Here is a 114197-nt window from a genome sequence, read left to right as displayed (position 1 = left end):
ACGTCGCATGGCCGCCCAGATCCGCGGCCAGCGACTGGATGTTCGGCGCCTCGGATTTCAACCAGCGTTGCGCACCGGCCCAATCGATCAACTGTTCGCCGGGCAGCGTCAGCGGGCCGATGTTGTTGGGTAATGACAGACGCCACAACGGCAGCCCTGCATCGAAAAATGCCAGCTGTTGTTCATTCAGTGCCTCCCAGTATTGAGCGTCCAGCACCTCGCCACCGAGGCGTTGATGGGCGGCGCTGACCGAACCTTCGCCGCCCTCCAGCCGCAAGTGCAGTTGCCGGCCGTCATGGCACGCCGCGCTGATGGGCAGCGGTTGCTGGCCCCATTCGGCGAGTTTGCTCAAGGCGTGGGCGCTGTCGAGTTCCAGGCTGATGCTCAGGCACTGGCGCGGTTTGGGCAGGACCTTGAGCGAGACTTCGGTGATTACGCCGAGGCAACCGAAGCTGCCGGTCAACAACCGCGACAGGTCATAACCGGCGACGTTTTTCATTACCTTACCGCCAAAACGCAACGGCTTGCCGTCGCCGGTGATCAGCCGGGTGCCGAGCACAAAGTCGCGCACCGAACCGGCCCACGGGCGACGCGGGCCTGATAGCCCCGAGGCGATCATGCCGCCGACGGTGGCGTCTTCACCGAAGGAGGGCGGTTCACAAGGGAGCATTTGCCCGGCCGCATCCAGCGCTGCCAGCAACTCCCTCAGCGGTGTACCGCAGCGGGCTGTGATGACCAGTTCGGTCGGGTCATAGCTGACGATGCCGCGATGGACGCGGGTGTCGAGCACCTCGCCAGCCACTTCGCGACCGAGGAATGCTTTGCTGCTGGCGCCTTGAATGCGCAGCGGCGTGGCGTTCTCACGGGCCTGGTTGATCTGCTCCAGTAACTCCGTGCTGGCGTCCCGGTCCTGTTCGGTGCGCATCAGAAACGCTCCAGGTCGGGGAACGGCAGTTGTCCGGCGTGGACGTGCATGGCGCCGAACTCGGCGCAGCGCTGCAGGGTGGGAATGTTCTTGCCGGGATTGAGCAAGCCTTTAGCGTCGAACGCGACTTTGATTGCGTGAAACACTGTCAGCTCGTCGCTGTTGAACTGCGCGCACATCTGATTGATTTTCTCGCGGCCGACACCGTGCTCGCCGGTGATGCTGCCGCCCACCTTGACGCAGAGTTCGAGGATTTTGCCGCCGAGGGCTTCGGTGCGTTCCAGTTCGCCGGGCTGGTTGGCGTCGAACAGGATCAGCGGGTGCATGTTGCCGTCACCGGCGTGAAACACGTTGGCGACTCGCAAGCCGTATTCACTGGCGAGTTCGGCAATCCCCTTGAGCACCCGAGGCAACTCGCATCGCGGGATGGTGCCGTCCATGCAGTAGTAATCCGGCGACAAGCGTCCGATCGCCGGGAACGCTGCTTTGCGTCCGGCCCAGAACTTCACCCGTTCCGCCTCGTCGCGGGCCTGGCGCACTTCACTGGCGCCGGCCCGTTCCAGCACGGCGCGAACCCGCAGGCAATCATCGCGTACATCGGCTTCGACGCCATCGAGTTCACACAGCAGAATCGCTTCGGCGTCCACCGGGTAACCGGCGTGAACGAAGTCTTCGGCGGCGCGCAAGGCCAGGTTGTCCATCATCTCCAGGCCTGCGGGAATGATCCCGGCAGCGATGATGTCCGCCACGGCGCCTCCGGCTTTTTCCACGGAGTCGAAACTCGCCAGCAGCACTTTGGCGGCCTGTGGTTTGGGCAGCAGTTTGACCGTGACTTCAGTGATGATGCCCAGCAATCCCTCGGAGCCGTTGAACAGTGCCAACAGGTCGAACCCCGCGGAGTCCAGCGCGTCCGAGCCCAAGGTCAGGTGTTCGCCTTCGATCGTCAGCACTTCCAGTTTCAGCACATTGTGGACGGTCAGGCCGTATTTCAGGCAGTGCACGCCACCGGCGTTTTCCGCGACATTGCCGCCAATCGAACAGGCAATCTGCGAGGACGGGTCCGGCGCGTAATACAGGCCAAGCGGTGCGACGGCCTGGGAAATCGCCAGGTTGCGTACCCCCGGCTGAACCCGTGCGGTGCGGGCGGCGGGGTCGATGTGGAGGATCTGGTTGAAGCGCGCCATCACCAGCAGCACACCTTTTTCCAACGGCAGCGCGCCTCCGGACAATCCGGTGCCGGCGCCACGCGCCACCACGGGCACCCGATGGGCGTGACAGAGTTTGAGCACGGCTTGAACCTGCTCGAAATAATGCGGCAGCAGCACCAGCATCGGCGTGGTTCGATAGGCCGAGAGCCCGTCGCACTCGTAGGGTTTGAGTTCTTCTTCGCGGTAGAGGATGTCCAGCTCCGGCATCTGCTCACGCAAGGCGTTGAGCAAGGCATCCTTGTCGACCGGGGGCAGGGCACCGTCGATGCGTTCGTCGTAGAGAATGTTCATCAGATGACAAGCCTCACACCGTCCGTAGCAGCTGCCGAAGGCTGCGTTCGGCTGCGTAGCAGTCGCAAAATGGCTGACTCGATTGTGTCAGGATGACCAAGTCATTCCTGTTTACGACTGCTTCGCAGCCGAACGCAGCCTTCGGCAGCTGCTACGGGTGTGTGTTCAAGCCCGGGTCCTTTGTCATTTATAGTCAAAATTTCGACAGTAGGCCTGCCGGCAGGGCTATTTCGGGCCGCCAGGCGGTGATGGCTATTTGATCTCGCCCTGATAGACTTCCAGACATCCCTGTCTGAGTTACTCGAAGTTTCAGGTCAGTAGTGAAGAGGAGCTTTGTCCCCTTATGCACCATAACGGAGGAAAGGGACTTTCACTGGCAAGGAGGCTCTACACATCGCGAACCCTGGGGATGGTCCTGGGCCTGCTCTGCGTGGGCGCGGCGATCATTCCACTCAAACCGCCGCATTGGCTGTTGGCGCTGATGCTGTTCAACGGCCTTGTCTGGCCGCACCTGGCCTATCAATGGGCGCGCCGCTCGCCCAAGCCTTATCACGCCGAACACCGGAATATTCTGATCGACGCGTTCATGGGCGGATTCTGGGTCGCGGCCATGCAGTTCAACCCCTTACCCAGCACTGCCACGTTGTCGATGATGGCGATGAACAACGTCGCCATTGGAGGCCTGCGTTTTCTGCTCGTCGGTACGGTGGCTCAGCTGTTGGGTATGGGCGCTGGGTGGCTGATCTTCTTTCCCGTGTTCATCGCGCAAACCAGCCCTGTTCAGTTGTATGCCTGTTTGCCGTTGCTGACGTTTTACCCCTTGGTGTTGGGCTGGATCTGCTTTCGTCAGGCCCACACGCTGGGCAAACACAAACGCGAACTGCTGGCCCTGAGTCGCACCGACAGCCTCACCGGGCTGTTGAACCACGGCGCCTGGAAAGATGCGCTGGAGGTCGAGTTCCAGCGTTGTCAGCGCCAGCAGCGGGGCGGTGCGATTGCCTTGATCGACATCGACCACTTCAAGATCATCAACGACACCTACGGCCATGTGGCCGGCGATATCGTGTTGCGTCAGTTGAGCAAAGTCCTCAAGCAAAACCTGCGCGCCAGCGATGTGGCCGGGCGTTATGGCGGCGACGAGTTCTGCGTGATCCTGCCCGACGTGCCACTGGCCCACGCCGCCCAGGCGATGGACGCCTTGCGCGATCGGTTTTCGGGGCTGGGTTACGAGCAGAATCCGGCGTTGAAAGTCAGCCTGAGCATCGGCCTGGCCGCGTTCGACCCGATGCACACTGAAGCCATGCAATGGCTCAACGATGCCGATGAGGCACTGTATGCCGCCAAGACCACCGGGCGCAATCGGGTAATTTGCCATGCCGATGGGCTGGTGCAGCGGGTGGCGATGGGGTTGGTTTGAGTGCGCATAAACAAGCGCGAACCGTTGTAGCAGCTGCCGAGCCCGCGAGGCTGCGTTCGGCCGCGCAGCGGTCGTAAAATCAGGCGACGCGTTCTTTCAGGTAAACCGCGTATGCAGGATTTGCGAGGACTTCGTCCTCGAACGCAGCCTCGCGGGCTCGGCAGCTGCTACGGGGGATCGGCGGGGCGCACGGTCCTTCGAAATCACCCCACAACTTTCCAAGACCTTTCCGACACCGAACCCTGTTGCCGCGTCTCGGCGTCGGCCCCTATAGTTCGAGCTCGTGAAAAGAAACCGGGAACGACCTTGGCTGGTCGAGTGTAGGTAGGCGTCAGCGCTATTAACGTCGTTTCAGAGTCTTTTGTCTGAATATCGTTTGCGGCGGCTGTGCGTGGGACACCTTCGGGTGTGCCGGTTCTCCTACCCGGTCGGCCAACCCGCGTACAGCTGCCACCTCTTTCGTTTGGCCGCGAAGGTGGAAACTCTTTCAGTAGGAGCTACACCTATGAACGACCAAGTCATGCCTCGCTATCTCCCCGTCGACACCTACGACTCCGCAACCCCCGTACTCTTCATCAACACCCACAAAGAACTCAGCGACCTGGCCGCCTGCGCCGCGCACCGTTTCACCGTGGTTCGCGACCTGATGGATACCTTGACCAGCCTGCCCCTCAAAGGCATTTCCGATTGCGACCTGACTCGCGTCACCCGTGGCGTGCATTTGCTCACCCGTGAGGGGTGTGCGGTGCTGGAGGTGATTCAGCTGCGGGTGGGGCAGTTGGAGGAGGGGTACAAGGCCAAGGTTTAGTGGCTACCGGCAGTCAGTCAAAGTACGAAACCTGTGGGAGCGAGCTTGCTCGCGAAGAGGCCATCACATTCAACATCTATGTTGACTGATACACCGCCATCGCGAGCAAGCTCGCTCCCACACGAGACTTGCTTCGTTTTACAGAACGTATTTCCTTCACTGAATGGCATTAGCCCTAGTGACTTGGTTCTGTAGGAGATCTTCAGGTAATCGGCGTGCTGACGAACGCCGGCAGCTGTTCGGCGTAGGCGGTGAACGCGCGGATTTTCGGGAACTGCGCGTCACTGACCTGATCCGGCACCACCAGCTTGGTGAAGCTCCAGGCCACAGCGAGGGTGATGCCCGCCTGGTCAAGAGTGCCGTCGGTTTTCAGTGGCTGCCTGTTCAGCTCCAGTTCCAGCGCCGAATACGCCGCCAGCAACTGCCCGCTGATGCGCTCCAGCCACGGTTCATGCTGTTTTTCGGCCGGACGCAAAGTGCGCTCGTAGTAGATCTGCACCGACTTCTCGCAAGCCGCCAGGGCCAGGCCGATCAGCCGCAATGAGCGCTGGCGTTGGTCCAGTTGCGCTGGCATCAGGCTTCTGTCCGGCCCGCTCAAGGCTTCCAGGTAGTCGATGATCAAGGTCGAATCCATCAGCACTTCGCCGTTGTCCAGCACCAGCGTCGGGGCCTTGACCACCGGGTTGATCTGCTGGAACTGCGCAAACTGGCGGAACACCGACACCGAGGCGTGCTCGAACGGGATGTCCAGCGACTTCAGGCTAATGGCGACGCGTCTTACATAAGGTGAATCGAGCATTCCGATCAGCTTCATGTACAGCTCCTTTGATAATGCGTAGACAGTGCGCCGCCAATTTAGCGGCAAACCCATGACCTTCGCCAGTGCACTCGGGCTCAGCCGCTATGCTTGAGAGTCTAAGTGCCCGGATGTTTCTGGAGGTCTGTCATGCCAGCAGAAAAAACTGCGCTCGTCCTTGCCGGTGGCGGCAGCCTCGGTGCGGTTCAGGTCGGCATGTTGCAGGCGCTGGTCGAAGCGGGCGTGTCGTTCGATATGGTGATCGGTGCCTCGGTCGGCGCCATCAACGGTGCGTACTTTGCTGCGCGGCCGAACGTGCAAGGGGTGGCCGAGCTGGCGGACTTCTGGCGCGGTTTGCGCAAGGCCGATGTGTTTCCGTTTTCGCTGTTCGACAGCCTGTCGGCGATTTTTCGGCGCCGGGGCTTTCTGTTGAAGTCTGCGGCGCTGGAGCATCTGGTGCGGCGGGCGTTGCCCTTCAAGCAGATCGAAGACACTGAATTGCCGCTGCACATCGTCACCACCAACTTGCTCACCGGCGCCGAAGAACTGCTGTCCAGCGGCAGTGCCGAGCAGGCGTTGCTGGCCAGTGCGGCGATTCCATTGGTGTTTCCGTGTGTGCAGATCGGCGGCAAGCTGTTGATCGACGGCGGCGTGGCCAGCAATACGCCGATTGCCAGTGCGGTCTACCTGGGCGCGACGCGGGTTGTGGTGGTGCCGACCGGGTTTGGTTGTGACTGCCCCAGTCCGCCAGCGGGGCTGGTGGCGTTGGCGCTGCACACCTTGAACCTGATGAGCATGCGCCAGCTGGTGCGCGACATTGAGCTGTATTCACCGCGAGCGGCGATCCATGTGGTCGCGCCGCTGTGTCCGCTGGGGATCTCGGTGTTCGATTTCACCCAGACCGATCAACTGCTGCAGCGCGCTTATCAGTCGACCCAGGCCTGGATCGAGAGCGGCGGGCTGAATCGCGCCGGGGTGCCGGGCTCATTGCAGGCCCACACCCATCATGGCGGTGAAGGTCAGTCCTCGAACCCGACCTGCTCGTGAATCTCATCCATCTTCAGCTCCAGGCGATAGGCCACGGCGATGAACAGCGCCTGGCACAGGCACAAAGTTGCACTCAAGGAGCGGAATGCAAACGAAGAACCTTCATTGACCAGCAGCACCGTATTCGCCCGTTTGGCCAGCGGCGAGAGGTTGCTGTCGGTGATGATCAGGGTTTTCGCCTGATGGTGCTGGGCGATGCGCAGGCAGTGCTGGGTTTCCTTGCCATAGGGCGTGAAGCTGATGGCGATCACCAGGTCATTGGCCCGCACGCTGCGCATTTGCTCGCGGTAGCTGCCGCCCAGTCCCGAGACCAGGTGAATGCGCTTGTTAGTGTGTTGCAGGTTGTAGACCAGGTAATCGGCCACCGCGAACGAGCGGCGCACCCCGACCACGTAGATGTTGTCGGCATTCACCACCAGGTCCACGGCTTTCTCGAAGGACTGGTCATCCAGCTCCAGGCCCAGGCGTTCGATGCCTGACAGCGTGGCGTCGATGCACTCGCGCGCCAGGTCGCCGCCGCTGGCCTTCTGCGACTTGTTGGCGATCATGCTGCGAATACGCTGCTGGTAGTTCTGCACCGGCGTGGTCTTGTGGGTGTACGCCTCGCGAAACAACGCCTGCATTTCGCTGAAACCGCTGAATCCAAAGCGCTGGGAGAAACGCACGATGGCCGAAGGGTGCACTTCGCATTCGCGGGCGATGTCGCTGATGCGGTCGACCATGATCCGGTCGCTCTGCTGGCTCATGTAGCTGGCGATGCGTTTGAGCTGGCGCGGCAGGCTTTCGTATTCGTTGGTGATGAGCTGCAGCAAGCGTTCGGCATTGATCGGGGGGCTGGCGAGGTCGCTTTCCGGCGTGGTCTCGGCGGTGGCCGGCTGATCGGTGCGGGACATAAATAATCCTTCTGGCTTGTTCTTATAGGGCCGCTCGGTGAAGCGTTGCCCATGACAATAGGTTGGCTGTGCGCAGTCTACAGGGTAGGCGTGAATAAAATCTTGAGCCGTGGGTCAGCCAGACACGTGCTGAAACGATGCACGGTGTCTGGAGCGGTTCTGTAAAAGTTTATTGGAAAAAATATTCCACGTAAAAATTTATTGGAATAAATATTGATTTGTTGGCGCCTCACGTTTTAGTCTGCATCCACCAAGAGTGTTCGGCGCCACCACCGCCCCGAACGCAGGCTGATAAAAATAACAGGAGCCAGCATGGGCCAGACTCGTTTTGCCAGTGGGCGTCAATTGGATCTGATTTGCCTCGGGCGCCTTGGCGTCGACCTCTATGCACAGCAAGTCGGTGCACGGCTGGAGGATGTCTCGAGCTTCGCCAAGTACCTCGGAGGTTCGTCCGCCAACATCGCCTTCGGCACGGCCCGGTTGGGGCTGAAGTCGGCCATGCTCAGCCGGGTGGGGGACGACCACATGGGGCGTTTCCTGGTCGAGTCCCTGGCCCGTGAAGGGTGCGACGTCAGCGGCATCAAGGTCGATTCGGAGCGCCTCACCGCCATGGTTTTGCTGGGCCTCAAGGACCGTGAAACTTTTCCGTTGGTGTTCTACCGCGAAAACTGCGCCGACATGGCCCTGCGCGCCGAAGACATCAGCGAAGCCTTTATTGCCTCCAGCAAAGCCTTGCTGATCACCGGCACGCATTTCTCTACCGACGGCGTCTACAAGGCGAGCATCCAGGCACTGGAGTACGCTGAAAAGCACAACGTCAAACGCATTCTCGATATCGATTACCGTCCGGTTCTTTGGGGCCTGGCAGGCAAGGCGGATGGCGAAACCCGTTTCGTCGCCGACCAGCAGGTCAGCCAGCACGTACAGAAAATCCTCCCGCGTTTCGACCTGATCGTCGGCACCGAAGAGGAGTTCCTGATTGCCGGTGGCAGCGAGGACTTGTTGAGTGCACTGCGCAATGTCCGTCGTCTGACGGCGGCGACCCTGGTGGTCAAGCTCGGGCCGCAAGGCTGCACGGTGATTCACGGGGTGATTCCGGTTCGTCTTGAAGACGGCGCGATCTATCCCGGTGTGCGGGTCGAAGTGCTCAACGTGCTGGGCGCTGGCGATGCCTTTATGTCGGGCTTCCTCAGCGGCTGGCTGGAGGATGCCAGCGATGAACGCTGCTGCCAGTTGGCCAATGCCTGCGGTGGCCTGGTGGTTTCACGCCACGCCTGCGCCCCGGCGATGCCGACCCGCGCCGAGCTGGATTACCTGTTCAACAGCCCGGTGCCGATCACCCGGCCGGATCAGGACGCGGTGCTGCAACGCTTGCATCAGGTCAGCGTGCCACGCAAAGCCTGGAAGCAATTGTTCATCTTTGCCTTCGACCATCGCGGGCAACTGGTGGAACTGGCGCAAAAGGGCGGTCGCGAACTGAGCAGCATCGGCGAGCTCAAGCAGTTGTTCGTCAAAGCCGTGGAGCGGGTCGAAGCGGATTTGCGTCGCCAGGGCATCGAGGCGGATGTCGGTCTGCTGGCTGACCAGCGTTTCGGCCAGGACTCGCTGAATGCCGCCACTGGTCGCGGCTGGTGGGTGGCGCGTCCAGTGGAAGTACAAGGTTCACGGCCACTGGCCTTCGAACATGGTCGTTCGATTGGCAGCAACCTGATCGCCTGGCCGCAGGAACAAATCATCAAGTGCCTGGTGCAATTTCACCCCGATGACGAACCACTGTTGCGTCTGGAACAGGAAGCGCAGATCAAGGGGTTGTATCAGGCGGCGCAGGTCAGCGGCCATGAGTTGCTGCTGGAAATCATCCCGCCAAAGGATCACCCGTCAGCGCATCCGGACGTGCTCTATCGCGCGATCAAACGCCTGTACAACCTGGGCATTTTCCCGGCCTGGTGGAAGATCGAGGCGCAAAGCAGCGAGGAGTGGAAACAGCTCGACGAGCTGATTTCGGAGCGCGATCCCTATTGCCGAGGCGTGGTGCTGCTGGGGCTGAATGCACCGGCCGCAGCGTTGGCCGAAGGCTTTGCGCAAGCGAGCCAGAGCAAGACCTGCAGAGGGTTTGCAGTAGGCCGGACGATTTTCCAGGAGCCGAGCCGAGCGTGGCTGGCCGGCGAGATCGATGACGAAGCGCTGATCCAGAGAGTGCAGGGCACGTTTGTCGAACTGATCAATGCCTGGCGCACTGCCCGCAGCTGAACATTTTCAATGTGTGAACACTGAGCCTGTGGGAGCGAGCTTGCTCGCGATAGCGGACTGACAGTCAACATCAATGTCGTCTGATGCACCGCAATCGCGAGCAAGCTCGCTCCCACAGGGTTTCGCGCCACATTCAATGGTTATGAGAAAACAATAAAAGGTGCAGCCATGCCCGCTATCCGAATTGGCATCAACCCGATTTCCTGGAGCAACGACGATTTGCCGGCCCTCGGTGGGGAAACGCCGCTGAGCACTGCCCTGAGCGAAGGCAAGGACATCGGCTACGAAGGTTTTGAACTCAACGGCAAGTTCCCCAAGGACGCCAAAGGTGTCGGCGACGTGCTGCGGCCTTACGACCTGGCGCTGGTCTCGGGCTGGTATTCCAGCCGCCTGGCCCGGCGTTCGGTGGCTGAAGAAATCGAGGCCATCGGCAGTCATGTCGAGTTGCTGGCGAAAAACGGCGCCACGGTGCTGGTCTATGGTGAAGTCGCCGATTCGATTCAGGGCCAGCGGATTCCTCTGGTCGAGCGCCCGCGTTTTCACACCGAGCAGGCCTGGCAGGAATACGCCGACAAACTCACTGAGCTGGCACGTTTCACCCTGTCCCGGGGCGTGCGCCTGGCGTATCACCATCACATGGGCGCCTACGTAGAATCGCCGGCGGACATCGATAAACTGATGTCCCTGACCGGCAGCGAAGTCGGCCTGCTGTTCGATTCGGGCCACTGCTACATGGGCGGTGGCGAACCGATCGAGGTGCTGCGCAAACACATCGGGCGCATCTGCCACGTGCATTTCAAGGACGTGCGCAAACCGGTGGTGCAACTGGCGCGCAACAATCTCTGGAGCTTCCCGGACTGCATCATCAACGGCACGTTCACCGTGCCCGGCGACGGTGATATCGACTTTGCCGCGCTGCTCGATGTGTTGCTGGCCGCCGATTATCACGGCTGGCTGGTGGTCGAGGCCGAGCAGGATCCGGCCGTCGCGCCGAGCTATGTCTATGCCAAGAAAGGTTACGAGACCTTGCGCGCCTTGCTCGATCAGAGGACCGGACAATGAGCCTGCTGGTCAGGAGCAACGCAAAAGGTCGGACCCTGGTCGAGTTACCTGCCGGAGCGCTGGAATACGTCGGTTTCAGCGCCTACCGCCTGAGCCTCGGCGAAACCTTGCCGGTCAGTGCGGGCGATAAAGAACTGTGCCTGGTGCTGCTCAGCGGTCGGGTTGATATCAGCGGTGAAGCACCGGGGCAGGGCGCGTTCAACTGGGACAATATCGGCGACCGCCAATCGGTGTTCGAAGACAAATCACCGTTCGCCGCCTACCTGCCGCCCGGCAGTCAGGCGCAAGTGGTTGCCCTCAGCGATGTACAGATCGCCGTGTGTGCTGCTCCCGGTTCGGCATCGGCAGGCATAGGCCCACGCCTGATCACCCCCGACAGCATGAAGCGCAGCGTCCGTGGCAAGGGCGCCAACACCCGTTACGTCTGCGACATCCTGCCCGACACCGAGCCTGCACATTCACTGCTGGTGGTGGAGGTGCGCACACCGTCCGGGCATTCGTCGAGCTACCCGCCGCACAAGCACGACACCGACGACCTGCCGCACCAGAGCTTTCTTGAAGAGACCTATTACCACCAGATCAACCCGCCGCAAGGCTTCGTTTTTCAGCGGGTCTACACCGACGACCGTTCTATCGATCAGGCCATGGCCGTGGAAAACAGCGACTTGGTGGTGGTGCCCAAGGGGTATCACCCGGTCAGCGTGCCTTACGGCTACGAGTCGTATTACCTGAACGTGATGGCCGGCCCGAAACGGGTCTGGCAGTTCCATAACGATCCGCAGCACAGCTGGCTGCTGGACCTCTGAATTCTGAAGACTGACTGGAGAACAAAAACAATGAGTGATGCCCCGGTTATCGGCCACTACCTCAACGGCCAGGTGCAGGACACTGGCAGTGAGCGCTTCAGCAATGTCTTCAATCCGGCCACTGGCGCGATTCAGGCGCGGGTCGGGCTGGCCAGCCAGCAGACCGTCAATGAAGCCGTGGCTTCGGCGCTGCGGGCGTTCCCGGCCTGGTCCGAGCAATCGTCGCTGCGCCGCTCGCGGGTGATGTTCAAGTTCAAGGAACTGCTCGACCGTCATCACAATGAGCTGGCGGAAATCATCAGCCGCGAACACGGCAAAGTCTTTTCCGACGCCAAGGGTGAAGTCACTCGTGGCATCGAGATCGTCGAGTACGCCTGCGGTGCGCCGAACCTGCTGAAAACCGAATTCAGCGACAACATCGGTGGCGGCATCGACAACTGGAATCTGCGTCAACCGTTGGGCGTTTGCGCCGGGGTCACGCCATTCAACTTCCCGGTGATGGTGCCGCTGTGGATGATTCCGCTGGCGCTGGTCACCGGTAACTGCTTCATCCTCAAGCCTTCGGAACGTGATCCGTCGGCCAGTTTGCTGATGGCGCGCCTGCTCACTGAAGCCGGTTTGCCGGACGGCGTGTTCAACGTGGTACAGGGCGACAAGAGCGCCGTCGATGCGTTGCTGCAGCACCCGGACATCGAGGCGATTTCGTTTGTCGGTTCGACACCGATTGCGGAGTACATCCACCAGCAAGCCACGGCCCGTGGCAAGCGTGTGCAAGCGTTGGGCGGGGCGAAGAACCACATGATCGTGATGCCCGACGCCGATCTGGATCAGGCAGCCGATGCGTTGATTGGCGCCGCGTATGGCTCGGCCGGCGAGCGCTGCATGGCGATCTCTATTGCCGTGGCCGTGGGCGACGTTGGCGACAAGCTGATTGCCAAATTGTTGCCGCGCATCGATCAGTTGAAGGTCGGCAACGGTATGCAGGGCGACAGCGACATGGGGCCGCTGGTCACCGCTGAGCACAAGGCCAAGGTTGAAGGCTTCATCGATGAAGGCGTGGCTCAGGGTGCTCAGCTGATCGTCGATGGCCGCCACTTCAAAGTACCGGGTGCGGAGAATGGTTTCTTTGTCGGCGCGACGCTGTTCGACAAGGTCACGACCGAGATGAGCATCTACCAGCAGGAAATCTTCGGTCCGGTACTGGGCATCGTTCGGGTGCCAGATTTCGCCAGCGCCGTGGCGCTGATCAACGCCCACGAATTCGGCAACGGCGTGTCGTGCTTCACCAGCGACGGCGGGATTGCCCGGGCGTTTGCTCGCACCATCAAGGTCGGGATGGTCGGGATCAACGTACCGATTCCAGTGCCGATGGCCTGGCACTCGTTTGGTGGCTGGAAGCGTTCGTTGTTCGGCGATCACCATGCCTATGGCGAAGAAGGCATTCGTTTCTACAGCCGCTACAAAAGCGTCATGCAGCGCTGGCCGGACAGCATCGCCAAAGGCCCTGAATTCAGCATGCCCACTGCCAAATAAACACCTTGAGTGCGGAGAACAAGAATAATGAGCCAGCCCCTGCGTTTCGCCCTGAACCGTATGGTCGCCCCACGTTTGTCACTGCCTGAATTCATTGAGCTGGCGGTAGCCCTGAAAGCCGATGCCATCGAGATCCGCAACGACCTCAAGGGCATCGAGATTGAAGACGGTACACCGCCCGAGCGTGTGCGTCAGTTGTGCCGGGCCAACGGAATCAGTGTGCTGTCGATCAACGCGCTGTACCCGTTCGATGTCTGGAACGACGAGCGCCGCGCACACGCCCTGAAACTTGCCGCCTATGCCCGCGATTGCGGCGCGCAAGGGTTGGTGATGTGCCCGCTGAATGATCGCGCCGACCCGCGCAACGAAGCTGAACGCAGCGCCGGCCTGCGCACCGCATTGAGCGAACTGGCGCCGATCCTGCGCGAGTACGGGATTCTCGGGTTCATCGAACCGCTGGGTTTCGAAGAGTGTTCACTGCGGCGTAAACGCATGGCAGTGGATGCAATCAAGTCTATTGGCGGGCTGGATGTGTTCCGTCTGGTGCACGACACCTTTCACCACCATCTGGCCAGTGAACACGAGTTTTTCCCTGAGCTGACCGGGCTGGTGCACATCTCGGGCGTCGAGGATGCGCAAGCGCCGCTGACGAGCATCCGCGATGGGCATCGGGTGCTTGTAGGCGAGGGCGACATCCTCGGCAACGCGGCACAGATCGATACCTTACTCAGCACCGGCTACAGCGGCTACCTGTCGTTCGAACCGTTCGCCGACAGCGTGCACGGGCTGACGGATATCCGCCAGGCAATCGGCGCAAGCATGGATCACCTGAAGAACTCCCTGGCCTGACACCGCTATCGACCTAATGGAGATCAACTGTGGGAGCGAGCTTGCTCGCGATGGCGATGTACCAGGCACCACCGTGTCGCGCCCATCGCGAGCAAGCTCGCTCCCACAAGGTTTCTTCGTATATTGAAGGATCGCACATGACCACAACACGACTGACCATGGCCCAGGCCCTGGTGAAATTCCTCGATAACCAGTACGTCGAGGTCGATGGGGTTCAAAGCAAATTCGTCGCCGGGATCTTCACCATTTTCGGCCACGGCAATGTGCTCGGCCTCGGCCAGGCGCTGGAGCAGGACAGCGGCGACCTGATCGTCCATCAGGGCCGCAACGAGCAGGGTATGGCCCACGCCGCCATCGGTTTTGCCAAACAGAACCTGCGTCGCAAGATCTACGCCTGCACCTCCTCGGTCGGCCCCGGTGCGGCGAATATGCTGACCGCTGCGGCGACGGCCACCGCCAACCGCATTCCCTTGCTGCTGTTGCCGGGCGATGTCTACGCCAGTCGCCAGCCGGACCCGGTGTTGCAACAGATCGAGCAGTTTCACGACCTGAGCATCAGCACCAACGATGCCTTCAAAGCGGTGAGCAAATACTGGGACCGCATCAACCGCCCGGAACAACTGATGAGCGCGGCGATCCACGCCATGCGCGTGCTCACCGATCCGGCAGAAACCGGCGCGGTGACGCTGGCCTTGCCGCAAGACGTGCAGGCCGAAGCCTACGATTACCCCGATTACTTCCTGCAAAAACGCGTGCACCGCATCGACCGTCGCCCGGCCACCGAAGCCATGCTCGGCGATGCCGTGGCGCTGCTCAAAGGCAAGCGCAAACCGCTGATCATCTGCGGCGGCGGGGTCAAATACTCGGGTGCAAATGCCGCGTTGCAGGCGTTTGCCGAACGTTTCGACATTCCCTTCGCCGAGACTCAGGCCGGCAAGAGTGCGGTGGTTTCCAGTCATCCGCTGAACGTCGGCGGGATTGGCGAAACCGGTTGCCTGGCGGCGAACCTATTGGCCAAGGAAGCCGATCTGATCATTGGCGTCGGAACGCGCTACTCGGACTTCACCACGTCGTCGAAATGGCTGTTCCAGCATCCCGAGGTGAAGTTTCTCAACCTGAACATCAGCCCGTGCGATGCACTGAAGCTCGATGGCGTGCAGTTGCTGGCCGACGCCAGATCCGGCTTGCAGGCATTGTCCGAAGCGCTGGCCGATTACCGCTCCAGTTGGGGCGATCAACCACGTCAGGCCAAGGCACAACTGGAGGAAGAGGTTGATCGGGTCTATCAGGTCGAATACCAGACCCAGGACTTCATCCCGGAAATCAACGACCACATGGACCCGGCGGTGCTGCGCGAATTCATCGAGCTGACCGGTTCCTGCCTGACCCAAAGCCGCGTGCTCGGCGTGTTGAACGACACCCTGGCTGACGATGCTGTGATCGTTGCCGCTGCCGGCAGCTTGCCCGGTGACTTGCAACGCAGCTGGCGCAGCAAGGGCGTGAACACCTATCACGTCGAGTACGGTTATTCCTGCATGGGCTACGAGGTCAATGCCGCGCTCGGGGTGAAACTCGCCGAACCGACGCGCGAGGTCTACGCGCTGGTGGGCGACGGCTCGTACATGATGCTGCATTCGGAGCTGGCCACCTCGATCCAGGAGCGGCGCAAGATCAACGTGATCCTGCTCGACAACATGACCTTCGGCTGCATCAACAACTTGCAGATGGAGCACGGCATGGACAGCTTCGGCACTGAGTTCCGCTTCCGCAACGCTGAGACCGGCAAGCTCGATGGCGGTTTCGTCCCGGTGGACTTTGCCATGAGCGCGGCGGCCTACGGCTGCAAGACCTACAAGGTCAACACCGTCGAGCAACTGCAAGCGGCACTGGCCGATGCGCGGTTGCAGACGGTGTCGACGCTGATCGACATCAAGGTCCTGCCCAAGACCATGATCCACAAATACCTGTCCTGGTGGCGGGTGGGTGTGGCGCAAGTCTCCACCAGCGCCCGCACCGATGCGGTAGCCAAAACCCTTAATGAACGACTGGCCAAGGCCCGTCAGTACTGATTGCTCTGCCATCTCAACAGGAAGGAGTCTTCGCATGTCTTTAAAGCTAGGCGTCATCGGCACCGGCGCCATCGGTCAGGATCACATCCGTCGTTGCAGCCAGACCCTGCTCAACAGTCAGGTGGTGGCGGTTACCGACATTAATTTGCAGCAGGCCGCCAAAGTGGTTGCCGACCTGAAGCTGACCGCCGAGGTGTACCCGGACGGCCACGCGTTGATCAAGGCGCCGGAAGTCGAAGCGATTCTGGTCACCTCCTGGGGCCCGAGCCACGAAGAGTTCGTGCTGGCCGCGATTGCGGCGGGTAAACCGGTGTTCTGCGAGAAGCCGCTGGCGGTGACTGCCGAAGGTTGCCGCAAGATTGTCGAAGCTGAAGTGGCCCATGGCAAACGTCTGGTGCAGGTCGGTTTCATGCGCCCGTATGACGAGGGCTATCGAGCACTCAAAGCGGTGATTGACAGTGGCCAGATCGGCGAGCCGCTGATGCTGCATTGTGCTCACCGCAACCCGACCGTGGGTGAGAACTACAAGACCGACATGGCGATCACCGACACGCTGATCCATGAACTGGACGTGCTGCGCTGGTTGCTCGATGACGATTATGTGTCGGTACAAGTGGTGTTCCCGCGCAAGACCAGCAAGGCCCACGCCCACCTGAAAGACCCGCAAATTGTCCTGCTGGAAACCGCCAAGGGCACGCGCATCGACGTCGAAGTCTTCGTTAACTGCCAGTACGGTTATGACATTCAGTGCGAAGTGGTTGGCGAGACCGGCATCGCCAAGCTGCCGGAGCCGTCGCAGGTGCAGATGCGCAGCGGGGCCAAGCTGTCCAACGCGATTCTGATGGACTGGAAGGACCGCTTCATCGCCGCCTACGACGTTGAGTTGCAAGCCTTCATTGATGGCGTTCGCGCCGGGCAGGTTGGCGGGCCTTCGGCGTGGGATGGTTTTGCGGCAGCGGTGGCGGCAGACGCCTGCATCGAAGCGCAACAGAGCGGGGCGATCATCAAAGTCGCACTGCCAGACCGCCCCCGTTTCTACGGCTAACCACAATCCAATGTGGGAGCGAGCTTGCTCGCGATGACGGCGGCACATTCAACATCAATGTTGGCTGACCTTCCGCTATCGCGAGCAAGCTCGCTCCCACAGGGTTGATGTCTGGGCTCAGGCCTGGGTTAAGGAGAACAAGAATATGCGCATCGCACTAGACCCCTACATGTACCGCACTCTGTCCCTGGGCAAGATGGTCGACAAGGTCGCCGAGCTCGGCTACGAGCACATCGAGCTTTCACCCCGGGAAGATTTTCTGCCGTTCTACAAGGCCCCGCGTGTCGACAAGGCGCGGATCAAGGAGTTTCGTAAAGCCTTGAGCGACACCGGGGTGAAGCTCTCGTCCTTGCTCCCGATGTACCACTGGGCCGCCGCCGATGAGGGCTTGCGAGTGGCGGCGGTGCGGAACTGGAAGCGCGCGATCCAGATTGCCGTTGAAATGGACTGTGAGCTGGTCAACACCGAATTCACTGGTCAGTCGGATAACCCGCTGGTCTGCGAGAACCAGTTCATGCGCTCCATGGACGAGCTGATTCCCGAGTTTGAACGCGAAGGCATCAAGCTCGATATCCAGGCGCACCCGTATGACTTCTGTGAGCGCAATAACGAGTCGGTCGACATCATTCGCGGTCTTGATCGCGACTGGATCAACTACCTCTACGCGGCGCCGCACACCTTCTTCTACGACGACGGCAAAGGCGACATCGCCTCGATGCTCAAGTACGCGGGCTCCAAACTCAGCCACCTGATCATCGCCGACACCTACAACCACAAGGCTTCGTCGGGATTGCGCTACATCGTCAACCCGCCGGGCGTTACGGCCACCGTGCACCAGCATCTGGACATCGGTCAGGGCGAGGTCGACTGGGAAGCGTTCTTCAGCACCCTGCGCGAGATCAAGTTCGACGGCATCGCCACGGTCTCGGTATTCGCCTGGGAAGATCGCCCGGACGAGTCCAACCGGATGATGCTGGAGCGCGTCAAAAGCGAACTCTGTCGCTGAAGCCGTGCACCGAACCTGTGGGAGCGAGCTTGCTCGCGATGGGATCAACGCGCTGCTTCTGATAAACCGCATTGCCTGCATCGCGAGCAAGCTCGCTCCCACAAGAGCCTCGCCAACCGGCGACTATCTATAAGGAAAGCTTCATGCGAATCGGACTTGTCGGTTACGGCCACGGTGGCCGGTTTTTCCATGCGCCGCTGATCAGCAGCTTGCCGGCGGCGACTTTTGTCGGCGTGGTCACGCGTTCACCCGAGCGCCGTCAGCTATTGGCGACTGAATACCCCGGCGTCCCGGCCTTCGGCAGTATTGGCCAGTTGGTGGAGGCCGGGGTCGATGTGCTGGTGATTTCCACCACGCTGGAGGGGCGAGCGGCGCTGGTGCTCGAAGCGATTGAGCACAGGGTAGCGGTGGTCAGCGACAAGCCCTTCGCCGCCGATGCGCAGCAGGCCGAAGCACTGGTGACCGCTGCCGAGTTACACAAAGTCCCGCTCAGCGTTTATCAGAACCGGCGCTGGGATTCGGACTTCCTCACGGTACGCAAACTCATCGACTCCGGAGCGCTGGGCCAGGTCACGCGCTTTGAGTCCAGCATAGAGCGCTACTCACCGCAGTCAGTGGGCAAGGGCAGCGGCGGCGGGTTCCTGCGCGATCTGGGCAGTCATCTGGTGGATCAGGCGCTGCAACTGTTCGGACCTGTGACGCGGGTCTACGCCGAACTGGATTACCTCACTGAAGATCAGCGTTACGACAACGGCTTTTTCCTCTCGCTGACCCATGCCAATGGCGTGACCTCGCACTTGAGTGGCAGTTGCCTGCAAAACATTCCCGGGCCGCGTTTTCGGGTCAACGGCACGGCGGGTTGCTACAGCGTCGACGGTCTGGACGGACAAGAGGCCCTGGCGCTGGCCGGGCTGACGCCAATGTCCGAAGGTGATCGCTGGGGCGTTGAAGAGCATCGACGCTGGGGCTGGTTCGAGCACGGTGACGAGCGCGAGCGGATTCCGTCTGAGCGCGGTTGCTGGAATCAGTTCTATTTACAGCTGCAAACCGCGTTGCAAGGCGCTGGCCCACTGCCGGTCGAGCCCCGTGATGCACTGGCGACCACCCGCATTCTAGACGCCGCGCGGCTGAGTTTCGAACGCCGCCAGGTGGTTGAAATGAAGCCTGCGTGCGGTCATGGAATAAAAACAGAATAAAATTCTAAAATGAGTTGATATGGAAATTAAATTCCAATAAAGTCGTTTCCAGGTTGCCGACTATCAACGTCCCGATCGACCTCAAGCCAGTCTTGAGTGCGGGGGAGGGCGAAACAAAAACAAGAAACAACGATAGGTACCGTCGATGAAAACCTTCAGCTCTGCTCTGCACGTTTTACGTAGCGCGTTCCTGCCTCATGTTCAAACCCTTTCCCTTTCCGGTTTCCTTTGCGTTGAACGCAAGGGCGCCCTGGTGTGCTGCATTCCCGGTGCACCGATCGTTCGCTTGCCCACTCACTGAATTCGTCCTGCGCCTTATCCATAAAACCTACAAGAATGTGGAGAAAGACTTTTCATGAAGACCAAGATCCGTTTCGCCTCGCTTGCCTTGTCCCTGATGCTTGCCAGCGGTGCTGCACTCGCTGACCTGAGGATTGGTGTCAGCATGTCGCAATTCGATGACACCTGGTTGACCTACTTGCGCGAATCCATGGACAAGAAAGCCAAGTCCATGCCCGATGGCGTCAAACTGCAGTTCGAAGACGCCCGCAGCGACGTGGTCAAGCAACTGAGCCAGGTCGAAAGTTTCGTCAGCCAGAAAGTCGACGCCATCGTGGTGAATCCGGTGGATACCGCCGCGACCAAAAAAATCACCGAAGCGGCGGTCAAGGCCGGGATTCCGCTGATCTACGTCAACCGTCGTCCCGATGACCTGAACCTGCCCAAAGGCGTGATTACCGTGGCCTCCAACGATCTGGAAGCCGGCCAGATGCAGATGCAGTACCTCGCCGAAAAAATGAAAGGCAAGGGTGACATCGTCATCCTGCTCGGCGACCTCGCCAACAACTCCACCACCAACCGTACCAAGGGCGTCAAAGAGGTGCTGGCCAAGTACCCGGGCATCAAGATCGACCAAGAGCAGACCGGGACCTGGTCACGCGATAAAGGCATGACACTGGTCAACGACTGGCTGACCCAGGGCCGCAAATTCGACGCCATCGTATCCAACAACGATGAGATGGCCATCGGCGCCGCAATGGCCTTGAAACAGGCCGGCGTGGAAAAGGGTAGTGTGTTGATCGCCGGTGTCGACGGTACTCCGGATGGCCTGCGCGCCGTGAAGAAAGGTGATCTGGCGGTCTCGGTGTTTCAGGACGCCAACGGCCAGGCTGTCGACTCCATCGACGCTGCCGTGAAGATGGCCAAGAACGAACCAGTCGAGCAGGCGGTGTGGGTGCCATATCGCCTGATCACCCCGGAAAACGTTGACCAGTTCAAATAGTCAGTCCGTTCAAAAACAACAATAAGCATGCAAGGTGGCATTGCCAACCTTGCTGATGGAGTACCTGATCATGTTCGCTTCAGCGACTGCTTCGAGCATCCCGTTGGCGGGTGTCCAGCCAAACGCCGTACCTGTCGATGAGCCGTACTTGCTGGAGATCGTCAACGTCAGCAAGGGTTTTCCCGGTGTGGTGGCTTTGTCCGATGTCCAGCTGCGGGTACGTCCGGGTTCGGTGCTGGCCTTGATGGGCGAGAACGGCGCCGGCAAATCCACCCTGATGAAAATCATCGCCGGCATCTATCAGCCGGATGCCGGTGAGCTGCGTCTGCGCGGCAAGCCGGTGACCTTCGATACGCCGCTGGCAGCCTTGCAGGCCGGGATCGCGATGATCCACCAGGAACTCAACCTGATGCCGCACATGAGCATCGCCGAGAACATCTGGATCGGTCGCGAGCAGCTCAACGGTTTTCACATGATCGATCACCGGGAAATGCACCGCTGCACCGCGCAATTGCTGGAACGGCTACGGATCAACCTCGACCCGGAAGAGCAGGTCGGCAACCTGAGCATCGCCGAGCGGCAGATGGTCGAGATCGCCAAAGCGGTGTCCTACGACTCGGACATCCTGATCATGGACGAACCGACCTCGGCGATCACTGACAAGGAAGTCGCCCATCTGTTCTCGATCATTGCCGACCTCAAGGCCCAGGGTAAGGGCATCATCTACATCACCCACAAGATGAACGAAGTGTTCAGCATCGCCGACGAAGTCGCGGTGTTTCGTGACGGTGCCTACATCGGCCTGCAACGGGCCGACAGCATGGACGGCGACAGCCTGATCTCGATGATGGTCGGGCGTGAGCTGAGCCAGTTGTTCCCGGTGCGCGAGAAGCCGATCGGCGATCTGTTGATGTCGGTCCGTGACCTGCGTCTGGACGGGGTTTTCCAGGGCGTTTCCTTCGACCTGCATGCCGGCGAGATCCTCGGTATCGCCGGGCTGATGGGTTCGGGCCGGACCAACGTCGCCGAAGCGATTTTCGGCATCACCCCGAGTGACGGCGGTGAAATTCGTCTCGACGGCCAACCGGTGCGTATCAGCGATCCGCACATGGCCATCGAAAAGGGCTTTGCGTTGCTCACCGAGGATCGCAAGCTCAGCGGCCTGTTCCCGTGCCTGTCGGTCCTGGAAAACATGGAAATGGCGGTGCTGCCGCATTACGTCGGCAACGGCTTTATCCAGCAGAAAGCCTTGCGCGCCCTGTGCGAAGACATGTGCAAGAAGCTGCGGGTGAAAACCCCGTCGCTGGAACAGTGCATCGACACCTTGTCCGGCGGCAACCAGCAAAAAGCCTTGCTCGCCCGTTGGCTGATGACCAACCCGCGCATCCTGATTCTCGACGAGCCGACCCGCGGCATCGATGTCGGCGCCAAAGCCGAGATTTACCGACTGATTTCCTATCTCGCCAGCGAAGGCATGGCGGTGATCATGATTTCTTCGGAGCTGCCGGAAGTACTCGGCATGAGCGACCGGGTGATGGTCATGCACGAGGGCGACCTGATGGGCACGCTCGACCGCAGCGAGGCAACCCAGGAGCGGGTCATGCAACTGGCCTCCGGGATGACCGCGGTTCACTAGTTTTTCAACGAATTGAGGCTGGCGGCGGTTTCCTCCGCGCCCGGCAACGCGATAGAAGGGTGAGTGGTTATGAACGCGATACTGGAAAACAAGCCTGCAATGGCGCCGGTCAAGAGTCGCCGGCGCTTACCGACCGAGCTGAGCATCTTTCTGGTGCTGATCGGCATCGGTCTGGTTTTTGAAGTGTTCGGCTGGATTGTGCGTGACCAGAGCTTTTTGATGAACTCCCAGCGGCTGGTCCTGATGATCCTGCAAGTGTCGATCATCGGCCTGCTGGCGATTGGCGTGACCCAGGTGATCATCACCACCGGCATCGACCTGTCGTCGGGTTCGGTACTGGCCTTATCGGCGATGATTGCCGCCAGCCTGGCGCAGACTTCGGATTTTGCCCGGGCGGTGTTTCCGTCGCTGACCGACTTGCCGGTGTGGATACCGGTGATTGCCGGGCTCGGCGTCGGGCTGCTGGCGGGGGCAATCAACGGCAGCATCATTGCCGTCACCGGGATTCCACCGTTCATTGCCACCCTGGGCATGATGGTCTCGGCCCGTGGCCTGGCGCGTTACTACACTGAAGGCCAGCCGGTGAGCATGCTCTCGGATTCCTACACGGCCATCGGCCACGGCGCGATGCCGGTGATCATCTTTCTGGTGGTGGCGGTGATCTTCCACATCGCCTTGCGCTACACCAAGTACGGTAAATACACCTACGCCATCGGCGGCAACATGCAGGCGGCGCGCACCTCCGGGATCAACGTCAAACGCCATCTGGTAATCGTCTACAGCATCGCCGGGTTGCTGGCGGGGCTGGCAGGCGTGGTGGCGTCGGCCCGTGCCGCAACCGGGCAGGCCGGGATGGGCATGTCGTATGAGCTGGATGCGATTGCCGCAGCGGTGATTGGCGGTACCAGCCTGGCGGGTGGCGTGGGGCGCATTACCGGCACGGTAATCGGCGCGCTGATCCTCGGGGTAATGGCCAGCGGCTTCACCTTCGTCGGCGTCGACGCCTACATTCAGGACATCATCAAAGGCCTGATCATCGTCGTCGCGGTGGTCATCGACCAATACCGCAACAAGCGCAAACTCAAGCGCTGAACTGCCCCTCCATGGGAGCAATGCTTGTGTGGGAGCGAGCTTGCTCGCGATAGCATCACCGCGGTGTTGCAGGAAAACCGCAGCGCTTGCATCGCGGGCAGGCTCGCTCCCACAGGTCCGGCGTCCAAAGGCTGTACTTCGCAATACCCACATCTCGCACTGAAAAAAACCTTAACAACAATAATGAAGGTGAGCTTTGCCATGGGCGTAAGAAAATCAACCTTGTACCTTTCCCCGTGCCTGCTGCTGGCGGCCATGGGCAGCGCGGGACACTGCCTGGCGGCGGATGCGTTCTCGGCCGATTCGAAATGGCTGACTGGCGATTGGGGCGGTCTGCGCACCGACTGGCTGGAAAAGGGCTACGACATTCAGCTGGAGCACGGCGGTGAATTTGCCAGCAACCTCAAGGGCGGCTACAACGACGACAAGACCGCACGCTGGACCGAGCAGTTCGTGTTCGGCCTCAAGGTCGATCTGCAAAAGGCCATGGGCCTCGAACACGCAACCTTCAAAATGGCGATCACCGAGCGCGACGGGCGCAGCCTGACCAACGACCGGATTGCCGACCCGCGCGTGGGTGGTTACAACTCCTCCCAGGAAGTCTACGGCCGTGGCCAGACCTGGCGCCTGACCCAGCTGTGGTTGAGCAAGGGCTTTCTCGATGACGGCGCGCTGGACATCAAGGTCGGTCGCTTTGGTCCCGGCGAAGACTTCAACAGCTTCCCCTGCGACTTCCAGAGCTTGACCTTCTGCGGCTCCCAGGTGGGCAACTGGGCTGGCAGCATCTGGTACAACTGGCCTGTCAGTCAGTTGGCCGGGCGGGTCAAATACAGCCTAAACCCTGAAGTGTTCGTGCAGGTCGGCGCCTACAACCAGAACCCGTCGAACCTGGAAGTCGGCAACGGCTTCAAGCTCGATGGCAGCGGCACCAAGGGCACGATCTTCCCGGTAGAGCTGGTCTGGTCGCCGAAAGTCCAGGGGCTGCCGGGTGAATACCGGGTCGGCTACTACTACAGCACCGCGAATGCCGACGACGTGCTCAAGGACGTCAACGGTCAGCCGCAACCGCTGACCGGCAACGCGTTCAAGTCTCACAGCAGCAAGTCCGGTTACTGGCTGGTGGCGCAGCAGCAGATCACCAGTCATCACGGCGATGCCAGCCGAGGTTTGTCGCTGTTCGCCAACCTGACGCTGCATGACAAGGACACCAACCAGGTCGACAACTTCATGCAGACGGGGATGGTGTACACCGGACCGTTTGATTCACGGCCCAAGGATGCGATCGGCTTTGGTGTCGCGCGGGTTCACACCAATAGTGACTACCGCGAGCGCGCCGAATTGCAGAATCAGCTCAACGGCGCGACCGACTACAACGATCCGGCGAGTATCCCGCTGCAGCACAGCGAATACAGTTCCGAGCTGTATTACGGCTTTCATGTCACCAACTGGTTGACCGTACGACCGAACCTGCAATACGTGCGTTACCCCGGTGGTGTGCGTGAAGTCGATTCGGCGGTGATCGGCGGGATAAAGGTCGAAACCGTGTTCTAAAGGCACTTTTCGCGGTGAATTACGCCACGCTGACCTGCGTGGCGTAGCCGTTTGTCTTCTATATACAGCCGCGCGATTGAATTTCTTGCTATAAACGCACTCCGATAACCGCCTCAAAGCTTGCCAGAGAGCAATTTAAGGGCTTTATCGGACAAATTCCCTGTCTTTTCAGTTGCTGAGGTTGCAAGTCGGCCTTAGACTGCCGCCCCTCGTAAATTGAGTGCCGGGTGGCGCTTGGAATGTACGGCGCCTTTCCGAGGCCTTGCAGGTCGACCGGAAAGCTCCCTGATTCGCCTTAATGCACGTATTTTTTATAGAGAAATCAATGACAAAGGAAAAGTTGCTGGCCATGCCGGCGGATGACTACATGAATGCCGAGCAACAGGCTTTTTTCACTGAGCTGCTGCAAGCCATGAAAGTGGAAACCCACGAGCGCATCGAACAGAACCGCATCGCCATTGAAAGCCTGGATACCCCGGCTGACCCGGCTGACGCGGCTTCGGTCGAGGAAGAGCGCACCTGGCTGGTCAACGCCATTGATCGTGATCAGCGCATGCTGCCTCAGCTGGAACGAGCGCTGGAGCGTATCGGCGACGACACCTTCGGCTGGTGCGACGACAGCGGCGAGCCGATCGGCCTGAAACGCCTGCTGATCAGCCCGACCACCAAGTACTGCATCGAAGCTCAAGAGCGTCACGAGCAAATCGACAAGCACCAGCGTCAGGCCTGATTCAGTAGCACCCATTCGCGGGCAAGCCCGTTCCCACAGATCACCCTTCACCTGTGGGAACGGGCTTGCCCGCGAAGCTTTTTGTCGCCTGGAAAATATCCCCGCACTTCTATTGATCTGCTGCAAGCACCCCGACTAATGGACCATAGATAATGGCCTTCTAGTGGCGCTTAATGCTGATACAACAAATAGAAGACGCAGTGGGGGTAACGAACATGGCAGGCGACGGATCTTTGGCTGGTGCAGCAGCGCAATCGCGGGTTTTACCCAAGGCTGATGCACGCTGGTTGGCGCCTGCGCTGCAAAGCGTCGCCTTGATGCTGTTGCTGTGCGCCTTGGCACTCGGCGGCTGGTCGCTTTATCTCTGTTTACCGGTGGCGGTGCTGATTATCTGGCTGCCCCGTCTGCGTTCGCGGGCAACCGTCGACGTTCCCGTCGCCGACACATCCAGTGCGATCACCGAGCTGACCCGCGATCTTTCTTATTCCACCAGTCATAACGCACTGTCTGCTGCGGGTGTGGCCTATTCGGTCAAGCAGTTGGCCGGCAAACTGCAGTCGCAACTCGATGCTGCCGCGCAGATCGTCAGCAGTGCCGAAGTCATGATCGGGACTGAGAAGGCGACTTCACAACTCAGCCAGCAAGCTTTGAGCGCCGCCAGCGAAGCCCACCAGAGCAGTGTTCTGGGAAGCACCGTGCTGGCCGAATCGATTACTCGGATGCATCAGCTCAGCGTTCGCGCCAACGATAGCCGTGAGCTGATCGAAGCCCTGAGTGTGCGCAGTGAAGACATCCAGCGAGTGACGCTGGTGATTCAGACGATCGCCAGCCAGACCAATCTACTGGCGCTGAATGCGGCGATTGAAGCGGCGCGGGCCGGGGAGCATGGCCGTGGTTTTGCAGTGGTCGCCGATGAAGTCCGCGGGCTGGCCGGGCGCACCGCTGCCGCAACGGGGGAGGTCGGAATGATGGTGGCCGATATCCAGCAGCGCACCGCGCAGGTGGTCGAGCAGATCCGCCAGCTGTCCAGTGACTTGAACAGCGGTGTCGAGCAAGTCGAGCACACCGGGCAACAATTGCAAAACATCGCCCGACTGGCCGCCGGGGTTGAAGCCCAGGTCGGTGAAATCGCCAGCGGCTCAAGCAATAATCACCAACAACTGGACAGCCTGTTTCATGCCGTCGAACAGATGCGCAGCGACCTGGCGGTCAGTGATCAGCAAACCCGGCACCTGGCGCAAGCGGCGGTGCAGATGGAGGGGCAGGCCGAGACCATCAGCGAACGCCTCGCCGAAGTCGGACTGGACGACTACCACCAACGGATCTATGACCTGGCACGCGAAGGTGCCAGTCAGATCGCAGAGCGTTTCGCGCAGGACATCGACCAGGGGCGCGTCAGTCTGGAGGACCTGTTCGACCGCAACTATCAGGCAATTCCCAACACGGCGCCGACCAAGTTCCAGACCCGTTTTGACCGTTACGCCGATCAGGTGCTGCCGGGGATTCAGGAACCTTTGCTCAAGCGGCATGAAGGTCTGGTGTTCGCGATCGCCTGTACCCAGCAAGGCTACGTACCGACGCACAATGCGATCTTCAGTCAGCCACTGACCGGCGACGTACACGTCGACACGTTGCACAACCGCACCAAACGCAAATTCAGTGACCGTACCGGTATTCGCTGTGGCAGCCATCAACAGCCTGTACTACTTCAGACCTATACTCGTGATACGGGCGAATTGATGCATGACTTGTCGGTTCCGATCATGCTCAAAGGGCGGCATTGGGGTGGATTGCGCTTAGGTTACAAACCTGAAAGCCCACGGTAAGGCGGCTCCTGGAGACGCGTGATTGTTACCGGTTATGCAAGGAAATTGTGCAGGCAGGCGGCTATTTCCAGGGGGCGGGACTCATTAACATTTCTACATTGTTAGGAAGCTAATGAAAAACTCCGAGGTGCTCTCATGCAAAGCAAAGTCGATGTGGCGGTGATGATTGGCAGTGGCGTACCTGCCGGATTGCGGGCAGCGGGGCAAAGCGTGTGCTGGGTCGTCTTGCTCAATGGCGAGCAACGAGGCACTGCATTCTCAAACCGTAATGAGGCCGAGGAATGCAAGGCTGCCTGGTTGGCGCAACTGAACGCCGAAAAACCCGACAGCCTGCATTAAATCGTTTTCGCTAATGCGTCTGCTGAAGTCGCGACCTGTCGATCAGGCTTTCAGCGCGCCTTCATCAACGGCAAGCTTCAGCGCTTTAGCCGATTCCTGCGCCGCGGCTGCTGCGACGTCCGAGGTCTTGAACCAGCGGTCTTTCTCGACCTGATGGTAAGTCACAGTGGTTTTCGGCTGTTTGGTGCGCATGACAATGACGGCCTGAAATTCGCCGTCGACTTCTCTGGCTTCGCCCCAAATAAAAAACTCGCCGATATCAAATTCCGTCACGTGCGCCTTCCCTTGGAAATTATTTTGTTGTATTCAACTCGGTCCGCCGAAGGGGCTGAGTTTCAATGGTCGGGCAGTATGGCAGTTGTTGCTTGCCGGTGGCGCAGTTAAGTCATCGGTGTGACGAAACGACAGCGCAGGCAAACGCAATCGGGTGTGTCAGAAGCGGGTTTCGAGGTTTCTGGCAAGAGCGCAGGCTTCGTTGTGGTCACCGCGGAAACCTCTTACGCGGCCCGTTGCGGTTTCTTTGATATGGAAAAAACGGTTACCCGCCAGAACCACCTGATAACGCAGGTGAGGGCTATAGGTCAGGGTGTTGGTGTGCTGGGCAGGGAGGGTCAGCGTGCTCATATGAATTCCTTTTCTATGGTTTGCCGACGGATACACGTCGCTTTAGGTAGTCTAGGGGCGCTTGGCTGCTCTAGAATTGCCTCCACGGGTTGGAGGCTCATGCCTATCTAAAGCAATTTTTTTCTGGCGATATGTCAGAAAAGTGTTTTTTTAAAGAGTTTTCTCCCTAAAGTAGATAGTCCAGTATTCTCTGGCCGTTAGAAGGGCGATTTCCTTCAGCATCTGACGACCGCCAGGGAAGACGGGAGGATGGGCATTCCAGTAGTCTTTTCCTACCCTGCGATGAAGGAGCTTTCTGCTCGCTTCACGATTTCAGCTTGGTCATTGTTGCGACATTTTCGGTATGACCGTTTTTCTGCTGCCTGTTTTTTCTGCAGGTAGCGTCATTTTCAGATGTGGGGATGTTTCCTTGGCAGTAAGTAATCTCGATATGCATGCTTTGTTCGTGCTGGGTGATCTGCGCGCAAAGCTGGTCAAGCAGTTTCAATCACGTTTCGTTTACATCACCGAGCAAACCCCTGAAGGTATTTACGTCGCCGAGATCGACACCGAGTCGGCACTGGTGGTGGACGACAAGCCTCGCCTGGAGCTCAAAGTCGGCGATCATTTCCGCGCAGCGGTATTGCCGAGCCGCGAAGGTGGCAAATTCGAAATCAAGTTTCGCGAGATCAAACTGACGGTCTACGGCCTCGGTGATTACGCGTTCGTGACCACAGCAGACGGCCACGCCATTCTGTTCAAGGAAGGTCATAGCGTAGTGACGGTGTTTGCCGCTCATCAACAGCTGCAGGAAGGCCTGACCAAAACCTTGAAAGCGGTAACCGGTAAAGCTGCCAAGTGGCGCAAAGGCGAGCTCACGACGTTCAAGGCCAGTGAGTAAATGAGCCTGTCCCGGGCCGACTTCCATGAGCAGAACCAGGGCAGTGCTCGCGCACAAGCCCAGCGCCTGTTCGCTCAGAAAGCTGTTTTGCAGGGCGCCTGGCTGAGCTGGGTGGCATCACAGATCTACACCTTGCGTCCGGCGGAGTACGCCAGCATGGTGCGAAGGGAGTTGCAGCACTTGCAGGACTCTTCTGAAAATTGATCGTTGGACCTCGAACGCACAAACCTCTACTACAGTCAGTTGACTGAGTATTCGCAGGTGCGCGGCCTTTGTGCGCAAAGCCGTCCTGCCATGGCTGTGAACAGCACGAGGTGTAACGCATGAAAGGGTTTCGACTACTGCTGGGAAGTCTGTTAACCACTGTTGGTCTGTTGGTGTCGCCCGTGACCGTAATGGCCGCCCCGGCGCCGATCCACTTCGCTGACCTGAACTGGGAAAGCGGCAGTCTGATCACCGACATTTTGCGGATCATTGTCGAGAAGGGTTACGGCCTGCCGACCGATACCTTGCCGGGCACCACCATTACCCTGGAAACCGCGCTGGCCAACAATGACATTCAGGTCATTGGCGAAGAGTGGGCCGGTCGCAGTCCGGTCTGGGTCAAGGCCGAGGCTGAAGGCAAGGTGGCGAGTATCGGCGATACGGTCAAAGGTGCAACCGAAGGCTGGTGGGTGCCGGAATACGTGATCAAGGGCGATCCGGCCAAAGGCATTAAGCCATTGGCGCCGGACTTGCGCAGCGTATCGGACCTGCCGCGCTACAAGGATGTCTTCAGCGATCCGGAAAGCCCCGGCAAAGGCCGTTTTCTCAATAGCCCGATCGGCTGGACCTCGGAAGTGGTCAACAAGCAGAAGCTCAAGGCCTATGGCCTGTCGGACAGCTATGTGAACTTTCGCAGCGGTTCCGGTGCGGCACTGGACGCAGAGATCACCTCGTCCATTCGCCGTGGCAAGCCGGTGCTGTTTTATTACTGGTCGCCAACCCCGTTGCTCGGGCGCTTCAAGCTGATTCAGCTGGAAGAGCCTCCGTTCGATGCCGAGGCCTGGAAGACCCTGACCGATGCCGATAATCCCGATCCGAAACCAACCCGTTCGCTGCCCTCGAAACTGTCGATTGGGGTGTCTGCACCGTTTCAGAAACAGTATCCGCAGGTGACTGCGTTTTTCAGCAAGGTCGACCTGCCTATCGGGCCGTTGAACAAGGCCCTGGCCGAAATCAGCGAGAACCACACCGCGCCGCGTCAGGCGGCCGAAGCCTTCATGAAGGCGCACCCGGAGGTCTGGCAGGCGTGGCTGCCCAAGGATGTCGCAGACAAGGTATCTGCCAGCCTGTAGTGCAGCGAATCGATCAATGAGCGGTCAGTTCAGGCTAATTCCATGGGGCGTGACTGCAACATTGCCGTGGAACAACGCACTGACAAAAACTCTGGTCTAGGCTGTTTCTTCTGCCATCGATTCCAGGAACCCCGCTCATGACGTTTGTGCTTGCTCAATGGATCGTCGCCGCGTTTGTGCTGATCAGCCTGATTCATCTGTACTGGGCGCTCGGCGGTCGTTGGGCCAGTGATGCCGTGGTGCCACAGGTGCAAGACGGTGCGGAGGAAGTGCTGCGGCCGGCTTTCAAACCTTCTGCACTGGGAACCCTGGCGGTGGCTGTCGGGTTGCTGCTGATAGCCTTGATGGTGTGCCTGAGAGTCGGCCTGTTTGTGCCTGCAGTCGGGCACTGGTCGCTGCAATGGCTGATCAGTGCAATTGCCTTGCTGATGTTTGCCCGCGCGATCGGTGATTCGAACCTGGTCGGGTTTTTCAAGGAAAAGGCCGAGTCGAAGTTCGCGCGCCTCGACACCTGGGCCTATTCACCGCTGTGTGTGGTGTTGGGGGCGGGGTTGTTAGTGGTCGCTTGGGTTTGAGGTGAGCGGGCTATCGCCATCGCGAGCAAGCTCGCTCCCACACTGGATCTGTGTTGTATTGAGATTATGTGTGCACGGCAAATCCAGGTGGGAGCGAGCTTGCTCGCGAAGAGGCCTTCCCATTCACCACAACCCTTCGCAATCAGCTACCACTTTCAGTCCGCCGACTGCTGACCTCAGCCGGCACATCATCCCCGGCCATGCGCTTGCGGAACAATGCCGCACGCGCCAGCAGCAGGGTGGTGACCGGCATGGTGATCGACAGCAGTATCGGGATCAACCAGGCGTGCAACACCGGCCCCGATTTGAGTGCCGAGAAAAAGATGATCGACGCCAGTGCCACGCACCAGGCGCCCAAGGTCGAGGCCAAAGCCGGCGGGTGCATGCGTTGGAAGTAGTCCTTCAAACGCAGCAGGCCGATGGCACCGATCAACGCGAACAGACTGCTGGCGACCAGCAGGATCGCCACCGGGATCTCGACCCACAAAGACAACTGCCCCAGCTCATTCATTCGATCACCTCGCCACGCAGCAGGAATTTCGCCAGGGCAAACGAACCGACGAAGCCGAACAGTGCGATCAGCAGCGCCGCTTCGAAGTAGGTGTCACTGGCATAGCGGACCCCCAGCACCAGCATCATCAGCATGGCGAGGATGTACAGGTAATCCAGCGCCAGAACCCGGTCCTGTGCCGATGGACCTTTGAACAGGCGAATCAGCGTCAGTCCCATCGCCAGCGAAAAAATGAACAGGCTGAACAGAACCGCATTCGAGAGCAGGGCGCTCATTCGAAAATCTCCATCAAGGGGCGCTCATAAGTCGCCTTGAAGTGCTGGATGAAATGCGCTTCGTCATCCAGATCGAATACATGCAACAGCAGAATGCTGCGATCCAGCGCCAATTCCGACCAGACCGTGCCGGGAATCACCGTGGTGATCATCGACAGCGCCGCGAGGCCGTTAGCATCACGCAGGTCCAGCGGCACCTTGATGAACGTCGAGTGCGGCGGCCGTCGACCGGCGTTCAGCACGCCCCAGGCGACGGCGAGGTTGGACGCCAGCACGTCACAGCCGACCTGTAAGATCAGGCGCAGGATCACTCCGGGACGACGAATACGGATCGGCAGCGGTCGCAGCTTGCGCATCATCAGCGGTGCGCAAAAGCCCAGTATTGCACCCAGTAGCAGGTTGCCCGGACTGATGGACTGGTTCAGCACCAGCCACAGCAGCCAGAGGGCCAATGACAACCACGGTGCCGGAAACAGGCGCTTCATGGTTGCACCTCCTGCATCGTGGCCTTGGCTTCGGGGTTTGGTACAGCGCGGGTGCCGAGTACCGCCGTCACGTATTGCTGCGGATTATTCAAGGTGTCGGCGGCCGCCTGGGTATAGCGCATCAGCGGTTCGGCCTTGAAGGTCAACACGATGCTCAAGGCCAGCAGGGCAAAGATCGGCACGCATTCCAGGCGCCGCAGCACCGGTGACGGGCGTTCAGCAGGCGTCCAGAAACGCTGGATACCCAGGCGCGAGAAGGCGATCAACGAAGCCAGCCCGGACAGAATCAACAGCGCCAGCAGGCTCCATGCCGCGTTCGATATCGGTTGCTCGCCCGAGGCGCCGAGGCCCAATGGGTTGAGCAGGGCGCTGAGCAAGCCGAGTTTGCCGATGAACCCGGAGAGCGGCGGCATGCCGATGATCAGCAGGGCGCATGCAATGAAACTCAAGCCAAGGAACGCCATGGTCCAGGGAATCACCTGACCGACCACGGCTTTCTGGTCGTCATCGAGGTTGATGCCCTTGGTCGGCGGTGAGGATTCCAGCGGTCGCGGTAGCGCTTCGATTTCATCGTCCAGCGGCATCTCGATGGCGGTGCGCGAGCGTTCGATCAGTTCCGCCAGCAGGAACAGCGCGCTCAGCGCGAGGGTCGAGCTGACCAGATAGAACAGCGCTGCGCCGATCAGGCTCGGCTGGGCAAAACCGATAGCCGACAACAGGATGCCCGCCGACACCACGATACTCAGGCTGGCCATGCGTTCCAGTCGCTGTGTGGCCAGGATCGCCAGTGCGGCGCAGACAATCGTCGCCATGCCGCCGTAGGTCAGCCAGTCGCCGCCAAAGTACGCCGAAGCACCGGCCTGGCCGGAGAACAGCAGGGTCCACAGGCGTAGCAGGGTGTAGACGCCGACCTTGGTCATGATCGCGAACAGCGCCGCCACCGGTGCGCTGGCCGAAGAGTAGGCCGGGGCCAGCCAGAAGTTCAGCGGCCACATCCCGGCCTTGGCCAGGAACGCCACGGCCAGAATCGCTGCACCGGCATGCAGCAAGCCGCGATCGGCTGCCGGCACCAGCGGGATCTTCTGCGCCAGATCGGCCATGTTCAGGGTGCCGGTGACGCCATAGATCAGCGCCGCGCCAATCAGGAACAGCGACGAGGCCAGCAGGTTGATCGAAATGTAATGCAGGCCCGACGACACCCGGGCGCGCCCCGAACCGTGCAGCATCAAGCCGTAAGACGCCGCCAGCAGCACTTCGAAAAACACGAAGAGGTTGAACAGGTCGGCGGTCAGGAAAGCCCCGTAGAGACCCATCAGCTGAATCTGGAACAGCGCGTGGAAGCTGGCGCCGGCACCGTCCCAGCGGGCCATGGCGAACAGCAGGGCGCTGACGCCGATGATCCCGGTCAGCACCAGCATCAGCGCCGACAGGCGATCGACCACCAGCACGATACCGAACGGTGCCTGCCAGTTGCCCGGCAGGTACACGCCGATGGAACCGGGCACGCCTTGCGCCTGGGTCCACTGCAGCAACAGCACTGAAATCCCCAGGCCCAGCAGGCTGGAGAACAGGTTGATCCGGGCTTTGAGCGGGCGGTGTTTTTCGCCGAGCATCAGCATCAGCGCCGCCGTCAGCAACGGCAGCAGAATCGGTGCAGCGATCAGATGGGGCATCCAGCTCATTCTTTAGGCTCCCGGCCATCGACGTGGTCGGTACCGGTCAGGCCCCGGGACGCCAGCAGCACCACCAGGAACAACGCGGTCATGGCGAAGCTGATGACGATGGCGGTGAGCACCAGCGCCTGGGGCAGCGGATCGGTGTAATGCAGCAGGTCTTGCGGCACGCCGTCCTTGATGATCGGCTCCTTGCCGATGAATAGGCTGCCCATGCTGAAGATGAACAGGTTGACCCCGTAAGACAGCAGGCACAGGCCCATGACGACCTGGAAGGTCCGTGGGCGCAGCACCAGCCAGACCCCGGAGGCCGCGAGGACGCCAATGGCAATTGCGATGACTTCTTCCATCAGGCAGCTCCTGGCTTGGCAATGGGTTTAGGCTGGCTGCCCGGCTTGTGGCCACGCACCGATTGGTGCGCCAGGGCAGTCAGGATCAGCAGCGTCGAACCCACCACCACGGCGTACACGCCGATGTCGAAGCCCAGCGCACTGGCGATATGAATCTCGCCCAGCAACGGCAGCCCGAAATGCCAGGTGTGGGTGGTCAGGAACGGATAGCCGACGAGCATCGCGCCGAGACCGGTGAGCGTGGCGAACAGCAGCCCGGTGCCCATCCAGCGCACTGGCCGCAAGCTCATCTGCGCCTCGACCCACTGCGTGCCGGCGACCATGTATTGCAGGATGAACGCTACCGACATCACCAGCCCGGCGACAAATCCGCCGCCCGGTTGATTGTGCCCGCGCATGAACAGGTAGAACGACACCACCACTGCAATCGGCAGCAACAGCCGCACCAGCACCGCCGGCACCATCATGAAGCCCAGCGCGGTATCGCTGGCGTGACGCGGGTTGACCAGATCGGTGACCACGTCCGGTGCCAGCAGGCGTTGTTGTGCCGGCAGCTGCATGCTTTCCTTCGGTGGGCGGAAGCGTCGCAGCAGGGCGAATACGGCCAGCGCCACGGCCACCAGCACGGTGATTTCACCGAGGGTGTCGAAGCCGCGGAAGTCCACCAGCATCACGTTCACCACGTTGCTGCCGCCACCTTCGGGCAGGGCGCGACTGAGGTAAAACGAGGAAATGTCGTTCGGTGTCTGGCGGGTCAGCATGGCGTAGGCGAGCAGCGCCATACCGATGCCGACCGCGCTCGACAGCAGCAAGTCGCGCAGACGGCGAACCCGTGCTTTAGGGACGCTGCTGGGCAGTGGCGAGACCTCTTCGATCCGTCGCGGCAGCCAACGCAGGCCAAGCAGGATCAGCACGGTGGTCACCACCTCGACCACCAATTGGGTCAGGGCCAGGTCCGGCGCCGAGAACCAGACGAAGGTGACGCAGGTCATCATGCCGCAGACGCTGACCATGGTCAGGGCCGCGAGCCGGTGGTACTTGGCTTGCCAGGCGGCGCCCAGCGCGCAGGCAATCGCCAGCAACCAGAGCGTGACGAAGACGATCGAGCCGGGGATCTTCGGCCGCTCGCCCCAACTCAGGCCGCTGTGCAGCAGCGGAATCAACCCGGCCAACACGGCCACCAGCACCAGCAGGAACAGCTGGGTTTGCAAGCGCGTGGTACTGACTCGCCGCTCCAGCCGTCGGGCCAGACGCATCATCACCACCAGGCTGCGTTCGAACAGGCGCTTGCCGTTGAGCCGGCCAATGATTGGCGGGTATTCGAACCGTCCGCGTTTGAGCGGGTTGCGCAGCAGCAGGTACACAACGATACCGGCGGACATGGCGATCAGGCTCATGATCATCGGCGCGTTCCAGCCGTGCCAGATCGCCAGACTGTATTCGGGCAGGGTTCCGCCCACCACCGGCAGGGCCGCGGCGGCGAGCAATGGGCCGACCACCTGGGCCGGGAAAATCCCGACCACCAGGCAGGTGAACACCAGCAATTCCACCGGCGCACGCATCCAGCGCGGTGGTTCGTGCGGGGTGTGCGGCAGGTCGGTGGCGGTTGGGCCGAAGAACACGTCCACCGTGAAACGCAGGGAGTAGGCGACGCTGAAGGTACCGGCGATGGTCGCGACAATCGGCAGGGTGGTTTCGATCCAGGCCGAGGCATTGATGAACACGGTTTCGGCGAAGAACATTTCTTTCGAGAGGAAACCGTTGAGCAGCGGCACGCCGGCCATCGAGGCGCTGGCGACCATCGCCAGGGTCGCGGTGAACGGGATCAGTTTGATCAGGCCATTGAGCTTGCGAATGTCGCGGGTGCCGCTTTCGTGGTCGATGATCCCTGCGGCCATGAACAGCGAGGCCTTGAAGGTCGCATGGTTGAGAATATGAAACACCGCCGCGACGGCGGCCAGCGGGCTGTTCAGGCCCAGCAACAGGGTAATCAGGCCCAGATGGCTGATGGTCGAGTAGGCCAGCAGGCCCTTGAGGTCGTTCTGAAACATCGCGCAGTAAGCGCCGAGCAATAACGTACAGGCGCCAGCCCCGCTGACGATGTAGAACCATTCTTCGCTGCCGGACAGCGACGGCCACAGCCGTGCCAACAGGAAAACCCCGGCCTTGACCATGGTCGCCGAGTGCAGGTACGCCGAGACCGGTGTCGGTGCGGCCATGGCGTGGGGAAGCCAGAAGTGGAAGGGGAATTGGGCGCTTTTGCTCAAGGCGCCGATCAGGATCAGCGGCAGCAAGATGGGGTACAGCGCATGGGCGCGAATCAGATCGCCGGCGGCCAGGACCTTGTCCAGGTCATAGCTGCCCACGACATGGCCGAGCAGCATCACCCCCGCCAGCAGGCACAAGCCACCGGCGCCGGTCACCATCAGCGCCATGTAGGCACCACGGCGAGCATCGGCGCGGTGGTGCCAATAGCCGATCAACAGGAACGAGAAGAGGCTGGTCAGCTCCCAGAAGAACACCATTTGAATCAGGTTGCCGGAGATCACCAGTCCGAGCATGGCGCCCATGAACGCCAGGAAAAACGCAAAGAAGCGCGGCACCGGGTCGTCCGGCGACATGTAATACCGTGCATACAGCGACACCAGCGTGCCGATGCCCAGCACCAGCATCGAGAACAGCCAGGCGAAACCGTCCATGCGCAGGACGAAATTCAAGCCCAGGCTCGGTAACCAGAAGAACTCTTCGCGAATCACGCCACCGTGGGCGATCTGCGGATACAGCAAAGCCACCTGGACGGTGCCGATCAGGGCGATCAGGCCGGCCAGGATTGATTCAGCGTTACGCGCGTTGTGCGGCAGCAAGGCCGCCAGACAGCTGCCGATAAAAGGCAGAAGCAGTAGAACTATCAGGGACATAGGCTTCTAATCTGCGGAAGTTTGTGAAGGATCATACGTGCCGAGCCCCTGATCACCAACTGCCAAGCTGTGGCAGGATCCTACAAGGTAGGCTGAAAACGCCTGATTCACATTGTTTCGAAGGGCTGTGCTCGACCGCTCGGACGCCATCGCGAGCAAGCTCGCTCCCACAGGGGATCTTCATTGAACTCAGTTGTTGCGTACGACCGCGATCAAAATGTGGGAGCGAGCTTGCTCGCGATGGCTATTTTCCAAGCACCGCAGATTTCACGCCTTAACCTTGTGCTTCCTGTTCCAACTCTTCTTCAGTCGCAGCAGCCTTACCCTTGGTCTTCAGCTCACTAACAATCACCGCCGCGACAATCAACCCCGCACCGAACAGCGCCAGCCCCGGCAGCCGTTCACCCGCCAGACGTCCGGCAATACCGGCCCAGACCGGTTCGCCAGCGTAGATCAGCGTCGCGCGGGTTGGTGAAACGCTTTTCTGCGCCCAGTTCATCGCCACCTGAATCGCCGCACTGGCGGCACCCAGGCCCACGGCGCTGGCCAGCAGCAACCAGGAAAAACCGGGAAGCGCTTCTTGAGTCGGCACGATCATCAAAAATGCCAGCACCGAAGTGGTTGCCAGTTGCACCACGGTGACCCGACGTACGTCGACTCGGCCAGCATAGGTGCCGATCAGAATGATTTCGGCGGCGATGGCGACGGTGCTGATCAACGTAGCGATTTCCCCCGGGCTGAAATTCAGCGACGCCCCGTTCGGGCCGGAGAGCAGCATCAGTCCGGCAAACGCCAACATGATGCCGATACTCGGCATCAACCCCGGCCGACGTCCCAGCACCAGCCATTGCAGCAAGGGCACGAAAGGCACGTAAAGCGCAGTGATGAACGCCGATTGGCTGCTGAGGATGGTCTGCAAGCCGACGGTTTGCAGGCCATAGCCGAGCATGATCGCTACGCCAATGAACACGCCGGCCTTGAGTTCAAACAAGGTCAGGTCTCGCAGGCTGCGCCAGGAGAACAGCGCGACAATGCTCGCCGCTGCAGCGAAGCGCAGGCCGACGAAAAACATCGGCCCGCTGACCGTCATCGCATGCTGCACCAGCAGGAATGTCCCGCCCCAGACCATGGTAATCAGCACCAGCACGCATTCAGCCTTGCTGAAGCGTGAGAAAAAGGCAGAGGGTTTGGAAGAATTCACCGACGTCATGGCCTTGCGCACTACCTGAGGGGGACGCACAATGCGCCCGAAGTTGGGCAGTATACTGCGCAAACCTACTAAGTGAGCAATATAGTGCACAAAGATTCCGGCCAACGGGCCTCCGTCCTTCAACACGTCAGCCAGAACGTCCGACGCCTGCGCCATGCAGCAGAGTTGAGCCAGACCGCGTTGGCGGAAAAATCCGGGGTCAGCCGACGGATGCTGGTGGCCATCGAAGCGGGTGAAAAAAACGTCAGCCTGACCACCCTCGACCGGGTGGCCGAAGCGCTGGACGTGGCGTTCAGCGATCTGATCCAGGCTCCCGAGGTGCGTGACCCGAGCCGGATCAACGAACTGGCGTGGGCCGGTTTGATTCCCGGCAGTAAAGCGGTGTTGTTGGCCAAGGCTAATGCCAGCCGCGAAGTCGAGCTCTGGGAGTGGCGGCTGGAGCCGGGCGAGGAATACCTTTCGGAGCCGGATGCCGATGGCTGGAGTGAACAGCTGTATGTGTTTGAAGGCAGCCTGACGCTGGTGCTGGGGGACGAGGAACGCAGCCTTGCGACGGGTGAGTTCATCAGCTTCGCCAGTAACCGGCCCCACGCGTATCGCAACGATGGAGCAGTGGCGACGCGGTTTGTGCGTAATGTGGTGCTCTGAAACAGATCATCGGTCCCGATAACCATCCAGTGATACATTTCAGACATCCCCTCGAACCGTGAGAACCGCATGACTGAAACCCCAGGCGGACAGGTAACAGACATTATTCGCAACGCCGACATCCTGATCGTCGGCGGTGGCCTGAGCGGCGCGTTACTGGCCATGCAGTTGCTGCGTTTGCCCGGCAAGCGTCAGGTGCTGGTGATCGAACCCCGTGCCGAGTTGGGTCGGGGCGAGGCTTACAGCGCGGTTGAGCTGGGCCATACGCTGAACGGCAATGCCGCGCGGATGAGTGTCGACCCGGACAACGCCGATGACCTGACCCAATGGCTGACGGCATTTATTGCCAACGGCGGCTGGCCGGAGTCGGGCCAGCAGTCGGTGCCGGTCGCCGAGTTGTTCCCGCCTCGGGGCATTTTTGGTCTGTATGTGCAGCAGCGGTTGGCCGAAGCCCAGGCCGTCGGCGCGGGCTATGGCTCCAGCGTCGAGCATGTACGCGGGGAGGTAATCGACCTGCAAGTCGATGAACACACCACGTTGTTGACGTTGAATGATGGCTTGCGGTTGCGTGGCGCTTTTGCGGTGCTGGCGACTGGGTTGTTCCCGGCTGCGCGAACCCCTCAAACCGAATCCAGTGGCTTGAACGCCGCCGCCGTCGATCCTTGGGATGTGGCGGCCATGACGCAGCTTGATCCGCAATCGACGGTGTTGATCATTGGCTCGGGCCTGACCATGGTCGATGCCGTGGTGTCGCTGGAGCAGGCCGGGCATCGAGGCCCCATCGAAGTGTTTTCCCGTCACGGCTTGTTGCCGCATGTGCGTCGGCAACCGCCGGCATGGGTGGATTTTCTGGCCGAAGACCCCGAGATTCGCAGCCCGCGCCAGCTGATGCATGAACTGCGACGGCATTGCCGTGCCGCGATGGCGGAGGGTATCGACTGGCAGGCGCCGTTGGATACCGTGCGGGCGCATATCGGGCGGCTCTGGAGCCAGGCAACGGATGTGCAGCGCCGGCAGTTTGTACGGCATGTGCGGCCATGGTGGGAAAGTCATCATCATCGCTCGCCGCCCTTGAGTGCGGAACTGGTGGCGCGTTTGCATCTGGAAGGGCGCTTGCGGATTCAGGCTGCGTCGTTCAAGGGCCTGGCGCCCTCGGTGGAGGGGCAGGTGAGCATTCGCATTCTTCGTCGCGGAGAGTCTGAAGTGACAGTAGCGAGCGGCGATGCGCTGATCAACTCCAGCGGCATCGAATACGACTGGCGCCGGGTCGCCCGACCCTTGCCGCAGCAACTGCTGGCCCGCGGCTTGATAAAACCGGGGCCATTGGCGCTGGGGATCGCGGCAGATGCGAGTGGGGCGGTGATAGATGCCGAGGGGCAGATTGCCCGACGCTTGTTCGCCATGGGCCCACCGCTGCGCGGAATGTGGTGGGAAAGCACGGCAGTGACCGACGTGGCGAGCCAGGCCAAGGCGTTGGCGCAGCGGTTGGCGCGCTGAGCGTTGCCATGACGCAGCGCTGGAGCGATCAGACCTCCCTGATATTGACCCAGCGCTGCTCCCGCGCCGCCAGTCGAATCGCGGCCGCCAGGCGCTCCACTTCCCAGGCCTCCTCGAAATCCGTGCCATCCTGACTTTGCCCGGCCAAGGCCAGGATCAGTGCGTGCACTTCCAGCGTCTTCAACTCGTTGTAGCCCAATTGATGCCCCGGCGCAGGGCTGAACGCCGCGTAGCCGGGCAGGTTCGGCCCGGCCAGTAAACGCTGGAAACCGTCCTGGCCGACGCGGCACAGGCGTAACTCATTCAAGCGCTCCTGATCGAACGCCAGGGTGCCTCGGGTGCCGCTGATCTCGAAACTCAGATGATTCTTGTAGCCGTGCTTGAGCCAACTGCTGCTGAAGGTGCCACGAGCGCCGTTGGCAAAGCGCAGCAGGGCGTGGGCCTGATCGTCGACTGCAATGCTGCGTTGTTCCGGGCTACCCGCCGTGGCCGGGCGCTGGCGGTGCACGGTTTGGGTATCGGCACACACCGCCTCGACATCGCCCACCAGATAGCGCGCCATGGCCAGCAAATGACTGCCGAGGTCCGCCAGCGCGCCGCCGGCATGTTCGGCCTCGCAGCGCCAGGACCATGGCGAGTTCGGGTCAGCCATGAAGTCTTCGCTGAATTCGCCTTGAAAGCTGATGATCTCGCCCAGCTCGCCGTTTCGAATCAGGTCGCGAGCCAAACCAATGATCGGGTTGTGCTGGTAGTTGTAGCCCACGCGAGTAACCACGCCGGCCGCTTTCGCCGCCAGATGCATAGCGTTGGCTTGTTGAAGACTGACTGCCAGCGGTTTTTCGCAGTACACCGGTTTGCCGGCGGCGATCGCAGCCATGGCCATCGAGTAATGAAGGTGGTTCGGTGTGGTAATGGCGATCAGGTTGACTTTGGGATCGTTGATCAATTGCTGCCAGTCATTGTGGGCCTGCTCGAAGCCCCAGGCAGCGGCGCACGCTTGTGCGCGAGCGGGATCGGCGTCGGCAAGAGCCGCGAGGCGCAGCGTGAAGGGCAGTTCAAACGCCGCGCTGACATTGCAAAAGGCCAGGGCGTGGGCACGGCCCATGAAGCCTGTGCCGATAAGTCCGATTCCGAGTTCGCGCATAACAGGATCCTTTGGATTATTGTTTTCGGGATGCCTAGTTATGGAATAAAAATTCTCTAAATGCAAATAATGGAATTAAAATTCTCCTAATTCTGGAGCGCGCCCCTTTCCCGTAGCAGCTGCCGAGCCCGCGAGGCTGCGTTCGGCTGCGAAGCAGTCGTAAAATCTGAACTCGCGGTACATCAGACAGATCCCGCATTCCGGGTTTACGACTGCTCCGCAGCCGAACGCAGCCTCGCAGGCTCGGCAGCTGCTACGGGAGTAGTCCTGCATTGCATTTATGTAGATGCCTATGCCGCAGGAGACTGAGAATCAGGACAGGAAACCACCGTCCACATTCAGCGAAACCCCAGTGGTATAGCTCGACGCATCACTCGCCAGATACAGCACCGCACCGGCCATTTCGCTCGGATCAGCCACACGCTTGAGCGGAATCTGCTGCAATGCGGTCTTCAGGATCGCGTCGTTTTTCACCAGCGCCGAGGCGAACTTGGTGTCGGTCAGGCCTGGCAGCAGGGCGTTGCAGCGAATGCCGAACTGCGCGCACTCCTTGGCAAAGACCTTGGTCATGTTGATCACCGCCGCCTTGGTCACCGAGTAGATGCCCTGGAAGATGCCCGGCGAAATGCCGTTGATCGAGGCGACGTTGATGATGCTGCCGCCACCGTTTTCGCGCATCAGCTTGCCGGCTTCCACCGACATGAAGAAGTAGCCGCGAATGTTCACGTCGACGGTTTTCTGGAAGGCACTGAGGTCGGTGTCCAGCACATTGCAGAACTGCGGGTTGGTCGCGGCGTTGTTGACCAGGATGTCCAGGCGACCGAACTGCTCGCGGATGCCGGCGAACACTTGAGTGATCTGTTCCATTTCACCGATGTGGCAGGCGACGGCAGTGGCTTTGCCGCCGTCAGCGATGATCGCGTCGGCAACGTGCTGGCAGCCGTCGAGTTTGCGGCTCGACACGATCACGTGGGCGCCTTGCTGGGCCAGCAGTTTGGCGATGGCTTCACCGATGCCGCGGCTGGCGCCGGAGACGAAAGCGATTTTACCGTCGAGGTCGAACAACTGAGTCTTGGACATGGTTTTTCCTTGTGATGAGCGTGGCGCCAGGGGCGCGATCAGAGGCTGGATTTCTGAATGACTTGCAGGCTCATGTGCTCCAGCAGTTTGTTCATGTGAATGAACTGCGCGAAGCGTTTGTCCTGGGTCTGGCCATGGAAAAAACGGTAGTAGATCTGCTGCACGATACCGGCCAGGCGGAACAGCCCGTAGGTGTAGTAGAAGTCGAAGTTGTCGATCCGGATTCCCGAACGTTCGGCGTAGTAATCGACAAACTCGCGGCGGGTCAGCATGCCGGGGGCGTGGCTCGGTTGACGACGCATCAGTTGCACCGGTGCCGGGTCGCTCGCTTCGATCCAGTAGGCGAGGGTGTTGCCCAGGTCCATCAGCGGATCGCCAAGGGTGGTCAGTTCCCAATCCAGTACACCGATGATCTGCATCGGGTTGTTCGGGTCGAGGATCACGTTGTCGAAGCGGTAATCGTTGTGGACGATGCTCGACGTCGGGTGGTCGGCCGGCATCTTGTCGTTGAGCCAAGCCTTGACCGCTTCCCAGCTCGGAGCGTCAGGTGTCAGGGCTTTTTCGTAGCGCTCGCTCCAGCCACGAATCTGCCGCGCGACATAACCCTGCGGCTTGCCCAGGTCGGCCAGGCCACAGGTCTGGTAATCGACGCGGTGCAGCTCGACGAACTTGTCGATGAAGCTCTTGCACAGGGTTTCGGTTTTAGCGGCATCGAAGCCCAGCTCCGGTGGCAGTTCGGAGCGCAGGATGATCCCGTTGACCCGTTCCATCACATAGAACTCGGCACCGATCACCGATTCGTCGGTGCAGTGCACGTAGGCTTTCGGGCAATACGGGAAACCGTCCTTGAGCTGATTGAGAATGCGGTATTCACGGCCCATGTCGTGGGCGGACTTGGCCTTGTGGCCAAACGGCGGCCGACGCAGCACGAACTCCTGCTCGGGGTATTCCAGCAGGTACGTCAGGTTTGAAGCGCCACCGGGGAACTGGCTGATCTGTGGCAACCCGCTCAGGCCCGGAATGTGCGCCTTGAGGTACGGATCGATCAGGCTGGCATCGAGTTCTTCGCCAGAGCGGATACGGGTGGACTGGTCAGTAAGCGCCATGCTTATCCCTTCTGCTTATTTTGGAGGCCAGACATCATTGACTAATCTAATGGCGCGCCGGGGGCGCCACAAGCGCGGCAAGGTCTTATAGGTTAGCGTGTTGCCGGATAATCAGCGTTCCTGATGTGCGAGAACAGGCTTGGCGGACTATGGTTCAGAGGAGCATTGCTTCCAGGAAGGAGATTCGACATGGGCTGTCCGCAAGTGTGCGCCACCGCGACCCTGCAATGCAGTTTCGGTGCGGCACCGGGGGTGCTCAACGTGCTGCCGGTGAACCGCACGCTGACCGGGGGCATGCCGGCGGCGAACATCATGGATCACATTCCGCTGCTGAACATCATGCCGTTTGGGATGTGCATGAGCCCGGCCAATCCAATGGTCGCAGCAGCCACCGCCGCAGCCCTTGGGGTGCTGACGCCGATGCCGTGCATTCCGGCCACTGCCGCCCCGTGGATGCCCGGAGCGCCGACCCTGTTGCTGGGGGGAATGCCTGCCCTCGATGCCAACTGCAGTTTGATGTGCAACTGGGGGGGGGTGATCAAGATCGCGATGCCGGGGCAGATGCAGATGTTGATCCCTTGATACGACTCCGATCGAATGTGGGAGCGRGCTTGCTCGCGAAGGCGGCGCTTCAGTCACCATTGATGCTGGATGTGCCGGCCTCATCGCGAGCAAGCTCGCTCCCACACTGGATCGCCGTTGTACGCAATTACTGTGTTCAATGAARATCCCCTGTGGGAGCGRGCTTGCTCGCGATGAGGCCATCACATTCAATACAAGACTTCAGGCTTGTGTCGGATCGGCCCAACGCCGATACCACCAGCGCATCCGCGAGATCGGTTTGCCTTCGGCGTCCAGCGGTCGTCCATCGCTGGCAAAGGCTTGCTCCGGTTCAAGCAACTGACCGTTGAGGTAGCGGGCGTTGACGGCGGGTTTGCCGTTAGGGTGAAAGCGCTGGTAAACCCCTTCACGTACACCGTCGCGGTAAAACTCCATTTCAGCCACTTGCCCATCGGGAAAATAGTTGCTGGCTTCGCCATGTAGCAGGCCCCGGCGATAGGTGGCCTTGCGTTGCAGCCAGCCTTGCGGCGCATAAAACGTCGCGACACCTTGTAACTTGTCATGCTCAAAAGGCAGTTGTGCCGACAGCTTGCCATTGGGGTGATACAGCAGGCTCCTGCCTTGCAGTTCGCCCTGGCTGTAGTTCAAGGCCGCCTGGGGTTTTCCGGCTTCCTTGATATGCAGCGGACCTTCCAGCTGGCCGTCGAGCATTCGTCCGTCGAGCCGGCTGTCACCACGTTCCAGTTCCAGTTTCTCCGATGACATCCTCGCTCGCTCCTCAGTTGACCTTCACCAGTCCGCCCTTGATGGTCAGCATGCCGCCGCCGTCCACGGTCTGCTCGGCGCCGCCCTTGTTGGTCAGGCTGACCCCGGCATCATTGGTCAGCGAGGTGCCGGCCTTGTTGGTCAGCTCCGTACCGGCCTGATTGCTCAGGGAGGTGCCGGCCTTCTGACTGATCGAGGTGCTGGCCTGGGCCGCCAGATCGGCGCCGCTCTTGATCGCGAAACTGCCACCGCTTTGCAGTGTGAGAGTACCGCTCACCTTGATGGTCAGGTTACCGTCCACCGTCAGACTGTAATCGCCGGTGACCTTGTGTTCGTAGTTGCCGCCAGTGCTGTGCTTCTGATCCGCACCGACCTTCACCGTGCGACTGTCCTTTACATCCAGGCTGTCGCTGCCGGTCTGGATCGTTACGCTGCGTTTGCCTTTTTCCAGGGTCACGGTCTCGTCGCCTTCCTTGACCGTGCGGGTGCGGGCGTTCTTTACCGTGAGGATTTCATCGTGGCCGACGGTGGCGGTGGTGTCGTTGAGTACATTGATCTTGAAGTCCTTCTGCGCTTGCAGAAACACCTCTTCGGCGTCCTTCTTGTCCTCGAAACGCAGCTCATTGAAACCGCCGCCACCTTTGGATGAGTTGGTCTTGATCCCGGATTGGGTCTGGTTCGCTGGCAGCGCATAGGGCAGGGCGTTGTCGCCGTTATAGACGCAACCGGTGACCAGCGGCCGGTCCGGGTCGCCGTCGATAAAGGTCACGATCACCTCCTGACCGATCCGTGGTACGAACTGCATACCGAAGCCTTTGCCGCTCCACGGCAGCACCACGCGGACCCAACAGGAACTGCTTTCGTCATTCTTGCCGTCGCGATCCCAGGGGAACTGCAACTTGATCCGGCCGTACTGGTCGGTCCAGATTTCCTCGCCTGGCTTGCCGACCACCAGCGCCGTTTGCGTATGCATCCGTGGTTTGGGCGTGATCCGCGCCGGGCGATAAGGCGTGGCCTTGGGAATGGCTTCGAAGCGGTTGCGATAGCTTTCGTGACTGGCCTCATGCGTGACCGCTGTCACCACCCATTCGATATTCAGTGTCGCGTCATCATGGCCCGCCAAGGTGAACCAATGTCCCGGCACCAGCCAACGGCAATCGCTCTCGCCAACAAAGCGTTTCTCCTGGCTGCGCAAACCGTCCACCCGCTGCTTGGTCAGCGCATCACCCCGGGCCTTGGCGTTGTAGCCGCCCGGATGCTCATAGATGGAACGCGGCCCGGCCACTGCTTCAGCCTGATCGTAGAGGGACGTGGTCGGTGTGGTGAACTCATAATCCGTCGCCCGATACACCCCGGCCACCGCCTGCACACAGACTTGGCCTGCGCGAATGCCATGCAACTCGCGTTCGCCCATCCGTTGCCCGAGATAGCTCACCTTGGGTCCATTGGGTATCGGCACGAAGGCATCGTTACTGTCCCCGAGCACCAGCGTGTGCTTGCCATCCTCGTGGGTGAAGAACCAGAAAATCCCTTCCTCTTCCAGCAACCTCGAGACAAAGGAGAAATCGCTTTCGCCGTATTGCACGCAGTACTCGCGTGGGGTGTAACTGCCGGTGAGTTTCAGCTGGAAATCGGTGAAGCCGTGGGCCTTGAAAATCGTCGTGACGATGTCCGAGGTGGCGAGGTTCTGGAACACCCGGTTGTTGCTGGCCAGGGTCAGCCACCAGAGCCATGGACGCAGGACTAACTGGTAGCGCTCGGCGGTGGCGTCGGCGGGGAGTTGGCGGATTTCGGCGACCAGTGCATCGAGCCGGCGGGTCAGGGCGTCGTTGTGCAGGGTGGTGGTGATGTGGGTGGCGACGGCGCTGGTCAGGGTGAGGGACGCGCCGTCGTTGAGGCCGTTGAGGGTTTGCGAACTCAGGGCGTTAAGCGATTCTTCGCCGGAGATTGACTCAGGGTAAAGCGCCGACAGCGAGGTGGCGGTGAGGGAGAGGGTGGTGTTGCTGTCGGCGGTGCGGGGCATTGAATGACCTCAGATGGCGGATAAGGGGAAGGCTTACCACTTGAACGTGCCGCCTTTTTCATGGATTGCAGCCTGGTTATCGCTGACCCACCCATCCATCTCTCGCTCATTTCCATAGACGTAGCTGTACATCACTACCGAATTTTCGACATAGGGGGCCAGTTGCGGTCCGCAAAGTGGGCAGGGGCTGAGTTCGATGTAGATGCGGGTGACAAAGTTGCTGTAATCACCGTCCGGCAGTGCGACGCTATTGATCGCCTGGACCAACGCACTGATTTCCGCATGCCCGCGCAGGGTCGTGACGACTTTCTTGGTCGTGGTGGTGTAGTTTCCGAGAAGGTCCAGCTTCAGGGCGCTGTCGCCGAATTTGTACATCAGTAAGCCGCGTGCAGCATCGAAATGCTCGACCACGGCGAAACAGGTTCCATGAGACGCTCCTGAGCCGGCCAGGGCGCGGCGAGTTGAGGAGGATTCATGACAAATACTGGCCAGGTCGGGAATGGTACCGCCATTAGTGGCCTGGTTGGCTGCTTGCCAAGTGGCATAAAGCGGGTTTGCCCCTGTCATTGCCACATTGCCGCCTGAATAACGACCGACTTTATGTTCTTCCGTCATGACAACCTCCTGAAAAGGGAACAGGGTTATCTGGTTTTCATCAAGATGACTTCGTCAATTTTTTATATCAGTCACTTCATCCAGGCTCAACGTTCAGGTTTGACATGCTGGATAATCCTACTCATTGATTAGCTTCATGTAAGACAGGTTTGAGTTTACTTCTCCGCTGGATTTATCAATTAAATCCTGTTTGTCGTACTTGTATATTTCGAGTGTCACCGTTCCTTTCTGGAGTGCCTCTCGAAAGCAGTTTTCCGCGTTCACTTCATCACCGACACATGCCCCCCAATTTGTCAGCCCGGGGTGACTGGTAACTATTGTCAATGGCCGGACGGCGTGGCGTATGAGTTTTTTGAAATCTGCCAGGCCACTCCCTTTGTAATCCGAGAGTTTGAAGGAAATGTAAAAGTGAGGCGGAAGGCCCACTCGGTTGTTGGTCTTGATGCCGGTACTTGCTTCTACGCCTCTGGCTTTCAAAAGATCCCAGCTTTGTTGGCTGTACTTGTCGGCATGAAATATTTCCCCTCCCACCACACCGCCCGCATTTGTAAGGGTGGTCAACGTTGCATCGTTGACGCTGGGTAGAATCAGGTCGCCAGCCATGTTACCTCCTTGTTCAAATTGTATTCTTTTTACTCGTTGCCTTCCTTTTCCTCGTTGGGTCAGTAACGCGGGAGAATAAATCTGCCCCCTTATTCTGCTTATTCTCTAATCCGGGTGTTCAATGCTGTTTCGGGTTTTTACCAGCTTGCGAAACTCTGCACGTCTGGTTTTGGGAATATCGCAGATGATTTGTGCTTCGGACCAATATAGGAAAGTCTTGGCTGGAGAGTGGGCATAAGCATCGGGTTTGTTTGACAAATTCGCTTGCCAGATATCGATGGCAGTGCCGAGGCCGGATTTAATCTCACCCATGCTTTCGCCGACGCAAACAAAATAGTGGTCATATTTTTCAGTGCCCATGACGGTCATTTCATATCGGTCAAAATACTCATCATGGATTAATGTGTGAACCGCTGCGGCAGCACAACTGAAACATCTTCCAAATTTTGATTTCAAGACCATACCCCCCAAGAGGACCCAGAACTCTGGAGCGTTTAGCGGCTTGCCCTTGATTTTCAGCGTGATTTCTACCACGGCTGAAGCCGAGCCTTTTTGTTGCGTTGTGATAGGGTCATCTTTTGTGTGCTCGTAAACGCCATGCTGCGCGGTGGGAATATCCGTTACCGTGATTGTCCCCCAGATTTTTTCATACTTTCTTACTTGCACCTCAACAGGTTGTACACCACTGGAAGAAGAAAGACTCGGGCCAGTGGCGGAAGCAGAAGCAGAAGCAGAAGCGAGGCCAAGACCAAGACCAAGACCACTGGAAGAAGGCCTGGACGCGGGTGCAACACTGCCGCCCATCCTCATCGCAGACGGGACGCTTGAGGAGGAACTGCCTGCAACCGGCTTCAGATCAGGTTTCTCGGCAGACTTCAGGTGAGTGTTGAGTTGCACATAGAGTGCGGATGTGAGCTTGAGCCGGGAATAGGTGACAGTTTGATACTGGAAGGCCTCATTGCACTGGTCGGTGAACCATTCAACGGCTTGTTTGAGTACGTCGTCATAAGGATTACTGTCTATAAGATGACGCAGAAGGGTGGCAGCCGCCTTGCTTTCAGCACTCTTGAGCCAATGAAAGTGGATGGCGTGCCAGGCTTTCAGCGCTTCTTCAATGGCGGCTCTATACTTCATGATCGGATCCCTTTTTAACGTCGCCCAAGTAATCCACGGCTTTCAAAAATAAATCTGTCCCCCTTTTCCAATCTCTTGTTGGGTCAGCTAAATCCCCAGAGGCGATAACCTTTTGATAACCCCTGACGGTAAGCAGTCGCCACCGCGTTCATGCACAGTGCTATGCCGTCGCTTCCCTCTAATTTGAATTCGCCGAAGTTTGGGTCGAAAAAGGTACAGCTACTGCTTTTTCCGAAAAAAACCCAAGGTCTGTAAAAGGCCACGGAATGCCCACCCAGTGTGCCTTTGATAGATAAAATGAAATATCGATAGCCCGACGTCAGGACTCGTTGCCCGATGGGTTGTCCATCATCGGCAAAGCCCTGATAGGTTTGTGATTTCTTTTCTCCCAACGATCCCAGCCCCCCGGTTTTTAGCGCTGACAGTGTTGCGGCAGAGGGCGAGTCGGGCGAGTCGCCGCTGATGTCCAGATAGGACGTCTGGAAGTCTGAAGCCTGTCGTGCGGTACGCTGTTCATGCAGCAGGCTGGTGGTGACAGTCGGCGATACAATTTCTTTAAGGTAGTCGTTACCGTTCTTCTTCGCGATCAGCCATGCGGTGCAAACACCTCGACAAATACCGTCTCGGTTGTCACCGACGAGATTAAGAAAACTGGACTGGCCAAAATTGTAGATACCTTCACCATGGCCCTTGATGGCCTTGCAAATAGCGTCGTAGCTCATGATGCCTCCTTGGTTCAATAGTGCTCTGGCGCCGGGTGCGTGCAGGTACGCGATGTCCTATTCCAACACCCACTCCGCCAACTTTCCCGTCACCTGTGTCATCAACACATTCTCAACATCCCTTGCTCCGGCGGCGCTGCACTTGGCCAACACCGCCTGCACAATCCCTGCATCAAACTCGAACTGTTTGCCGGTCGCGGCTTTGTAGCGGCCCCGCAATTTCTCCAGTTTCGCCAACACAATCCCTTCCAGCGTCGCCTCATCCAGCGGTCGATACGCGACCACAGTCATGCGCGCCAGAAATGCCGGGCGGAAGGCTTTCAGCAGGACGTTGTGCAAGGCTTCGGTGAAGGCATCGCTGTCCAGGTGCGCGGTCGGTGTGTCGAGCAGCAGTTCGGCGCCGACGTTGCTGGTGGCGAGCATCACGGTGTTCTTGAAGTCGACCACCAGGCCGGTGCCGTCTTCCATCAGGCCTTTGTCGAAGACGTTATAAAACGCCTCCAGCACATCCGGGTGGGCTTTTTCGATTTCGTCCAGCAGCACCACGGAATAGGGTTTACGGCGTACGGCTTCGGTCAGCACGCCGCCGCTGCCATAGCCGACGTAGCCGGGCGGGGCGCCTTTGAGTTGGCTGACGGTGTGGGCTTCCTGGTATTCCGAGAGGTTGATGCTGATCAGGTTGCGTTCGCCACCATATAGCGCATCGGCCAGAGCGTAGGCGGTTTCGGTTTTGCCGACGCCGGTGGGGCCGACCAGCAGGAACACGCCGACCGGTTTTTGCGGGTCGGTGAGGCCGGCGCGATACGCCTGCAAGCGTTGGGCGATGGTGTTCAGCGCGGTGCGTTGGCCCATCACCCGTTGGCTCATGCGCTGGCCGAGGGTGCGCACGGCGTGGGCTTCGTCAGCGAGCATTTTGCCGACCGGGATGCCGGTCCAGCCGGCAATCACTGCCGCGACGGTTTTCGCGTCGACTTGCTCCGGCACCAGCGGGTCGTCCTGGCGAATGGCGTCGAGGCCGGCTTCCAGACGCAGCAGTTCGGCGGCCAGATGGTCGAGGCGTCCATCAGTGACGTCGTCCGGTTTGTCGTTGTCGGCGCGTTCGCTCAAGGCCAGCAGCTCGCGCCGGGTTTCCAGCAGCTCGCGCACGGCGACGCGTTCTTCGCTCCAGCGGATCTCCAATTCGCGAATGGCCTGCACGTTGCTGGTGGACTCGGTCTCGAGCACGGTAATGCGCTCACGGTGGTCGAGGCCGGTGGCCTGTTCGCGGCGCAGGCGTTCGACTTCATCCTTGAGGCTTTGCTGGCGGTGGCGCAGGCTTTCCAGTGGCGGCGGTACGTCGTGTTGCCCGAGGGCGACTCGCGCGCAGGCGGTGTCGAGCACGCTGATCGCTTTGTCGGGCAGTTGCCGGCCAGAGATGTAGCGATGGGAGAGCTTCACCGCTTCATGAATTGCTGCGTCGAGGACTTGCACGCCGTGATGTTGTTCGAGTTTGGCGGCGACGCCACGGAGCATTTCCACGGCAGTGATTTCATCCGGCTCTTCGACTTGCACCAGTTGGAAGCGTCGGGCGAGGGCCGGGTCTTTCTCGAAGTATTTTTTGTACTCAAGCCAGGTGGTTGCGGCCAGGGTCCGCAGTTCACCACGGGCCAGCGCCGGCTTGAGCAGGTTGGCGGCGTCGCTTCCGCCCTCGACACCCCCGGCGCCGATCAGGGTGTGGGCTTCGTCGATGAACAGGATGACCGGTTTTTCCGCGCTGCGGACGGCATCGATCACCCCTTTGAGCCGTTGCTCGAATTCACCTTTGACCCCGGCGCCGGCCTGCAACAGACCAAGGTCGAGGACCCGCAGGCTGACCTCTTGTAGCGACGGCGGTACGTCCCCGGCGGCGATGCGCAGGGCCAGGCCTTCGACCACCGCGGTTTTGCCGACGCCTGGCGCGCCAACCAGAATCGGGTTGTTCTGGCGACGGCGCAGCAGGATGTCGATGCACTGGCGAATTTCGCCGTCACGCCCGACGATGGGATCGATGCGTCCGGCATGCGCATCGGCGGTCAGGTCCTGGGTGAACTGGTCGAGCACCGAATCCTGCTTCTGCTGCGGTTTGCCGGCGGCAGCCGCTACCGCACGGGCGCCGCCGACGTGCTCGCGGGAGCTTTCGGTCCACTCCAGCAGATTGCTGCGCAGGGCATCCCGAGGAATGCGCAGCAGCGACGAAGCACTGTTGAGCAACAGGCTGCGGCGTTCATCACGATCGAGCAACGCCAACAGCAACAGGCCGGAACGGATGCTCTCGAGGCCAAGCACACTGGCCTGCACCACGGCGTCCTCCAGCAGGCCGATGGTGTGCGCCGAGAGTGCCGGGGTACGGGTGCTGCCGGTCTTGAACAATTCCAGGGCCTTGTTGATTTCCGCCGTCAGGGCATCGCGTTCCAGGCCGAAGCGCGGTAGCAGGTAGGCGAAGTCGCCGCCTTCGATTTCCAGCAGTTCGAGCAACAGGTGCTCGATTTCAACGTAATGATGACCGCGTTGCAGACAACGCTGGGCGGCCCGTTCCAGGGCGCGGCGGTTGTCCGGGTTGAGGCGTCCGATCAGGCTGGCCAGTTCCATGTTCAGGTGATCTCCAGCTGACGAAGACGAGTTTCGATGCGTTGCATGGCAAGGCTGGATTGGCGCTGCAGGCCGCCGTTCCAGCTCAACAGTGGCGGTGTCTGACGACCGAGTTTTATCGGGTTGGCGCCACGCACCAGCAGCACCAGTGTGCACTCCAGGTCCGGACCGAAATACAGCGCACTAAGGCTGGCCAAGGCCGCGTGCGTTTCACCGTCCGGCAAGAAGGCGGCCGCTTGCGCGGGTGTCAGTGGGCCGAGGGTCAGACGGATGCCGGCATGTTCGTCCCAGACCCGTGTGCCGGCCACGGCGCTGTGCCCCAGTTGCAGGTTGCGACCTCCGGGCTGCAAGCGGCTGCGACTGGCGGGTGGAATCTCGCGCCAGGCACCTTCATAGGCGCTGAGCTCGACCGGCAATTCGAACTGTTCGCGCACGATGGCGGCAAAGCCTGCGAGCGAACGGCGCCCATCGGCAAACAACGCGCTGCACGCCAGCACGGCGGCATCGGGAATCGCCTGACGATCGTGCAGGGCCTTGGGCAGCAGGCCGGTCAACGCTCGCAACTGAGCGTGCACCGGTGTCGCGCCCGGTACTGAAAAGCCCACGGCAATCCGGTGTTTGCGCAGCACTTTGTAGAGCAGGCTGAGCAGTCGGTGCTGGAACAGATCGAGGAACTCGGCCGGTGCGTAATCCTTGGCGCGGGCACGTTGTTGCAACCATTCCTGATAGGCGTAGGGCAGGGGGCCGTCCGGCCCGCCGAGGCCGAAAACCGGGGTGGTCAGGGTCGGTTTGTGGTCGGTATCGCCGGTCAGGCTTTCAACCTGGCTGGCGGCGAACAACGGCGTCAGCGGGCCGCGCAGATGCAGCGCTTCAGCCTGCGGTGCAGTGCCGCTGCCCAGCGATTCGGCTTGTGGATGCTCGCGCTCGAGCAGCAACAAGGCCTGCAACAACTCGAACGCCTGAGGATCGCGGCGCAGTCGTTGGCTCAGGCTCAGAGGGAGAGCGGCATGCCGGCTTGGGGTTGCCATGCCTTGATCTCCTTGTCCGATTCAACCAGTACTGTGCGCACGAAGCGATTGGCCGTGGCATAGAGTGAGAAAAACTGCGCCAGCACCGCTGAAAACAGCACCGCGCTATTGCCGACAAAATGCTGCGGATCGAGTTGCAGGCGAACCTCCAGTCCATTGCGCCACCCGCGCCAGGCGTCTTCACCGACATGCGCAATGACGCGCTCGCAGCTCAGGCTCAGCAGGCCTTCGATTTGCCTCCGGCCGCTGGCTTCGTCCCGCAGGTTATGCAGCGCGAGGATTTCCTTGAGTGCGTCCAGCGCCTGCGGACCTTCGACCAATGACAGATGATTGAGGGTCAGTTGCGAGACCAGCCGCCAGCGCGATTCACCGTCCAGCCGCGGCAGGCTTTGCGGGCTTGGCGGATTACGCAAGCGCGCCGAGGCGACCGGCCCCGGCCGCTCGAAGCCCAGCGGCGTTCCGGCCGACAGGCTCTGGGCCAAGTGTCGATTGGTGCAGAGCAGTTCGGCGGTCAGGCTCAGTTCAGTCACCTCTTCAAACGGGTCAAGCCGGGTGTCCACCAGACTCAGCATCAGGTCGGTGCCCAAGCGATTTGGGGTCATGCCGCTGATTCGCCGGGCGTGCCAATAGCAGCGGTGGTTGCCGCCGTGCTGGCTGCCGTAATACGCCGGCACACGCTGCACGCCGTGCGAGGTGCTGGCGCGCAGGGCGCGAATGCTGTGGATTTCAACGCTGTTTTCCCGATGGCTGTCGGCAACCAGGCGGTATTCGCTGCGAGTGCCGTCCGGGCGCAGTGGCTCGGAAGTTCGCGGGAACAGGTTGATCACCGGCGTGCAACCCAGCGCGATATCGCTGGCCTGCAAGTGCATACGGCTGCCGGGGGCCTGGTCGAAAACGATGTACAGGTACAGCGTCTGGCTGTCGCTGAGTGCACCCGCCAGCGGCACGTCGAAAAAACTGAATTTGTCTGGAAAGGCAAAGTACTCGGCGAGTAAACGCATCCCCGGATGCACACCGTCTTCATCGGGTAGCAGCACCTCATCGTTGGCGAAACCGACGATCTTCGGCAGCCCCGCCAGCACTTTTGGAGTGCTGCCGGGTGGCCCGGCGAGGAGTTGAATCGCATGGGCGCCGAGCAAGTCATAGAGGTTGGCGTTGATCACCGGCGATGCGGCCAAGTGCAGGCGCAACTGCTCGATGCCGAGTTCTGCCCATTGGCTTTGGCCCAGGCAGCGCAGGCTCAGGCGCAGCGCCGAGCGTGCCTGGGCGACGCCGGTCAGGGCCTGGGCTTCGTCGCTTCCCAGCAGCAAGGCCTCGTCGATTTCCAGCGGCCAGAGGTGAACGGCGGCGCTGGTGCGAAAGTGAATGCTTTCACCGTGTCGGGTGGTGACGTACAACGGCGTGTCGCGCGGCAGCGGGTAACCACCGGCCAGGTTGCCCTTGCTCGGATCCGGCTCAAACTGGACGATGGCGCAGGACGGCAGCGGCCGCATGGTCAGCGGATACAGTTGTTCCAGCAGTGCGTCGCTGAACTCGGCGTAATCGTCGTCGAGTCGCCGTTGCAGGCGCGCCGCGAGCAAGGCGAAACCTTCCAGCAAACGTTCGACATGTGGGTCCGGACATTCGCCGGGAGACAGCTCCAGGCGTCTGGCAACCTTGGGGTAGCGTTCGGCGAAAATGCTCCCGGCATGGCGCAGCCAGGTCAGTTCTCGCTGGTAGTAATCGAGCAGTTGCGGGTCAATCGAGTCGCTCATCGCGCACCTCAAGGCCATCGCCGGCGTTCTCGATGACGAATGCGACAGGCCAATGCTGCTTGCCGCTGCGTAGCTCACCTTGCAGCCTGATACTCAGCTGTTGTGGATTTTCGGGGACCGGCGTGACGTCGACCGCGCCCAGTTGCAGGCGTGGTTCGAAGGCGTCGATGGCTTCACGAATCTGCCGCGACAGTTGACGACGGTCATCGCTGCGCTGTTGCTGCAGGGCAGTCCAGTCAGCGATGCCGTAGTCAATAACGCTTGGCGGCGTGGTCAGCGGGCGCTGGCCACGACGGGTGTTGAACAAACGCAGCAACTCGATACGGACCGACTCCAACAGTGCCTGGCGATCGAACGCCTGCACGGTATCCGCCTCGCTGGCGGTGAGGCGTTCGAACAGCGGCGGCAAAATGCCGGTGCCGGTCATTGTCGGGGTACTCCGTCAGCCCTTGATCAGCTTGTTCGCGGCCAGGTCCCAGGTTGAAGCGGCCGTGCCTTCCTTGGTGCCATCGTCTTTCTGCGCGGTGAGTTCCCACTTGATCTTGGTGAAGTTCAGCGAGAGGGTTTCCACCGGTTTGCCGCCCGTACCCCCGCTGACGCTGACGTTGGACAGCACCACGTTGGTCAGGGTGTAGATGATGAAGGGCATCAACTGGCCGCTGCCTTCGGCCGCGTTGCGCCCGATGGTGATCTTGGCTTCCGGGATCGGTTTGCCGGCGCAGCAATACTCGTTGAGAGAAGGGGTCGAGCTGTCGACGAACTTGGTCAGCGTGAACTCGCCGATGTGCGGTTTGCCGGAAGTACGCTCCGAGTTGCTGACGTCGTTGGTCACCTGCATCGCCACGTTGTGGCTGTAGGACATGACTTCGATCTTGTCCTTGTAACCTTCGAGCAGGCTGTCGCCTTTGATGTCGCCGCCGAGGTCGAGAATGATTGCATCCATCGCATGTAACTCCTGAAGAAAAACACGCTAGATAAACAAAGGGAATCCCGCCGGCCAGGCCGGCGGGAGGCAGGTCAGGCAGCTACCGGTGGCGGCAGGGTGGCGACCAGGCGGATCGAGGCCGTCAGCTCTTCGAGCTGGAAGTGCGGCCGCAGAAACACCGTGGCCCGATAGACGCCCGGTTTGCCGGCGACTTCCGAGACATCCACCCGGGCCTCGCGCAGCGGGTACTGCGCCTTGATTTCCTGTGGGGCGTTGTCGTTGATCAGCACGTAATCGGCGATCCAGTTGTTGAGGTAGGTCTGCACGTTGTCGCGGGTCATGAAGCTGCCGACCTTGTCGCGCATGATGACCTTCAGGTAGTGGGCGAAGCGGGATGCCGCGAGCACGTAAGGCAGCATGGCCGAGATCCGCGCGTTGGCGTTTGCCTCGTTGGTGTTGTAGAGCTTGGACTTGTTGGTGGTCTGGCCACCGAAGAACACCGCCACGTCGCTGTTTTTCTTGTGGCACAAGGCGATGAAACCGAGGTCGTTGAGCTCTTTTTCACGACGGTCGGTGATTGCCACTTCGGTCGGGCATTTGAGCGACAGATCGCCGGAGGTGGTGCGGAATGTGTGGGCGGGCAGTCCTTCGACGGCGCCACCGCCTTCGGCACCGCGAATCGCCGCGCACCAACCGTATTTGGCGAAGGCTTCGGTGATGCGTTGCGACAGGGCCCAGGCCGCATTGCCCCAGAGGTATTTGCTGTGGTCACTGCCGTTGACGTCTTCAACGTAGTTGATGCCTTCCACCGGCTTGGTTTCCGGGCCATAAGGCAGGCGCAGCAGGAAGTGCGGCAGTACCAGCGAGACGTAGCGCGAGTCTTCGCTTTCGCGGAACGAGCGCCACTTGATCAACTCCTGGCTCTCGAAGACTTTCGACAGGTCACGCGGCACCGCGAGCTCGGTGAAGTTGTTCATGTCGAACAGTCGCGGGCTGGCAGCGGCAATGAACGGGGCATGGGCGGCAGCGGCGACGTTCGAGAGTTTCTCCAACAGGCCGATGTCCTGCGGATGCCGGCCGAAGGTGTAGTCACCGACCAGCAGGCTGAACGGGTGACCACCGAAGGTCCCGTATTCTTCTTCGTAGATCTTTTTGAACAGCGCGCTCTGGTCGAACTCGACGGCTTTTTCCAGGTCATTCTGCAACTCTTTCTGGGTCACGTTGAGCAAACGCAGTTTCAGTCGGGAACTGGTTTCGGTGTTCTGCACCAGCAGGTGCAGGCCGCGCCAGGACGCTTCGAGTTTTTGCAGGTCCGGATGGTGCAGGACTTCGTTGAGCTGGGCGCTGATCAGCTCGTCGATCCGGCTGATGCGGTCGTTGATCATCGCCACGGTGTCCTTGTCGACGGCCATGCCTTTATCAAGAACCTGGGTGGCGAACTCCGCGAGCATGTCGCGTGCGTAATCTTTCTGGCTTTCGTCGTGGGCCATTCGCCCTTCGGCGATGATTCGGTCGAGCAAAGACAAGGTCTCGTTCACATTCTCGCTGGCTTGGGCCTGGGCGCTGGATGAGGCGGGCATGGCAATTTCTCCCTAAGTGAATGGACGATCAGGCTTGAGCTTCTGGCGTCGCGTCGGCATCGCCGGCAGGTGCAGAAGGCTGCGCTTCAGGCTGCGTTTCAGGCCGGGCCGACTTGATCTCTTGCAGGCCTTCGGTGTTGGCGATGACATCACGCAGCAGCTTGTCCAGGTCATCGTTGCCATCGAGTTTGGTCAGCAGATCGCGCAGACGCTGGCGCGCTTCGAACAGGCGCCGCAACGGTGTCACTTGCTCGACCACCTTGACCGGGTCGAAGTCATCGATATGACCGAACTTGAGCTCAATGTTGAGCTTGCTGTCATCGCCGGTGAGGGTGTTGTTGACCTGCAAGGTGGCGCGCGGGGCGATCGAGGCGAGCACTTCGTTGAAGTTGTCGCGATCGATCTCGGTGAAGCGCCGTTCATTCAACTTGGGGAGGGGCTCGAGGGGTTTGCCAGAAAGGTCGGCAAGAATGCCGACCACCAGAGGCAATTCTTTCTTCTCGATGGCGTTACCTATTTCAACGTCATAGGTGATTTGCACACGGGGTGGACGGACCCTGTCGAGCTTGTGCTGAGTACTTTCTGCCATGGTGGCTGACTCCGATGCATGGGCGGGAGCAATGCACCGGAGGGCCCGTTCATCGCATTCCCTTACCGAACCGTAGGTTAGAAAGGGAGGGCAGTTGGAACTGTCATTCCTTTGACGAACCTTCCACATTCGTCGTACCGACCGAACTACCCAAGACGCTAGAACAGGTCTATAAAAAAGCAAACAAAAACAATTTTGGACCGTCATGAGAAAAGGAAAATTCATTGTGCGCGCAAGTTTTTTTATCTCTCTCTCGTTCCTGTTACTCACGGGCTGTTCGTTGTTCGGGCCGCGAGTCGATCTCGATAGCCTGACGCTGGACGTCGCCGCCCATGCCAATGACGACACGCCGATTGCCGTGGATTTTGTCGCGGTGAATGATCCGGACCTGCTCAAACAACTGTCGGCCCTGACCGCTCGGCAATGGTTCAGCGAGCGCGAGCAGTTTCAACGCGACTACCGGCAGCTGATGACGGTCTGGGGGCTGGAGCTGGTTCCCGGGCAGTTTATCGATCAACAACCCTTCCCCCTGGGCGGCAAGCGGGCCGCTGGACTTTTGATCTTCGCGAGCTATAACACACCCGGAGCGCACCGACTTCGACTGGACGATCAGAGCAAGGCCTGGCTGAAGTTCGACAGTCGCGAGATGACACTGGTCAGCGACACTGCGCACTGACTGATGTGCACTGAATAGATCACCAGGCCGCGGGCCAGCGGCGCCATTCGACGTCGAAGGGAATCGTATGAGTTTGCTACCTGACGCGGTTTGCTGGCACGAGGGCATGCAGTTGCTGCCCCAGCATTTTCAGTTGCAAGGGCTGCGCGCCGAAGCGTTGGTCGCGCATTTTGCCAAGGCCTGCAACCCTTGGTTCTGGGGTGTCACCCATCTCGATATTGACCCTTCGGCACTCAGTGCCGGGCACGTTCGATTGCTCGCCTTGCAGGCGACGTTGCCGGATGGTTTGCCGATCAATGTGCAGGCCGGTGTGGGGCCGATGCTGGAGCTCGATGTCAGCGAAGCGGTCGATGCAACGGACAATGCCACCGTGACCGTGTACCTGGCGGTCAGCCCGTTGTGGCGCGCCGGGCAATTACTGCCACTCACCGGACGCTTGCAATCGGTTATCGGCGATGCCTTGCCAGACCTCACCAGCGGTCAATACCCCGAGTCGATTACGGTATGGCGGCCCAATCCGCGTTTGTGCACGCAGTTGAACAAGGCCGATTCGATCTGTGTACCGCTGGTGCGTATTCGCAAGGAAGGCGGCGGCTTTTTGCAACTGCCCTATACGGCACCAACGCCGAGCCTGTTGCCGGAGTCGGCGCTGGGGCGTCGGGTCGCTGGTCTGTGCGCCCGGGCCCGAGAGAAATGCATGTTTCTGGCCGGTCGCTTGCGCCAGGCACAGCAGGCCGGTAACCAGGATGACGCGGCAGAAATTCGTCGCCAACTGACAGCACTCTGGGCGCGTCTGCCGGAGGTCGAGGGCTTGTTGAGCAGCCGGCTGGCGACACCGCAAGCGTTGTATGGCCTGTTGCTCGGGTTGGCCGGCGCCTGGTCGGCGCTCGATCCGCTGGCAGGGGTGCCGGCCTTCGCCGCGCTGGATTTTCTCGAGTTGCAGCGCGGCTACGAGAGCGTGCTCGACTGGCTGGACAATACCCTCGAATTGATTCGCGCCGGCTATCGCAGCCTGCCGTTCGAACGCCACGAACACCTCTTCTCGATCCAGTTGCCCGACGATCAACCGAGCCAGCGCCTGGTGATTGGCTTGCGCATGCCCAATGGCGCAAGCGAGCAGTCTGCGAGTGAATGGTTGAGCCGCGCGATCATCGCCTCTGCGCCGCACATTGCCTTGCTCGGTCGACAACGCATGCGCGGTCTGGCGCATGAGGCCATGAGTCGCAACGAGCAGGTGGCCTACAGCGTGGGCGAAGATACCCGGTTGTTTGTGGTCACCGCAGAAGGCCAATGGTTCGACGGGCAACTGCCGTTGCAGATTGTCGCGCCGGCCTCGCAGCTGGCGAGCAGCCCGTGGCAAGTGGTGCTGTTTGTCGCTCAAGCCAGTGAAAACGCTTGATCAGGGAAGGGGAATCGCATGCCTGAAGGAAACGTCGGCAGCGCTGCACGAGGCCTCCACGAAGCGCCACTGAGCAGTGCTTTTCGTCAGGCCTGGCAAGAGTGGTCGCAGGCCTGGAACGAACAGCCCAAAGACAGTGACGATGAAGCGTTGGTCGAGGCCGTCGTCGAGTTTTCCACGCAGATTACCCAGCGTTTATGGCGAACGGCATTTGCCAAAGTCGGTGATGCCGCCACCGAACAGGTGACCGCCGTGGTGTATGCGTTTGTCGCGCTGATCGACGAGACCTTGTTGTTTACTTCCTGGCCGGGGCAGCTCGGCTGGCAGGACAAACCGTTGGAGTCACGGATGTACGCCAGTCGTCAGGCGGGCGAACGGCTGCCACTGGCGATCAAGGCTTTGCTCGACGACCAGGTGCCGGCCACCCGGGATCTGGCCAATGTCTATTTGCAATGCCTGGTACTGGGTTTTGAAGGGCGTCTGCGCGGCGAGCAGAACCAGCTCCAGCATGAGAAGTGGCGGTTGGCGTTGTTCGCGTTTGCCTGGCAACACGAGCCCGATTACGCCGATGTCAGCACCCGATTGGAGCAACCTTCGGCAGTGACTCCCGTGCAGTTGCCCATGCGTCTGTCGCTACCCGACGGCTTTCGTCTGGCGTTGGCGATCCTGGGTGTCGTGCTGTTGATGACCGGGTTGGGGCAGATGTTCTGGCGCGATATTCATCAAGAGCTCGAGCCGGTCATGCACCTTTCCGATATGGCCGCGGCCCAGGAGCAAGACTCATGAGTACCCTGGGGATTGTCTTGACTGTCGTTGCGGTGCTGTTGCTGCTGGCGGTATTGCTTGTGGCGGTATGGTGGTTGCGGACCCAGAGCGGAGCGGCGATTCGCAGTTTCTACCTGTCGGTCCGGCACATGGAGCAGGAGCAAGGCACGCAGGACCGCTACCAGATTCCGTGGTTGCTGATGCTCGGCAACGAAACCCAGGGCACCCAGCTGTGTGCCCAATGGCGTTTGCAACCCACCGACAAACCGGCCTGGTTCGGGCGCTGGTGGTCAGACCCCGAGGGTGCGGTGCTGGTGGTGCCACAGGCGCTGTTTTTGCCTGATGAAGGCTTGAACCTGCAGCGGGGTGGCTGGTGGCGTCTGCTGGGGTTGATTGTGCGCCTGCGCAGCAAGCGGCCGCTGGACGCGGTGATCTGGACCGTGCCAGCCAGTCAACTGGGCGATCCGGAGCAGGCCGCCAGCCTCGGTCTGGCGGCACGGCGGCGCTTCATCGATCTGTTGCAGCGTTTTGGTCTGAGCTTGCCGGTGTACGTGGTCATTACCGGGATGGAAGAGCTGCCGGGCTTTCAGGCGTTGATTGCTGCATTGCCGGCCGAGGCGCAGGAGCGTGCACTGGGCTGGTCGTCGCCGTATTCGCCTGAGGCGGTCTGGCAATCGCAATGGAGTGATCAGGCGCTGGATCAAGTGAGCCGGGCATTGTCTGAATCGATCATCGAGATCGGCGCCTTGTCCGGGCATTTGAGCAGCGAGTTGTTTGCCTTGCCGGACCGTTTCGAAGCGCTGCGGCGCACACTGCAAACTCTGCTTGAACCGGTTTTCCAGGGCAATGCACAAGGCGAGGCGCCGCGTTTTCGCGGGATCTACTTCACCGCCAACCAAGCGCCAGAGGGGGCTCGAGACAGCTTCTCGGCCTATGACACAGTGTTGCAGCAGAGCGCGTTTGCCCGCCAGTTGTGGCAGCGCCGGATTGTCGCCGAACGCGGTGTGGCTCAGGTCGTACCGCGGATTTTGCGGTTGCGCCAACGCTGGCAACGGGTGACCGGCGTGGTGGCGCTGGTGGTCGGTCTGGTCTGGGCGATCGGTATGGTTTGGGTCTGGCACGACTCGGTCAAGGATGCCCATGAGTTGTCGCGGTTGCTGCAAGGCGCGCAGAAAAATTATGTCGCGGTGACGGATGAGGCCCATCGCCTGGAACCGACGCGACGTAACGTCGAGGGTTTCTGGCGGGTACTGGAACGAGCCCCGCGCTGGACGTTCAGCTCGGTGGTCTTTCCCACCTCCTGGTTTTCCTCGCTGGATGCGCAGCTGGAGGACGAACTGCGGCTCACTGCCCAGCGGCAGTTGCTGGTGCCGCTGCAAGAGTTGCTGGTGTCGGACCTGGCGCAGCTCAAGGCGATCCGCAATACCGAACGCCGAGTGAACGTGGAAAGCGAAGACCCGGCGCAATGGCAGAACTACGTCAAGGCCAAGGAACTGGTCGAGCGCGCGGTGCGTCTCGAACAACAGAACCAGTGGTTCAATCAGGCGTTGAACAATCCCCGGAGTCCGCTCGATGACCTGGTGCTGCTGAGCAATAACGCCTTGTCGCTGAACCTCAACGTCGGCACGTTGCGTCGCTCGGCCTTCTATAACCGGGTGTTGCTCAATTCCGACACCAGCGGATTGAAAGCGCTGGACCTGAGCACGGAGCGCTCGACCATCTCGACGAATTTTGAAGGCCTGATGGAGCGCTGGCTGGACCAGTACTTTCTGGCTGACAACTTCGTGCGTCAGGCCGGTTACCTGAAGTTGCACCTGGAGCGGCTGGAGTCCGGCAGTGGCAATTCACTCAGCGAACTCGAGGACTTGAGAGCGCTGATTGATGACCTGCAAGCATTGATTGGCTTGACCAACTCAGCGTGGGGACGAGGCAAGGGCCAGGACCTGGTGCCGGGCTACCGCGAGCTGATGGATAAAGTCCGGCAAAGCGCCTTGCTCGGGCCGCAACTGGAGCAACAACTGGACATGCAGGCGTCGAAGTTGCAGCAGAGCTTTCGTGATCAATGGATTGCCCAGGCCGGCTCGCGTGGCAATTTGCTGGTTCAGCAAGGCAGCGGACAACTGGCGTTGCAAGAGCATGTCAGTCAGCTGGACAACGCCGTGCAGGCGTTGTTCAAGCGCGATTTTGTGGCCATCGCACTGCGTCAGGACGATTCCAATCTCAGTGCTTCACAGGGGCAGAACGCCGACAGTGATGGTCTCAACAGTGCGTTGAATTACTTCGCCAGTTACAAAAGCTACGCCAGCGAAGAGTTGCCACGTATCCCGCCAGCCTACCGGGGCGCGCTGCTTCAGGCGGCGGAAGGGGCGGCGGCCAAGGCGATGTGGCTCAGCCTGGAGGAACAGGGGGGCCAGGTGCAGCAAGGCACAGGGTTCAATGTGCAGGCCTCGCAGGCGGTGGCGTTGCAGAAAGCCTTTGTCGAGTTACGCCGCAGTGACCTGGCCACCCGTTTGCAGAACGCGCTCAACCGCCGGGCGTTGGCCGAGGTCGCCAGTGGCCTGAACGAAATAATCGCCCAGCCGCTGTTCAGCGAAAGGACCAGTATTGCGCGCTGGGATGGTTCGAAAAACCTCGGCTTGCAGTTGTACGGAGCCAGTGACGTGCAGGACCTGAAGCTGAGCCTCAAGCAGCAGTTCAACACCATGTTGGGTATTACCGAACAACGTACGTCGGCACTGGAGTGGCTGAAGGTCCAGCAGCAGAATCTGTCGGGACTGGATTACGAACGGGTTGTGCAGTTCAGTGCCTTGAATGATGAACTGCTCAAGTACAAGGAGCAGAATCCTGCCAGTTCTGCGGCGCAGATCGAACAGTTGGTGAGCCGGGACTTCATCGACATGGATGCCGGGTCCTGCGCACAAATCCTGCAAACCGCCAACCTTTCCGGCGGTCGTGGGACGCTTGCCCTGAGGGCCCAGGAGCTGCAGCAAACCGCGATGCAACGCTGCCAGTCGCTGCAGCAGCAACAGGCTTCGGCGGCGTGGAACGACCTGGCCAACTATTTCAATCAGTACCTGGCCGAGCGTTTTCCGTTCTCCAATGGCACGCAGGTGACTGATGCCGACCCGGCGAGGGTCCAGCATTTGCTGGAGTTGATCGACAAGCGCCTGCCGGTGGCGCAAGCCGGTTTGCAGCTCAGCCGGACACCGGAACGGTTGGCCGCCGAGGACTTTCTCAATCGCTTGAAGCAGGCCAGCACCTGGCTCGGGCCGCTGTTTGTGCGAGATAAAAGCGGCATTCTCGGGGTGGAGATGGATGTGCGCTGGCGCACTGATCGCGAGGAAGAGCACGGCGCCGATCAGGTCATTGCCTGGGGCTTTAATGCCGGCAATCAACAGATCAGCTACCCCGGCGAGGCGCAGCAGAACCTGCGCTGGATGGTCGGCCAGCCCGTCAGGTTGACGTTGCGCTGGGCCCGGAATGGTCCGCAGCGGCCGGTCAGCGACCCGTTGCAACCGAACCTGGTGATCAGGGATCTGGAGGCTGGCTGGGAGTACGGTGGCCCTTGGTCGTTGTTGCGGCTGATGCGTTCGCACCAGTCGAATCAGCGCCAGCCGAGCATGGACTACACGGAGTTTCCACTGACCTTGCGCTTGCCGGTCGCCGCGAGCACCAGCATTGAGGAGCCGACACAGATGTTCATGCGCCTGTCATGGATGACTCAGGGATCAAAACTGCCGTTGTCCATTCAACCGTTGCCGACCCGTGCGCCGCGTTCACCCTTTGTCTCGACGGGTTCGACGGCGGCCATCGTGACGAACGAGGAGGGCTTGTGAGTCTGCCGTCGCTATCGCCATTTCCCCCTTCGCTGCCGGAGTTGATCGCACAGCTACTCGAACCGATCAGCGATGAAGCGCCCTGTGGCCAGGACCTGCGCTATGAGCCTGAGTTCGATCAGTTGCGCGAGCTGCGCCGCGAGGACGATACCAGTTTGCCGACAGGGGTCTGGCAGTCGTCGATCAAGCGTGCCCAATGGCCGGAACAGGCAAGACTCGCCACCCGCTTGCTGCTGGAGCGCAGCAAGGACTTGATGCTCAGTGCCTGGCTCGGCGAGGCATGGTTACATCTGGACGGCCTGGAAGGATTGCCGGGCAGCCTGGCGCTGGTGGCGGGTTTATGCGAGCGCTACCCCGAGCAACTTCACCCTCAGGCCGAGGAGGGCGATCAGTCGTGGCGGGTGATTCCTCTCGAATGGCTGGCGCGACGCTACAGCGAAATCCTGCTCACCCGGGTGCCGCTGTTCGACACGCGCACCAGCGAATTTGCGGATTTTTGCCTGGATGACTGGCGGCGCTTGCAAGTGCAGCAGGTGATGGTCAATGACACCAAGGCCGCAAAAACCTCAGCTGAAACCGCGCGCAACGAGCAGAAAAAACTCACCGAACAGATTCGTGCGACACCGCTGTCCTTCTGGTTGCGCAGCCAAGGCAGCCTGTTGCTGAGCTTGCAGCATCTGCAACGGCTGGAGGACTGGAGTGATGCCTACCTGGGCAATCAGGCGCCAGGCTACAAGTCATTGCAGGACATCATCGAGGCGCTGTTGACGCTCGTTCAGGAGTTCATCGCCATGCATCCACGTCAACCCACCCAGGCCCCGGTCGAGCCACCGCAGGTCCAGGCGCCACAACACACTCTGGAGCCAGAGCCTGCGCCAGCCCAACAGGCACTGCGCGAGCCGGTGAGTCGCGAAGAGGCTTATCGACAGTTGCTGCTGATTGCCGAGTACCTGGCGCGAACCGAGCCCCATAGCCCGGTGCCTTACTTGATCAGGCGCGGGGTGGAGTGGGGCAATAAACCGCTGAGTGAACTGCTGGGCGAGTTGATATCGGCTGACGCGGAGTCGCGCCGACTGTGGACGTTATTGGGGGTGCTCTAAACGTCGCAAGGTCCTCTCAGAGCGGCTCGGGCAACTTGATGGGCGTCAACACCGGACGATCGGAGAAAAACGCCATCAGGTTCTGCCCGACCAGTTCAACGGTTCCCTTGGTTGCTTCCGGTGACAGGCCGGCCACATGTGGCGTGAGGATCACGTTGCTCAATGCCTTGAGCACATCCGGTACCTGAGGCTCTTCATCGAATACATCGAGCGCGGCACCGGCAATCCGCCGTTGTTCGAGTGCGCTAATCAGGTCACCGGTAGCAACCACGCTGGCGCGGGCAATGTTGACGATAAAACCCTGGGGGCCCAAGGCATCCAGCACCTGCTTGTTGACCAGGTGCTGCGTGCCGATGCCGCCGGGCGTGCACACGATCAGAAAGTCAGAGGCCCGAGCCAGTTCGGTGGGCGTCGAGCAAAAGTCGTAGGGGACGTCGCTGAGCAACTGGCGGCTGTGGTAACTCACCGTCATGTCAAAGCCATTGGCGGCACGTTTGGCAATGGCCATGCCGACGGCGCCCAGCCCCAGAACACCCAGGCGCTTGCCGGCCAGTGACGGGCGCATGATCTTCGGCCATTCCCCGCGTCGTACCGCTGCGTCGCACCGTGGGATGTCACGCACCAGCGACAGCAACAAGGCCATCGCATGGTCGGCTACCGACGAGGCGTTTACGCCAGCGCCATTGGTGACGGCAATGCCCCGGTCGCTGGCGGCTTGCAGATCGACCTGCTCGTAACCGGCACCGATCACGCAGATGATTTTCAGGTTCGGCAGCGCGGCCATTTCATCGGCATACAGCCCCAGCGGGCCACGCGTCAGCACGGCGTCGATCTGCCCGCGGTGACTGGCGATGGCCTGGGCACGCTCGGCGGGGGTGGGGGCGAGAATCAGGTGGAAGCCTTGATGTTCGAGAATCGGCAGGTAGTCGTTAATGGTTTCAACCAGTACCAGTACGGTTGCAGTCATGCTGGGCTCCTGTAGGCATTGGAATGTCGGGGCTCGAATATCGGTTCAGATTGCTGACTACCGAGTGGTTTGGCAATTACCAATAATAGAAGCAAGATCAAAGGACCGCATCAGAACCAGGCGTCCGCTGTGTTCACTATCCTGGCGGATGCTGTGGATTCAGGAAGCATGTCAATGAAGTCATAAGACGATTCTTGAGTAGGCTCAGTTCGCGTATTGAGCGATCCCATTGCCGAATGACCAGTTCTCTTTCCTGACCTCCACCAGATTGATGAAGACATCTTCCATCCGAACCGCCAACTCCGAGTTGAGGCTTTCGGCGATGGTCTTGTACAGCAGCTTTTTCTGCTCCAGGGTGCGCCCCTCGTTCAGGCTGATCTGAATGATCACCAGATTGTCGCTGCGGTTGATGCCCAGGTAGACCGGATCAAAGATGAAGTGCAGCTCGTCATGTTCGGCAAGGATCTGGAAATTATCGTGTTCGGGCACGCCGATGGCGCTGCGCATGGCCGCGTAGATCAGTTGGCCGACACGTTTGGCGTAAGTGGGATCCTGGTGTTTTTTGATGTCGACACGAACGAGAGGCATGGGATTACTCCGTCAGGTTGTAGCCGGGCGTGTTGCCTGGCGTCGTTAACACATTGATTCAAGCAGCTTCTTCGGATTTCTCGCGTTCAGCCGGCGGATTTTGTGGGTTGTGGCGCGCAAAGCCATTTCCGAGCATCTGATCCGTACAACCACTCCTCAGCTAAGTCTTTGCTTCTGCTCATTAATCCCGGACAATCGCGCCCCTGTTTCGGCCAGGGCGCTGCCTGTCAGCTTTTTCTGACTCGTCCTGACCGAGTGGCAAGTGACCGGAATGCGGAGATCCGACCGGATGAATGATCAGGCCAATAGCGTTGATGAACGCTATGAAGCGGCGGCACCAGCAAGCCTCAGCAGCTGGAATCGCCATGACACCACCTGGATGCTGGGCCTGTTTGGCACGGCGATTGGTGCGGGTACCCTGTTTTTGCCGATCAACGCAGGCCTCGGCGGTTTCTGGCCGCTGTTGATCCTGGCGTTGTTGGCGTTCCCCATGACCTTTTACGCGCACCGTGGCCTGACCCGCTTCGTGCTATCCGGTCGCGCGGGGGCAGACATCACCGAAGTCGTAGAAGAGCATTTCGGGATCAAGGCCGGCGCCCTGATCACCTTGCTGTACTTCTTCGCGATCTTTCCGATCCTGCTGATCTACAGCGTTGCCCTGACCAACACCGTGGGCAGTTTCCTCGAGCACCAGTTGCACATCATGCCGCCTCCGCGGGCGATTCTGTCGTTCGTGTTGATCCTCGGTCTGCTGGCCGTGGTGCGCTGCGGCGAGCAGATGATTGTCAAGGCCATGAGCCTGATGGTGTACCCGTTCATCGTGGCGCTGCTGTTTCTGGCGGTGTTCCTGATTCCGCACTGGAACGGCGGCATTCTCGAAACCGCGAGCACCTTGCCCGAGCCTTCGGCATTGCTGCACACGCTGTGGCTGGCGATTCCGGTGATGGTGTTCTCGTTCAACCACTCGCCGATCATCTCGGCCTTTGCGGTGGACCAGAAGCGTCGTTATGGCGCGCACGCCGAAGAGCGCAGCTCGCAAATCCTCTCCCGCGCTCACACCCTGATGGTGGTGATGGTGCTGTTCTTCGTCTTCAGTTGCGTGCTGACGTTGTCGCCCGCACAACTGGCCGAGGCCAAGGCGCAGAACCTGTCGATCCTGTCGTACCTGGCTAACCACTTCAGCAACCCGACAATCGCGTTCGCCGCGCCGTTGATTGCGTTCGTGGCGATTTCCAAGTCGTTCCTGGGCCACTACATCGGCGCCAGCGAAGGTCTCAAGGGGCTGATCGTCAAGAGCGGTCGTCGTCCGGCACCGAAGACCCTGGACCGTATGACCGCAGCGTTCATGCTGGTGGTCTGCTGGATCGTCGCCACACTGAACCCGAGCATCCTGGGGATGATCGAAACCCTCGGTGGCCCGGTCATCGCAGCGATTCTGTTCCTGATGCCGATGTACGCGATCCGCAAGGTACCGGCAATGGCGCGTTATCGCGGCCAGGCCTCCAACGTCTTCGTGACGCTGGTGGGCCTGGTGGCGATTTCGGCGCTGATCTACTCGCTGACAGCCTGACCCCGTAACGGCTCGGTCCGGAAAGCCCGGACCGGGCCATTACGCATAAACGCCTGATTCAACGAAGTAACGGCCGCTGACTGCGCGAGAAGCGCAGCGCGGCCGTTTTTTTGGTACGCCGCAAAGCTCAGGGCGACGACGTGGTCCTGGTTCACCCGTTGCGGTTGGCCGAGACGTCTCAGCAGCACGCCATTACGCAAGAAGTAACGCTCCAGTGCCGGCGTGGTGACCGCGACCACTTCGTTCGCGCCCAGCTCCCAGGCCATGTTCAAAGTGTGCCAGAACACCCGCATTGGCAGTTTCCCCTGTTCGAGCGCACTGGCGGCAAAACGCGATATTTCCCAGGCGTCGTTGCGCCGTGGTGCGGGTTGGTCGCAAAGAAAGGCAAATTCCTCAGACAGCAGATATGGCTCGGTGGTCGGCAACAGCCGGGCGCAGCCGTGGACATGTTGCTGTGGGTCAAGGGCGATGATGTAACGCGTTTCGTTGTGGTCAAACTGGTCGAATTCGCGTCCTGGCAATGCGCTGGAGGTCTCAAGCTGCCAGCCAAGGTGCTTGATGAAGACCTTGTGCCGGTAGCGGCCCAGGTCGTCATGCAGGCCGGGGGAGAGTTCGTGATGGTGCCGTGTAATCACGGTGATCATGGGTCGATATCCTTATCGTGGTGTGAGGGTTCAGATCAACCCGAGCACCGCCGCATAGGCAGCCGCCAGGGTTTTGTTGGAAGCACCGAACTTCTTCTGAACGATCTTCAGATGAAAATTAACGGTATTCACCGAGATGCCAAGGATCAGCGCAATTTCACCGGAGCTTTTGCCGTCTGCGGTCCATTGCAGGATTTCCCGCTCGCGTTGGCTGAGCTCGATGGTTTCGCCGAGTGTCTGAGAGTGAGCGATGTCGCCGAGTCGTGAGCTCACCAACTCGATGACGCAGCGCAGGCGCAAGCGGATTTCCTCGTACTGCGCCTCGGCAACCGCCGTTTGTTCGCGCGCAACCGAGAGTACGCACAGTGAGTTGTTCGGCGCGTGGGCGGGCACGGTCAGCCCGACGCGCAGACCCCAGTCCTGGGCTTCATGCCATAGGTTGGAGCTGCGGTCGAAGAGTGCATCGTTCCACACGATCAGTTGGTTGGAGCGCAATCCATTGAGGATCGAAGGATCGATCGCGGCATAGTTTTGCTGGTGGTAATGCTCCATCCATTGCTGGGGGTAAGAACCGTAGATCTCGGTTTTGGGTCGGGTGAAGGGGATCGAATGGCGTACTCCATAAGCGTAGTAATCAAAACCCAGTTGCTGAACTTCCTGTTCCAGAAGCGCAAAAATCCCGGGCGCTTCTTGTTGCTCGAGTATTTTCATGCGCAGGTCATTCCACCATTGCATGAAATCTCTATCCCTTTCCATGGCAGTCGCCTTGATTCCGTGCACAGGAGGGAATCTAGTCCACGACGACTCGCTGTCAATGTTTAATGACACCTTTATGACCATCGCAAGCGCTCTGGCCCGGCTTTCTGGCGTTTTCAGGCGTAGTGGAACCGGATGACATTGGACCGCTGCGTTTGCACCGGTTCAGCCGGGCGATCGAGCAAATGCCCTAACAGTGCGCTATGCACCCGTGCCGCCGAGTCTATCGATTCCAGGTCCAGGAAGTGCCCGGTGTCTGCGATCACCGAAAAGCTGCAAGCGGCAACGTAGTGTTGAAATTGCAGTGCATCTTCGGCGGTGGTGTATTCGTCCAGGCTGCCATTGAGGAAATGAACGGGACTGGCAATGTCGCTGAATCGCTGCAGATAGCCGCTTCCATTGAGGTTCAACACCTGATTGATATGGAAGCGCGCTTGCCGGAATTCGGCACTGGCCAGCGAAGCCAGGTACTGGTGATTGGAGACTTTCAAGCGCGGCGGCAAGTGTTTGCCGACGGTATCGTTGATCAGATGACCAATGGCTGATGCGTCATTACGTTCAATCAGCGCCTGGGCCCGCTTCACGTAGTCGAGCATGGCGCGGTTGAGGACAGGAGCGAACGAGGTGACCACCGAGCTGATGATGCTCGGCGGGTTATGCGCGAGGGCCAGCAAGGTCGAAATGCCACCCCAGGAGGTCGACACCAGGTGATTGACCTCAAAGCGTTCGATCAGCGCCAGCAGAATCCCGACTTCATCTTCCTTGCTGACCAACTCTTGATCCGGATTGTGCGGACGTGACTGACCGGCAAACGGCAGATCGAACAGCACGACATTGAAATGCTCCGCCAGGCATCTGCTGGTTCGGGCGAACGCCGCGGTAGTCGCCAGCGCACCATTGACCAGCATCACGGTTTTGCGACGTGGGTCGTTGCCGACTCGTTCAACGTAGATCCGGTAGTGCTTGAATACGTTATTGATTACCCAATGGTCACTCGACATCACAACTTCTCCAGCATTGACTTCGCAAAGCGCGCAATCGTCAGGCCGCACAAACCTGTTCGGGGTGGAACGGTTGGACGATTTTTAACAAGCACTCAGCTTCCGGACAACTACCTGATCTGGTAGGGCGCGTTGCCGGGCGCTGCTGGAAATGCAGCTGCGCAACCCCAGGTCGAGGTGTTCAAGGCAGTGACCAACGGCTGATTAACGACTACGCTTGTGCTTGAAAAACAACGTGATGGGCCAATGCCAGTCAGTTAAGCGCAATCCATGTGGGAGCGAGCTTGCTCGCGATAGCGGTGGGTCAGTCAACATTGATGTTGAATGTTATGCCGTCATCGCGAGCAAGCTCGCTCCCACAGGTTTGTGCCTTAACTGACAGGTATTACTGTTTTGTGCCGTTGTCGATGATTTGACCGGCTTGGAATCGTTTGTCTGGAGACACCTGATTGCCGACTGAGCCACCGATGACTTCGTCCAGCACCACACCTGAGAGCCCGAATCGCTGGCAGGACCTGTTGGCCGGTCTGTCGATTGCCGGTCTGTTGCTGCCAGAGGCTGTCGCGTACTCAAGTATTGCCGCCCTGGCGCCTCAGGCCGGGGTTATAGCGCTGTTCGCCGGTTTGCTCTGCTACGGACTGTTTGGCACCAGCCGGTTCGCCATTGTTTCCGCAACCTCTTCGTCAGCCGCCGTGCTGGCGGCCGCCACGGCGACACTGGCCAATGGTGACCCGCAACTTCGTGCAAGCCTGGCCATCGGACTGGTACTGGTGACCGGCGCGTTCTTTTTGCTGGCCGGGTTGTTCAAGCTGGGCAGTGTGACGTCGTTCATCGCCAAGCCGGTATTGCGCGGCTTTGCCTTTGGCCTGGCGCTGACGATCATCCTTAAACAGCTCGCCAGCGTGGTCGGCGTGCACTTGAGTGACGGCAATCTGATTCGCTTTTTGCCGCAGTTGCTGGAGCAACTGCCTCAGTGGAACTGGGCTGCCGTCGGTGTGGCCGCAGTCGCGCTGGCCTTGTTGTGGTTGTTTGGGCGGTTCCGGCGCTTGCCGGGTGGCTTGCTGGTGGTAGTCATCGGCATCGCGGCAGGGCAATGGCTGAATCTGCCGGCCTACGGAGTCAGGCTGATCGGGGTTATCGATCTTGGCCTGGAGGTTCCGAAACTGCCGGCGCTGCCCTTTGCCGATTGGTTGCGCCTGGGGGAACTGGGCTTTGCCATGGTGATGATCCTGTATGCGGAGTCCTACGGCTCGATCAGCTCCTTCGCACTCAAGCACGGTGATCGGGTGTCCTCGAACCGGGATTTGCTGGCGTTGGGGGCGTCGAACCTGCTGTCCGGGCTGTTTCACGGGATGCCGGCAGGGGCGGGGTATTCCGCGACGTCCGCGAATGAGGCTGCCGGTGCGACGTCGCGTTTGGCCGGTGGCGTGGCAGCGCTGGTGGTGCTGATCATTGTCCTGACGGTGTTGCCTTATATTGCCTTGACCCCTGAGCCGATATTGGCCGCGATCGTCATGCATGCGCTAGGCCGTGGCTTGAGCCTGCAACCGTTGGGGCGCTATTTCGTCTGGCGACGTGATCGCCTGCTGGTGATCTGCGCCGTGGCGGCCGTGTTGGTGTTGGGGGTGCTGGACGGTTTGCTGGTGGCGGTGGCGATCAGTGTGCTGCTGATGCTCAAGCAAATGTCAGCGGCGGATATCCAGATTCTCGGGCATATCGGCGCCGGGCACGACTTTGTCGACATGCAACGTCATCCATTGGCCAAGGCTGTGCCGGGGATGCTGATTGTCCGACCGGGCGAAGCGCTGTTCTTTGCTAACGCGGAGCGAATTCTCGGCGGTGCATTGCACTTGATTCGGCACTCTGAAACGCCGATTCACACGGTGATTCTCAGCCTGGAAGAGTCGCCGGACCTGGACGGCACCAGCATCGAGGCGTTGCAGGAGTTTTTCTTGCGGGTACGCAACGAAGGCAAGCGTCTGGTGTTGGCGCGTCTCAAGCTTGAGGCGCAAGCGGCTCTCTCGGCGCTACCGGAGGCTGAGCGTGCGCAGGTTACGCTCTGCGATTTGAGCGTCGACGGCGCAGTGCAGGAGGCGCTCAGCGCGTAAGGGCAAAAACCTTGGGGCATAAAAAAACGCCGCGCACCTTACGATGCGCGGCGTTTTTCATGGCGTTGTAACGTTAGGCTTGAACGACCGGGATGTTGGCGTTCGCTGCAGCTTCACGGAACTCGGCGATCTGGTCGAAACTCAGGTAGCGATAGACATCGCTGGCCATGGTGTCGATTTCTTTCGCGTAGGCCATGTACTCCTCGACGGTCGGCAGGCGACCCAGGATCGAAGCCACCGACGCCAGCTCGGCCGAAGCCAGGTAGACGTTGGCGCCATCGCCCAGACGGTTCGGGAAGTTACGGGTCGAGGTCGACACTACGGTGGAGTTCGGTTCAACGCGAGCCTGGTTACCCATGCACAGCGAGCAGCCCGGCATTTCCATGCGCGCGCCAGCCTTGCCGTAGATGCCGTAGTAGCCTTCTTCGGTCAGTTGGTGAGCGTCCATCTTGGTCGGCGGCGACAGCCACAGACGGGTTGGCAGCTGACCCTTGACCTGATCCAGCAGTTTACCGGCAGCGCGGAAGTGACCGATGTTGGTCATGCACGAACCGATGAACACTTCGTCGATCTTCTCGCCAGCAACGCTGGACAGCAGACGGGCGTCGTCCGGATCGTTCGGTGCGCAGAGCACAGGCTCCTTGATGTCGTTCAGGTCGATTTCGATGATTTCAGCGTATTCGGCGTCAGCATCGGCAACCATCAGCTCAGGGTTGGCGATCCAGGCTTCCATCGCTTGAGCACGACGCTCCAGGGTACGCGCATCGCCGTAGCCTTCGCCGATCATCCAGCGCAGCAGGGTGATGTTGGAGCTCAGGTACTCGGTGATCGACTCTTTCGACAGCTTGATGGTGCAACCGGCAGCCGAACGTTCAGCCGAAGCGTCGGACAGCTCGAAGGCTTGTTCGATGCTCAGGTTGTCCAGGCCTTCGATTTCCAGGATGCGGCCGGAGAAGGCGTTCTTCTTGCCTTTCTTCTCTACGGTCAGCAGGCCAGCCTGGATCGCGTAGTAAGGAATGGCGTGAACCAGGTCACGCAGAGTGACGCCCGGTTGCATTTTGCCTTTGAAGCGCACCAGGATCGATTCCGGCATGTCCAGTGGCATCACGCCAGTGGCTGCGGCGAACGCGACCAGGCCGGAACCGGCCGGGAACGAGATGCCCATCGGGAAACGGGTGTGCGAGTCACCACCGGTGCCGACGGTGTCCGGCAGCAGCATGCGGTTCAGCCAGCTGTGGATGATGCCGTCGCCCGGACGCAGGGAAACGCCGCCGCGGGTCATGATGAAGTCTGGCAGGGTGTGGTGAGTGGTGACGTCGATCGGCTTTGGATAGGCCGCGGTGTGGCAGAAGGACTGCATTACCAGATCGGTCGAGAAGCCCAGGCACGCCAGGTCTTTCAGTTCGTCACGGGTCATCGGGCCAGTGGTGTCCTGGGAGCCGACGGTGGTCATTTTCGGTTCGCAGTAGGTACCTGGACGAACGCCAGCTACGCCGCACGCCTTGCCGACCATTTTCTGCGCCAGGGTGAAGCCCTTGGTGCTTTCAGCTGGAGCTTCCGGCTTCTTGAACAGGTCGGACGGTGGCAGACCCAGCTCGGCACGCGCCTTCTCGGTCAGGCCACGGCCGATGATCAGCGGGATACGACCGCCAGCACGGACTTCGTCGAGCAGGACCGGGGTCTTCATTTCGAAGGTGGTCAGGACTTCATCAGTGCCGTGTTTGCAGACTTTGCCAGCATGAGGGTACAGGTCGATCACGTCGCCCATGTTCATGTTGGTCACGTCGAATTCGATTGGCAGTGCGCCGGCATCTTCCATGGTGTTGTAGAAGATCGGAGCGATTTTGCTGCCGAAGCAGAAACCGCCAGCACGCTTGTTCGGCACGTAAGGAACGTCGTCGCCGAAGAACCACAGCACCGAGTTGGTTGCCGATTTACGCGAAGAACCGGTACCCACTACGTCGCCGACGTAGGCGATCGGGAAACCTTCGCCGCGCATGGTTTCGATCTGTTTCATCGGACCGGTAACGCCTTGCTCGTCCGGCACGATGCCGTCACGGGCCATTTTCAGCATGGCCAGGGCGTGCAGCGGGATGTCTGGACGCGACCAGGCATCAGGAGCAGGGGACAGGTCGTCGGTGTTGGTTTCGCCGGTGACCTTGAACACGCGCAGGCTGATCTTGTCGGCCAGAACCGGGCGGTTCTTGAACCACTCGCCGTCAGCCCAGGATTGCAGTACGCCTTGAGCGTGAACGTTGCCGTTCTTGGCTTTTTCCGCGACGTCGTGGAAAGCATCGAACATCAGCAGGGTGTGCTTGAGTTGCGCAGCAGCGACGGCGGCCAGTTCGGCGGAGTCGAGCAGGTCAACCAGGGTCACGATGTTGTAGCCGCCTTGCATGGTGCCAAGCAGTTCAACCGCGCGCTTTTTGTCGATCAGGGGAGAAGTGGCTTCGCCTTTGGCCAACGCAGACAGGAAGCCGGCCTTTACATAGGCTGCTTCGTCCACTCCAGGCGGAACGCGATTGGTGATCAGGTCAACGAGGAAAGCTTCTTCGCCAGCAGGAGGATTCTTCAGCAGCTCAACCAGGCCTGCAGTTTGTTCGGCGTTAAGCGGCTGGGGAACGATACCCAGTGCTGCACGCTCTTCGATATGTTTGCGGTAGGCTTCAAGCACAGTTATTACCCTCATCAGTGGTCCCAAATGGGTGTCCGGGACGCTCATCCCGAAATTGCCGTACTCATGCGCTGCGTGGCGTTGTGGGCCGCTTAGCCAGAATTACCGACAATTCCTTACAGAAGCTGCTTTCAAAGTTTTACGCCTGCAGAACGGGGAGCTGATGAGGGTTGGCGCTGAGTTTTTCCCCGCTGGAAAAACCCTTCGCCAACACCGCTCTGAAGGAACGACTGTGCTCGTGACGCTTTGAAAACAGCTTCTAACGGACATTGGCGCCTTAAAAGGCTGGCTGATTCTACGGCAAAAAAAAATTAAAGGTAAGTTAGCCCCTGAACTTTGAGGGGTGATGAATGTTAGACAAAGGGCTAACATGCCGACCTGTTTTGCTTTCTCGCGTTCTGCTTACCTATGCCCAATCAAACCATCAAGACTCCCTGCGTCGGCCTCTGTTCCACTGTTTACGGTGATCTGGTGTGCCGCGGCTGCAAGCGTTTCCACCATGAAGTGATTCACTGGAACGGTTACAACGAGGAAGAAAAGCGCGCTGTCTGGCTGCGTCTTGAGCAGTTGTTGGTGCAGGTGATGGCCGGGAAAATCGAGATTTTCGATCCTTGGCGCCTGCGTGAGCAGCTGGAGCAGCGCAAGATCCGTTTTGTGCCGCATCAGTCGGAGTATTGCTGGGCATACCAGTTGATCGCCCGGGGGGCGCGGGTCATCAATAATCTGGAGGCCTACGGGATGGTGTTGTTGCCGGAGTTTCGCGACTGGAATCTGCCGGAGTTGCGTGATGCCATTGATCGGGAGTTTTTCCTGCTGTCGGAAGCGCATTACCAGCGCTATATCGCGCCGGGTTTCCTGAAGGATGCGTTTGGCGGTTGATCCTGGCGGCCTGACAGCCGACCAGCCTCTTACAGATGTACCCCAATCAAAATTGTGGGAGCTGGCTTGCCTGCGAAGGCGGCCTGACAGCCGACCTATCTCTTGCGGATGTACCCCAATCAAACCTGTGGGAGCTGGCTTGCCTGCGATGGCGGCCTGACAGCCGACCAGCCTCTTGCGGATGTACCCCAATCAAACCTGTGGGAGCTGGCTTGCCTGCGATGGCGGCCTGATAGCCGGCCAATCTCCCGCAGGTGTACATATCCATTTCTGCGGTAACGGCCACCTAGGGTTTCGCCCTTACGGCGAGGCACTTTTGGCAAACGCCCCAAAAGTACCCAAAAGGTCTCGCCCCAAGCGTCCGGCACCTCGCCTAGGCTCGGTGTACCCTCATTCCGGCATTCATCAGGGGGCATCGCCTACGGTCTGCTTCGCGACGACCTCCTCTCGATGTGTCCGGCTGCGCCGTACGGCGCTGCGCGCCCACCCCCTGATGAACGCCTCCACTCGGCCTCCCGAAGGGGCGGGTGGATCAAGATCAACAGCGGCAGGCGAGCTAACGCTCGGCCTGTTGAGTGGTGGGGAGCGCCACTGGTGATAGTCGTAGCTGCCGCAGGTTCGGGCCGCGCTCGGACGATCTTTTGATCCTTAGTTGTCGTACCCCAGGTTCGGCGCCAACCAGCGTTCACTCACGCTCAGCTCCTGGCCTTTGCGAGCGGTGTAGCTTTGCACTTGATCCTTGTCGATTTTGCCGACGGCAAAGTACTGCGCCTGTGGATGGGCGAAGTACCAGCCGCTGACGGCGGCGGCCGGGAACATCGCGTAGTGTTCGGTGAGGAACACCCCGCTGCGACCGGCGTGCATTTCGCTGGCTTCAGGATCCAGCAACGAGAACAGAGTGCCTTTCTCGGTGTGGTCCGGGCAGGCCGGATAGCCCGGGGCAGGGCGGATGCCGGTGTATTGCTCCTTGATCAGCGCCTCGTTGTCGAGGGCCTCGTCCTTGGCATAACCCCAGTAGTTTTTACGAACCTGCTGGTGCAGCCATTCGGCACAGGCCTCGGCCAGTCGGTCGGCCAGCGCCTTGACCATGATCGAGTTGTAGTCGTCGCCAGCGTCCTGGTAGGCCTTGGCGACTTCTTCGGCGCCGATCCCGGCGGTGGTGATGAAACCACCGACATAGTCGGTAATGCCGCTGTCTTTCGGCGCGACGAAGTCGGCCAGGGAGAAGTTCGGCTTGCCGTCGGTCTTGATGATCTGCTGGCGCAGGTGATGCAAGCGGGCCAACGGCTTGCCGTCGTCGCCATAGACTTCCAGGTCATCGTCGTGCACCTGATTGGCCGGCCAGAAGCCAAACACCGCACGGGCGCTGATGAGCTTCTCGTCGATCAGTTTGGCGAGCATTTCCTGAGCGTCGGCGTACAGCGCGGTGGCGGCTTCGCCGACCACTTCGTCCTGGAGGATGCGCGGGAATTTACCGGCCAGGTCCCAGGAGATGAAGAACGGTGTCCAGTCGATGTACTCGGCCAGCACCTTCAAGTCGATGTTGTCCAGCACCTTGGCGCCGGTGAACGTCGGCTTGACCGGTTCGTAAGAACTCCAGTCGAACTGCGGCTTCTTGGCGATCGCCGCCGGGTAGCTCAGGCGCTCGGTGCGGGCGCTGCGGTTGGCGGTGCGCTCGCGGACTTCAATGTATTCCTCGCGGGTTTTCTCGACGAAACCGGCCTTCAGTTCCTTGGACAGCAACTGCGTCGCCACGCCGACGGCGCGTGAAGCGTCGGTGACGTAGACCACCGCGTCGTTGCTGTACTTGGGCTCGATCTTCACCGCCGTGTGCGCCTTGGAGGTGGTTGCGCCACCGATCATCAGCGGCAGATGGAAATCCTGGCGCTGCATCTCGCGAGCCACGTGGACCATCTCGTCCAGCGAAGGCGTGATCAAGCCGGACAGGCCGATGATGTCGCACTTCTGCTCTTTGGCCACTTGCAGGATTTTCTCCGCCGGGACCATCACGCCGAGGTCGACGATGTCGTAGCCGTTACAGCCGAGCACCACGCCGACGATGTTCTTGCCGATGTCGTGGACGTCGCCCTTGACGGTAGCCATCAGGATCTTGCCCTTGGCTTCCGGCTTGTCGCCTTTTTCCAGTTCGATGAACGGGATCAGGTGCGCCACCGCCTGCTTCATCACGCGGGCGGACTTCACCACCTGCGGCAGGAACATCTTGCCGGCGCCAAACAGGTCGCCAACGATGTTCATGCCGGACATCAGCGGGCCTTCGATGACCTCGATCGGCCGGGCAAAGGACTGCCGGGATTCTTCGGTGTCTTCCACAATGTGCGTGGTGATGCCTTTGACCAGCGCGTGCTCCAGACGCTTGTTGACGTCCCAGCTGCGCCATTCTTCGGTCTCGGCCTCCTTGACGCTGCCATCACCCTTGTACTTGTCGGCAATCGCCAACAGGGCGTCGGTGCCGTCCGGGGTGCGGTTGAGGATTACGTCTTCGACGGCATCGCGCAGCTCGGCCGGGATCTGGTCGTAGATCTCCAGTTGGCCGGCGTTGACGATACCCATGGTCAGGCCGTTGCGGATCGCATACAGCAGGAACACCGAGTGGATCGCTTCACGCACCGGGTTGTTGCCACGGAACGAGAACGACACGTTGGACACGCCGCCCGAGGTCAGTGCGTAGGGCAGTTCGTCACGGATATAGGCGCAGGCGTTGATGAAGTCGACCGCGTAGTTGTTGTGCTCTTCGATACCGGTGGCGACGGCGAAGATGTTCGGGTCGAAGATGATGTCTTCCGGCGGGAAGTCGACTTCGTTGACCAGAATGTCATAGGAGCGTTTGCAGATCTCCTTCTTGCGCGCTTCGGTGTCGGCCTGGCCGGCTTCGTCGAAGGCCATCACCACCACGGCCGCGCCGTAGCGCTTGCACAGTTTGGCGTGATGAATGAACTGCTCGACGCCTTCCTTCATGCTGATGGAATTGACGATGCCCTTGCCCTGGATGCACTTGAGGCCGGCTTCGATCACTTCCCATTTCGACGAGTCGATCATGATCGGCACGCGGGAGATGTCCGGCTCGCCAGCGATCAGATTGAGGAAGGTCACCATGGCCTTCTTCGAATCGAGCATGCCCTCGTCCATGTTGATGTCGATCACCTGTGCACCGGCTTCGACCTGTTGCAGGGCGACTTCCAGCGCTTCGGTGTAGTTGTCTTCACGGATCAGGCGGGCGAATTTGGCGGAACCGGTGATGTTGGTCCGCTCGCCGACGTTGACGAACAACGAGCTGCGATCGATGGTGAACGGCTCCAGGCCCGACAGGCGGCAAGCCTTGGGGATGTCCGGAATCTGCCGTGGCGCGTAACCGGCGACGGCTTTGGCGATGGCCTCGATGTGTCCCGGCGTGGTGCCGCAGCAGCCGCCGACGATGTTCAGGAAGCCGCTTTGGGCGAATTCTTCGATGACCTTGGCGGTTTGCGCCGGCAGTTCATCGTATTCACCGAATTCATTCGGCAGGCCGGCGTTCGGGTGCGCCGACACATAGGTGCTGGCCTTGTTCGACAGCTCTTCCAGGTACGGACGCAGTTCACGGGCGCCAAGGGCGCAGTTCAGGCCGACGGAAATCGGCTTGGCGTGGGCAATGGAGTTCCAGAAGGCTTCGGTGGTCTGGCCGGACAGGGTGCGGCCGGAGGCATCGGTGATGGTCCCGGAGATCATGATCGGCAATTCGAAACCGACTTCCTCGAACACCCCTTGCACGGCGAAGATCGCGGCTTTGGCGTTCAAAGTGTCGAAAATGGTTTCGATCAGGATCAGGTCGGCGCCGCCTTCGATCAGGCCTTTGGTGGCCTCGGTGTAGTTCTCCACCAGTTCATCGAAGGTCACGTTGCGGTAGCCAGGGTTGTTCACGTCCGGCGACAGCGAGCAGGTGCGGCTGGTCGGGCCCAGGACACCGGCGACAAAACGTGGCTTGTCCGGGGTTTCGAGGGTCTTGGCGTCTGCCACCTTGCGTGCGAGGCGCGCGCCTTCTACGTTTAACTCGTACGCCAGGCCCTGCATGCCGTAGTCGGCCTGGGATACCTGGGTGGCGTTGAAGGTGTTGGTTTCCAGAATGTCGGCGCCGGCATCCAGGTATTGCTTCTCGATCGCCCCGATCACGTCCGGGCGGCTCAGTACCAGCAAGTCGTTGTTACCCTTGACGTCGCTTGGCCAGTCGGCAAAGCGTTTGCCACGGTAGTCCTGCTCCTCGAGCTTGAAGCTCTGGATCATTGTGCCCATGCCGCCATCGAGAATCAGGATGCGCTCTTTGAGGGCTTGCTTGAGGACGTGTAGGCGAGCACTGCGATCGGACATTGGGACTACCTGGTAAGGCCATTACGAAGGGCTGGGATGATAGCAAACCTGTGCGCTATTGGAGCATGAGCTGCTTTTGCATGAATATCGCTCATGTTGATGAGCGGGCCAGGACGGTAGAATCGCGACGTTTTTTCATGATCGGGACCAGGGATATGTCGTATCGCGTTTTCATCAGCCTCTTTGTGCTGCTTATAAGCAGTGCCGCCACAGCACAAGGCACGGCGCCGACGATTTCCTATACCCGCGACATTCAACCGATCTTCACTGAAAAATGCGTGGCCTGCCATGCCTGCTACGACGCCGCCTGTCAGCTCAATCTGGGCAGTGGCGAGGGGGCAGCGCGTGGTGCGAACAAGACCCCGGTCTACGCCGGTGAACGCAGCAAGGCGTCGGAGCCGACACGGCTGTTTTATGACGCCTTCGGCAAAGCCGCCTGGCAACGCAAGGACTTCTACTCGGTACTCGATGCGCAGGGCAGTCAGGCGGCGCTGATGGCACGCATGCTTGAACTCGGCCACCGGACGCCGCTGCAACCTAACGCCAAGTTGCCGGAAGAGATTGTGCTGGGGCTTGAGCGCGAGAACATGTGCCCGATGCCGGGGGAGTTCGAGGCCTATGCCGGTGCCCATCCGAAAGAAGGGATGCCGCTGGCGGTGACCGGGCTGACCGATCAGCAATACCAGACGCTGCAACGCTGGCTGGCCTCCGGTGCGCCAATCGACCAGCAAGGCCTGGTCCCCAGCGCCAGGGAAGCCTTGCAGGTGGTGCAGTGGGAAAACCTGCTCAACGCCCCGGGCGCCCGTGAAAGTCTGGTGGCACGCTGGTTGTTCGAGCACTGGTTTCTGGCGCATATCTACTTCAAGGACGGTGAGCCGGGGCACTTCTTTCAGTGGGTGCGTTCGCGTACACCGACGGGCCAACCGATCGACCTGATCAACAGCCGTCGCCCGAACGATGATCCGGGCACCCAGGTGTATTACCGCTTGTGGCCGGTGCAAGGGGTGATCGTGCACAAGACGCACATCACTTATCCGCTGAGCCCGGCGAAAATGGCCAGGATCAAGACCCTGTTCTACAACGGCAACTGGCAGGTCCACGCCTTGCCCGGTTATGGCCCGGAGCGTCGGGCCAACCCGTTCGAGACCTTCCAGGCAATTCCGGCCCAGGCCCGTTATCAGTTCATGCTCGATAACGCCGAGTACTTCGTGCGCACCTTTATCCGTGGCCCGGTCTGTCGCGGGCAGATCGCCACCGACGTGATCCGCGACAACTTCTGGGCGTTCTTCCAGGCGCCGGAACACGACCTGTACATCACCGATCCGAGTTATCGCGGCAAGGCCACACCGTTGCTGGCCATGCCCGGCCAGAATGACGATGTCGGCAGCGTGTTGAGCCTGTGGCATGCCTACCGCGACAAGCGTAACGAGTACGAAGCCTTGCGGCGTGACACCTACGCCCAAGTACACGCGCCGAGTTGGTCGACCTTGTGGGCCGGTAACGACAACGCCTTGCTGAGCATCTTCCGGCATTTTGACAGTGCCTCGGTGAGCAAGGGGTTGATCGGTGAGGTGCCACAGACCATGTGGCTATTCGACTACCCGTTGCTGGAGCGCACTTATTATCAGTTGGCGGTCAACTTCGACGTCTTCGGCAACGTTTCCCATCAGGCGCAGACCCGGTTGTATTTCGACCTGATCCGCAACGGCGCCGAGCAGAACTTCCTGCGCTTGATGCCGGCCGATTCACGCGACGGGTATCTGGACGACTGGTACCAGAGCAGCGGCAAATTCAAGATGTGGCTGGATTACGAAAGCATCGACAACGATAAGCCGACTGCGCTGAAACTCGACGAGAAAGACCCGAAACGCGACTTCGCCCAGCAATTGCTGATGCGTTACGGTGACCTGAACGACAGGCCTGATCCGATCAACCGCTGCGACGGGGCTTATTGCTCACGGCCCAATATCGATCCGGCCTTGCAGAACGCCGAGCAGGCGTTGAGCCGCCTGACCGCTCGTCCGGCGGCCGGGCTCAAGGTGATCGATCAGTTGCCGGAAGCGACGATGCTGCGCATTGAAACTCGCAGCGGCAAGCGCGAGGTGTACAGCCTGCTGCGCAACCGTGCCCACAGCAACGTGGCGTTCCTGCTCGGCGAGGCATTGCGCTATCAGCCGGGGCTGGACACCTTGACCATTTATCCCGGTGTGCTCAGCAGCTACCCGAACTTCATGTTCAACATTCCCGCTGAACAAGTGCCGGCGTTTGTCACTGAAATGGAGAATGCCAAGGATGCCCAGGGCTTCGAGAAAATCGTCGAGCACTGGGGCATTCGTCGCAGCCACCCGCAGTTCTGGCAGTATTTCCACGATTTGAGCCGGTATATCCACGAGACGGATCCGGTGGAAGAGGGCGTACTGGACATGAATCGCTATGAAAACCTGTGATCTAGCAGCCGGTCGCCCTGGTGGCGAGCGGATCTTTCCCGACAAAAATACTGGGACTTTGTCCGGCGCGTTGATTGGCGTAAACTGCGCGCAAGCCTGCGAGGAACTTCCATGACCGCCATTACTATTACCGACGCCGCCCACGATTATCTGGCTGATCTGCTCTCCAAGCAGAACACCCCGGGGATCGGCATTCGGGTCTTTATCACCCAGCCTGGCACTCAATACGCCGAAACCTGCATTGCCTATTGCAAGCCGGGCGAAGAAAAACCTGAAGACACGGCGCTGGGGCTCAAAAGCTTCACCGCTTACATCGACTCGTTCAGCGAAGCGTTCCTGGACGATGCGGTGGTCGACTACGCCACTGACCGCATGGGCGGCCAACTGACCATCAAGGCACCAAACGCCAAAGTACCGATGGTCAACGCCGACAGCCCGGTCAACGAGCGCATCAACTACTACCTGCAAACCGAAATCAACCCGGGGCTGGCCAGCCACGGCGGTCAGGTCAGCCTGATCGATGTGGTTGAAGACGGCATCGCCGTGCTGAAGTTCGGTGGCGGCTGCCAGGGCTGCGGCCAGGCTGACGTGACCTTGAAGGAAGGCATCGAGCGCACGCTGCTTGAGCGTATTCCCGAGCTCAAAGGTGTACGTGACGTGACCGACCACACGCAGAAAGAAAACGCCTACTACTAAGGTGTTCGCTGCGACATGAAAAAACGGCGCCCGTGAGCGCCGTTTTTTTATGGGTGAAATTCACTGACGCCATCGCGAGCAAGCTCGCTCCCACATTTGACCGCGTATCCCCTGTGGGAGCGAGCTTGCTCGCGATGAGGGACTACGGGCGATACAAATGCGCATGCCCGGCGCGGTACAGAGACGACTCGCCAAAGGTGTCACTGCCCAACACCCGACCCACCAGAATCAGCGCCGTACGTCGAAATCCCTTGGCCTGAACCTTTTCGGCGATGTCTGTCAGCGTTCCCACCACCCAATCCTGATCCGGCCAACTGGCCCGATGCACCACCGCAATCGGGCAGTCTGCGCCGTAATGCGGCAGCAGCTCAGCAACGATTTTCTCCAGGTGATTGACTCCCAGATGAATCGCCATGGTCGCGCCATGCCGGGCCAGGCTGCTGAATTCTTCGCCTGGCGGCATCGCGGTCTTGTCGGCATAGCGGGTCAGGATGACGCTTTGCGAGATGTCCGGCAGCGTCAGCTCGGCGCCCAACAACGCTGCGCAAGCAGCGGTGGCGGTGACGCCGGGGATGATTTCAAACGGGATATTCAGCTCGCGCAGGTGACGAATCTGTTCGCCGATCGCCCCATACAGGCTCGGATCGCCGGAATGCACGCGCGCCACATTCTGGCCTTTGCCATGGGCGATTCCGATCAGTTCGATGATCTGTTCCAGGTGCAATTCGGCGCTGTTGACCACCTGTTCGGCCTGATGGCCTTGCAGTACGGCTTCAGGCACCAGCGAGCCGGCGTAGATGATCACCGGGCAGCTGCGAATCAGCCGTTGGCCCTTGACGGTGATCAGTTCCGGGTCGCCGGGACCTGCGCCAATGAAGTAGACGGTCATGGCCGGCTCCTGTGAAAAATTGTCAAAGCAAGGCTTCAGATGAAGATTGCTCATGATCGAAGGCGGGGATTATCGAGGATTTTACGCGGCGCCGGCCAACGCAAACGTCGCCTGGGCATATTTTTGTCGCGGGATCAGCAATTTTGCCGGCGCCTGCACCAGTTGTTCGGCGAGGGCCAGTGCAGCGCTTTCCGCTATGCCATAGCAACCGGTGCGCTCGAAAGCGATTTGCGAGCGATGGCTGAGTTGCGGTTGATAGCCGGCCAATTGTTCGCTGCTGAAGTACAGCAATGGCAGCGCCAGTTGTGTGGCCAACTCGATCAGGCCAGGTTCATCACGTTTCAGATCGATGCTGGCCAGGGCCTTGATCGCTTGTAATTCGATGTGATGAGCCTGCAACGCCTGGTCGAGCAGCGCGCGCAGCATACTGGCCGGGCAGCCGCGCTGGCAGCCCAGGCCGACCACCAGGGTCGGCGCTGCGCTGATGTCGGTCATGCGTGGTATTGACCTTCACTTTTTCGGCGGAACAACCAGGCGCTGATCAGGCCCATGGCCAGCCAGAACGCGGCGTTGGTCAGCTGCGAGGCGATCTTGAATTGCGCTTCGAGGGCTTCGGGGGCCAGCATCGAATGCACTTCAGGCTGCGGAGCGCCGATGATGTGCGGCACGGCCAGAATGGCGACACCGAGCACTTTCAGCAGCCAATGCCGGGCGAACACGATCAGCGCGATACCGACGGCGGTGGACGCTGCCGTGCTGATCCACCAGATCTGCCGTTGTGTCAGGTCTGCGGCGGCAGTCCCCGGCAACTCCGGCGGCAGGCCCAGGGTGGGCGCGAGGACGAAGGTCGCGTAACCGGCCAGCCCCCAGAGCAGGCCTTGAGAGGTGCGAGTCGGGGCGCGCAGGGTGTAGAGACCGGCGAGCATCAGCGCAAAACCGACAGCAACCACCAGATTACCGCCGGTGGTCGACAGCACGCGTTGCCAGCCGTCTTCCGGCTCCCAGGCCTCGGCATCGTGGGTGTGGCCAGCCATGGCGCCTTCGGCATGTTCATGGACTTCAGCCGCCGGGGCTTTTTCGTAGGTCTCCGCCTGAAGAATCAGCGGTGCGACCCAGAAGCTTTGCAGCAGGGTCAGCAGCAGGGCGGCCAGTAAACCGGTGAAACCTGCGGTTTGCGCAATACGCTTGATCATCTCGGCAGGTCTCAGTGGCACGGGAAAGCAGAGCTGTGACGGGTATCGTGGGCAGCGTTGTGCACTGCGTCGATGTGCGAGAAGCCGGCAAAATACACAAGGCATGCGCCCAGGATCGATGCGCCGATAGCGGCAACGAGGCGTTGGCTCAGGGTGGAGGTGGTGCTGGCGGTGGTGTGGCGAGTGCTGCTGATGATCGACATGGCGCTTCCCTCTGGTCAGTCAGTGGGTGAATCGAGCGCATGAAAACCCCCGCGAGCCAGGCACGCAGAGGCTAAAACAGCGCCCGCCCACCGCGGGTTTGTTATTCGTTGCCCTGTGTGGCAAGGCACTATGTGTTGCGGGCCGGTCTCCGGGCTCACGAGGGGCTGGCATTCGCCGAACCTGCAAGAATCGCCTTCCCACGCCGAGCTGGCACAGTGGATCTGATTCTTCGCTCGCTTACCGTTGCGGGGGCAGCACCGGACTGACATGGCTTTTGAGTAAAGCACATGATTCACCGGTTTCCCGTTTCACCCTGTGAAGGGCACCCGTAACAAGGCGTGTAGGAGAGCATGGGCGAGGGCGGGGCGTCAATTGGCAAGCGTTCTCAACGCGAGACCGAGGCGCCGCCATCGCGAGCAGGCTCGCTCCCACATTGGAACGCGGTCAACTGTGTGCGAGCTTGCTCGCGATGGCGTCATCACAGCCGACGCACAACTCAGGTGAACATTGACCCGCCCCGAAGCGATGCGTAGCCTTGCGCTTTCGAGGTTCTTCGGCGCGTGCGCCGAAGCTAAGAAGGGAACGCGGTCGATGCCGCGGCTGCCCCCGCAACTGTGAACGGTTTCGTTTCTGCCATGCCACTGCGCTCTTTTGTTTTCAGGCGCGGGAAGGTGCAGAAGCCGCCAGTCGAAAGACCGGCCCACCGTCAGCCAGGAGACCTGCCTCGATACAGATTCTCACTACAACCGGGCGGGGTGATCCGGTGGCGAATTCTTCCGCGCGCTCAAGCGCAGCCGGTTGTCGTCCCGTATGCCCGCCACCTTGCCAAAGGGCATCCGATGAAAACACTGGCCAAACTTCCCGTCACCATCGTCACCGGTTTCCTCGGTTCGGGCAAAACCACCTTGCTGCGACACATGCTCGATAACGCCCAGGGCCGGCGCATCGCGGTGATCGTCAACGAGTTCGGCGAGCTGGGCATCGACGGCGAAATCCTCAAGCAATGTTCCATCGGCTGCACCGAGGAAGAAGCCAACGGCCGCGTGTATGAGCTGGCCAACGGCTGCCTGTGCTGCACCGTTCAGGAAGAGTTCTTCCCGGTGATGCGCGAACTGGTTGCCCGTCGCGGTGATCTCGACCACATCCTCATCGAAACCTCTGGCCTGGCCCTGCCAAAACCGTTGGTCCAGGCCTTCCAGTGGCCGGAAATCCGCAGCGCCTGCACTGTGGATGCGGTGATCACCGTGGTCGACAGCCCGGCCGTGGCCGCTGGCACCTTCGCCGCTTTCCCGGATCAGGTCGACGCCCAGCGCAAACTCGACCCGAACCTGGATCATGAATCGCCGCTGCACGAGCTGTTCGCCGACCAACTGGCCAGCGCCGACCTGGTGATCCTCAACAAGGCTGACCTGATCAGCCCGGCGGATCTGGCCAAAGTGCGCCTGGAAGTCGCTGAAGAGCTGCCACCAGCAGTGAAAATCATCGAAGCCAGCAGCGGTCGTCTGCCGTTGGACGTGCTGATCGGCCTGGGTGCCGGCTCCGAAGAACACATCGACAGCCGTCACAGCCACCACGACCATCACCACGATGGCGATGACCACGACGACCACGATCACGACGCCTTCGATTCAATTTCCATCGAATTGCCACAAGCCGACGAAAGCCTGTTGCTCGACGCCCTGACCCAATTGGTGGTCCAGCACGGCATTTTGCGAGTCAAGGGTTTCGCCGCCATCCCGAACAAACCGATGCGCTTGTTGATCCAGGGCGTGGGCACGCGTTTCGACAAGCATTTCGACCGTCAATGGGGCGCGGATGAAGCGCGCAGCACCCGTCTGGTGTTGATCGGTCAGCAACTGGACGCCTCCTTGCTCGAAGCGCAATTGCGCGCCGCGCTCAGCGTTTAATCCATGCACTTGCTCAGGACCCAGCCCGGCGGTTTTGTCTCGGATGACAACATTGCTGACCTTGGCCAAACCCCCGCCGAGCTGGTGATTCTGTGCAGCGGCGACTCCAGCCTGGCGCTGCTCGCGGAAGCGGCGCAGCAGTTGCCCGAGGATTATCCGAGCCTGCGCCTGGCAAACCCGATGCAGGTGCAGAACCACGCCTCGGTCGACTTGTATGTCGACGAAGTGCTGCGCCACGCCAAGGTGATTCTGATCTCGCTGCACGGCGGGATCGCCTATTGGCGCTACGGCATCGAACGTCTGGTGGAGCTGTCGCAACGCGGTGTGCAACTGATTCTGGTGCCGGGCGATGACCGTCCCGACCCGGAACTCAGCGACCTCAGCACCGTGCCTGTCGAAGACCGCGAGCGGCTTTGGCACTTTTTGCGTCAGGGCGGCATGGGCAATGCGCTGGATTTGTATCGCTGTCTGGCCAGTCGTTGGCTGGGCCGCGATTACCACTGGTCCGAACCGCAGACCTTGCCGCGTACCGCTATTTACCACCCACACAAAAGCAACGCGACGCTAGGCGATTGGCAAGCCGACTGGCAGGTTAATCAGCCGGTGGCGGCGGTGCTGTTTTACCGTTCGCATTTGCAGGCGGCGAATACCGCCTTCATCGATGTTTTCTGCCAGCGCTTGCAGGCGGCGGGGCTGAATCCGCTGCCGATTGCGCTGGCCAGTTTGAAAGAGCCCGGCTGCCTGACGGTGGTCGAGGACTGGCTGGATGAGGTGCAGGCCTCGGTGATTCTCAACACCACCGGTTTCGCCCAATCCAGCCCTGAGGCACCGCACTTGCGGCCATTCCGGCGCAATATTCCGGTGATCCAGGCGATCTGCGCCCAGGACAACGAACCCGGTTGGCGTGCCAGCGAGCAAGGGCTTGGCCCGCGGGATCTGGCGATGCACATCGCTTTGCCGGAGCTCGATGGGCGGATCATCAGCCGACCGATCAGCTTCAAGGACCTGGCTTGGCGCAGTGAGCGCAGTCAGTCCGACGTGGTCTGCTATCGACCGCAGCCCGAGCGCATGGATTTTGTTGCCGAACTGGCGCGGCGCTGGGTCGAGTTGGCGCGGGTGCCCCATGCTGAAAAACGCATTGCGCTGATCCTCGCCAACTACCCGACCCGCGACGGGCGGATTGGCAACGGCGTTGGCCTCGACACGCCGGCTGCGGCGCTGAATATCCTGCGGGCGCTGCACGCTGAGGGCTATCCATTGCCCGCCGATTTGCCGGAAAGCGGCACCGCGCTGATTCAGCAATTGCTCGGTGGGGTCAGCAATGACCTGGAGAGCATCGACCTGCGCCCGTGTCAGCAAAGCCTGGCGCTGGACGACTATTACTCGATGTTCAACGCCTTGCCCGAAGCCAATCGCGCGGCGGTGCTGGAGCGCTGGGGATCGCCTGAAAACGACCCGATGTTCCGCAGCGGACGAATGATGGTCGCCGGGCTGCGGTTTGGCCTGACCTTTGTCGGCATTCAGCCGGCGCGCGGTTATCAGGTCGATCCGAGTGCGGTCTATCACGATCCGGACCTGGTGCCGCCCCACGGTTACCTGGCGTTCTATTTCTGGTTGCGTAAGGTCTATGGCGCCCATGCGGTGATTCACGTCGGCAAGCACGGCAACCTCGAATGGTTGCCGGGCAAGGGCGTTGGCCTGTCCGAAAGCTGCTGGCCGGACGCGTTGCTCGGGCCGCTACCGAACATTTATCCGTTTATCGTCAACGACCCGGGTGAGGGCGCGCAGGCCAAGCGTCGGACGCAGGCGGTGATTATCGACCACCTGATGCCGCCGCTGACCCGCGCCGAAACCTACGGCCCGTTGCGCAATCTGGAACTGTTGGCCGACGAGTATTACGAGGCCCAGTTGCTCGACCCACGCCGAGCGCGTGAGTTGCAGCGCGACATCCTCAATCTGGTGCGTGAAACCCATATCGACCGTGAATTGCAGCTGGACGAGAAGCTCGACAGCGACGCCGATGCCGCGATCTGGTTGCCGCGTCTGGACACCTATTTGTGCGACCTGAAGGAGTCGCAGATTCGCGACGGGCTGCACGTGTTCGGCGAATCGCCAAGCGGGCGTCTGCGTATCGACACCTTGCTGGCGTTGCTGCGCATTCCGCGCGGTGACGGTCGTGGCGCGCAATCGAGTCTGTTGCGGGCGTTGGCCAAGGCGTTCGCGCTTGGCTTTGATCCGCTGGATTGTGTGTTATCCGATCCTTGGTCCGGTCCGAAACCGACTGAATTGCAGACACTCAGCGTTGAGGCCTGGCGTACCGCTGGTGATACTCGCGAACGCCTGGAATTGTTCGCCGCTCAACTGATCTCGCAGACTGTGAATACCGAGGTCGAGCTACTCAACCCGCCTCAAGCCAAACCCGGTCCCTGTGGGAGCGAGCCTGCTCGCGAAGCGCTTGATCATTCACCATTGATGTCGATTGACCCGGCGCTTTCGCGAGCAAGCTCGCTCCCACAGGAGGCAGGCTGGTCTGACGTGAAAGCGATCATCGACAACCTGCGTGAAGTGGTTGCTCCAAGACTGGACGCCTGCGGCCCGGCAGAAATGCGCGGTCTGCTGGATGCGCTCAGCGGTCGCTTTGTTCCGGCAGGGCCGAGCGGCGCACCGAGTCGCGGACGCCTCGATGTGCTGCCCACCGGGCGCAATTTCTACTCGGTGGATGTGCGCAACCTGCCGACCACCACCGCCTGGCGCATTGGTTTCCAGTCGGCGAACCTGATACTTGAGCGGCACCTGCAGGACCACGGCGATCATTTGCGCCAGTTGGGTTTGTCGGTCTGGGGCACGGCGACCATGCGCACCGGTGGTGACGATATCGCCCAGGCCATGGCGCTGATGGGCGTGCGTCCGGTCTGGGCGACGGGCAGTCAGCGGGTCGACGACTTCGAGATTCTGCCGCTGAGCCTGCTCGACCGGCCGCGCGTGGACGTGACCTTGCGCGTCTCCGGGTTCTTTCGCGATGCCTTCGCCAACCTGATTCGGTTGTTCGATGCGGCCGTGCAAGCGGTTGCCGCGCTGGACGAGCCGGACGATATGAACCCGTTGGCGGCCAAGGTTCGCAGCGAACGTGAAGGGTTGATCCAGTCCGGTCTGGACGAAGAGGCTGCTGCACGCCAGGCCGGCTGGCGGATTTTCGGTGCCAAACCCGGGGCTTATGGTGCGGGCGTGCAGGGCGCTATCGATGGTCGTTTATGGCAGAGCCGTGAAGATCTGGCCGAGGTCTACCTGAATTGGGGCGGCTATGCTTACGGCGGCTCCGATGAAGGGACGGCAGCCCGCGAACAGTTCGCCCAGCGCTTGAGCCAGGTTCAGGCGGTGTTGCAAAACCAGGACAATCGCGAGCACGACTTGCTCGATTCCAACGATTATTACCAGTTCCAGGGCGGCATGCTCGCCGCTGTGGAAAGCCTCAGCGGTGAAGCGGCGGCGAGCTACCATGGCGATCACAGTCAGCCGGACCTGCCGAAGATCCGCACACTCAAAGAAGAGCTGAACCGGGTGATCCGCTCCCGAGCGGCCAACCCGAAGTGGATCGACGGGGTCAAGCGGCACGGCTACAAAGGCGCATTTGAACTGGCGGCCACGGTTGATAACCTGTTCGCCTTCGACGCCACCACCCAACTGATCGACGATCACCAGTACGCCTTGCTGGCCGACGCCTATTTGCTTGATCCGTCGACCCGCGAGTTCGTACAGCAGCATAATCCGCACGCCTTGCGCGACATGACCGAGCGCCTGCTCGAAGCCCAGCAACGCGGGATGTGGCAGGAGCCGGGCGAGTACCGCGAGGCGCTGGAGAATTTACTGCTGGATATAGAAGAAGACGGCTAGATCAGCAGCGAAGCAAGCCCAATGTGGGAGCGAGCTTGCTCGCGATAGCGATGGGTCAGTCAACATTGATATTGAATGTAACGCCGCTATCGCGAGCAAGCTCGCTCCCACAGGTTGTGCTTTTTAACTGACAGGCATTGGTGCTAACCCCCCTAGTAATGACCGACCATGATCGAGACCAGACAATGACCGACACCCCGCATTTCCCGCTCTCCGCCGTGGTCGGCGCCGATGCCCTGAAACTGGCGCTGTGCCTGACGGCCATTGACCCGAAAATCGGCGGTGTGCTGATCGAGGGCCCGCGGGGCATGGCCAAGTCGACGTTGGCCCGTGGCCTGGCGGACCTGCTCGCCAGCGGGCAATTCGTCACCTTGCCCTTGGGCGCGACTGAAGAGCGGTTGGTCGGCACTCTGGACCTGGACGCCGCGCTGGGCGAAGGCCGTGCGCAGTTTTCCCCCGGTGTGTTGGCCAAGGCTGACGGCGGCGTGCTGTACGTCGATGAAGTGAATTTGCTGCCCGATCATCTGGTGGATCTGTTGCTCGACGTCGCTGCCAGCGGCACCAACCTGATCGAACGCGACGGCATTTCCCACCGGCATTCGGCGCGCTTTGTACTGATTGGCACGATGAACCCGGAAGAGGGCGAGCTGCGTCCGCAACTGCTCGACCGTTTCGGCCTGAACGTCGCCCTCAGCGGTCACACCGCGCCGCTTGAACGCGGTCAGATCATCCGTCGCCGGCTGGATTTCGACAGCGACCCCCACGCTTTTTGCGCCGAATGGGAAACTCAACAGCAAGCATTGCGTGAACGCTGCCAAGGTGCGCGTGCGGCACTGGCGAGCATTCCTCTGGACGATCAGGCACTGGCGCAGATCACCGAGCGTTGTTTTGCCGCCGGGGTCGACGGCTTGCGCGCCGACCTGGTCTGGCTGCGTGCCGCTCGCGCCCATGCGGCGTGGCGTGGGGCCGGGGCGATCAGCGAGGAAGACATCGATGCCGTCGCCGAGTTTGCCTTGCGCCATCGGCGTCGCGACACGCCGCCGTCTGCGCCGCGCCAGAACACCACGCCAGACTCGTCCGCAACCCAACAACCGAACCCCGGCGAAGGCCAGGGCCAGTGGGGTGAAATGCCGGCTCAGGCATTACCCACCGGCGCCCGCCGTGAAGTGCCGAGCTGGCCAAAAAAGCCCTAGGCATTCGCCCTCGATCTGACGCGGGGGCGAATGCCAAACCCCGCGCAGGACGGCTGAAAAACGGCAGGCAGGGCCAGCGTCGAGCCAGCCAAAACGGCTCGGTCAATTGGCCCGGCACGCTGCTCAACGGCCGCCCGCGTCAACGCGAAGATCTGCTGTTTCATTTGCGCAGTCGTTCACCCCATGAGCTGTGGCTGGTGATTGTCGATGCCTCGGCCTCGACCCGGCGTCATCAGGCGCTGAGCGACGCCAAAGGCCTGCTGGCGCAACTGTTCGACGACGCCTATCGCCAGCGTGCGCGGCTGGCGCTATTGACCGCCAGTGGCGCTGCACCGAAGTGGCAGGTTCAAGGCCTGAAAGCCTCCGCCAGCCTGCGCGACTGGCTCGACGCACTAGGCGCGGGCGGTGGCACGCCGTTGTTTGCCGCGCTGGATGAAGCGGCGCATTGGCTGGCGTTGCGGCAAAAGCGTTTTCCGGCAGAGCAACAACGCGTGTTGCTGTTGACTGATGGTCGCCTGAAAGCCACGCCAATGCAGGTGGCGCTCAATTGTCCGGCGTTGCTGGTGGACATCGAGCGCGGGCCGATTCGATTGGGGCGGGCGAAGGCCCTGGCGCACGAATTGAACGCAGATTATCGACATATAGACACGCTTTAATCTGTCAAATCGCCAGCAGCACCTATGCTGTGGGTTCAGCTCATCACAGGAGTGGATCATGCGTGTTCTAGCCGCTAACAGTCAGGACGATTTTCGGGTCAAAGCCTATGCCGGAACCAACGGCGTGTTACTGGCCATGGACCTGGCCGAGCCGCGACGCAAAGGCCTGCTTGGTTTTGCCATCGAAAAACAGCAGGGCAGCGGGCCCTGGGAGTTTCTGTTCAACAGCCTGACCTTCCCTGGCAAGGCACACACCTTTCCCCAGTACAACGCCACGCCCAGCGACAGCGCACCGTTGCAGAAATTTCGCTGGGCGGATTACGCGGTCAATCCTGGCGTGACGATCAACTACCGGGTGCATCTGGCCTATGGCACGCCGGATGCGCCGCAACTGGGCGAGGCCCTGGCGGTGACGGTCACCACCGACAATGGCTTGCCGGCGGGCCAGCATGTCATTTTCAATCGCGCGGTGGCGGCCAGTCAGGCTTTTTCCCGCAAATTTCCCGAGCTCGATGCGCAGCTGAGTGCCAACAAGAACCTGTCCCTCGACGACTGGCCCGCCGCACCACGGCAATGGCTGGAGAACGGCTTGCTGGAGCAGATCACCGGTTTCATCGAGCGCGCCGTGGATGGCCAGTGGGCACTGGACATAGCGATTTACGAGTATCAACTGCCAACCATTATCGATGCGGTCAACGCGGCGTTTGGGCGGGGTGCCAAGGTTCGGGTGCTGTATCACGCCAAGCCCGGTGATGCCGACACTACGATGAATGAAGAGAGCCTGGCGAAGCTTCCCGCCGAGAGCAAGCGGGGGCGGGTGACCCATGCAATCTTCCACGACAAATTCATCGTGCTGAGCAAGGTCGATGGTGGTGAGTATCGGCCTCAATCGGTGTTGTGCGGCAGTACCAATTTCACTGACAACGGCGTCTACCGCCAGGCCAACGTGGTGCATGTGCTGGACAATACCGCCGTGGGTGTCCGTTATTTGCAGGTGTTCGAGCAGATCTGGGCTGCACCGACCGACGTGGGTGCTACGCGTACCTGGTTGACCAAGAACAACCCGATGGACCCGTCGCAGCCGTTGTTTGTCGGCTTCTCACCGCGTACCGGCCAGGCTGATTTGCAGCAATTTGTCGAGATCATCAATGCGGCGAAGAAGGACGTTCTGTTTGTCACCGCGTTCGCGCTGCCGGACGAAATCCTCAACGCCTTGCTCGGCCAGCCCCACGACGATGTACTGCGCTATGGCCTGCAAAACACCGCCAGCCGCATCACCGGTTATCACGCCGACCGCACGGCCGATTTCGCCGCCACCGCGTTGCTCAACACCGGTATCGAAGGCTGGCTCAAGGAAAGCATGAAAGGCCAGAAGGGCGATTTGCTGGTGCACCTCAAAGCCATCGTCGTCGACTTCACCACCGACGCGCCGGTGATCATCAGCGGCAGCCACAACCTCAGCATCAATGCCAGTGAAGGCAACGACGAAAACTTCCTGATCATTCGCGGTGACACCGACCTGGCCGACCGTTACGGCCTGGAGCTGCTGCGCTTCTACGAGCATTACCGGTTCCGCTATGCCGCCAAACAAGAGGACCTCAAGCAGGTACCACCCCTGGCGGTGGATGACAGCTGGACCAACGCCTATTACCTGGACGGCGACCTGCGAATGCTCTCGCGGTTACGTTTTTCCGGGCGGTAAATACTGACCGATTTCGTGTGGCCTTGAACGTCATGCCGCCGGTCTGCTTTCACAGGGGCTGTGCGGCACTTGATCTACCGTTGCCAGTTGAGGAGTGCGCTCCTCATCCACGCGGTTTTTCAGGGAGATCTACCATGGCACATGTACGGCGTGATGTATGGAAGCTGGGTTCTGGCTGGAGCGATACCTTGTTGTGGTATGCGCGTGGCGTCGGAGTCCTTCAACAACGACCGATCACTGACCGCACCAGCTGGCGGTTTCTGGCGGCCATTCACGGTATCGATATTCCCCTTTGGCAAAGCGCCGGTTATCTACGACGGGGTGAGCAGCTACCATCCCAGGCAGATCAGGACACCTACTGGAACCAGTGCCAGCACCAGACCTGGTACTTTTTACCGTGGCACCGCGGCTATCTTGCTTCATTCGAACAGATCGTCCGCAAGGCTATCATCAGCCTCGGAGGGCCAAGTGATTGGGCCCTGCCTTACTGGAACTACAACGAGAACCAGCAGACGCTGAAGCTGCCGGCCTGTTTCGCGGCGACCACGTTACCCAACGGTGAGCAGAATCCCTTGTTTGTAGCCCGCCGGTTTGGCCCGACCGGCAACGGCGTGGTGGTGCTCAACGAACAGCGGATCAATCTGCGCCCGGCCCTCACCGATCATGATTTCGCCGGCGGTTCCGGCGGTGGCTCTCCAGGCTTCGGTGGCCCGGTCACGGTGTTCGAACATTATGGCCAGGTCAGCGGTCGGCTCGAGTCGCAACCGCACAACTACGTGCACGTCGCCGTGGGCGGCCAGCAACAGGGCAGTCGGGTGCCGGGGTTGATGATCGATCCGGATACCGCCGCTCTGGACCCGATATTCTGGCTGCATCACGCCAACATCGACCGGCTCTGGGACGTGTGGCTGCAGCGCGACCGGCAGAACCACAACCCGGTCACCAGTGCGTGGCTCAATGGTCCGCCGACCCCGGGTCGTGGCTTCGTGGTACCGACGGTCAGCGGCCAGCCGTGGCCGTTCAAGGTGTCTGACATGCTCGATACCCGGGCACCGAAGCTCGACTATAGTTATGAGGATACGTCCGACCCATTGCACGGTACCCGGGCGTTTCAACAACGCTTGGAAACCCTGCGCGCAAGCCCCGAGCCTCTTGGTGCTGCAGTCGTGAAGGAAAAGTCCATGAGCGCCCAATCCCCCGCCGAGCTGCTCGGCGCCAACGATAAAGCCATCGCCCTGACCGGCGCTCCAGTCGAGACACCGTTGCAACTCGACCAGAGCACCTCGGGCAAGCTGATGGGCAACCTGAAATCCCGGGCCTTTGCCCCCACGGTTGCGGAGCATTCCCTGGACCGGGTGTACCTCAACCTGGAAAACATCCGCGGAAACAATGACGCGGCGACCTTCGACGTGTACATCAGCCTGCCGGTTGAGGGACAGTTGTCGGCGCTGCCTGACCAGTACGTCGGCTCGATCTCGCTGTTCGGCGTGCGCAAGGCCAGCAGTCCCGACAGCCTACATGGCGGCAAGGGCGTGAGCCATGTGCTGGATATCACTGATGTCTTCGACCAGCTCAGTGCCAGCGGCCACCCGCTTCTGGCGAAATTGAAAGTACGCTTTGTGCCGGTGACCGATGTTCAGGCCGAGGACAACATCACGGTCGGTCGCGTGAGTGTCTATCGGCAAGGCGACTGAAGATGGGGCCATTCCTCATCCAGGCCGTGACCCGAGGCTTCCTGCCATGGCTGATCCTGATCAGCCTGGCAGGTTGGGGGCTGCTCCTCGGTTCGGTGCAGATGCTGTCTATCCCGGAATTCTGCGGAGCGTTCGTGCCTCTTGCTTATGCCGCGAGCTGGCAGGGGATTGAACAGGCGTTGCTGTTCAATCCTCCCCGGCAGTTGGTGATTTCATGGCTATTGATGTTGCTGGCGATGACCCCTTTGCTGCTGGTCCATCCGCTGACGTATGTATGGCAACGCAGTTTGCTGAGGAAGCGCTGGCAGGCAGTGGTGTTGTTTGTGCTGGGTTTCACCAGCGTCTGGACGCTAGCCGGTCTGCTGCTCATGACCTTGGTAGTAGCGGCGCGGGTGATGTTTGGGGTTTCGCAGGCGATGGCATTTGCCGTTACTTTGGCCGTGTGCCTGGTGTGGCAGGCCTCGCCGCTTAAACAACGGTACTTGAACCGCTGTCATCACCAGCCGAGGATTTCGGCGTTCGGCTGGGGCTTTATCAAGGATTGTCTGGCCTATGGTGTGGTCAGCGCAGGCTGGTGCGTCGGGTCGTGCTGGGCGCTGATGTTGTTGCCGATGCTGGCAGAGCAGGGGCATGTGCCGTTGATGCTGTTGAGCATGGGCTGGATGCTCTGGGAACGGTTTAAACGTCCTCGACCTGTTCGTTGGCACTGGCCCCGCCTGTTTCGGTGATCCTCACCTGCGGAGCGGCCGCAGACAGCTCCGACGAGGATTGCATAAGCCATCTGGTTATTTGCTCATCGCTGCCCGGTACTGGCGCGTGCGCTTGGCGATGTACACCTGGTCGAGGATCAACGCCCAGAGTGCCGACACTGCAGGTTTTGGCTGGCGACCACGGCTCAGGCGCTGGATCTGAAAACGCACGACGGCCATGTTGGCCAGTGCCGCCAAGGGCTTGCGCTTCCAGGTGATCGGCGGCAATTGTGGGTGACTGTCGTGTCCCTCGCGCCACAGCTTGACCAGCAACGGCTCGACCGCCAGCGCGGTGCCGATACCGGCCATGGCAATGCCGCTGGCCAGCACCTGTTCGACAACCGGCAGGCGTCGGATACCGCCAGTCACCATCACCGGCATTTTCGCCCGGCTCGCCAGTTCACCGGCCATTTCGAGGAAGTAGGCTTCACGCGCCAGGGTACGTCCGTCGCGGGCTTCGCCTTGCATCGCCGGGGCTTCATAGCTGCCACCCGACAACTCCAGCAGATCGATGGCAAGCGGGTTGAGCAGGTCGATGACCTGCCGCGCATCGTCGGCATCGAAGCCGCCGCGTTGGAAGTCGGCGGAATTGAGTTTCACCGCGACGCAGAAGTCTGCCGTGACCGCTGCACGAACTGCGTTCACCACTTCAATCAACAAGCGCGCGCGATTTTCCAGCGAACCGCCCCAACGGTCGGTGCGACGATTGCTCAAGGGTGAGAGGAATTGGCTGATCAGGTAGCCATGGGCCGCGTGAATTTCCACACCGGTAAAACCGGCTTTTTGGGCCAGGGCGGCGCTGGTGGCGAAGCGCTGGATGACCTCCTGGATGTCGTCTTCGCTCATCGGCGTGGGCTGGGCGAACATCTTCGAGAACTGTCCCATCTCCAGCGCCACGGCAGACGGTGCCCAGGCGGGTTGCCCGAGATTGGCCATGGTCTGGCGCCCGGGGTGATTGAGCTGCATCCAGAACTGCGCGCCCTTGGCCCGACCAATGGCAGCCCACTGGCGGAAGCGTTCAAGGTGCCGTTCATCCTCCAGCACCACGCCGCCAGGACCGGTCATGGCCCGACGGTCGATCATTACATTACCGGTCAACAGCAGGCCGGCTTCGCCGTCTGCCCAGGCCCGATAGAGCTGCATCAAGGCCTGGGAGGGGGCTTGTTCGGTATCGGCAAGGTTTTCTTCCATCGCCGCTTTAGCGATGCGATTGCCGATCGTCTGGCCGTTGGGCAGATTCAACGCGTTAAAGGGCGACATGCTTGACTCCTCAGTAGTGGAGAGCTGAGGCTAAGCTTAAAGTTAACTTTAATGTCAAGCGTGGAAATGAGGTTCTGATGAAGATTGGTGAATTGGCGCAGTTGAGTGGGCTGACGGCTTCGCGCATCCGGTTTTACGAAAGCCAGGGGTTGATCGGCCAGGTCCAGCGCTTGGCCAACGGTTATCGGCGCTACCCGGCAGAGGTGCTGCAAACCCTGCAAATCATTCAGTGTGCGCAGCAGGCCGGGTTCAGTCTGGAGGAGCTCAAGCAGTTGCTCACCAGCCCGAAGCAGGGTGAACTCCGGCATGACGAACTGGTGTCGAGCCTTGAGCGCAAGGTCGGGCAAATCGAAGAGATGCAACAGCATCTGGCGCAGAGCAAGGCGAAGTTGCTGGGCATGATCGAGACCATCAAGGACCGGCCTGAAGGGATGGCGTGTTCGGATAATGCCGAGCGCGTGCTGGCGACGTTCAAGCACGTTTGAGCCTCAATGGTTTTGTACATCGCCCGGCTGGTTTTTATGTTGATTGTCCAGAATCACCCTTCCCCACGGACGGTAGCGCAAGGCGAACACGGCTGTCGGATGGCAGCCACCGGGCGTGGCGTCCGGGGTGGCCGGCTCGGCGCGAAACGGCTGGCCTCCGGTGCTGACCTGGCGGAACGCTTCACGCACGATACCGACCGGGCAGGGCAGTGCGCTGGCGTAACTGTTGCGTACCACCGGCGGCAGGCGTCCCGTGCCGGCGCCGTCCTGCCACCAGACCTGAATCCCGCTGCCGGCCAATTTCCCCAGCCAGTCTGCATTGACCTGCGGCGCCAGCTTGCCGGTACTGAACGCGCTGATGTGCAGCGGCGCGTCGAGTTGGCGGGCGAAGTCCTGGAGTTGCCGTTGCAGGCGCTCGCGCCTGTCGACAGCGGTGAAGTGCGCGTCATCCAGCTCCAGCGGCAAGTACCAGCCGTTGACCGGCAGCTTCCAGTCTTTGCGCAGCTTTTGCTGCTGAGCCAGTGATTGCCCCAGCTGCGCTTGCCAGTAGGACGCCAGCCCGGCGCTGTCGAGCGGGTCGATACGCTGGTAATACGCCGGGTCCATGGCCAGCCCGAGCACCAGTTTCAGCCCCTGCGCCTGGGCCTCGCGCAGACTGTTGGCGAGCCAGCCGTTGGCGTCGCCAAAGGTCGAATCACCGTAAGCGGTCCACTGCACGATGATCGTGGTCGCACCCTGTTTGGCGCTGGCTTGCCAGATCTCGCGCCATTGCGCCTGACTCAGGCTGGCATCGACATCCAATGGTTGATAGAAAATCCGCTCATCAGCGCAGACCTGCTGAGTGCCAAGCAACAGCAGGCAGAAAAGCAGCATCAGTCGGTTCATCAGAAATTCAACTCCACACCCAGCAATACCCCATTGCCACCTTCATACAAATTGCCACCCAACGATTGCTGATACTCGGTGCGCACGGTCAGGTGTGCGCGGTAGGCGTTGTAAATGTCGTCGTCAAACCACCATTGCCAACGCAGGCCGAGCCCGGTGCGCAGGTCCTGGCGCCAGTCGTTGCTCGGGTCCTGACTGGCGAACTCGAGAAAGCCATACGGCATAAGGGTTTGCGCGCCGTTGAATGGCAGCTTCCAGGCGTGCCCTTGCTGGAAACGCGACAGCCACTGATGGTCGCCGGCCTTGGTCCACCAGGCCGCGTCGAGGTAGAGAAAACGCTCTTCCCAGTCGCTTTCATCGACCCGCCAGTCGTTGCGAAACCGGCCTTGATCGAGGAACGAAGCGGTGGCGCGCAGCAAATAGTCAGTGTCGGTGTGGCCGTCTTTACGGTGGTCGTTGAGCTGGTCCCGGAGCTGACCCGGATTGAGAAACTCACCCAGACTCAGGCCTTGCTTGTCCTGGTCGTCGAAGGTGTTTTGTTTGTAGATCTCGGCGTAGAAGTTGATGTTCGCCGTGCCCCAGGGTTTGTAGCGCAAGCCCAGGCCTGTGCCGACGGACTCTGCGTAACTGGAGCGGCCAGCGCTGCCCAGCAACGCCCGGCCATACACTGAAAGCGTGCTGCCGGCGCGGCTGGGTTCATCACCCAGGGCATGGTCCCACATCGCTACCTGCACATTTTGCGAGGCGGCGTGACGAGCAGTGCCTTGGGTGTTGTCGGGGCGCAAGATGTCGTTGGTCGAGACCCCGGCCGGCGACCAGGTGCTGGCGAGGGTCAGGCTGTCACGTCTGGACAGGGTTTCGTGAGCGCGACGTTGGCGATAACGGCGAGCTTCGAGACTGCCGCTGTCGTCGTCAGCGGCTACCGGGTTTTGCTCCAGATCGATGACCCGGCGCAGTTCCTTGCGCGCCGAGGCGCTGTCTTCGACTTCATCGTAGCGCCAGGCCAGGGTCTCGCCGAGGCTATAGTCCTCGGGGAAATTGTGGGTGGCGGTTTGCAGGTAGGGAATTGCGCTAGCCCGTTCTTGGCGGGTCTCGGCCCCGGCCAGGCGCATGCCGTAGTCGGCGCTGTAGCGTGGGTTTTTCGGGTCGCGGCGTACCGCTTCGGCCAGCCATTCAGTGCTTTGCGGCAGATCACCCGCCTTTTGCGCGGTCACCGAGGCGGCATAGAAGTGCCCGGCGTCAGGGGATTGCTGTAATGCCTGGCGCTGACGCTCAAGGGCCAGCGCGTCATTGCCCCGGGCTTGGGCGATTGCTGCGCCGAGGGCCCATTCGTTACTGCCGCGGGTGCGGCTTTGCTGCCAATAGCGTTCGGCGGCGTCGGTGTCACCGACGTTCAATGCACTGCGGCTGGCGGTGAGGCGGGCGTTCTCGGTGAGCTGGCTGTCCGGCACGCTACGCCAGATGCGCAGAGCACCTGCCGAGTCGCCGGAGGCTTCGAGGGCATAGGCCAGCGGTAAGCGACCGCCGCGATCCCCGAATTTTTCCGCGGTCTGGTAATAGACTACGGCTTCGCCTGGCCGCTCTGGCATGGCGCAGCGACCCAGCGCGCGGAGTTCGCCGGGATCGGCAGGCTGCGCGCCGATCGCCTGACGTACCGCGTCGCACTGGCCGTTCTCGGCCAGTTGTCCGAGCAATTGGCCGCGCGTTGCAGCGTCGACCCGATTCAACAGCAAGGCCATGCGTTTTTGCTGAACAGGGGTTGTCGTCGACGACGAGCCATAGACCCCGGCCAGGCGCTGCAACATGACCGTCGGCAAGCGCCCGCCATGGTGGTCGAAGGCGTCTTCCAGCAGTTGCTGCGCATGCTCACGCTGGCCATTGTTGAGCACCAGGTAGGTGGCTTGATTGAGTGAATCGAGGTTGCCAGTCTGTTGGTAATGCCGTTCCCACAGCGGGGCCGCTTCACCGCTACGGCCCAGTGCCTGGAGCAGTTCGGCACGGCGTTTCACCACGTCGGCGGTTTGCGCTTGGCTGGCGAGCCAGGCCATGGCTTTGTCGCTCTGGCCCTGTGCCTGCCAGACATCAAGCAAACGCTCGCGGCGTTTGCTGTCCCAGGGTTCGGGCAGACGCTGGTTTTGCAGTAGTTCGGTGGCCTGCAGGCGTTGCGCGAGAACCAGCCAGGTCTGCGGATCCTCGCTTGGCGAGCAACCACGCAATTGGGTAAGTGCGGCTTGCGGGTCGCGACGCGACAGCCATTCTGCGGTTTCCAGGCACGGGCGTTGCAGCTCGCTGCTCAGGCGTTGCACGGCCTGTGTGTCGCCGGTTTGCCGTGCCAGTTCCCAGAGTCGTTGGCGCTGGGCCGGATCGGCAAGGTCGTCGGCCGGCAGTGATAGCATCCAGCGTTGAGCCTGTTGGATGTGGCCCATGGCAATCGCCCGGTCGACCATCGCCAGCCGCACCTTGCGTGCCGCTTGCGGGGTCGGCGCCTGTTGCAGCAGATCCTGCAAAGGTGTTTCTTCGAGGCGTTGCACATAGGCGTTGGCCAGTCGTTGCCAACCTTCGGCATCGAGTTGTTTACGCGCCGCCAATGGCGCGAGTTGCTCGATGGTGCCGTTCCAGTCATGCAGTTGTTCGGACCAGTTGGCGCGGGCCAGACGCAGGATGTTGTCGTCACCCTTTGGCGACAATTGTGCCAGCCAGTCGTGGGCTTTGAGTGCGCCACCAAACTTGGCCAGGCTCAAGCTGTAAGCCTGCCACAGGCGTACGCGCTGGTTGAGGGGGCTGGTGGCCAGCCATTTTTCAACCTGTTCGGAGGTGGGTGGGTCCTGTTCGATCCAGGTCAGTCGCAGGTTGAGCAAGGCCTCGTTGTTGTCCGGATTGTCCGGCAACGCTTGCACGGCTTCGTTGTAGCGCCGTTGTTTGGCCAGAGCCTCGACCAACAGCGTCCGGGCCTCTTCGTTTTTCGGGACTATGGTCAGCACATGGCGCATCAGTCGTTCGACTTCAGCCCAGTTGCCTTTTTTCGCTTCGCGGTAGCTGCGGTCCATGTAGGGGAAACTGCGGAACTGCTCGAAATCGCTCAGGGGCGCGGCGGCTACCCAACTGGTGGCACTCAGGCTAAGCAACAGGCTGGCGAGCAGCACTTGATGACCAATACCTGTCTTCATGCGACCTCCCGGGCAATACGGAAAGCCGCTTGTTGTTCAGAGGATTGCTCGGCCAGTGCCTGTTGCAGAATCTCTGGAGTGATCATGCCGCGCTCGATCAGGTGATCGCCCAGCGACATGCGCTCGGCATCGAAGTCGATCAGTGCCTGATTGAACAGTGTTGTCGGGACCATCCCACGTACTTGCAGCAGGTTGCCGAGCAATACCTGGTGGTGGCCGACGCGTTCCAGCAGGGCTTCATCGTCCTGATGACGCTCAAGCACCTGCAGCATGTGATGGACTTCCTCGTTTTGCAGCGGGCTTGGGTACCAGTAACGGATCCCCAGCGTGACCCGGCCCTGCGGTGCCAGGCGGCAGCGAACCGGGCGTTTCAATTGACGGCTGATGGCCCCCAGTGAAACCTGACTGACCGGACCTTCGGAGGCCAGCACCAGGGTTGTGCCTTCCAAGGCAACCGGCAACACGCCGTAGTGGGTGGCGACTTTGCGCGGTACGCGGTCGATCAGCTGTTTGTCGAGCTTGAACGGATTGAGTGGTGCCCACTCCAGGTCCAGTTGTTCGGCCAGGGTTTCGACCAGTTGGGTACTGTTGATGTGCTCGCGCAGCAGCAACTCATGGCCGAGGCGACGACGCACCGGGTTGGTGATCGCAGCTTCCAGCTGTTCCTCGGTCAGCAGGCCTTTCTCTACCAGTCGATGGCCCAGCGGAGTGCGTTGGGCCTTGGCCAGCGCCGGAAACTCGTGGGTAGTCTTGTCCCAGGCCACGCGGCGCGAGTCGCCCATTTCCATGACCTGGCGCAGGGCGCGCAGGTTGGCGAAGAAATTCACGAAGTTGCTCCACATCATCCGTGGCGCCGACAGCAGGCCCTGACCCAGACCGTAGAAGCGGGTGACGAACCAGGCACGCTGGAACAGACGGTTGAGCAGCATCAAACCGTTCAGCCAGAGCAGTATTGAAAGCAGGATGCTGTCCGAGAGAATCGAGGGGAAGCGCCAGGCGTCCGGTGAAATCAGGGTGACCAGCCACATTGCCAGCAGCACCAGAAACAGCAGGTTGACCATAAAACTCAGCAGATAGGCGATGAGCCCTCGCCGGTCGCGCCAGAGGAAATAGTTCAGCAAACCTTGAGGGCTCCAGCCGAGGTTTTTGGTGCCCTGGAACACGATGCCGACAATCCAGCGCGATTTCTGCCGGATCGCGTGCTGCAAATCACGCGGAAAATGTTCGCGTACGCAAATGACCTGGGAGAACGCTCGGTTCATACCCAAGACCCACTTCTGTTCCAGCGCCAGTTTCGGGTCGATGACCGAGTAGCGGGCGAAGATGCACTTCATGCCTTTTTGCTTGAGGCGAAAACCGATGTCATAGTCTTCGGTCAGACTCTGCACGTCGAAGGCGATGCCATCGCCGTCCTCCAGCAGGGCGCTGATCGCCTTGCGGCTGAAACAGGTTCCCACACCCGCGCTCGGCACCTGGCCGGTCAGCGCCTCGCGCACGATCACGTCCTTGCCGTGGTTCTCGGCGAACTCATCGACATAGTGCCCGGCGGTGAAGCCATGCCACTCCGGCGCGTAAGGGTAGACCGGAATCTGGATCAGGTCCTTGCTCGGCAGCAGGTAGTTGAAGAGACGCAACTCCATTGGTGAAATCACGTCTTCGGCGTCGTGCAGGATGAACCCGGCGAATTCGATTTTCGCTTCGCTTTCAAAGCGTAAAATCGCGTCGATGATGTTGTTCAGACAGTCGGCCTTGCTGGTCGGGCCGGGTCGGGCGCAGACCACTTTGTGTACGTTGGGATAGTGCCGGCACACCGCATCGACGTCGGCCTGGGTCTCGGCGTCGTTGGGGTAGGTGCCGACGAAGATCTGGTAGTTCTCATAGTCGAGGGTCGAGGCCGCGAGCCGGGCCATTTCACCGACCACGCCAACTTCGTTCCACGCCGGAACCATGATCGCCAAGGGCTTCTCGGGGATCTCGTAGAGCCGCTGTTCATCGGCACGCTTGAACTTTTCGTAGATCCGCCAGCGCCGGATCAACTTGCGGCTCCAGTAGATCAGGTCGATGAACAGGTCATCCAGACCCAGCACGAACATCAACAAGGCCAGGGTGATCGCAAGGTATTTCAGGCCAAACAGCACGTATGCAAGGAAATCGACAAACGCCAGGCTCATAACGTGCTACTCGCCGAGTGCGCGCTCAACCAGGTGCATAGACGTTTGGCGATACGTTCACTGGCGTGCCCATCACCATAAGGGCTGTGGATGCGGCTCATGCGTTTGTAGGTGGCCTCGTCATCGAGTAGCTGGCTGGCTTCCTTGACGATCTTCGCGGTGTCGGTGCCTACCAGCAACACGGTGCCACCTTCGAGCACCGAGGGTCGCTCGGTCACTTCGCGCAACACCAGCAATGGTTTACCAATGGAGGGGGCTTCCTCCTGGATGCCACCGGAGTCGGTCAGGATGATGTGTGCACGGCCCATCAGCCAGACGAAATGCTGATAGTTCTGAGGCGCGATCAGATAGATGTTCGGCTTGTCCGAAAGCATGTCATACACGGCGTTTTGCACCCGCGGATTCAGATGCACCGGGTAGACGAACTGGGCATCGGGATAGCGCAGGGCCAGCTCAGCCAGGGCCTGGCAGATATTGCGGAAGCCTTCGCCGAAGTTTTCCCGACGGTGGCCAGTGATCAGCACGATGCGCCGGTTGTCATCGAGCATCGCCAGCGGGGAACCAGCGGCGGGGTGCCATTGGATTTCCTGCTGATGGGTACGCATCCACAACAGTGCATCGATCACTGTATTACCGGTGATCTCGATGCTTTCCAGCGGCACACCTTCGCGCAGCAGGTTGTCCTGGGCGTTACGGGTGGGTGAAAAGTGCAGGTCGGCAATCACCCCGGTCAGACGTCGGTTGGCTTCTTCCGGCCATGGTGCGCGCAGGTTGCCGGTGCGCAGGCCGGCCTCGATGTGGCCGATCGGCAAGTGACGATAAAAGGCGGCGAGGGCGGCGATGAAGCTGGTGGTGGTATCGCCGTGTACCAGCACGATGTCCGGATGCAGGCGTTCATAGCTTTTATCCAGGTTCATCAGCAGTTGCTGAGACAAGCCGTTGAGAGACTGGCCCTGGGTCATCACTTGCAAGTTTTCATCGACCGTCAACTCGAACGAGTCGAGCACTTGTTTGAGCATCTCCAGGTGCTGGCCAGTGGAACAGATGTTCAGCTCGACACCAGGCCACTGACGCAGAACCCGGGCCAATGGCGCCATCTTGATGGCCTCCGGCCGAGTACCGAAAACCATCATGACTTTGAACGACATTGCCCCTCCCGAACCGATACGTTGCTCGAACCTCGCGGTTTGAGCAAACGCTTCTCAATCGGTCCATTAAAGGAAAGCAGTGGATCGGGGGGTTGTCCAATACGCCTTTGAGCTTCTCAGCGACCTTTGCTGATGATGGTGGCTCGACGATCAACCAATCGATGTGCCCGTGGGACGGTACGCAAGGTGCCTAAGGTATTGCGCAGCCACAACAGATCATGGCGAGGTTTGCGCACGGCAGGTTGGCGTCGGGCCTTGCCGATGAGGCTGGCAAAGACAGCGTTCAAGGCTTGTGCATCTTCAAAGCCTTTAAGCTTCTTCAGCAGTTTCCCGTTGCGATAGAACAACACGGTGGGGGTACCCCTGACCTCGGGGTGACGGGGGCACTCGGCGGTATCCAACATGTAACAATCGGCGCGATCTTTATAAGCCTCGGCCGTCGCACAAAAAGACGGCCCGGCAAACTCACAGGCACAGCAGTACCGACTGCCGAAGTACAGGACGACCGGGCGGTAGGTTCTCAATGCCCGGAGGTATTGCGGTGCAAGAGAGTGGGTTGTCGAGCTCATTGAAGTCTTCCTTGTTCAGTAGCAAGACGAAGTGAAAGCGCGCGATAACGCTAATGCCGTCTGCAGGTGGGCGTCTACTGTCAGAGTTGACAGGTACAGGGCGCTGACGTGTCTCGTTTTGAAGCGCACCTGACCTCAAATGTGGCCCAACTACCCGCACCTGTAGCCAACGGTAGCGGCTGTGCGCTGCGTCGTTTGGTAACGCCTGTTTTGTGTTTTTTCGCATCTCTTTGATTCAATTCATATTTCATTTTCTGAGGGATTTGTCTGCCGGGCTATGGCACACTTTCTGCTGTCTATTCCGTTGTTACATACCAAGTTCCGGTATAGCGGAATAAACATCATCCTGGAGTGCCCGTCATGCAGCGTCGACTTTCCTTGTTTACAGCGTGTGTTTTTCTCTTTGCGGCCACAGCCTCTGCCGTGGGCGTTGCCCAGGCGGCGGACAGCAAGCTCGACAATGTGTTGAAGCGCGGGCATTTGATCGTGGGCACGGGCAGCACCAACGCGCCGTGGCACTTCCAGGGCGCGGACGGCAAATTGCAGGGTTTTGATATCGACATCGGTCGGATGGTCGCCAAGGGCTTGTTCAATGACCCGAGCAAGGTCGAGTTCGTGGTGCAGTCGTCGGATGCACGGATTCCCAATTTGCTGACCGACAAGGTCGACATGAGCTGCCAGTTCATTACCGTCACCGCCAGCCGTGCGCAGCAAGTGGCGTTCACCCTGCCGTACTACCGCGAAGGCGTTGGCCTGCTGTTGCCGGCCAACAGCAAGTACAAGGAAATCGAAGACCTGAAGGCGGCCGGCGACAGCGTCACCGTGGCGGTGCTGCAAAACGTCTATGCCGAAGAACTGGTGCACCAGGCGCTGCCCAAGGCCAAGGTTGACCAATATGACAGCGTCGACCTGATGTACCAGGCGGTGAACTCCGGCCGTGCCGACACAGCTGCCACCGATCAGTCTTCGGTCAAATACCTGATGGTGCAGAACCCTGGCCGCTATCGCAGCCCGACCTACGCCTGGAGCCCGCAAACCTATGCCTGTGCGGTCAAGCGCGGCGATCAGGACTGGCTGAACTTCGTCAATACCGTCTTGCATGAAGCCATGACCGGCGTCGAGTTCCCGACTTACGCGGCGTCGTTCAAACAGTGGTTTGGCGTAGATCTGCCTTCCCCGGCTATTGGCTTCCCTGTCGAATTCAAATGATCCCGTGAGAGTGGGGCGTTCGCGCCCCGCTCAAGGTACTGCTGACCATGAACTATCAGTTGAACTTCGCCGCCGTCTGGCGCGATTTCGACACCTTGCTGGCGGGGCTCGGTCTGGGTCTTGAACTGGCGTTGGTGTCGATCGCCATCGGTTGCGTGATCGGCCTGCTGATGGCGTTTGCTTTGCTCTCAAAGCACCGCACATTGCGGGTGCTGGCGTCGGTGTACGTGACGGTGATCCGTAACACGCCGATTCTGGTGTTGATTCTGTTGATCTACTTTGCGCTACCGAGCCTGGGCATTCGGCTGGACAAGCTGCCGTCGTTCATCATCACCCTGTCGTTGTATGCCGGGGCGTACCTGACCGAAGTGTTCCGCGGCGGGTTGTTGAGCATCCCCAAAGGCCTGCGTGAAGCCGGGCTGGCGATTGGTCTGGGGGAGTGGCAGGTGAAGGCGTACGTCACCGTGCCAGTGATGTTGCGCAACGTGTTGCCGGCGCTCTCGAACAACTTCATTTCGCTGTTCAAGGACACCTCGCTGGCGGCGGCGATTGCCGTGCCGGAGCTGACCTATTACGCGCGCAAGATCAACGTCGAGAGCTACCGGGTGATCGAAACCTGGCTGGTGACGACGGCGCTCTATGTTGCGGCCTGTTATCTCATCGCGATGCTGCTGCGTTACCTCGAGCAGCGTCTGGCGATTCGCCGTTAGGAGCGCACCCATGTACGAGTCTCCAAGTTGGTTGCATGAGTTATGGGTTGCCCGCGACACCCTGTGGTCGGGCTTTTTGACCAGTGTGCAGTGCTCTGTCCTGGCGATCATGCTGGGCACCCTGATCGGCATCGTTGCCGGGCTGGTGCTGACCTACGGAACGATATGGATGCGTGCACCGTTTCGTTTTTACGTCGACCTGATCCGTGGCACGCCGGTGTTTGTGCTGGTGCTGGCCTGCTTCTATATGGCGCCTGCGCTGGGCTGGCAGATCGATGCGTTCCAGGCCGGAGTGCTGGGGCTGACGCTGTTCTGCGGTTCGCACGTTGCCGAGATCGTTCGCGGTGCGTTGCAAGCGCTGCCACGTGGGCAGATGGAAGCGAGCAAGGCCATCGGCCTGACGTTTTATCAGGCCCTCGCTTACGTGTTGCTGCCTCAGGCGCTACGGCAGATTTTGCCGACCTGGGTCAACTCGTCGACCGAAATCGTCAAGGCTTCGACCTTGCTCTCGGTGATCGGTGTGGCCGAGTTGCTGCTGAGTACCCAGCAGATCATCGCCCGGACCTTCATGACCCTGGAGTTTTACCTGTTTGCCGGTTTTCTCTTTTTCATCATCAACTACGCCATCGAATTACTCGGCCGGCATATTGAAAAGCGGGTGGCCTTGCCATGACTCAAGCTCAAGTTTCGACACAGAACGCTAGCCAGGCCCTGCTGGAGATTCGCGATCTGCACAAGCAATACGGCCCGCTCGAAGTGCTCAAGGGCGTCGACCTGACCATGCAGCGTGGCAACGTGGTCACGCTGATCGGCTCCAGCGGCTCGGGCAAGACCACGCTGCTGCGCTGCGTGAACATGCTCGAAGAATTCCAGGGCGGGCGGATCCTGCTCGATGGCGAGTCCATCGGTTACCACGAGGTCAACGGCAAGCGCGTGCGCCACTCGGAAAAAGTCATTGCCCAGCATAGGGCCATGACCGGCATGGCGTTCCAGCAGTTCAACCTGTTTCCCCATCTCACGGCGTTGCAGAACGTCACCCTTGGCCTGCTGAAAGTCAAAAAGCTGCACAAGGACGAAGCGGTGGTGCTGGCGGAAAAATGGCTGGAGCGTGTCGGCCTGCTGGAACGTCGCGATCACTATCCGGGTCAGTTGTCGGGTGGTCAGCAACAGCGCGTGGCGATTGCCCGGGCGATTGCGATGAACCCGAGCCTGATGCTGTTCGACGAAGTGACGTCGGCACTCGACCCTGAGCTGGTCGGTGAAGTATTGAACGTGATCAAGGGCCTGGCCGAGGATGGCATGACCATGCTGCTGGTGACCCATGAGATGCGTTTTGCCTTTGAAGTCTCGGACAAGATCGTTTTCATGAATCAGGGGCGAATCGAAGAGCAGGGGCCACCCAAGGAACTGTTCGAACGCCCGCAATCTCCGCGTTTGGCGGAATTTCTCAAGAACACGCGTTTTTAACATTCAATATCGAATCAGGAGAAACACCCATGAGCATTACTCGTTACGGCACTGGTAGCACCGCCGGTGGCGGCCAGCCCCGTCCTTTCGCCCGCGCGGTCGAAGCTGATGGCTGGCTGCATGTGTCTGGCCAGGTGCCGGCGGTGGACGGCGAAATCATTGCCGGCGGGATCGTCGAGCAGACTCACCAGACCATGCGCAACCTGATCGCGATCCTCGAAGAAGCCGGCTATGGCCTGGAAGACGTGGTGCGCACGGGCGTATGGCTGGAAGATCCGCGGGATTTCTGGAGCTTCAACAAAGTCTTCTCCGAATACTTCAGCCCGGAACACGCACCGGCCCGGGCCTGTGTGCAGGCGAACATGATGGTCGACTGCAAAGTCGAGATTGATTGTGTGGCGTACAAGAAAAAGGCCTGAACCGAGGTGGCCCCATCGCGAGCAAGCTCGCTCCCACAGGTGAACGCATTCCAAATGTGGGAGCGAGCTTGCTCGCGATGGCGGCCTAACCGTCACCACCTCACTCTGGTTAAACTCCCCGGCGAATTTGAATGGGAACCCACTGACATGACCGAAGACACCATCAAGCGCCGGGCCCGCGGTCTGGACCGGGCATTCGATATCCTCGACTTCCTCAAGGAAATCGGCCAGCCGCTGCGCCCGAACGATATCGCCAGCGGTATCGGCAGCCCGAAATCCACGGTCTACGAGTTGGTCGCGTCCCTGCTTGAGCGACGGATTCTCGAGCCGGTGGGCAAGGAAGGTCACGTCTACCTGGGCCGGCAACTGTACTTTCTGGGGCAAGCGCATCTGCGCCATTTCGACCTGAGCCGCGAGGCCGATCACGCCTTGCAGGAGATCGTCAGCCAGACCCGCGAAACTGCGCAGATGTGCCTGCTCAACGGGCGCAAGTACACGGTGGCGTTGATGAAGGAGGGCGAGCGGCATTTCCGCATTTCCTCGGACATCGGCGAGAACGCGCCGATTCCGTGGACTGCTTCCGGGCGCTTGTTGCTGGCGCACTTGAGTGACCAGCAAATCGTCGACCTGATCGATGAGGAGGACTTCATCCTGCCGGGCGGTGAACGTCTGCCGCTGGAGCGTTTTCTGGCGGAAATCCGTCAGGCCGCTATCGACGGGTTCTTCTCCTTCGACAGCGTCGCCGACACCTTTACCCATTGCTTTGCCGCCCCGGTGAAAGACCCGAGCGGTGTCGCCATTGCGACCCTGTGCATCGTCGCCCCAAGGGCCGATGCCAAGAACAATTACAACGACTATCGCCGGGTGTTGATCGAAAGTGCGAACAACCTGGCCCGTCGCATCAACGAATAACAGTGGCCGTTCGCGGCCGCGTGTGAGGAGTTAGAACATGTCTTCTGCCTTGAACATCGCCGCCGTGGAGAAGGGCAACGGCCAGCCCGGTGCCAACCTGGTGCGTGACGTCAGTCTGCCGGCGCTGGTGCTGCACCGCGAAGCGCTGGAGCACAACATTCGCTGGATGCAGGCGTTCGTCAGCAACAGTGGTGCCGAACTGGCGCCACACGGCAAAACCAGCATGACCCCGTCGTTGTTTCGCCGCCAACTGGAGGCGGGCGCCTGGGGCATCACCCTGGCCACCGCGGTGCAGACTCGCGCCGCCTACGCTCATGGCGTGCGCCGGGTATTGATGGCCAATCAGTTGGTGGGTGCGCCGAACATGACGCTGATC

The 114197-nt window shown here is 60.4% G+C and carries 97 protein-coding genes and 2 riboswitches (2 of these 99 only partly in view); of the genes, 51 read left to right on the top strand and 46 right to left on the bottom strand.

Features of this window, described 5'->3' with window-relative positions:
• Window positions 1-925 carry the 5' portion of a glycolate oxidase subunit GlcE gene (gene glcE / locus AC1DIG_RS03985; protein WP_477766242.1) on the bottom strand. The gene continues 134 nt to the left of window position 1, outside the view, so only the first 925 of its 1059 coding nucleotides appear in the window; it begins with the start codon at window positions 923-925; the stop codon falls past the left edge of the window.
• Complete coding sequence (gene glcD / locus AC1DIG_RS03980) at window positions 925-2424, bottom strand: glycolate oxidase subunit GlcD (protein WP_477766241.1); 1500 nt, start codon at window positions 2422-2424, stop codon at window positions 925-927. The genes glcE and glcD overlap by 1 nt, the downstream gene beginning before the upstream one ends.
• Before the next feature lie 343 nt (window positions 2425-2767).
• Between glcD and AC1DIG_RS03975 the strand changes: the two genes are divergently transcribed.
• Together AC1DIG_RS03975 and AC1DIG_RS03970 are read left to right on the top strand one after the other, a co-directional pair.
• Entirely contained in the window at window positions 2768-3841 is a 1074-nt protein-coding gene (locus AC1DIG_RS03975; RefSeq protein ID WP_477766240.1) for a diguanylate cyclase, read from the top strand.
• Between the two features lie 505 nt (window positions 3842-4346).
• Window positions 4347-4649 carry a hypothetical protein gene (locus AC1DIG_RS03970; protein ID WP_477766239.1) on the top strand — a complete coding sequence of 101 codons (303 nt, stop codon included), beginning with the start codon at window positions 4347-4349 and terminating at the stop codon, window positions 4647-4649.
• A gap of 202 nt (window positions 4650-4851) precedes the next feature.
• Here the strand turns inward: AC1DIG_RS03970 and AC1DIG_RS03965 are convergent, their stop codons facing one another.
• Window positions 4852-5463: a glutathione S-transferase gene (locus AC1DIG_RS03965; protein WP_477766238.1), complete on the bottom strand. Its 612-nt coding sequence runs from the start codon at window positions 5461-5463 to the stop codon at window positions 4852-4854.
• 132 nt (window positions 5464-5595) lie between these two features.
• Here AC1DIG_RS03965 and AC1DIG_RS03960 point away from each other — a divergent pair, with 132 nt between their 5' ends.
• The gene (locus AC1DIG_RS03960; protein WP_477766237.1) at window positions 5596-6492 is read left to right on the top strand and encodes a patatin-like phospholipase family protein; all 897 of its coding nucleotides are present in this window, start codon (window positions 5596-5598) and stop codon (window positions 6490-6492) included.
• Here AC1DIG_RS03960 and AC1DIG_RS03955 read toward each other — a convergent pair.
• Window positions 6465-7385 carry a MurR/RpiR family transcriptional regulator gene (locus tag AC1DIG_RS03955; RefSeq protein ID WP_477766236.1) on the bottom strand — a complete coding sequence of 307 codons (921 nt, stop codon included), beginning with the start codon at window positions 7383-7385 and terminating at the stop codon, window positions 6465-6467. The genes AC1DIG_RS03960 and AC1DIG_RS03955 overlap by 28 nt on opposite strands.
• A gap of 312 nt (window positions 7386-7697) precedes the next feature.
• Here AC1DIG_RS03955 and AC1DIG_RS03950 point away from each other — a divergent pair, with 312 nt between their 5' ends.
• From AC1DIG_RS03950 to AC1DIG_RS03875, 16 genes are all read left to right on the top strand, one after another.
• Window positions 7698-9635, top strand: coding sequence for a bifunctional 5-dehydro-2-deoxygluconokinase/5-dehydro-2-deoxyphosphogluconate aldolase (locus AC1DIG_RS03950; RefSeq protein ID WP_477766235.1), 1938 nt, complete (start codon window positions 7698-7700; stop codon window positions 9633-9635).
• Window positions 9636-9803: 168 nt separating this feature from the next.
• Entirely contained in the window at window positions 9804-10697 is an 894-nt protein-coding gene (iolE, locus tag AC1DIG_RS03945; RefSeq protein WP_477766234.1) for a myo-inosose-2 dehydratase, read from the top strand.
• Window positions 10694-11503, top strand: coding sequence for a 5-deoxy-glucuronate isomerase (gene iolB, locus AC1DIG_RS03940; protein ID WP_477766233.1), 810 nt, complete (start codon window positions 10694-10696; stop codon window positions 11501-11503). The genes iolE and iolB overlap by 4 nt, the downstream gene beginning before the upstream one ends.
• A gap of 30 nt (window positions 11504-11533) precedes the next feature.
• Window positions 11534-13036, top strand: a complete 1503-nt coding sequence (locus tag AC1DIG_RS03935) for a CoA-acylating methylmalonate-semialdehyde dehydrogenase (RefSeq protein ID WP_477766232.1) — start codon at window positions 11534-11536, stop codon at window positions 13034-13036.
• 27 nt (window positions 13037-13063) lie between these two features.
• Entirely contained in the window at window positions 13064-13885 is an 822-nt protein-coding gene (locus AC1DIG_RS03930) for a TIM barrel protein (RefSeq protein ID WP_477766231.1), read from the top strand.
• A 137-nt stretch (window positions 13886-14022) separates the two neighbouring features.
• Window positions 14023-15954 carry a 3D-(3,5/4)-trihydroxycyclohexane-1,2-dione acylhydrolase (decyclizing) gene (gene iolD, locus AC1DIG_RS03925; RefSeq protein ID WP_477766230.1) on the top strand — a complete coding sequence of 644 codons (1932 nt, stop codon included), beginning with the start codon at window positions 14023-14025 and terminating at the stop codon, window positions 15952-15954.
• Window positions 15955-15988: 34 nt separating this feature from the next.
• On the top strand, window positions 15989-16999 hold the full coding sequence (gene iolG, locus AC1DIG_RS03920; RefSeq protein ID WP_477766229.1) for a bifunctional inositol 2-dehydrogenase/D-chiro-inositol 1-dehydrogenase: 1011 nt from the start codon (window positions 15989-15991) through the stop codon (window positions 16997-16999).
• 145 nt (window positions 17000-17144) lie between these two features.
• A complete protein-coding gene (locus tag AC1DIG_RS03915; protein ID WP_477766228.1) occupies window positions 17145-18005 on the top strand; it encodes a sugar phosphate isomerase/epimerase family protein in 861 nt (286 codons plus the stop codon).
• A 143-nt stretch (window positions 18006-18148) separates the two neighbouring features.
• Entirely contained in the window at window positions 18149-19201 is a 1053-nt protein-coding gene (locus AC1DIG_RS03910) for a Gfo/Idh/MocA family protein (protein ID WP_477766227.1), read from the top strand.
• Between the two features lie 355 nt (window positions 19202-19556).
• On the top strand, window positions 19557-20483 hold the full coding sequence (locus AC1DIG_RS03905) for a sugar ABC transporter substrate-binding protein (protein ID WP_477766226.1): 927 nt from the start codon (window positions 19557-19559) through the stop codon (window positions 20481-20483).
• A gap of 70 nt (window positions 20484-20553) precedes the next feature.
• Window positions 20554-22119, top strand: coding sequence for a sugar ABC transporter ATP-binding protein (locus AC1DIG_RS03900; protein ID WP_477766225.1), 1566 nt, complete (start codon window positions 20554-20556; stop codon window positions 22117-22119).
• A gap of 69 nt (window positions 22120-22188) precedes the next feature.
• Window positions 22189-23211: an ABC transporter permease gene (locus AC1DIG_RS03895; protein ID WP_216744252.1), complete on the top strand. Its 1023-nt coding sequence runs from the start codon at window positions 22189-22191 to the stop codon at window positions 23209-23211.
• A gap of 201 nt (window positions 23212-23412) precedes the next feature.
• Window positions 23413-24762, top strand: a complete 1350-nt coding sequence (locus AC1DIG_RS03890) for a carbohydrate porin (RefSeq protein WP_477766224.1) — start codon at window positions 23413-23415, stop codon at window positions 24760-24762.
• A gap of 325 nt (window positions 24763-25087) precedes the next feature.
• Window positions 25088-25492: a TraR/DksA family transcriptional regulator gene (locus tag AC1DIG_RS03885; protein ID WP_019691009.1), complete on the top strand. Its 405-nt coding sequence runs from the start codon at window positions 25088-25090 to the stop codon at window positions 25490-25492.
• A gap of 173 nt (window positions 25493-25665) precedes the next feature.
• On the top strand, window positions 25666-27318 hold the full coding sequence (locus tag AC1DIG_RS03880) for a methyl-accepting chemotaxis protein (protein ID WP_477766223.1): 1653 nt from the start codon (window positions 25666-25668) through the stop codon (window positions 27316-27318).
• Window positions 27319-27453: 135 nt separating this feature from the next.
• The gene (locus tag AC1DIG_RS03875) at window positions 27454-27657 is read left to right on the top strand and encodes a hypothetical protein (RefSeq protein WP_477766222.1); all 204 of its coding nucleotides are present in this window, start codon (window positions 27454-27456) and stop codon (window positions 27655-27657) included.
• 42 nt (window positions 27658-27699) lie between these two features.
• Here the strand turns inward: AC1DIG_RS03875 and AC1DIG_RS03870 are convergent, their stop codons facing one another.
• The gene (locus AC1DIG_RS03870) at window positions 27700-27930 is read right to left on the bottom strand and encodes a hypothetical protein (RefSeq protein WP_477766221.1); all 231 of its coding nucleotides are present in this window, start codon (window positions 27928-27930) and stop codon (window positions 27700-27702) included.
• Between the two features lie 159 nt (window positions 27931-28089).
• Entirely contained in the window at window positions 28090-28281 is a 192-nt protein-coding gene (locus tag AC1DIG_RS03865) for a hypothetical protein (protein WP_477766220.1), read from the bottom strand.
• A gap of 409 nt (window positions 28282-28690) precedes the next feature.
• Between AC1DIG_RS03865 and AC1DIG_RS03860 the strand changes: the two genes are divergently transcribed.
• The 4 genes from AC1DIG_RS03860 to AC1DIG_RS03845 all read left to right on the top strand — a co-directional run bounded on the left by AC1DIG_RS03860 (window position 28691) and on the right by AC1DIG_RS03845 (window position 31073).
• Window positions 28691-29161: a hypothetical protein gene (locus AC1DIG_RS03860; protein WP_371922481.1), complete on the top strand. Its 471-nt coding sequence runs from the start codon at window positions 28691-28693 to the stop codon at window positions 29159-29161.
• The gene (locus AC1DIG_RS03855) at window positions 29162-29365 is read left to right on the top strand and encodes a hypothetical protein (protein WP_477766219.1); all 204 of its coding nucleotides are present in this window, start codon (window positions 29162-29164) and stop codon (window positions 29363-29365) included.
• A 119-nt stretch (window positions 29366-29484) separates the two neighbouring features.
• On the top strand, window positions 29485-30498 hold the full coding sequence (locus AC1DIG_RS03850; protein WP_477766218.1) for an ABC transporter substrate-binding protein: 1014 nt from the start codon (window positions 29485-29487) through the stop codon (window positions 30496-30498).
• Window positions 30499-30635: 137 nt separating this feature from the next.
• Window positions 30636-31073: a DUF3995 domain-containing protein gene (locus AC1DIG_RS03845; protein ID WP_477766217.1), complete on the top strand. Its 438-nt coding sequence runs from the start codon at window positions 30636-30638 to the stop codon at window positions 31071-31073.
• Between the two features lie 142 nt (window positions 31074-31215).
• Here the strand turns inward: AC1DIG_RS03845 and AC1DIG_RS03840 are convergent, their stop codons facing one another.
• The 7 genes from AC1DIG_RS03840 to AC1DIG_RS03810 form a co-directional block, all read right to left on the bottom strand.
• A complete protein-coding gene (locus AC1DIG_RS03840) occupies window positions 31216-31584 on the bottom strand; it encodes a Na+/H+ antiporter subunit G (RefSeq protein ID WP_477766216.1) in 369 nt (122 codons plus the stop codon).
• Window positions 31581-31859, bottom strand: coding sequence for a K+/H+ antiporter subunit F (locus tag AC1DIG_RS03835; protein ID WP_019690998.1), 279 nt, complete (start codon window positions 31857-31859; stop codon window positions 31581-31583). Before AC1DIG_RS03835 ends, AC1DIG_RS03840 begins: the two co-directional genes overlap by 4 nt.
• Window positions 31856-32344, bottom strand: a complete 489-nt coding sequence (locus AC1DIG_RS03830) for a Na+/H+ antiporter subunit E (RefSeq protein WP_477766215.1) — start codon at window positions 32342-32344, stop codon at window positions 31856-31858. Before AC1DIG_RS03830 ends, AC1DIG_RS03835 begins: the two co-directional genes overlap by 4 nt.
• Window positions 32341-34026 carry a monovalent cation/H+ antiporter subunit D gene (locus AC1DIG_RS03825; protein ID WP_477766214.1) on the bottom strand — a complete coding sequence of 562 codons (1686 nt, stop codon included), beginning with the start codon at window positions 34024-34026 and terminating at the stop codon, window positions 32341-32343. Before AC1DIG_RS03825 ends, AC1DIG_RS03830 begins: the two co-directional genes overlap by 4 nt.
• Window positions 34023-34367: a Na+/H+ antiporter subunit C gene (locus AC1DIG_RS03820; protein WP_003202835.1), complete on the bottom strand. Its 345-nt coding sequence runs from the start codon at window positions 34365-34367 to the stop codon at window positions 34023-34025. Before AC1DIG_RS03820 ends, AC1DIG_RS03825 begins: the two co-directional genes overlap by 4 nt.
• Window positions 34367-37285, bottom strand: a complete 2919-nt coding sequence (locus AC1DIG_RS03815) for a monovalent cation/H+ antiporter subunit A (RefSeq protein WP_477766213.1) — start codon at window positions 37283-37285, stop codon at window positions 34367-34369. The genes AC1DIG_RS03820 and AC1DIG_RS03815 overlap by 1 nt, the downstream gene beginning before the upstream one ends.
• 274 nt (window positions 37286-37559) lie before the next feature.
• Complete coding sequence (locus AC1DIG_RS03810; protein ID WP_477766212.1) at window positions 37560-38585, bottom strand: DMT family transporter; 1026 nt, start codon at window positions 38583-38585, stop codon at window positions 37560-37562.
• Between AC1DIG_RS03810 and AC1DIG_RS03805 the strand changes: the two genes are divergently transcribed.
• Together AC1DIG_RS03805 and AC1DIG_RS03800 are read left to right on the top strand one after the other, a co-directional pair.
• A complete protein-coding gene (locus AC1DIG_RS03805) occupies window positions 38580-39143 on the top strand; it encodes a helix-turn-helix domain-containing protein (RefSeq protein WP_477766211.1) in 564 nt (187 codons plus the stop codon). The two genes, AC1DIG_RS03810 and AC1DIG_RS03805, sit on opposite strands and share 6 nt — an antisense overlap.
• A gap of 69 nt (window positions 39144-39212) precedes the next feature.
• Window positions 39213-40640, top strand: a complete 1428-nt coding sequence (locus AC1DIG_RS03800) for an FAD/NAD(P)-binding protein (RefSeq protein ID WP_477766210.1) — start codon at window positions 39213-39215, stop codon at window positions 40638-40640.
• A 28-nt stretch (window positions 40641-40668) separates the two neighbouring features.
• On the opposite strand, the gene AC1DIG_RS03795 is transcribed toward AC1DIG_RS03800, so the two are convergent.
• The 3 genes from AC1DIG_RS03795 to AC1DIG_RS03785 form a co-directional block, all read right to left on the bottom strand.
• Entirely contained in the window at window positions 40669-41784 is a 1116-nt protein-coding gene (locus tag AC1DIG_RS03795; protein WP_477766209.1) for a Gfo/Idh/MocA family protein, read from the bottom strand.
• A gap of 312 nt (window positions 41785-42096) precedes the next feature.
• The gene (locus AC1DIG_RS03790) at window positions 42097-42864 is read right to left on the bottom strand and encodes an SDR family oxidoreductase (protein WP_071555042.1); all 768 of its coding nucleotides are present in this window, start codon (window positions 42862-42864) and stop codon (window positions 42097-42099) included.
• Between the two features lie 38 nt (window positions 42865-42902).
• The gene (locus AC1DIG_RS03785; protein WP_477766208.1) at window positions 42903-43970 is read right to left on the bottom strand and encodes a phosphotransferase family protein; all 1068 of its coding nucleotides are present in this window, start codon (window positions 43968-43970) and stop codon (window positions 42903-42905) included.
• Between the two features lie 189 nt (window positions 43971-44159).
• Between AC1DIG_RS03785 and AC1DIG_RS03780 the strand changes: the two genes are divergently transcribed.
• Window positions 44160-44552, top strand: coding sequence for a DUF4280 domain-containing protein (locus AC1DIG_RS03780; RefSeq protein WP_054596762.1), 393 nt, complete (start codon window positions 44160-44162; stop codon window positions 44550-44552).
• 201 nt (window positions 44553-44753) lie between these two features.
• Here the strand turns inward: AC1DIG_RS03780 and AC1DIG_RS03775 are convergent, their stop codons facing one another.
• The 13 genes from AC1DIG_RS03775 to tssB form a co-directional block, all read right to left on the bottom strand.
• Window positions 44754-45296, bottom strand: a complete 543-nt coding sequence (locus AC1DIG_RS03775; protein WP_477766207.1) for a toxin-antitoxin system YwqK family antitoxin — start codon at window positions 45294-45296, stop codon at window positions 44754-44756.
• Window positions 45297-45309: 13 nt separating this feature from the next.
• Window positions 45310-47319 carry a type VI secretion system Vgr family protein gene (locus tag AC1DIG_RS03770; protein WP_477766206.1) on the bottom strand — a complete coding sequence of 670 codons (2010 nt, stop codon included), beginning with the start codon at window positions 47317-47319 and terminating at the stop codon, window positions 45310-45312.
• A 33-nt stretch (window positions 47320-47352) separates the two neighbouring features.
• Window positions 47353-47934 carry a hypothetical protein gene (locus AC1DIG_RS03765; protein WP_477766205.1) on the bottom strand — a complete coding sequence of 194 codons (582 nt, stop codon included), beginning with the start codon at window positions 47932-47934 and terminating at the stop codon, window positions 47353-47355.
• Window positions 47935-48051: 117 nt separating this feature from the next.
• Window positions 48052-48537, bottom strand: a complete 486-nt coding sequence (locus tag AC1DIG_RS03760) for a hypothetical protein (RefSeq protein WP_477766204.1) — start codon at window positions 48535-48537, stop codon at window positions 48052-48054.
• Between the two features lie 105 nt (window positions 48538-48642).
• Window positions 48643-49671 (bottom strand): hypothetical protein, encoded by a 1029-nt coding sequence (locus AC1DIG_RS03755; RefSeq protein ID WP_477766203.1) that lies wholly within the window; start codon window positions 49669-49671, stop codon window positions 48643-48645.
• An 83-nt stretch (window positions 49672-49754) separates the two neighbouring features.
• On the bottom strand, window positions 49755-50393 hold the full coding sequence (locus AC1DIG_RS03750) for a YopT-type cysteine protease domain-containing protein (protein WP_477766202.1): 639 nt from the start codon (window positions 50391-50393) through the stop codon (window positions 49755-49757).
• A 57-nt stretch (window positions 50394-50450) separates the two neighbouring features.
• Window positions 50451-53000: a type VI secretion system ATPase TssH gene (gene tssH / locus AC1DIG_RS03745; RefSeq protein ID WP_477766201.1), complete on the bottom strand. Its 2550-nt coding sequence runs from the start codon at window positions 52998-53000 to the stop codon at window positions 50451-50453.
• A 2-nt stretch (window positions 53001-53002) separates the two neighbouring features.
• Window positions 53003-54028 carry a type VI secretion system baseplate subunit TssG gene (gene tssG / locus AC1DIG_RS03740; protein WP_477766200.1) on the bottom strand — a complete coding sequence of 342 codons (1026 nt, stop codon included), beginning with the start codon at window positions 54026-54028 and terminating at the stop codon, window positions 53003-53005.
• Window positions 53992-55782 (bottom strand): type VI secretion system baseplate subunit TssF, encoded by a 1791-nt coding sequence (gene tssF / locus AC1DIG_RS03735; RefSeq protein ID WP_477766199.1) that lies wholly within the window; start codon window positions 55780-55782, stop codon window positions 53992-53994. The genes tssG and tssF overlap by 37 nt, the downstream gene beginning before the upstream one ends.
• Entirely contained in the window at window positions 55766-56209 is a 444-nt protein-coding gene (tssE, locus tag AC1DIG_RS03730) for a type VI secretion system baseplate subunit TssE (protein WP_477766198.1), read from the bottom strand. The genes tssF and tssE overlap by 17 nt, the downstream gene beginning before the upstream one ends.
• Window positions 56210-56224: 15 nt before the next feature.
• Window positions 56225-56725, bottom strand: a complete 501-nt coding sequence (locus tag AC1DIG_RS03725; protein WP_019690979.1) for an Hcp family type VI secretion system effector — start codon at window positions 56723-56725, stop codon at window positions 56225-56227.
• 74 nt (window positions 56726-56799) lie between these two features.
• A complete protein-coding gene (gene tssC / locus AC1DIG_RS03720) occupies window positions 56800-58287 on the bottom strand; it encodes a type VI secretion system contractile sheath large subunit (RefSeq protein ID WP_477766197.1) in 1488 nt (495 codons plus the stop codon).
• A 28-nt stretch (window positions 58288-58315) separates the two neighbouring features.
• Complete coding sequence (gene tssB / locus AC1DIG_RS03715) at window positions 58316-58876, bottom strand: type VI secretion system contractile sheath small subunit (RefSeq protein ID WP_477766196.1); 561 nt, start codon at window positions 58874-58876, stop codon at window positions 58316-58318.
• Window positions 58877-59081: 205 nt separating this feature from the next.
• Between tssB and AC1DIG_RS03710 the strand changes: the two genes are divergently transcribed.
• From AC1DIG_RS03710 to tssA, 5 genes are all read left to right on the top strand, one after another.
• Window positions 59082-59552 carry a type VI secretion protein gene (locus AC1DIG_RS03710; protein WP_477766195.1) on the top strand — a complete coding sequence of 157 codons (471 nt, stop codon included), beginning with the start codon at window positions 59082-59084 and terminating at the stop codon, window positions 59550-59552.
• A 67-nt stretch (window positions 59553-59619) separates the two neighbouring features.
• Entirely contained in the window at window positions 59620-60951 is a 1332-nt protein-coding gene (gene tssK / locus AC1DIG_RS03705; RefSeq protein ID WP_477766194.1) for a type VI secretion system baseplate subunit TssK, read from the top strand.
• Window positions 60952-60969: 18 nt separating this feature from the next.
• A complete protein-coding gene (locus AC1DIG_RS03700) occupies window positions 60970-61737 on the top strand; it encodes a DotU family type IV/VI secretion system protein (protein ID WP_477766193.1) in 768 nt (255 codons plus the stop codon).
• Complete coding sequence (locus AC1DIG_RS03695) at window positions 61734-65552, top strand: type VI secretion system protein (protein ID WP_477766192.1); 3819 nt, start codon at window positions 61734-61736, stop codon at window positions 65550-65552. Before AC1DIG_RS03700 ends, AC1DIG_RS03695 begins: the two co-directional genes overlap by 4 nt.
• Window positions 65549-66652, top strand: coding sequence for a type VI secretion system protein TssA (gene tssA / locus AC1DIG_RS03690; protein WP_477766191.1), 1104 nt, complete (start codon window positions 65549-65551; stop codon window positions 66650-66652). Before AC1DIG_RS03695 ends, tssA begins: the two co-directional genes overlap by 4 nt.
• A gap of 16 nt (window positions 66653-66668) precedes the next feature.
• Here the strand turns inward: tssA and AC1DIG_RS03685 are convergent, their stop codons facing one another.
• Together AC1DIG_RS03685 and AC1DIG_RS03680 are read right to left on the bottom strand one after the other, a co-directional pair.
• A complete protein-coding gene (locus AC1DIG_RS03685) occupies window positions 66669-67619 on the bottom strand; it encodes a 2-hydroxyacid dehydrogenase (RefSeq protein ID WP_477766190.1) in 951 nt (316 codons plus the stop codon).
• Window positions 67620-67823: 204 nt separating this feature from the next.
• Window positions 67824-68207 (bottom strand): tautomerase family protein, encoded by a 384-nt coding sequence (locus AC1DIG_RS03680; RefSeq protein WP_477766189.1) that lies wholly within the window; start codon window positions 68205-68207, stop codon window positions 67824-67826.
• Between the two features lie 289 nt (window positions 68208-68496).
• Here AC1DIG_RS03680 and AC1DIG_RS03675 point away from each other — a divergent pair, with 289 nt between their 5' ends.
• Window positions 68497-69777 (top strand): serine/threonine transporter, encoded by a 1281-nt coding sequence (locus tag AC1DIG_RS03675; RefSeq protein WP_054596780.1) that lies wholly within the window; start codon window positions 68497-68499, stop codon window positions 69775-69777.
• On the opposite strand, the gene AC1DIG_RS03670 is transcribed toward AC1DIG_RS03675, so the two are convergent.
• The 3 genes from AC1DIG_RS03670 to AC1DIG_RS03660 all read right to left on the bottom strand — a co-directional run bounded on the left by AC1DIG_RS03670 (window position 69759) and on the right by AC1DIG_RS03660 (window position 72178).
• The gene (locus AC1DIG_RS03670; RefSeq protein ID WP_477766188.1) at window positions 69759-70421 is read right to left on the bottom strand and encodes an acyl-homoserine-lactone synthase; all 663 of its coding nucleotides are present in this window, start codon (window positions 70419-70421) and stop codon (window positions 69759-69761) included. The genes AC1DIG_RS03675 and AC1DIG_RS03670 overlap by 19 nt on opposite strands.
• Window positions 70422-70451: 30 nt before the next feature.
• Window positions 70452-71177 (bottom strand): transcriptional regulator SdiA, encoded by a 726-nt coding sequence (sdiA, locus tag AC1DIG_RS03665; RefSeq protein ID WP_477766187.1) that lies wholly within the window; start codon window positions 71175-71177, stop codon window positions 70452-70454.
• A gap of 116 nt (window positions 71178-71293) precedes the next feature.
• Window positions 71294-72178 carry an alpha/beta fold hydrolase gene (locus tag AC1DIG_RS03660; protein WP_477766186.1) on the bottom strand — a complete coding sequence of 295 codons (885 nt, stop codon included), beginning with the start codon at window positions 72176-72178 and terminating at the stop codon, window positions 71294-71296.
• 467 nt (window positions 72179-72645) lie between these two features.
• Between AC1DIG_RS03660 and AC1DIG_RS03655 the strand changes: the two genes are divergently transcribed.
• Window positions 72646-74286 (top strand): SulP family inorganic anion transporter, encoded by a 1641-nt coding sequence (locus AC1DIG_RS03655; protein ID WP_477766185.1) that lies wholly within the window; start codon window positions 72646-72648, stop codon window positions 74284-74286.
• Between the two features lie 73 nt (window positions 74287-74359).
• Here AC1DIG_RS03655 and acnB read toward each other — a convergent pair whose 3' ends face one another.
• Window positions 74360-76960, bottom strand: a complete 2601-nt coding sequence (acnB, locus tag AC1DIG_RS03650; protein ID WP_427536645.1) for a bifunctional aconitate hydratase 2/2-methylisocitrate dehydratase — start codon at window positions 76958-76960, stop codon at window positions 74360-74362.
• Between the two features lie 408 nt (window positions 76961-77368).
• Here acnB and AC1DIG_RS03645 point away from each other — a divergent pair, with 408 nt between their 5' ends.
• On the top strand, window positions 77369-77839 hold the full coding sequence (locus AC1DIG_RS03645; protein WP_427531569.1) for a DUF1289 domain-containing protein: 471 nt from the start codon (window positions 77369-77371) through the stop codon (window positions 77837-77839).
• 648 nt (window positions 77840-78487) lie between these two features.
• Here AC1DIG_RS03645 and metH read toward each other — a convergent pair.
• Window positions 78488-82198 carry a methionine synthase gene (gene metH, locus AC1DIG_RS03640; protein WP_477766184.1) on the bottom strand — a complete coding sequence of 1237 codons (3711 nt, stop codon included), beginning with the start codon at window positions 82196-82198 and terminating at the stop codon, window positions 78488-78490.
• Window positions 82199-82353: 155 nt separating this feature from the next.
• On the opposite strand from metH, the gene AC1DIG_RS03635 reads away from it, so the two are divergent.
• Together AC1DIG_RS03635 and nfuA are read left to right on the top strand one after the other, a co-directional pair.
• Window positions 82354-84645 carry a fatty acid cis/trans isomerase gene (locus tag AC1DIG_RS03635; RefSeq protein ID WP_477766183.1) on the top strand — a complete coding sequence of 764 codons (2292 nt, stop codon included), beginning with the start codon at window positions 82354-82356 and terminating at the stop codon, window positions 84643-84645.
• 111 nt (window positions 84646-84756) lie between these two features.
• Window positions 84757-85341, top strand: coding sequence for a Fe-S biogenesis protein NfuA (gene nfuA, locus AC1DIG_RS03630; RefSeq protein WP_007946504.1), 585 nt, complete (start codon window positions 84757-84759; stop codon window positions 85339-85341).
• A 142-nt stretch (window positions 85342-85483) separates the two neighbouring features.
• Here the strand turns inward: nfuA and cobM are convergent, their stop codons facing one another.
• The 4 genes from cobM to AC1DIG_RS03610 form a co-directional block, all read right to left on the bottom strand.
• Entirely contained in the window at window positions 85484-86230 is a 747-nt protein-coding gene (gene cobM / locus AC1DIG_RS03625; RefSeq protein ID WP_477766182.1) for a precorrin-4 C(11)-methyltransferase, read from the bottom strand.
• Between the two features lie 81 nt (window positions 86231-86311).
• The gene (locus AC1DIG_RS03620; RefSeq protein WP_477766181.1) at window positions 86312-86725 is read right to left on the bottom strand and encodes a cobalamin biosynthesis protein; all 414 of its coding nucleotides are present in this window, start codon (window positions 86723-86725) and stop codon (window positions 86312-86314) included.
• Window positions 86722-87423: a CbtA family protein gene (locus AC1DIG_RS03615; RefSeq protein WP_477766180.1), complete on the bottom strand. Its 702-nt coding sequence runs from the start codon at window positions 87421-87423 to the stop codon at window positions 86722-86724. Before AC1DIG_RS03615 ends, AC1DIG_RS03620 begins: the two co-directional genes overlap by 4 nt.
• Window positions 87424-87434: 11 nt before the next feature.
• Window positions 87435-87626 (bottom strand): CbtB domain-containing protein, encoded by a 192-nt coding sequence (locus AC1DIG_RS03610; RefSeq protein ID WP_401118142.1) that lies wholly within the window; start codon window positions 87624-87626, stop codon window positions 87435-87437.
• Window positions 87627-87749: 123 nt separating this feature from the next.
• Window positions 87750-87972: riboswitch (cobalamin riboswitch) on the bottom strand.
• A 184-nt stretch (window positions 87973-88156) separates the two neighbouring features.
• Window positions 88157-88368: riboswitch (cobalamin riboswitch) on the top strand.
• Between the two features lie 98 nt (window positions 88369-88466).
• Here AC1DIG_RS03610 and cobW point away from each other — a divergent pair.
• From cobW to AC1DIG_RS03575, 7 genes are all read left to right on the top strand, one after another.
• The gene (gene cobW, locus AC1DIG_RS03605) at window positions 88467-89534 is read left to right on the top strand and encodes a cobalamin biosynthesis protein CobW (RefSeq protein WP_477766179.1); all 1068 of its coding nucleotides are present in this window, start codon (window positions 88467-88469) and stop codon (window positions 89532-89534) included.
• A 3-nt stretch (window positions 89535-89537) separates the two neighbouring features.
• Window positions 89538-93425, top strand: coding sequence for a cobaltochelatase subunit CobN (gene cobN / locus AC1DIG_RS03600; protein WP_477766178.1), 3888 nt, complete (start codon window positions 89538-89540; stop codon window positions 93423-93425).
• Window positions 93426-93610: 185 nt separating this feature from the next.
• Window positions 93611-94618: a magnesium chelatase ATPase subunit I gene (locus AC1DIG_RS03595; protein ID WP_477766177.1), complete on the top strand. Its 1008-nt coding sequence runs from the start codon at window positions 93611-93613 to the stop codon at window positions 94616-94618.
• A gap of 53 nt (window positions 94619-94671) precedes the next feature.
• Window positions 94672-95274: a vWA domain-containing protein gene (locus AC1DIG_RS03590; protein WP_477766466.1), complete on the top strand. Its 603-nt coding sequence runs from the start codon at window positions 94672-94674 to the stop codon at window positions 95272-95274.
• Window positions 95275-95332: 58 nt separating this feature from the next.
• Window positions 95333-96976 carry a phospholipase D-like domain-containing protein gene (locus AC1DIG_RS03585; protein WP_477766176.1) on the top strand — a complete coding sequence of 548 codons (1644 nt, stop codon included), beginning with the start codon at window positions 95333-95335 and terminating at the stop codon, window positions 96974-96976.
• A 134-nt stretch (window positions 96977-97110) separates the two neighbouring features.
• Window positions 97111-98670 (top strand): tyrosinase family protein, encoded by a 1560-nt coding sequence (locus AC1DIG_RS03580; protein ID WP_477766175.1) that lies wholly within the window; start codon window positions 97111-97113, stop codon window positions 98668-98670.
• A 2-nt stretch (window positions 98671-98672) separates the two neighbouring features.
• Complete coding sequence (locus AC1DIG_RS03575) at window positions 98673-99398, top strand: copper chaperone (RefSeq protein WP_477766174.1); 726 nt, start codon at window positions 98673-98675, stop codon at window positions 99396-99398.
• A 57-nt stretch (window positions 99399-99455) separates the two neighbouring features.
• On the opposite strand, the gene AC1DIG_RS03570 is transcribed toward AC1DIG_RS03575, so the two are convergent.
• The gene (locus AC1DIG_RS03570) at window positions 99456-100679 is read right to left on the bottom strand and encodes an NADH:flavin oxidoreductase/NADH oxidase family protein (RefSeq protein ID WP_477766173.1); all 1224 of its coding nucleotides are present in this window, start codon (window positions 100677-100679) and stop codon (window positions 99456-99458) included.
• Between the two features lie 77 nt (window positions 100680-100756).
• Here AC1DIG_RS03570 and AC1DIG_RS03565 point away from each other — a divergent pair, with 77 nt between their 5' ends.
• The gene (locus tag AC1DIG_RS03565) at window positions 100757-101164 is read left to right on the top strand and encodes a MerR family transcriptional regulator (RefSeq protein WP_477766172.1); all 408 of its coding nucleotides are present in this window, start codon (window positions 100757-100759) and stop codon (window positions 101162-101164) included.
• 3 nt (window positions 101165-101167) lie between these two features.
• On the opposite strand, the gene AC1DIG_RS03560 is transcribed toward AC1DIG_RS03565, so the two are convergent.
• The 5 genes from AC1DIG_RS03560 to AC1DIG_RS03540 form a co-directional block, all read right to left on the bottom strand.
• The gene (locus AC1DIG_RS03560) at window positions 101168-102049 is read right to left on the bottom strand and encodes a DUF4434 family protein (protein WP_477766171.1); all 882 of its coding nucleotides are present in this window, start codon (window positions 102047-102049) and stop codon (window positions 101168-101170) included.
• Complete coding sequence (locus AC1DIG_RS03555; protein ID WP_477766170.1) at window positions 102049-105216, bottom strand: NfrA family protein; 3168 nt, start codon at window positions 105214-105216, stop codon at window positions 102049-102051. The genes AC1DIG_RS03560 and AC1DIG_RS03555 overlap by 1 nt, the downstream gene beginning before the upstream one ends.
• On the bottom strand, window positions 105213-107387 hold the full coding sequence (nfrB, locus tag AC1DIG_RS03550; protein WP_477766169.1) for a cyclic di-3',5'-guanylate-activated glycosyltransferase NfrB: 2175 nt from the start codon (window positions 107385-107387) through the stop codon (window positions 105213-105215). The genes AC1DIG_RS03555 and nfrB overlap by 4 nt, the downstream gene beginning before the upstream one ends.
• Window positions 107384-108535 carry a non-hydrolyzing UDP-N-acetylglucosamine 2-epimerase gene (wecB, locus tag AC1DIG_RS03545; RefSeq protein WP_477766168.1) on the bottom strand — a complete coding sequence of 384 codons (1152 nt, stop codon included), beginning with the start codon at window positions 108533-108535 and terminating at the stop codon, window positions 107384-107386. Before wecB ends, nfrB begins: the two co-directional genes overlap by 4 nt.
• Before the next feature lie 116 nt (window positions 108536-108651).
• Window positions 108652-109104 (bottom strand): thioredoxin family protein, encoded by a 453-nt coding sequence (locus AC1DIG_RS03540; RefSeq protein ID WP_477766167.1) that lies wholly within the window; start codon window positions 109102-109104, stop codon window positions 108652-108654.
• A gap of 360 nt (window positions 109105-109464) precedes the next feature.
• On the opposite strand from AC1DIG_RS03540, the gene AC1DIG_RS03535 reads away from it, so the two are divergent.
• The 7 genes from AC1DIG_RS03535 to AC1DIG_RS03505 all read left to right on the top strand — a co-directional run.
• Window positions 109465-110313 (top strand): transporter substrate-binding domain-containing protein, encoded by an 849-nt coding sequence (locus AC1DIG_RS03535; RefSeq protein WP_477766166.1) that lies wholly within the window; start codon window positions 109465-109467, stop codon window positions 110311-110313.
• Window positions 110314-110360: 47 nt separating this feature from the next.
• Window positions 110361-111023, top strand: a complete 663-nt coding sequence (locus tag AC1DIG_RS03530; protein ID WP_123583847.1) for an amino acid ABC transporter permease — start codon at window positions 110361-110363, stop codon at window positions 111021-111023.
• A 10-nt stretch (window positions 111024-111033) separates the two neighbouring features.
• On the top strand, window positions 111034-111696 hold the full coding sequence (locus AC1DIG_RS03525) for an amino acid ABC transporter permease (protein WP_216744530.1): 663 nt from the start codon (window positions 111034-111036) through the stop codon (window positions 111694-111696).
• Window positions 111693-112490 carry an amino acid ABC transporter ATP-binding protein gene (locus AC1DIG_RS03520; protein WP_427531596.1) on the top strand — a complete coding sequence of 266 codons (798 nt, stop codon included), beginning with the start codon at window positions 111693-111695 and terminating at the stop codon, window positions 112488-112490. Before AC1DIG_RS03525 ends, AC1DIG_RS03520 begins: the two co-directional genes overlap by 4 nt.
• A 29-nt stretch (window positions 112491-112519) precedes the next feature.
• Window positions 112520-112909, top strand: coding sequence for a RidA family protein (locus AC1DIG_RS03515; RefSeq protein ID WP_054596805.1), 390 nt, complete (start codon window positions 112520-112522; stop codon window positions 112907-112909).
• Window positions 112910-113056: 147 nt separating this feature from the next.
• Window positions 113057-113821 (top strand): IclR family transcriptional regulator, encoded by a 765-nt coding sequence (locus AC1DIG_RS03510; RefSeq protein ID WP_477766165.1) that lies wholly within the window; start codon window positions 113057-113059, stop codon window positions 113819-113821.
• Window positions 113822-113858: 37 nt separating this feature from the next.
• A protein-coding gene (locus AC1DIG_RS03505) for an amino acid deaminase (RefSeq protein WP_477766164.1) crosses the window boundary here: on the top strand, window positions 113859-114197 show its 5' end (the start). 879 nt of this gene lie beyond the right edge of the window; the window shows 339 of its 1218 coding nt (coding positions 1-339); the start codon lies at window positions 113859-113861; its stop codon lies off the right edge, out of view.

The organism is Pseudomonas sp. 05N431 (genome assembly GCF_056397005.1).
This window is presented reverse-complemented; position numbering and strand designations above follow the sequence as displayed.

Excerpts from the sequence above, each read along its gene's own strand:
- glcD (WP_477766241.1), bottom strand. The coding sequence starts at position 2,424 with ATGAACATTCTCTACGACGAACGCATCGACGGTGCCCTGCCCCCGGTC.
- AC1DIG_RS03975 (WP_477766240.1), top strand. The coding sequence starts at position 2,768 with ATGCACCATAACGGAGGAAAGGGACTTTCACTGGCAAGGAGGCTCTAC.
- AC1DIG_RS03970 (WP_477766239.1), top strand. The coding sequence starts at position 4,347 with ATGAACGACCAAGTCATGCCTCGCTATCTCCCCGTCGACACCTACGAC.
- AC1DIG_RS03965 (WP_477766238.1), bottom strand. The coding sequence starts at position 5,463 with ATGAAGCTGATCGGAATGCTCGATTCACCTTATGTAAGACGCGTCGCC.
- AC1DIG_RS03960 (WP_477766237.1), top strand. The coding sequence starts at position 5,596 with ATGCCAGCAGAAAAAACTGCGCTCGTCCTTGCCGGTGGCGGCAGCCTC.
- AC1DIG_RS03955 (WP_477766236.1), bottom strand. The coding sequence starts at position 7,385 with ATGTCCCGCACCGATCAGCCGGCCACCGCCGAGACCACGCCGGAAAGC.
- AC1DIG_RS03950 (WP_477766235.1), top strand. The coding sequence starts at position 7,698 with ATGGGCCAGACTCGTTTTGCCAGTGGGCGTCAATTGGATCTGATTTGC.
- iolE (WP_477766234.1), top strand. The coding sequence starts at position 9,804 with ATGCCCGCTATCCGAATTGGCATCAACCCGATTTCCTGGAGCAACGAC.
- iolB (WP_477766233.1), top strand. The coding sequence starts at position 10,694 with ATGAGCCTGCTGGTCAGGAGCAACGCAAAAGGTCGGACCCTGGTCGAG.
- AC1DIG_RS03935 (WP_477766232.1), top strand. The coding sequence starts at position 11,534 with ATGAGTGATGCCCCGGTTATCGGCCACTACCTCAACGGCCAGGTGCAG.
- AC1DIG_RS03930 (WP_477766231.1), top strand. The coding sequence starts at position 13,064 with ATGAGCCAGCCCCTGCGTTTCGCCCTGAACCGTATGGTCGCCCCACGT.
- iolD (WP_477766230.1), top strand. The coding sequence starts at position 14,023 with ATGACCACAACACGACTGACCATGGCCCAGGCCCTGGTGAAATTCCTC.
- iolG (WP_477766229.1), top strand. The coding sequence starts at position 15,989 with ATGTCTTTAAAGCTAGGCGTCATCGGCACCGGCGCCATCGGTCAGGAT.
- AC1DIG_RS03915 (WP_477766228.1), top strand. The coding sequence starts at position 17,145 with ATGCGCATCGCACTAGACCCCTACATGTACCGCACTCTGTCCCTGGGC.
- AC1DIG_RS03910 (WP_477766227.1), top strand. The coding sequence starts at position 18,149 with ATGCGAATCGGACTTGTCGGTTACGGCCACGGTGGCCGGTTTTTCCAT.
- AC1DIG_RS03905 (WP_477766226.1), top strand. The coding sequence starts at position 19,557 with ATGAAGACCAAGATCCGTTTCGCCTCGCTTGCCTTGTCCCTGATGCTT.
- AC1DIG_RS03900 (WP_477766225.1), top strand. The coding sequence starts at position 20,554 with ATGTTCGCTTCAGCGACTGCTTCGAGCATCCCGTTGGCGGGTGTCCAG.
- AC1DIG_RS03895 (WP_216744252.1), top strand. The coding sequence starts at position 22,189 with ATGAACGCGATACTGGAAAACAAGCCTGCAATGGCGCCGGTCAAGAGT.
- AC1DIG_RS03890 (WP_477766224.1), top strand. The coding sequence starts at position 23,413 with ATGGGCGTAAGAAAATCAACCTTGTACCTTTCCCCGTGCCTGCTGCTG.
- AC1DIG_RS03885 (WP_019691009.1), top strand. The coding sequence starts at position 25,088 with ATGACAAAGGAAAAGTTGCTGGCCATGCCGGCGGATGACTACATGAAT.
- AC1DIG_RS03880 (WP_477766223.1), top strand. The coding sequence starts at position 25,666 with ATGCTGATACAACAAATAGAAGACGCAGTGGGGGTAACGAACATGGCA.
- AC1DIG_RS03875 (WP_477766222.1), top strand. The coding sequence starts at position 27,454 with ATGCAAAGCAAAGTCGATGTGGCGGTGATGATTGGCAGTGGCGTACCT.
- AC1DIG_RS03865 (WP_477766220.1), bottom strand. The coding sequence starts at position 28,281 with ATGAGCACGCTGACCCTCCCTGCCCAGCACACCAACACCCTGACCTAT.
- AC1DIG_RS03855 (WP_477766219.1), top strand. The coding sequence starts at position 29,162 with ATGAGCCTGTCCCGGGCCGACTTCCATGAGCAGAACCAGGGCAGTGCT.
- AC1DIG_RS03850 (WP_477766218.1), top strand. The coding sequence starts at position 29,485 with ATGAAAGGGTTTCGACTACTGCTGGGAAGTCTGTTAACCACTGTTGGT.
- AC1DIG_RS03845 (WP_477766217.1), top strand. The coding sequence starts at position 30,636 with ATGACGTTTGTGCTTGCTCAATGGATCGTCGCCGCGTTTGTGCTGATC.
- AC1DIG_RS03840 (WP_477766216.1), bottom strand. The coding sequence starts at position 31,584 with ATGAATGAGCTGGGGCAGTTGTCTTTGTGGGTCGAGATCCCGGTGGCG.
- AC1DIG_RS03835 (WP_019690998.1), bottom strand. The coding sequence starts at position 31,859 with ATGAGCGCCCTGCTCTCGAATGCGGTTCTGTTCAGCCTGTTCATTTTT.
- AC1DIG_RS03830 (WP_477766215.1), bottom strand. The coding sequence starts at position 32,344 with ATGAAGCGCCTGTTTCCGGCACCGTGGTTGTCATTGGCCCTCTGGCTG.
- AC1DIG_RS03825 (WP_477766214.1), bottom strand. The coding sequence starts at position 34,026 with ATGAGCTGGATGCCCCATCTGATCGCTGCACCGATTCTGCTGCCGTTG.
- AC1DIG_RS03820 (WP_003202835.1), bottom strand. The coding sequence starts at position 34,367 with ATGGAAGAAGTCATCGCAATTGCCATTGGCGTCCTCGCGGCCTCCGGG.
- AC1DIG_RS03815 (WP_477766213.1), bottom strand. The coding sequence starts at position 37,285 with ATGTCCCTGATAGTTCTACTGCTTCTGCCTTTTATCGGCAGCTGTCTG.
- AC1DIG_RS03800 (WP_477766210.1), top strand. The coding sequence starts at position 39,213 with ATGACTGAAACCCCAGGCGGACAGGTAACAGACATTATTCGCAACGCC.
- AC1DIG_RS03795 (WP_477766209.1), bottom strand. The coding sequence starts at position 41,784 with ATGCGCGAACTCGGAATCGGACTTATCGGCACAGGCTTCATGGGCCGT.
- AC1DIG_RS03790 (WP_071555042.1), bottom strand. The coding sequence starts at position 42,864 with ATGTCCAAGACTCAGTTGTTCGACCTCGACGGTAAAATCGCTTTCGTC.
- AC1DIG_RS03785 (WP_477766208.1), bottom strand. The coding sequence starts at position 43,970 with ATGGCGCTTACTGACCAGTCCACCCGTATCCGCTCTGGCGAAGAACTC.
- AC1DIG_RS03780 (WP_054596762.1), top strand. The coding sequence starts at position 44,160 with ATGGGCTGTCCGCAAGTGTGCGCCACCGCGACCCTGCAATGCAGTTTC.
- AC1DIG_RS03775 (WP_477766207.1), bottom strand. The coding sequence starts at position 45,296 with ATGTCATCGGAGAAACTGGAACTGGAACGTGGTGACAGCCGGCTCGAC.
- AC1DIG_RS03770 (WP_477766206.1), bottom strand. The coding sequence starts at position 47,319 with ATGCCCCGCACCGCCGACAGCAACACCACCCTCTCCCTCACCGCCACC.
- AC1DIG_RS03765 (WP_477766205.1), bottom strand. The coding sequence starts at position 47,934 with ATGACGGAAGAACATAAAGTCGGTCGTTATTCAGGCGGCAATGTGGCA.
- AC1DIG_RS03760 (WP_477766204.1), bottom strand. The coding sequence starts at position 48,537 with ATGGCTGGCGACCTGATTCTACCCAGCGTCAACGATGCAACGTTGACC.
- AC1DIG_RS03755 (WP_477766203.1), bottom strand. The coding sequence starts at position 49,671 with ATGAAGTATAGAGCCGCCATTGAAGAAGCGCTGAAAGCCTGGCACGCC.
- AC1DIG_RS03750 (WP_477766202.1), bottom strand. The coding sequence starts at position 50,393 with ATGAGCTACGACGCTATTTGCAAGGCCATCAAGGGCCATGGTGAAGGT.
- tssH (WP_477766201.1), bottom strand. The coding sequence starts at position 53,000 with ATGGAACTGGCCAGCCTGATCGGACGCCTCAACCCGGACAACCGCCGC.
- tssG (WP_477766200.1), bottom strand. The coding sequence starts at position 54,028 with ATGGCAACCCCAAGCCGGCATGCCGCTCTCCCTCTGAGCCTGAGCCAA.
- tssF (WP_477766199.1), bottom strand. The coding sequence starts at position 55,782 with ATGAGCGACTCGATTGACCCGCAACTGCTCGATTACTACCAGCGAGAA.
- tssE (WP_477766198.1), bottom strand. The coding sequence starts at position 56,209 with ATGACCGGCACCGGCATTTTGCCGCCGCTGTTCGAACGCCTCACCGCC.
- AC1DIG_RS03725 (WP_019690979.1), bottom strand. The coding sequence starts at position 56,725 with ATGGATGCAATCATTCTCGACCTCGGCGGCGACATCAAAGGCGACAGC.
- tssC (WP_477766197.1), bottom strand. The coding sequence starts at position 58,287 with ATGCCCGCCTCATCCAGCGCCCAGGCCCAAGCCAGCGAGAATGTGAAC.
- tssB (WP_477766196.1), bottom strand. The coding sequence starts at position 58,876 with ATGGCAGAAAGTACTCAGCACAAGCTCGACAGGGTCCGTCCACCCCGT.
- AC1DIG_RS03710 (WP_477766195.1), top strand. The coding sequence starts at position 59,082 with ATGAGAAAAGGAAAATTCATTGTGCGCGCAAGTTTTTTTATCTCTCTC.
- tssK (WP_477766194.1), top strand. The coding sequence starts at position 59,620 with ATGAGTTTGCTACCTGACGCGGTTTGCTGGCACGAGGGCATGCAGTTG.
- AC1DIG_RS03700 (WP_477766193.1), top strand. The coding sequence starts at position 60,970 with ATGCCTGAAGGAAACGTCGGCAGCGCTGCACGAGGCCTCCACGAAGCG.
- AC1DIG_RS03695 (WP_477766192.1), top strand. The coding sequence starts at position 61,734 with ATGAGTACCCTGGGGATTGTCTTGACTGTCGTTGCGGTGCTGTTGCTG.
- AC1DIG_RS03685 (WP_477766190.1), bottom strand. The coding sequence starts at position 67,619 with ATGACTGCAACCGTACTGGTACTGGTTGAAACCATTAACGACTACCTG.
- AC1DIG_RS03680 (WP_477766189.1), bottom strand. The coding sequence starts at position 68,207 with ATGCCTCTCGTTCGTGTCGACATCAAAAAACACCAGGATCCCACTTAC.
- AC1DIG_RS03675 (WP_054596780.1), top strand. The coding sequence starts at position 68,497 with ATGAATGATCAGGCCAATAGCGTTGATGAACGCTATGAAGCGGCGGCA.
- AC1DIG_RS03670 (WP_477766188.1), bottom strand. The coding sequence starts at position 70,421 with ATGATCACCGTGATTACACGGCACCATCACGAACTCTCCCCCGGCCTG.
- sdiA (WP_477766187.1), bottom strand. The coding sequence starts at position 71,177 with ATGGAAAGGGATAGAGATTTCATGCAATGGTGGAATGACCTGCGCATG.
- AC1DIG_RS03660 (WP_477766186.1), bottom strand. The coding sequence starts at position 72,178 with ATGTCGAGTGACCATTGGGTAATCAATAACGTATTCAAGCACTACCGG.
- AC1DIG_RS03655 (WP_477766185.1), top strand. The coding sequence starts at position 72,646 with ATGACTTCGTCCAGCACCACACCTGAGAGCCCGAATCGCTGGCAGGAC.
- AC1DIG_RS03645 (WP_427531569.1), top strand. The coding sequence starts at position 77,369 with ATGCCCAATCAAACCATCAAGACTCCCTGCGTCGGCCTCTGTTCCACT.
- metH (WP_477766184.1), bottom strand. The coding sequence starts at position 82,198 with ATGTCCGATCGCAGTGCTCGCCTACACGTCCTCAAGCAAGCCCTCAAA.
- AC1DIG_RS03635 (WP_477766183.1), top strand. The coding sequence starts at position 82,354 with ATGTCGTATCGCGTTTTCATCAGCCTCTTTGTGCTGCTTATAAGCAGT.
- nfuA (WP_007946504.1), top strand. The coding sequence starts at position 84,757 with ATGACCGCCATTACTATTACCGACGCCGCCCACGATTATCTGGCTGAT.
- cobM (WP_477766182.1), bottom strand. The coding sequence starts at position 86,230 with ATGACCGTCTACTTCATTGGCGCAGGTCCCGGCGACCCGGAACTGATC.
- AC1DIG_RS03620 (WP_477766181.1), bottom strand. The coding sequence starts at position 86,725 with ATGACCGACATCAGCGCAGCGCCGACCCTGGTGGTCGGCCTGGGCTGC.
- AC1DIG_RS03615 (WP_477766180.1), bottom strand. The coding sequence starts at position 87,423 with ATGATCAAGCGTATTGCGCAAACCGCAGGTTTCACCGGTTTACTGGCC.
- AC1DIG_RS03610 (WP_401118142.1), bottom strand. The coding sequence starts at position 87,626 with ATGTCGATCATCAGCAGCACTCGCCACACCACCGCCAGCACCACCTCC.
- cobW (WP_477766179.1), top strand. The coding sequence starts at position 88,467 with ATGAAAACACTGGCCAAACTTCCCGTCACCATCGTCACCGGTTTCCTC.
- cobN (WP_477766178.1), top strand. The coding sequence starts at position 89,538 with ATGCACTTGCTCAGGACCCAGCCCGGCGGTTTTGTCTCGGATGACAAC.
- AC1DIG_RS03595 (WP_477766177.1), top strand. The coding sequence starts at position 93,611 with ATGACCGACACCCCGCATTTCCCGCTCTCCGCCGTGGTCGGCGCCGAT.
- AC1DIG_RS03585 (WP_477766176.1), top strand. The coding sequence starts at position 95,333 with ATGCGTGTTCTAGCCGCTAACAGTCAGGACGATTTTCGGGTCAAAGCC.
- AC1DIG_RS03580 (WP_477766175.1), top strand. The coding sequence starts at position 97,111 with ATGGCACATGTACGGCGTGATGTATGGAAGCTGGGTTCTGGCTGGAGC.
- AC1DIG_RS03575 (WP_477766174.1), top strand. The coding sequence starts at position 98,673 with ATGGGGCCATTCCTCATCCAGGCCGTGACCCGAGGCTTCCTGCCATGG.
- AC1DIG_RS03570 (WP_477766173.1), bottom strand. The coding sequence starts at position 100,679 with ATGTCGCCCTTTAACGCGTTGAATCTGCCCAACGGCCAGACGATCGGC.
- AC1DIG_RS03565 (WP_477766172.1), top strand. The coding sequence starts at position 100,757 with ATGAAGATTGGTGAATTGGCGCAGTTGAGTGGGCTGACGGCTTCGCGC.
- AC1DIG_RS03560 (WP_477766171.1), bottom strand. The coding sequence starts at position 102,049 with ATGAACCGACTGATGCTGCTTTTCTGCCTGCTGTTGCTTGGCACTCAG.
- AC1DIG_RS03555 (WP_477766170.1), bottom strand. The coding sequence starts at position 105,216 with ATGAAGACAGGTATTGGTCATCAAGTGCTGCTCGCCAGCCTGTTGCTT.
- nfrB (WP_477766169.1), bottom strand. The coding sequence starts at position 107,387 with ATGAGCCTGGCGTTTGTCGATTTCCTTGCATACGTGCTGTTTGGCCTG.
- wecB (WP_477766168.1), bottom strand. The coding sequence starts at position 108,535 with ATGTCGTTCAAAGTCATGATGGTTTTCGGTACTCGGCCGGAGGCCATC.
- AC1DIG_RS03540 (WP_477766167.1), bottom strand. The coding sequence starts at position 109,104 with ATGAGCTCGACAACCCACTCTCTTGCACCGCAATACCTCCGGGCATTG.
- AC1DIG_RS03535 (WP_477766166.1), top strand. The coding sequence starts at position 109,465 with ATGCAGCGTCGACTTTCCTTGTTTACAGCGTGTGTTTTTCTCTTTGCG.
- AC1DIG_RS03530 (WP_123583847.1), top strand. The coding sequence starts at position 110,361 with ATGAACTATCAGTTGAACTTCGCCGCCGTCTGGCGCGATTTCGACACC.
- AC1DIG_RS03525 (WP_216744530.1), top strand. The coding sequence starts at position 111,034 with ATGTACGAGTCTCCAAGTTGGTTGCATGAGTTATGGGTTGCCCGCGAC.
- AC1DIG_RS03520 (WP_427531596.1), top strand. The coding sequence starts at position 111,693 with ATGACTCAAGCTCAAGTTTCGACACAGAACGCTAGCCAGGCCCTGCTG.
- AC1DIG_RS03515 (WP_054596805.1), top strand. The coding sequence starts at position 112,520 with ATGAGCATTACTCGTTACGGCACTGGTAGCACCGCCGGTGGCGGCCAG.
- AC1DIG_RS03510 (WP_477766165.1), top strand. The coding sequence starts at position 113,057 with ATGACCGAAGACACCATCAAGCGCCGGGCCCGCGGTCTGGACCGGGCA.